The sequence below is a fragment of the Mesorhizobium sp. WSM4808 genome, assembly GCF_055811675.1.
This window is the reverse complement of record NZ_JBVVQX010000020.1, coordinates 1-106490: the sequence shown is the minus strand read 5'-3', so window position 1 is coordinate 106490 and position 106490 is coordinate 1. Positions and strand designations below refer to the sequence as shown.

The window sequence follows — 106490 nt, the reverse complement described above, 5'->3', positions numbered from 1 at the left end:
GGTGGGGGGGGGGGTGGGGGGGGACTCGACCGGGTTTCTCCTGAAGCGCCTCGCATTTACGCGGCGCGCTTGAGCTCTGTTCTAGCGGACGCTGGCGACCGCGTCGGAGCGGCCGTCATTGATCGTCACCCAAACGCCGGAATTCTGGTCCGACTGGCGCTTGAGATAGGTGTAGTCGGTGTCCGTCCAGGACAGGACTTTGGTTTCCAGATTGTCGAGGATGAATTCTCCAAGGCTCGTGCGCACGGTCAGCACCGCGTGGCCGTCGCCATTCGGCTGGCGCGCCACCGTCATCAGCAGATTGCCGGCGGGGACGCCGGCATCCATCAACTCGCGGCGCTTTTCCAGCGCGTAGTCCTCGCAATCGCCATAGCCATTGGCCGGATAGGCCCAATATTCCTCGACACCGTAGTTTTCCATGTCGGTGCGTGGCTTGATGCGGGTGTTGACCGAATTGTTGATCTTGACGATCGTCGCCCACAGTTTGCGGGTCAGTTCGACCGGCGCACCCTTCGGGGTCCGTTCGCTGCATTCGCCAGGACTGCGCTGGCAGAACTCATAATGGCCAACAGGCTGGGTGGTGCGTCCGCCGGTGTGCATATAGGCCGGTCCCGCGGCATATGCTGATCCCCAAGCGGAAAGCTGCATCGCCATTGCCACCAGCAACAGCTTGCCCCTCGTTTTCTTCATTGTTGTAGTCTCCCCGTTCGAAGGAGACATTGCCACATGCGGATTTATTTGACGCAAAAGCTCGAAGTAGATATTGAGTAAAACTCCAGTAGAATAAACGTAAAATTTGAATCATTTCAGTATTAATTCGTTTGGATTTTGAGGCGCCAATCTCGACGCGCGGAGGGCTGCCAAGCCCCGCCAAGAGTGGCCTAAGCATGCAGCTCATGGCGTCGAAAACAAAAAACCGGCCACAAGGGCCGGTTTCCTGGAGTGTCGCTGTCTGCTCAGGTGCGTGGCGTGTTGAATTCGGAATCGAGCGTTTCGGGGCGCTGGATCACAGCGAATTCGATGGCGACGCCGTCCTCGAAATGACGCACGACCTGCCCGCGCATGGTGCCAAGCATAACCTGGATGCCAATCGCCGGCTTGACGTCGATCTCGACCGCGGCGCCGGAGAGCGAAAGGTCGATGATACGGCATTGGTACTGGCGGCCGTCGGTGAGCTGCAGCACGCTGGTCGGATTGCGCGGCGCGACGCGCTCGTGGCGGCGATCTTCCGGCAGGTCGAGTTCATGCTTGTTGGCGAGCCAGGTCAATTGCGCGGCCAGCTTGTCCTTCTTGCGATCCGACGCGATGACGGTCATCGCGAAACCGTCCTGTAAGGTGCGGGTGACGACACCTTCGATGCGGCCGATATGATCGATGTAGGCAATGATTTTTTCGCCGGGCATGCCGATGCGGTCGGTGCGAAACGCGACATTGCCCGGTGACATGTCGACGACCTGGCAGGGGTGTTCGGTGCGGTCTTCCAGCATGAAGCGTCCGTAGATTTTAACCCGGACGCGCTGAAAGTTACGCCTTTCAGCTTGGGACGGCGCATAGTCGACCGCCGCTGACCTCATGACTGCCTACACCCCGTTTGGCATCCCGCGCGCCGATGCGAGGAACTTCATCAGAGAAGTACAACAAAGCGGGTTAACAAAGGGAAAAAGCGGGCGCTCCAGGGGTTTCCTTTTTGCAGGTCGCGGTGCCAAAACAGCCGCGCAGTTTTGAGCGACGTGCATCAGGCCGCAAAGGGACTATTCCTCGCGCCCGCCATCGAACACGACGAGATGGCGGATGCGGCGCGCCCGGCCGAGTGCCGAGATCGTCTCGGGTGCTCCAAGTTCATCGGGAACGAGCGAGGGAACATCGATCGCCGGGCGATTGTTGAGAAGCTCCTTCTCCGGATCGATGACGCGTATCGAATCGATCAACGCATCGGTGATCGGATCGGCACCCAGCCAGAAGGGTTTCTCCACGGCACTGATGACGCCCAGGCAGCGCGGATTTTCGACGCCGCCGTCCAGCGGCAGGGCAAGCAGTTCGAACTTGTTGGAACGCCCGTTGCGGCTGAAACCCTCATAGCTGATGAGCACGACCGACTTCTGCTCGAAGACGCCATGGATCAGCCGCGAGACGAGCCGCTGATCCTTCTCGCGCCACAGCGATGGAAAGGAAAACCCCTTGAGTTCGCGGCCGTAGCAGGCGCAAAGCCTGGTGCCGGCCAGCCGGAATACGGCTTGCCCGCGCGTGTCCCGTTCCAGGATAAAGGTGTCGGCCAGCAGCGACTTGATGTCGGCCGGCTCGACCTCCGAACGCTTCGGGGCAGGACGTCCGTCACGCAGGCGATTCCAATATTGGAACAGCGTGATCGATCCATTCTGGTTCATGCTATGCTGCTCCGCGCATTCTGTCGTCTGATGTCCCATCGGTGAACAGAAGGGCGCCCTCCGATGACCTACATGCGTTGCGGAGCAGGAAGCGTGCCAGCGTCGTTAACACTTGTTCACGGGTCGGGGCCGTTAAGGTTAACAGGTGGTTTACGTTGCATCGAAGCGAGCCCCGTGGCACACAAAAACCACTCCAGAAGCGGTCGTTTCGCGACGATCGGCAGCACTTCAGTCAAGAGTTTTAGGGGAGCAGGGGGCTCGACCAGCCGTTCAAGGGAAACCTTGAACGGCTTCTTTTTTGATTCGCGCCGCGGCGATTCGCGGTTTGCGGTTCGGTCCGTGGTGATCTAGATGCTCGAACCCCGAATCCCGCAGAGTGCAATTTCAAATGAGTGAACCGGCATCTCCCTCGGAAGTCGACCCGGTCGAGGGCGCACCCGAACCGCGGCGCGAGCCGGTGTTCAACCTGCCGCCCGTCGTGCTGGCGGTGATCGGCATCTGCGTCGTCGTCTACCTGTTGCAGCAATATGTGTTGAGCGAATCCCAGCAGATGACATTGCTGTATGACGGGGCCTTCATCCCCGTTCTCTACACCGGGCAATACGGCTTCGACTGGTTCCTGTTTTCGCGGCCCTTCACCTATGCCTTCATGCATGGCGGCTTTGCCCACATCGCCATCAACATGGTGTGGCTCGCCGCGTTTGGTTCACCATTGGCAAACCGTCTGGGAACGCTGTGGTTCGCGCTGTTTTTTGCCGCAACCGGGTTGGCTTCGGTCGCGCTTTTCTGGGCGATGCATTCTTATGGTGAGGCGCCGCTGGTCGGGGCTTCCGGTGCAATATCGGGCATGATGGGGGCTGCGGCGCGTTTCGGCTTCCGCACCGACCGTTCGGCCGGCAAGGCCGCCTTCGCCGGCCCTGTGCTGCCGATCGCATTCGTATTGCGCCTGCGCGGTGTCGTGATCTTCCTCGCCATGTGGATGGTCATCAATCTCGCCACCGGCCTGCTCGGGTTTGCCCCAGGGGTAGATGGTCAGATCGCCTGGGAGGCTCATATTGGCGGCTTTGTCGCGGGCTTCTTCGGCCTGCGCTGGTTCGACAGGCGATGGCAGGCGCCCGAGTGGGAAACGACTGACCACCGCACTTGAAATGCAACCGATCACGGCGCACGATGTTCACTCTTACGTGAAGGCCGGTCAGGGCAGGAACCGGCAGGCAAAGCAGAGGAGGACGCCATGACGGTGAAGGCAATTCTCGAGAGAAAAGGCCATGACGTGTTGACGCTCGGGCCGAACGAAAAGCTGAGCGAAGCCATCCGCATCCTGGCAGAGCACAAGATCGGTGCGCTGGTCATCACCAATGGCGATCGCAAGATCGTCGGCATCCTGTCAGAGCGCGACATCGTCCGGGTTGTCGCCCGGGAAGGTGGAGCCGCGCTCGATATCGCGGTGCGTTCGGCGATGACGCCGAAGGTGAAGATCTGCAACGAAAATCACACCGTCAACGAGGTGATGGAGATTATGACCCGCGGCCGTTTCCGCCATCTGCCGGTGGAAAAGGACGGCATGCTCGATGGCATCGTGTCCATCGGCGACGTGGTCAAGCGCCGCATCGAGGATGTCGAGCGCGAGGCCGACCAGATCAGGGCCTATATCGCCACTGCCTGAACGGTGAGGCGAACCGCCGGCCGGAGAACCGACCGGCGGAACCGCGGGCTACCTGTTGTCGAGTTCGGAGCGGACGAGTGCGAGCCCGCGCCGGGTGATGCGGTAGGGGCCGCCTCCCGACGAAGAAACCGCCTTCTTCCGCTTCAGCTTTCGAAACAGGTCGAGATCGACGTCCGGATAGTGCCAGCCGTCGCGGTCAGGCATTTGACGGAGGCGATCCGCTTCTTGTCGTTCTTTTCGATTTCAATGCGTCCGCCCTGCGCGAGCAGGTGCAGGATGCGCTGTTCAGTGCGCGAAATATCCATGTGAGAGTTTTCCGGGAAAACAAAAAATGCCGCCGCCGCGAAGCTTCGCGGCACGGGGTTTCAGGTTTTCTGCCCTGCCTCGCCAAGAGGTCAGGGCCTTACCGGGACTGAGCGTAAGTGGACATCCACTCTCCATTGGAATGAGCGTCCTATAGGCGAAAGCGGCTGAAAAGGCCAGTCCGTGGCTTTGCGCTTGTCTCTTTTGGCGGTTTGCACTAGCGAATGATTTCACGTTCGACGTGAAATTCACGTTCAAACGTGAAATCACTCACCTCAATTCGCAGGCCGCCATGTCCCTTATCGACACCCGTACTCCTGACGCAAAACGCCTGATCCCCGGCGCCACCGGCGACTGGGAGATCATCATCGGCCTCGAGGTCCATGCGCAGGTCACGTCGGAAGCAAAGCTGTTTTCGGGCGCCTCGACGGCCTTCGGCGCGCCGCCCAACGCCAATGTCAGCCTGGTCGATGCGGCGATGCCGGGCATGCTGCCGGTCATCAACGAGGAATGCGTCAAGCAGGCGATCCGCACCGGCCTGGGGCTGAAGGCGCAGATCAACCACAAGTCGGTCTTCGATCGGAAGAACTACTTTTATCCCGACCTGCCGCAGGGCTACCAGATCTCGCAGTTCAAGCAGCCGATCGTCGGCGAAGGCACGGTGATCGTTTCGGTCGGCCCGGACCGCCAGGGCGAATTCGAGGACATCGAGGTCGGCATCGAGCGGCTGCATCTGGAGCAGGATGCCGGCAAGTCGATGCACGACCAGCATGCGACCATGTCCTATGTCGATCTCAACCGCTCCGGCGTGGCGCTGATGGAGATCGTCTCCAAGCCGGACATGCGCTCGGCCGACGAGGCCAAGGCTTATGTCACCAAGCTGCGCACCATCGTGCGCTATCTCGGCACCTGCGACGGCAACATGGACGAAGGTTCGATGCGCGCCGACGTCAACGTTTCGGTGCGCAGGCCGGGCGGCGAGTTCGGCACGCGCTGCGAGATCAAGAACGTCAACTCGATCCGCTTCATCGGCCAGGCCATCGACTATGAGGCGCGCCGGCAGATCGCCATTCTCGAGGACGGCGGCAAGATCGATCAGGAGACGCGGCTGTTCGACGCCGTCAAGGGCGAGACGCGCTCGATGCGCTCCAAGGAAGAGGCGCATGATTACCGCTACTTCCCCGATCCCGACCTTTTGCCGCTGGAATTCGACCAGGCCTATGTCGATGCGCTGGCCAAGGAATTGCCGGAACTGCCGGACGACAAGAAGGCGCGGCTGATCGCGTCGCTCGGCCTGTCCGTCTATGACGCCTCGATCCTGGTGTCGGAAAAGCCGATCGCCGATTATTTCGAGAAGGTGGCCGCCGGCCGCGACGGCAAGCTCGCCGCCAACTGGGTCATCAACGATCTGCTCGGGCAATTGAACAAGGCCGGAAAAGACATTGAAAACGCTCCGGTTTCGCCCGAGCAGCTCGGTGCGGTCATCGATCTGATCAAGGATGGCACCATCTCCGGCAAGATCGCCAAGGACCTGTTCGAGATCGTCTGGAATGAGGGCGGCGACCCTCGCCAACTGGTCGAGAGCCGTGGCATGAAGCAGGTCACCGACACCGGCGCCATCGAGAAGGCCGTCGAGGACGTTATTGCCGCCAACCCTGACAAGGTCGAACAGGCGCGCGCCAAGCCGAGCATGGCCGGCTGGTTCGTCGGCCAGGTGATGAAGGCGACCGGCGGCAAGGCCAACCCGCAAGCCGTCAACGACCTCGTCAAGGCCAAGCTGGGCATCGAGTAGCGCCGTGTTCGTCCGCACCGCAGGTGAACGCGACCTTGCCGCTGTGCGGACGCTGCTGGTGGAAACGTGGCATGCGACCTATGACGCCATTTATGGCGCTGCCAAAGTCACCGAGATCACCGACGAATGGCACTCGATCGCTTCGCTCCGCTCGCGGCTGACGCGGCCGAATTCGGAATTCCTGGTGGCCGATGACGGCAAGCGGATCGGTGGCATGGCTTTCGCCGCCGCCACCGCCGATGCGAAAATCATCCTGCTGAACCAGCTCTACGTCCATCCGGACTGCCAAAGGCGCGGGATCGGGCAAGCACTGCTCGACGAGGTCGAGGCCAGTTTCCCGGAAGCGCGAACGCTGCGCGTCGAGGTCGAGGAGGCCAATGGCGGCGCCATCGCCTTCTATCGGTCGAAAGGGTTCTTGCCTGTCAGTGCCGCGGAGGAGTCCCGTGATACCTCAAGGCCGACGACGCTGAGTTTCGAGAAGTCGCTCGGATAGATTGACACCGGATGAATAGAGCGATCCGGCCATGCGTCATCGCGGCGTTTGCTGTGCCGGCTCACGACGGATATGCAAGGGCATGACCAAACTGTCCCGCATTACAGCGCTGGCGCTGCTCGCCATCATCATTTTCGCGACCTTGTCGCCGATCCAGATGCGGCCGCACCTCGCTGAAGCGAATGTCGAGCGTGCCTTGGCTTATGTCCTGCTGGGCTTCGCCCTGGCGATCGGCTTCCCCAACCGACTGTATCAGGTCGTCATCTTCGTGGCTGTGACCGCCGGCATGCTGGAACTGCTTCAGCTCATTGATCCCGGTCGCCATGCACGCCTCATCGATGCATTGGTGAAAGCCCTTGCCGGGGTGGTTGGGATCGTCGCGGGACACCTGATCGTCAGGGCCGGCCGACAAAAGAGCGAGAGCTAGGCGCGGCAGCAATCCGCCGCGGAGGATCGAGCCTTCGCGCTAGGCAGCGGGAACCCCCACATTGTCGATCAGCCTGGTCTTGCCGAGCCATGCTGCCGCGAGAAGACGCCCTTCGCGGTTTCGGCGCCATGGCGCAAGCGTCAGGCTTTGGCGTACCTCGACATAGTCGACCTTCTGAAAGCCGGCGGCGATGAGGGCGCGGCTGGCCTCTTCGGTTGCGTCGCTCTGCCCGGCGCCTGCCGCCAGCGCCGCAGCCGTATTGCGCAATGTGACGTTGAGTTGGCGGGCGATCTTCAGTTCGGCCTCATCGAGATAGGCGTTGCGTGACGACATGGCGAGACCATGCGCGTCGCGGATCGTCGGTGCGCCGATGATCTCGACAGGCAGGTCCAGGTCGCGGCAGAGCTGCCTCACCACGCAAAGCTGCTGGTAGTCCTTCTCGCCGAAGACCGCACAGTCGGGCGTTGCCTGCAGGAGGAGCTTTGCCACCACGGTGGCGACGCCGTCGAAAAAGGTCGGCCGAAAGTCCGATTCGAGCCCGGCTGAGGGGCCGCCGACCGAGATTTTCGTGGCGAAGCCGGCGGGATACATCTCGCCAACCGTCGGTGTGAAGGCAAGGTCGGCGTTTGCCGCGCCCAGTTGGTCGAGGTCGCGGGCGAGTTGGCGCGGGTACTTGTCGAGGTCTTCGCTCGGCGCGAACTGCGTCGGATTGACGAAGATCGACACGACGCAGCGCTCGGCTTTTTGGAGCGCGATCCTGACCAGCGAGATGTGTCCGTCATGCAAAGCACCCATGGTCGGCACCATGGCGACACGAAGGCCGTCGCGCCGCCAGTCCCGGATTTGCGCGCGCAGTGCGGCTACGCTGTCGACGACGACGGGTTGGCTCATGTGTCGTCCCTGCTGTTTGTCGCCGAAAAGACATGGCCGGGGCCGGGGAATGTCCGGCCCCGCACCTCGGCTGCATAGGATTCCGCTGCATGCGAGATCACGCTGCGCAGGTCGGCGTATTCCTTGACGAATTTCGGCACGCGATCGACGGTCAGCCCGACCATGTCGTCGATGACCAGGATCTGGCCGTCGCATTCACCGCTGGCACCGATGCCGATGGTCGGAATGGCGAGACGGCGGCTGATATCGGCGGCGACCCTCTCGACCGTGCCTTCGATGACCACCGAGAAAGCGCCGGCATTCTCGACGGCGAGCGCATCGCGAAGCAATGCCGCAACAGCCTCCTCGGTGCGGCCCTTGATCTTGTAGCCGACGTCCTTCTCGACCGATTGCGGCTGCAGGCCGATATGTCCCATCACCGGAATGCCGGCGGCGACGATGGCCTCGATCTGGCTGATCATGTCGACGCCGCCTTCGAGCTTCACCGCCTGGCAGCCGGTTTCGTCGACGACCCGCCGCGCCGAGGCGACGGCTTGCGCTGCCGTTGCCTCATAGGTGCCGGCCGGCAGGTCGACGACGACGCAAGCCCTGGCCGAGCCGCGCATCACGGCCTGCCCATGTGCGATCATCATCTCCAGCGAGGCGCCCAGAGTCGTCTTGTGGCCATGCAGGACCATGGCGACACTGTCGCCGACCAGAAGCAGGTCAACATGGTGATCGAGCAGACGGGCGATGGGATAGGTATAGGCGGTCAGGCAAACGATCGGCGTGCCGCCCTTGCGGTGGCGAATCGCCTCGGCGCTGATGCGAATGTCGGTGGTCGGCAATTCCGTGGCCAATCGTCACCTCCTTGGCCTCAAGCCGGGCTGGATGCAGGCATGGGCGCGCAGAGCTTTAGAAATACCGCAAAGGCTTGGCAAGCGTGCATGCAGCGACCGGCAGGATCACAGGCTTGTGTCGGGCTTTAGGCAAGCCATTTGCGCGCACGCCGTGGCAAAAGCCTTGCCTTCGGCAAGGCCTGACGCCATAAGCAGGAAAACGGGCGCTGCCGGCGCGAGGGTTTTGAAATGAAGACTTTCCTTACGCAGTTTTTCACCTGGTGGAACAGCCAGACGATAGGAACCCGCCTGCATACCTGGCGGTACGGCAAGAAGGTCGGCCAGGACGAGACCGGCAATTTCTATTACGAAGGCGGCATCGATTCGGAAGGCCGCACGCGCCGCTGGGTCATCTACCGCAATTATTCGGAAGCTTCGGCGATACCGCCCGGCTGGCACGGCTGGATGCACCACCGTGTCGACGTCGCGCCGTCCAGCGAGGACTACAAGCCGCGCGACTGGCAAAAGCCGCATCAGCCCAATCTGACCGGCAGCCCGGCGGCCTATCGCCCGAAGGGCTCGGTGCTGACCAATCAGCACCGCCCGCAGGTCACCGGCGACTACGATGCCTGGACACCCGGGTCGTAGCGACAGGGTGCAAGCCGGTCCTTTATCGCCACAATTGGTGTTTAGCTGCTTGCTGATCAGAAAACGGCGACTAGCCTTGGCGATCGACAGAATCACCCGGGCGCGAACCACCGGTATCTTTGCATGAGCTTTTCTTACTCAATATCGGCTAGTCTGGCGTTAGCCGCCGGTCTTGCCGTCAGCACCGTGGCCTTCGCCGCTTCGCCTGAGCCCGCGGCACCCGCGCCGGCGCCGCCCGCGGGAGCGGACCGGGTCACCAATGCCGTTGCCGAGTTTGCCGGGATCGACAAGATCACCGGCCGCATCATCACCTTCGATGTCTATATCGACGAGACGGTGCAGTTCGGTGCTTTGCAGGTGACGCCGCGCGTCTGCTATTCGCGGCCACAGACCGAAGAGCCGAAGACAGATTCCTTCGTCGAGGTCGACGAGATCACGCTGGACCGCAAGATCCGCCGCATCTTCACCGGCTGGATGTTTGCCGAAAGCCCCGGCCTCAATGCCGTCGAGCATGCCGTCTATGACGTCTGGCTGAAGGCTTGCAAGCAGAAGTCGGATGTGCCGGCGCCCGATGGCGCCAAGGCAGACTCGACCAAAGCCGAGGCGCCCAAGCCCGCCGCGGCCAAACCGAAAGCCGCGATTGCTCCGGACGTGACAGAGCCTGGCGTGACGGAGCCGGACGCTTCGGACCCCGATACGACCGACACCAACTGATCCTCCGGAACCGTCCCTGCCACCATACGTTGGGGCACGGATGAGCGCGCATTTATGCGCAGGGAGGATTTTCCGATGTCAGACAGCAAGCGGATCACGGCCGGCAAGGCAGAGTTGCTGGAACTTGAAAAGGGATTCTGGACGGGCGACGCGGCCTACTATGCGGCCAATGTCGACACCGAATGCCTGGTGGCGTTTCCGCAGATGGCACAGGCGATGGACAATGCGGATCTCGCCAAGACCGCAACCAAGCCCAACCGCTGGCGCGACCTGAAAATCGACCTCAAGGGTATTATCGAGCCGGGCAGCGACATCATCATGCTGACCTACGAGGCACATGCGACACGCGAGAACGGCGAACCTTACGCCGCGCTGGTCAGCACCGGCTATGTCCATCGCGTCAATGGCTGGAAGATGATGTTCCATTCGCAGACGCCATTGGAAGCCGCCACTGGGAAGTAGGCTCAATCTTCAGGGATAGAATACGGCCTCGCCCTTCAGCGCGTCGGCCAGCAACTTTTCATATTTGCCGCGCGGCACGTCGACGGCGCCGAAGCGCTTGAGGTGCTCGGTGGTGAACTGCGTATCGAGCAGCGCGAAGCCGCGTGCCTTCAAGCGCTCGACGAGATAGAAAAGGCAGGTCTTGGAAGCGTCCGTCTCCCTGGCGAACATGCTCTCGCCAAAAAACACCCGGCCGAGCGACACGCCATAGAGGCCACCGACCAGTCGGTCCTCGCGCCACGCCTCGACCGAATGACAATGGCCTATCCGATGCAACTCGACATAGGCTTCGCGGATCGGCGCATTGATCCAGGTCGAGCGCCGTTCCACGCGCTTTTCGGCGCAGCCGTCGATGGTCGCTTCGAAATCGAAATCGAAACGGATGTCGAAGGGGTTCTTCTTGATCGTTTTCCTGAGGCTTTTCGGCGCGTGAAAACCATCGAGCGGAATGATGCCGCGCGTCTCCGGCCGCACCCAGAACACCTCCGGGTCGCCGGCACTTTCGGCCATCGGGAAGACGCCCGAGGCGTAGGCCTTGAGCAGAAGGTCGGTGGGGATGCGATAGCCGGGCGCGTAGGGGCGGGTCATCGCGTCTCCGCGCTACTCTTCCTTGGCCAGGTATTTTTCCAGCCAGTGGATGTCATAATCGCCATTGGCGATGTCGGCATTGCCGACGAGATCGCGAAACAGCGGCAACGTCGTCTTGATGCCGTCGACGACGAACTCGTCCAGGGCGCGGCGCAAGCGCATCATGCACTCGACGCGATTACGCCCATGCACGATCAGCTTGCCGATCAGGCTGTCGTAATAGGGCGGGATCTTGTAGCCGGAATAGACGCCGGAATCGACGCGGATGCCGAGACCACCCGGTGTGTGGAAATGGGTGATCGTACCGGGCGAGGGGGTGAAGGTGCGCGGGTCCTCGGCGTTGATGCGGCATTCGATGGCGTGGCCGTTGAACTTGATGTCCTCCTGCTTCACCGAGAGGCCGCCACCGGAGGCGACGCGGATCTGCTCGTGGACGAGATCGATGCCGGTGATCGCTTCCGTCACCGGATGCTCGACCTGCAGGCGCGTGTTCATCTCGATGAAGTAGAACTCGCCATTCTCGTAGAGGAACTCGATCGTGCCGGCGCCGGAATAGCCGAGGTCGGCGATCGCCTTGGCGCAGATGCCGCCGATGCGGGCGCGCTCTTCGGCATTGAGGGCGGGCGAGGGCGCCTCTTCCCAGACCTTCTGGTGGCGGCGCTGCAAGGAACAGTCGCGCTCGCCGAAATGCACGCCGCGGCCAAAGCCGTCACCAAACACCTGGACTTCGATATGGCGCGGCTTTTCCAGGTATTTTTCGATATAAACGGCATCGTCGCCGAACGCCGCACCGGCTTCCGTGCTCGCCGTCTGCAGGGCGACCTCCAGGTCAGCCTCGGTGAGGGCGACCTTCATGCCGCGTCCGCCACCGCCGGCCGATGCCTTGATGATCACGGGATAGCCGATCTCGGCGGCAATGCGCCTGGCTTCCTTCTGATCGGTGACAGCGCCGTCCGAACCGGGCACAACCGGAATGCCGAGGCGCTTGGCGGTTCGCTTGGCCTCGATCTTGTCGCCCATGATGCGGATATGGTCGCCGGACGGACCGATGAAGGTGATGTTGTGCGCGGCCAGTATGTCGGCGAACTTGGCGTTCTCCGACAGGAAGCCGTAACCCGGATGCACGGCGTCGGCGCCGGTGATTTCGCAGGCCGCAACGATCTGATGGATGTTGAGATAGCTGTCGCGCGATGGCGGCGGACCGATGCAGACGCTCTCGTCCGCGAGCCGCACATGCATGGCGTCGGCATCGGCGGTCGAATGCACCACCACCGTCTGGATGCCGAGTTCCTTGCAGGCGCGCAGCACCCGGAGGGCGATTTCGCCGCGATTGGCGATGAGGATCTTCTGAAACATCAGGCCCGCTCTATTCGATCACGACGAGCGGCATGCCATATTCGACCGGCTGCGAATCCTCGAAAAGGATCGCGGTCACCGTGCCGGCGCGTGGCGAGGGGATCTGGTTCATCGTCTTCATTGCTTCGATGATCAGCAAAGTCTGGCCTTCCTTGACCTTCTGGCCGACTTCGATGAATGCCTTGGCGTCCGGCGACGGCGCCAGGTAGGCGGTGCCGACCATCGGCGAGGTGACTGCGTTCTTGGAAATATCTGCCACAACGGGCAGAGCTACGGAGGCAGCTTGCGCTGCTGCCGGCGCATAGGCTTGCTGCGGCGCCGCGATTGCATGAACAGCCGGCGCCTGCCGCGAGACGCGCACCTTCAGGTCGCCCAGTTCAACCTCGATCTCGGTGAGGTTGGTGTCGTTCAGTATGCCCGCCAGATCGCGGATCAGTTGCTGGTCAACACCGGTCTTCTTTATCGACATTTTCGAGCCTTCTGTTTGTTGGCCGGTCATAGGCGTGCGGCCAGCGCCTGTAGCGCCAGCGTATAGCCGAGCGGCCCAAAGCCACAGATCATGCCGACGGCGACCGGCGCGACCATGGAGACGTGGCGGAATGGTTCCCGCGCATGGATGTTGGAAAGATGAACTTCGGCCACCGGCAACGGTGCGACGGCGCGAATGGCGTCGTGGATGGCAATCGAGGTGTGGCTGTAGGCGCCCGGATTGATGACGATGCCGACAGCCTTGTCGCCAGCTTCCTGAATCCAGTCGACAAGGTCGCCCTCATGGTTCGACTGGCGGAAATCGATCTCGAACCCCAGCGCCGTGCCTGCCTGCTTGCAGTCGTCGGCGATCGCGGCAAGCGTCTTGCCGCCATAGATGCCCGGCTCGCGCTTGCCGAGCGCGTTTAGATTGGGACCGTTCAGGACGAAAACCGTTTTCAAAAAGCCGACCTTTCCCGGCGCCGTCATCAAGCCGGCGCGCTGGGCCCTCTATAATGGGCATAGCCGCCCGCGGAAAGAGCGCAAGTGCGTTCTTTCACTGTCCACAACAGGCGGAAATGTGCCCGTGAGAAATAGCTGGCGAGCAAGATCAGAGCGCGGCTTTCGCCGCCTCGATCTTTTCTGCCAGCACTTCCTGCCCGAGTGCTCCGAACACCACCTCGTTGCCGACGACATAGGACGGCGTTCCGGTGATCGCCAGCTTGTTGGCAAGATCGTAGGTCTTGGCGAGGGCCTCGTTGATTGTCGGGTCCTTCATCTTCTCGCGCAGCGCCGCTTCGTCGGCGCCGAGCGACAGCGCGACCTTGATGGCCGCCGCCTCGGTGGCGCGTCCCTGGCCGCCGAGCAACGCATTGTGGAACTCGCCGTACTTTTCCGGGTGCATCAGGTGGAACGCCATCGAGACCACGCTCGCCTTCTGCGAATCCGGTCCGAGGATGGGGAATTCCTTGAGCACGAAACGCAGGTCCGGATCGGTCTTGGTCAACGCCTGCATGTCGTCGATGGCGCGTTTGCAGAAGCCGCAATTATAGTCGTAGAACTCGACGATGGTGACCTTGCCGTTCGGATTGCCGACGACGCCGTCAAAGGCGGAGTTGAAGATCTGGTCCTTGGCATTCTTGATCACGCCGAGATGAGCGATGCGCTGCTCTTCCTTCTGCTTGGCCTCAAGCGCATCCTGGACCTCCAGGAGGACTTCCGGGTTTTTCAACAAATAGTCGCGGATGATGCCTTCGACCTCGGTGCGGTCGATCTTGGTATCGGCCGCCGTGGTCTCGACCGGCTGTGCGGTGCCGGCCTTGGCGATCTGCGGGTTTCCGGCAACGAATCCGAAAGCCAGCATGGCCAGTGCGACCGCAACCCCCGTGGTGCCCAGCAGCAGTGCCTTTTTCATCGTTCCTGTTCCTTCTGCCTGTTTTCCGGTCTGGCTATGTCGTGGCGCGCGGCCGGAAGGTTCACTTGATCTTGGTTGACGGCTTGTAGTTTATGATATCCTGGGCGCGAAGCCAGCGCGGCTCGCCGCGTTTCATCTGCTGCTGCGCCCGCATGGCGAAAATCTTCGCATCCTTGTAGTTGCCGGAATAGAAATGGCTTTCGGCGGTGGCAAGTTCAGCGCCCGGTATGTCACCCAACTCACCGTAGGCCTGTGCCAGATAGCGATATCCGGCTGAATTTTCCTTGTCGCGCCCGAGGCCGTTGTTGATCTGCACGACGGCTTTTTTCAGAGAGTCGGGCGTGCCGACGGCCATCAGCGCCTGGCCCATGGACACCGGCAGCAGACCGGACCGCGCCGAATCGAGGCTGACCGCCTTGGCGTAGGAGTCCGCGGCTTCCTTGGGTTTGTTTGCCTTCATCAGGATGTCGCCGCGCAGTTCCTGGAAGTAAGCGTTCTTGGGCTGCGCCTTGATCAGTGCATTGGTCTTGGCGAGCGCGGCGGCGATGTTGCCGAACAGGTAGGTCGACTGGGCGTCGCCATATAGCGCGGCGAGGGTCCCTTGCATCTTTCGCATCAGCCGCGACGCAGCCGCATGGCCTTCCATGTAGACGGCGATCTTCACCCGCACCATGTCATGGCGCTGCTGCAGCGCGGGCGGGTCCGGCCTGTCGACATTGGGGCTCTGTTTCACCAGCACTTCGAGATTGGAGATACGATCCCGCGGCATCGGATGGCTGATCCGGTAGGGATCGACTTGCGCGCCCGAGAGCGACAGCGCAGTCTGGAAGCGGTGAAACGTCTTCAGCATGCCCATGCCGGACTGGCCGGTGGCGTTGAGATAGGTGATCGCCGAGCGGTCGGCCGTCATCTCCTCGGTGCGCTGGTAGGCGAGGATGCTGCGCTGTGCCATCTCGCCGCCGCCGGCGGCTACGCCCACGCCCGCACCGGCAAGGCCGCGGCTATTGGTTGTCGCGCCGGCGACCATGGCACCGGCACCCAGCAGCGTCGCGATGATGGCCATCGTCTTGGCGCGTTCGAGCTGGTCGCGCAGCTTCTGCTGGTGGCCGCCGGCGATATGACCGGCTTCGTGCGCGATGACGCCGATGATCTCGTTGGGCGTTTCAGCCGTCATCAGCGCGCCGGTGTTGATGAACAGCCGGCGCCCGGTGACGAAGGCGTTGAAACTCTGGTCATTGACCAGAACGATGTCGATGCCGTCATTCGCCAGGCCAGCCGCCCTGAAGATCGGCCGCGCGTAATCGCGAACCAGCGCCTCGATCTCGGCGTCGCGCACCACCGGCACGTTCTGGGCAAAGGCGCTGACCGAACTCGCCATTGCAACGGCAACGCCAAGCGAAAGCGTCGCGAAGACGCGCGCTGCCTGGGCAATCGTCGATCTGGGTCGGCTCAACATGATGGTTCCACTGGTAGACGAGCGGGCGAAAGATGAAAAGTCGGCGCCGGAAACTTCCTCAACTTGTGATCCTCACATCAATCGGGCATTTGTGCGGCACATGCGCCAGTGCCTGGCGCCGTCAATCATCGGGAATACTGGTTAATGGTCATTTCGCTCTCACGTCGTGGCAATGTCGAGCCCTTCCATGCGATGGACATTCTGGCAGAGGCAAACCGGTTGAAGTCCCAGGGCGTGCCGGTTGTTTCGATGGCCGTCGGCCAGCCCTCCGATCCCGCACCGGTTCTGGTTCGCGCCGCAGCCGCCAAGGCGCTGCAGGACGGACGCATCGGCTACACCGACGCGCTGGGACTGGCAGGTTTGCGCAAGGCGATCGCCGGACACTACGCCGATCACTACGGGCTTGATATCGAGCCCGGCCGGATCGCGGTGACCACTGGATCGTCGGCCGCCTTCAACCTCGCCTTCCTGGCGATGTTCGACCCGGGTGACCGCGTCGCCATCGCGGCACCCGGCTATCCCGCCTATCGCAACATCATGGCCGCGCTCGGCATCGAGGTGGTCGAGATCGAGCTCGGCGACGCCGCCTACCTGCATGCCGGCCATCTCGAGACCGCGCATCGTGAAAAGCCGCTGAAAGGCGTTCTCTTCGCCAGTCCCGCCAATCCAACCGGCGCGGTCATACCGGCCGATGAACTGGCGGCCCTGGTGAGGACGGCACAAGACCTCGGCATCGCCGTCATCTCCGACGAAATCTATCACCGGCTCGCCTATGCCGCCCCCGACACCACGGCGCTTGCCTATGGAGGCGACGTGACCGTGATCAACTCCTTCTCCAAATATTACTGCATGACCGGCTGGCGCATCGGCTGGATGGTGCTGCCGCAGGACCTGGTGCGGCCGGTCGAGCGCGTCGCCCAGAGCCTCTACATCTCGCCGCCGGAGCTATCGCAGATCGCCGCGATCGAGGCGTTCAGGGCGACCGAGGAACTGGAGGCGGTAAAAGGCCGCTACGCCTGGAATCGCGAGCTTTTGATGAAACGCCTGCCCGAGCTCGGCTTTCCGCTGGCGGCGCCGATGGACGGCGCCTTTTATGCCTTCTGTGACGTCACCAGGCATACCAATGACAGCATGGCCTTCGCGCGAAAGATGCTGGCCGAGGCGCATGTCGCGGCAACACCCGGCCAAGACTTCGACACTCAGGCCGGGCACCGCACGATCCGTTTCTCCTACGCCGGCAGCCACGACGACATGATCGAGGCGATGGCGCGCCTCGAACGCTGGTTGAGGTAGCCATGCCGGAACTCGAACAGGCCCTCAGACTTGATCAGGCCCACAAACTTGATCAGGCCTCCAAACTTGATCAGGCATTGGCCGAAGTCGCTGCCGAAATGGCCGATCGCACCGATCGCGGTGATGTCGCTTCTTACATTCCGCAGTTGGGTAAGGTCGATCCGAAGAAATTCGGCATCGCAGCGGTCACCAATGACGGGCGCGTGCTGACGGCGGGGGACGCCGACCAGGCCTTTTCCATCCAGAGCATCTCGAAAGTGTTCACCCTGACACTGGCGCTCGGCAATGTCGGCGACGCGCTGTGGCAGCGGGTCGGCCGCGAACCGTCAGGCAATCCGTTCAACTCGATCGTGCAGCTCGAGCATGAGAACGGCATTCCGCGCAACCCGTTCATCAATGCCGGCGCCATCGTCATTTCCGACATCCTGCTTGCCGGCCACCAGCCACGCGAGGCGATCGGCGAGATCCTGCGCTTCATCCAGTTCCTCGCCGACGACGAGACGATCATCATCGATCGCGAGGTGGCGGCGTCCGAGCGCGCCACCGGCTACCGCAACTTCGCGCTTGCCAACTACATGAAATCCTTCGGCAATCTCCACCATGCGCCGGAACTGGCGCTGGGCGTCTACTTCCACCATTGCGCCATCGCCATGAGTTGCCGGCAACTGGCGCTCGCCGGCCGCTTCCTCGCCAATGGCGGCAAGAACCCGGCGACCGGGCATTCCGTGGTGTCGGCCGAACGGGCACGCCGCATCGGCGCCATGATGCTGACCTGCGGCCATTATGACGGCTCCGGCGATTTCGCCTTCCGCGTCGGCATCCCCGGCAAGAGCGGCGTCGGCGGCGGAATATTGGGCATCGTGCCGGGCGTGGCGTCGCTTGCCGTCTGGTCGCCAGGTCTCAATGCCAACGGCAACTCCAAGCTGGGGTCGATCGCGCTGGAAAAGCTTGCCAGGATGATGAACTGGTCGATCTTCGCGCCGTAGCCTTCGCGATCCGCCATAGCGCCAGATAAGAAAATCCCGCGCCGTCTTCGAGACGGCGCGGGATTTTTTTGTCAAAGAACTAGCTCATGCGATTGAAAGGCTTAGAAAAAGCCCTTCCGCTGCCACCAGCCGCCGCGCTTCGGCTTGTCCTCGGTCTTGTCCTCGGCCTTGGCCGCGGGCTCTTCCGCGACGATCGAAGACACGACCGGCTCGACCGGCGCATTCGCCGCCGCCGGCTTGCGCCGCGACGAGCGGGCCTTCGGTGCCTCCTCGACAGAAGCGATGGCTGCCTCGTCGGATGCGGTGACCGGCGTGTCGACCGGTGCTTCCACCTCCGCAGCCGGCTCATCGGCGACAATTTCGGCCGCGGCCTTCTTTGGCTTGGCGGCACGGCGTGGCTTCTTCGGCTTCTCCGTGCTCGGCGCGTCGTCATTGGCCGGGGCAAGCGCCACCGGCTCTTCGGCTGGTGCAGCAACGACCGGCTCGCCGGCGATCACCTCGGTTGCCCGGACTTCGCCTTCAGGCGCGTCTGCTGTTTCGCCAGCACTTGCCTCAGCCTCGCCTTCACCGTCTTCGCGACGGTTGCGCTTGCCGCCGCGCTTGCCGCGCCGGCGCTTTTTGCCCTGGCCTTCGTCCGAAGCTTCAGCTGTCTCAGACGTTTCGGCAACACCGACAGGGGCATTGTCGTCCGTTTCCGTGTCGCCATCGCTGGCGGCCGAGTCCGGGTCCGAAAACTCACCGGCCGGAGCCGAGACGGAAGCACCGTCCGCAGGGGCGCCATGTTCGCGATCGCGATCCTTGCCGCCGCGCCGGCGCCGACGCTTGCGGCGCTTGCGGTCGCGGCCGTCGCCTTCCTCGCCACCGGCAGCGGGCCGGGGCTGTTGTTGCTGCGGCTGCTGGCGTGGCTGTTCGGCCTGCACCGGCGCCTCGTCATCTTCCTCGACGACGACAATCTCGTCCTCGGGCTCTTCCGGCTCGACATAGGCCGGGAAGCTGCGCGCCTCGACGAAGCCTTCCGGCTTTTCAGCCAGCGCGCCGCGGAAGATCGCATAGTGCTGCGAACCCACCGAATCGTCGGCCTCGACGGTGATCGTCAGCCCGAAGCGGCTTTCGAGTTCGACCAGCGTGCCGCGCTTGTGATTGAGCACGTAGAGTGCGGTCGCCGCCGGCGTCCGCACCGTGATGTGGCTGCGGGAATCCTTGAGCAGGAATTCCTCAATCGCCCGCACCACCATCAGCGCGACCGACGAATCGGAGCGCACATGGCCGGTGCCGCCGCAATGCGGGCAAGGCTTCATTGTCGATTCCAGCACGCTGGCGCGGATGCGCTGGCGGGACATCTCCATCAGGCCGAAATGCGAGATACGGCCGACCTGGATGCGCGCACGATCGTTCTTGAGGTGATCCTTCAACCGCTTCTCGACGGAGCGGTTGTTGCGGTTCTCCTCCATGTCGATGAAGTCGATGACGATCAAGCCGGCGAGATCGCGCAGCCTGAGCTGACGCGCGACTTCCTCGGCCGCTTCCAGATTGGTGTGGAGTGCGGTGTCCTCGATCGAGTGCTCCTTGGTGGAGCGGCCCGAATTCACATCGATGGCAACCAGCGCCTCGGTCTGGTTGATGATGATGTAGCCGCCGCTCTTCAGCGTCACCTGCGGCTGCAGCATGCGGTCGAGCTGTGCCTCGATGCCGTTGCGCACGAAGATCGGCGTCGTGTCGCGGAACGGCTGAACCACCTTGGCGTGGCTCGGCATCAGCATGCGCATGAAGTCCTTGGCCTCGCGATAGCCTTCCTCGCCGGAGACAAGAATCTCGTCGATATCCTTGTTATAGAGGTCGCGCACCGAGCGCTTGATCAGGCTGCCTTCCTCGTAGACCAGGGCAGGGGCCGTGGACTGCAAGGTGAGATTGCGGACATTTTCCCAAAGCCGCATCAGATATTCGTAATCGCGCTTGATCTCGGCCTTGGTGCGGCTCTCGCCGGCGGTGCGCAGGATAACGCCCATGCCCTGCGGCACTTCGAGATCGGCAACGACCTCCTTCAGGCGCTTGCGGTCCACCGCGCTGGTGATCTTGCGCGAAATGCCGCCGCCACGCGCCGTGTTCGGCATCAGCACCGAATAGCGGCCGGCAAGCGACAGATAGGTGGTCAGTGCCGCACCCTTGTTGCCGCGCTCTTCCTTGACGACCTGCACCAAGAGGATCTGCCGGCGCTTGATCACTTCCTGGATCTTGTACTGGCGGCGCACCGGCTTGCGGCGGTTGCGCACTTCTTCCAGCGCGTCCTCGGCGCCGACCGATTCGACCTCGTGATCGTCCGGATGCGAGGACTGCACTTCTTCCAGCATGCCGCGATCATTGTCGCCGGAGGTCGCCTCGCTGCCTTGTTCGGCCTGCGGAACGGCTTCGGAAATCACATCGGCCTCGACCGAGGCGGCGATCGACGTCGGACCGCCTTCGCGGGTTTCGCCTTCGTCCTGCTCGGCGGAATCCTGGCCATGTTCGGACGCATCGGCATGTTCGGACGCATCGGCCGCATGTTCGATGATCTCGGACGTGTGCGAGATCTCCTCGAAACCAGCGTCGGCGCCCTCTTCCGCCTCGTCGGCAGTGTCGCTTGCCTCGCTGGAATCGGCTGCATCGCGCTTGTGCTCACCCCGGTCGCGGGGCTTGCCGCCGCGCCGGCGGCCGCGCCGTCCGCGATCGCGGCTCTGGCGATCATCGCCGTCGCCGTCCTCGTTCTCTTCGTCCTCAGCCTCCTGCGCTTCCGCGCGCAGCAGTGCCTGACGATCGGCGACCGGAATCTGGTAGTAGTCGGGGTGAATTTCACTGAAGGCGAGAAAACCGTGACGGTTGCCGCCATATTCGACAAAGGCTGCCTGAAGGGAGGGCTCTACGCGCGTTACGCGGGCTAGGTAGATGTTTCCTTTGAGCTGCTTCTTGTCCTGGGATTCAAAGTCGAATTCTTCAATACGGTTACCGCGTACGACGACGACGCGTGTTTCCTCCGGGTGGGAGGCGTCTATCAGCATTTTGTTGGGCATTATTTCGTTTCCCCCCGGCAGCCGTCAGCCGCAGCTTGCGAGGCAAAGCCTGCTGCTGCGTGCCTGGGATGTGGGTGCCGGATATTTGATCGTCCGTCGGCCGCCGCTTGAGCGCCATGGCGGTGCCGCCCGCAGCCATAATGGCGCGGTTTGATGCGGACCTTTCCATGATTGCGCTTGAAGCCATCGTCACCAACAGAACCTTTTGAACCAAAGCCCGGATGAACCGGACCAGCTTGTTTGCTCCTACAGAGCCGGCGCGGGAACAAACCCGGCCGTTTTCCTCACGCAGGCGATTCCCCCGCCACGGGAGCACGCCTGCGAAATTCGTCGCGATCACCTGAACCCTTTTCGCCTGAAGCGAAAGGAGCCGCCTTTACGTCTGACCCTGTAGCAAGAAGCTGCGGAGGAGGGCGGTTCCAGGATTGCAGTGATCCACCATCGCTTTTATGATTTGGCGGGGTGGAAGGCAACCCCGATTTCCGATGCCGGCAAAAAGCCGTTCCGTAGCGTAAGCCAGCTTGCCGCCCTTGCATGAAAAGGCTTGGTTAACCTTCTCTGGATACCAATCGTTAATCGAGTTCGCGGCCTAACCGGCATTTCGACGAAACGACCGGCGCCGGGCGCCAAACCGGGAGCGACTGGAAGAGAGATGGGATTGGCGGACTTCACAGACAAGGGATGTCGTGTCTGCGGCCGGATCCTGGCCGCTTTCTGCCTCTTGCTGCTGCTGGCGGTCTCATCTGCCTTGTCCTCAAAAGCCAATGCCGCCGACGCTCCGCTCGTGGCAAAAGGTTACAAGATGGCCGGCGATGCCACCAAGATGCGCATCGTCATGGACTTCGATCGCGAACCCGATATCAAATGGTTCCTGCTGCGCGGTCCCAACCGCCTTGTCATCGATCTCGCGAATACGAGATTCGCCGTTGATGCCAAGGACTTGAAGGCGCGGGGCCTGGTCAAGGGCGTGCGCCTGGGCGCGCTTAGCGAGGGCGTTTCGCGGCTGATCCTCACCGGCAAGGGACCGTTCGCCGTCGACAAGCTCGACGTGCTCAAGAACGAGGACGGAACCGGCTACCGCATTGCCATCGACATGTCGGCGGCATCCGAGCGCGAGTTCGACGTGGCGCTGGCCAACCAGGCGCTGACCACCGGATCGACCGTTTCGACCGACAAGGGAGGGCGGGTCGGCACCGGACCGGTTTCCAATCCGGGTCATCGGTTCACCGTCGTCATCGATCCCGGCCATGGCGGCATCGACGGCGGTGCCGAGGGCCTGAACGGCACCATCGAGAAGAATGTCACGCTGGCCTTCGCCACGGAGCTGCGCGACAAACTCGCAGCCGTTGGCAATTATGATGTGTTCATGACGCGCGACACAGACGAATTCCTGCGTCTTGATGACCGCGTGCGCATCGCCCGTCAGCATGAGGCCGACCTGCTTATTTCGATCCATGCCGACACGATCAGCGTCAAGGGCATTCGCGGCGCCACCGTCTACACCGTCTCCGACAAGGCCTCGGACCCCGAGGCGCAGGCGCTCGCCGACCGAGAAAACCTCTCCGATCAGTTCGCCGGCATGGAAATCAAGAACGACAACAAGGAAGTCACCGACATCCTGATCGACCTGATCCGCCGCGAAACGCACAATTTCTCGATGAGTTTCGCCCACACGCTGGTTGGCCAGTTGTCGACCAGCGTCGGCCTCATCAACAATCCGCAGCGTTCGGCGGGCTTCAAGGTGCTCAAGGCACCCGACGTGCCGTCGGTGCTGGTCGAACTCGGTTATCTCTCGAACGCCAAGGACGAGGCGCAGTTGCTCAACGCCGACTGGCGCGGCAAGGCGGCCCAGAGCATAACCAACGCCGTCGCGCTGTTCGCGTCGGCCAAGGCCGGACCGGGAACCGGAGGTTGACATGACCGGCGGCGCCTGCAACCAGAGGCGGCGTTGCGCGACGACAACACCCAATGCTTTTTATTTCCGGCTCGCGACCGCGAAATCAGGCATTGCCGTATTTTGTCCACATGGCGGCGACAAGGGTTTTCGATTACGGATTGGGACCGGCTCGAAAGCTTGCGCGAAAGGCGGCTTCGTTTAGGAAATTCCCGAACCAAGGACTGGAGCGGGTATGATTCGTCTCATTGGCTATTTTTTCGGCATCGGCACGACGCTGGCCCTTTTGGTCGCGGCGGGCGTTGCGATCTACATCGGCCATTTGTCGAAAGATCTGCCCGACTACGAGGTGCTGGCCAAATACGAGCCGCCGGTGACCACCCGCATCCATGCGTCGGACGGCGCGCTGATGGCCGAATACGCGCGCGAACGGCGCCTGTATTTGCCGATCCAGGCCATACCGGACCGCGTCAAGGCGGCCTTCCTGTCGGCGGAAGACAAGAATTTCTACAACCACCCGGGCATTGATGTGACCGGCCTCGGCCGTGCCATCATCGTCAACCTGCAGAATCTCGGCTCGGGCCGGCGTCAGGTCGGCGCCTCGACGATCACCCAGCAGGTGGCGAAGAACTTCCTGTTGTCCTCGGACCAGACCTACGAGCGCAAGATCAAGGAGATGATCCTCGCCTTCCGCATCGAGCAGGCCTATCCCAAGGATCGTATTCTCGAGCTCTACCTCAACGAAATCTTCTTCGGTTTCGGCGCCTATGGCGTCGCCGGTGCGGCGCTGACCTATTTCGACAAGTCGGTCAACGAACTGTCCGTGGCCGAGGCCGCCTACCTGGCCTCGCTGCCCAAGGGGCCGAACAACTACCACCCTTTCAAGCATGCCGATCGCGCGATCGAACGCCGCAACTGGGTCATCGACCAGATGGTCGAGAACGGCTACGTCACGCGTGAGGAAGGCAACAAGGCCAAGGCCGAGCCGTTGGGCGTGACGCCGCGCCGCAGCGGCACCTATCTGTTTGCCGGCGAGTACTTCACCGAAGAGGTGCGCCGCCAGATCATCGCCCGCTACGGCGAGAACGCGCTTTACGAAGGCGGCCTCTCCGTCCGCACCACGCTCGATCCGAAGATCCAGCTCATTGCCCGCAAATCGATGCAGAACGGGTTGATGAAATACGACACGCTGCGCGGCTATCGCGGGCCGGTAACATCGATCGACGTGTCGGGCGACTGGGGCGTGCCGCTCGGCGCCGTCAAGGGGCTGGAGGATGTTCCCGAATGGTCGCTCGCCGTCGTGCTCGACAGTTCGGCGACCGGGCTGTCGATCGGCCTGCAGCCCGCACGGCAGGCGTCGGGCGAGATCGTCAAGGAGCGCGTCGAAGGCACCATCAGCAAGGAGGACATGGGTTTTGCCATGCGCCATGTGGTTGCCGGCAAGACCGTCAAGGCCAAGTCGCCGGCGGAGGTGCTGAAGCCGGGCGACGTCATCTTCGTGCAGAAAAACGATGGTGCCGATGGCGCCTACAGCCTGCGCCAGGTGCCCGAAGTGGAAGGCGGCCTGATCGCCATGGACCCGCACACCGGCCGCGTGCTGGCCATGGTCGGCGGTTTCTCCTATGCGCAGTCCGAATTCAACCGCGCCACGCAAGCCATGCGCCAGCCGGGTTCCTCGTTCAAGCCGATCGTCTATTCGGCCGCACTCGACAATGGCTATACGCCGGCCTCGGTGATCATGGACGGGCCGATCACGATCCAGAGCGGTAACACGAGCTGGACGCCGAAGAATTACGACGGCACCGTCGCCGGTCCGGCGACCCTGCGCTCCGGCATCGAGAAGTCGCGCAACCTGATGACGGTGCGGCTTGCCAATGACATGGGGATGAAGCTGGTCGTCGAATATGCCGAGCGCTTCGGTGTCTACGACCATCTGGCACCCTATCTGCCGATGGCGCTGGGTTCCGGCGAAACCACCGTGATGCGCATGGTGTCGGCCTATTCGATCATGGCCAATGGCGGCAAGTCGATCAAACCGTCGCTCATCGACCGCATCCAGGACCGCTACGGCAAGACGGTGTTCAAGCAGGACGAGCGTGGCTGCCAGGGCTGCAATGCGCCCGAATGGCAGAACCAGCCGGAGCCGGAACTCGTCGACAATTCCGAGCAGGTGCTCGATCCGATGACGGCCTACCAGATCACCTCGATGATGGAAGGTGTCGTGCAACGCGGCACCGGCGCCACCATCAGTGAACTCGGCCGTCACATCGCCGGCAAGACCGGAACGACCAACGACGAAAAGGACGCCTGGTTCATCGGTTACACGCCCAATCTCGTCGTCGGCCTCTACATGGGCTACGACACGCCGCGCGGACTCGGCCATGGCGCCACCGGTGGTGGCCTCGCGGCCCCGATCTTCAAGGACTTCATGCGGGTGGCGCTGGACGGCACGCCCAATGTCGACTTCAAGGTGCCCGAAGGCATGAACCTTGTCGCCATCAACCGCAAGACCGGCATGCGTGCCGCATCGGGCGATCCCGGCACCATCATCGAAGCCTTCAAGCCGGGTACCGGTCCCGCCGACAGCTATTGGGTCATCGGCATGGGCGCCGACGGCTCCAATGCCACGGGCGGCGCGTTGTCGCCGCAGGCCAACCAGGCCATCCAGTCCGGCGGCGGCGGCCTCTACTGATAGTTTTCATGAGCGGATGGGCTGGCCTTGGCGCCAGCCCATTTTGCTTTACAGCCGGCGGCGGCCTGCCTATGTATCGCGCCGACCGACTTCAGCAAACAGGACAGAACAGCCAGCCATGCGCGCGGAAACGCAGAATATTGTCGACGAGATCAGGCAGGCGATAACCCTGCTGAGGAGGCATCTTTGACTGGGATCAGGCCATAAAGCGGCTTGAATACCTCAATGTGCGCGCCGAGGACGCCAGCCTCTGGAACGAGCCGCTGGAAGCGCAGAAGCTGATGCGCGAGCGCCAGGGCCTCGAAGAGGGCATCGCCTCGGTGAAAGGTCTGACGCAGGCGCTGGAAGACAATATCGGCCTGATCGAGCTCGGCGAGGAAGAGCGCGATGAGGGGGTCATTGCCGAGGCCGAAGCCGCGATCCGCTCGATGCAAGGCGAAGCGAAGGCCCGCCAGGTCGAGACGTTGCTGTCGGGTGAAGCAGATTCCAACGACACCTATCTCGAAATCCATGCCGGTGCCGGCGGCACCGAAAGCCAGGACTGGGCCTCGATGCTGCTGCGCATGTACACGCGCTGGGCCGAGCGTCGTCGCTTCAAGGTCGAAGTGCTGGAAATGCATGACGGCGAAGAGGCCGGCATCAAGTCGGCCACGTTGATGATCAAAGGCCACAATGCCTATGGCTGGATGAAGACGGAATCGGGCGTTCATCGCCTGGTGCGTATTTCGCCCTATGACAGCAATGCGCGCCGGCATACGTCCTTCGCCAGCGTCTGGGTCTATCCGGTCATCGACGACACGATCGAGATCGACGTCTCGGAATCCGATGTCCGCATCGATACTTATCGCTCGTCCGGCTCGGGCGGCCAGCACGTCAACACCACCGATTCGGCGGTGCGCATCACGCATCTGGCCACCGGCATTGCGGTCGCCTGCCAGGCCGAACGTTCGCAGCACAAGAACAAGGCCAAGGCCTGGGAGATGCTGCGCTCGCGCCTGTACGAGGAAGAGCTGAAGAAGCGCGAGGCAGTTGCAAACGCCACCGAAGCGTCGAAGAGCGATATAGGCTGGGGTCACCAGATACGCTCCTATGTGCTGCAGCCCTACCAGCTGGTGAAGGATCTCCGCACCGGCGTCGAGAGCACCAGCCCGTCGAGCGTGCTCGATGGCGACCTCGACGATTTCATGGAAGCCTCGTTGTCGCAGCGCATCGAAGGCGGTGCGGGCGAAGCCGTAGCAGACCTGGATTAGGATATGTCCATGTTCAGGTGAGGCTAGCCTGACCTCAATCTGAACATATCCCTGCGCACCACAGCGACGGAGGAGAGGATTGGCGAGCAAGCTCACCGGAAAGTGCTTTTGCGGCGCGGTTCACTACGAGGTCGCCGACGAATTCCTCTATGCCGCGAATTGCCATTGTTCGGACTGCCGGCGCACCACCGGTTCGGCCTTCAAGTCTTTCGCCGGTATCGAGCGTGAAAAGCTTGTCCTCACCGAAGGCGAGGACAAGCTTCTGATCTTCGGCGACGAAAGCGGCCATAACGCGCATTGCGGCCGGTGCGGCTCCTTGCTTTATTCGCTGGTGCGCGACGGCGCCTACGTCCATGTCGCCATGGGAACGCTCGTCGACGACCCGTCCATCCGTCCAACGGAGCACATCTTCGTCGGTTCGAAGGCGGGCTGGTTCACCATCACCGATAACCTGCCGCAGTATCAAGAGCACGTGATTGCCGGCTCTGACCAGCAATAGGCTGGAACCACAGCGGGCCAATTCCGTTTATTCGACGCCCGTTTGCCGGGAATTGACCTTGGCCTCATCTCGTCGGCGGTAGCGGATACCTGACGTCCATAGAACGATGTCGGGAATGCATCTTCTTGCGCCGACCAAGGAATCAGCCCAGCATCCAAACGCTGGGAGAGAAAAAGCATTTATGGCCGGACGCGGCATATCTGCGACCCGACGATCCGGCCACTGGGAAGATACGTTCCGGGAACGGGCAAGCGAAACGCTTGAGCTCGTTTGAAAGGAACGCGTCATGTCTGCTGCCACACTCAGATCGGCCAATGCCGTTCAACCGGCTGGCCGACTTTTGTTTTCCCTGTTCGCGATCGGCGCTATGGCAATGCTGACGGCACCTGCCTTCGCGCATGACGCCACACCCACGGCGGCAAAGCCACAGGGCTGGAGTTATCCGTTCGCATGCTGCGCCAACTATGATTGTCGCACGACCCATACAGGCGAAGTGCTGGAGAAACCCGAGGGCTATGTCATCGCCGGAACGGGTGAGATCGTTCCAATGACCGACAAGCGTGTCAAGGACAGCCCGGACGGCGAGTTCCATTGGTGTGCGCACCAAGCGGGCCTCGACGCCGGCAAGACAATCTGCCTGTTCGTGCCGCCGCGCTCTTATTGACGACAGGACGGCGGTCGGACGTCCGCGGTCGCGTGTGACCGGGGCCGCAGGCCGGGTTTGCGCGGTTCGGGTGATGCCTGCTGACAGACAGTTGTCAGGAGCACCTCCTTATGCTGCCTTTGCCGCACAGGGTGGCGGGCGACAGGACGAGTTCGTTGATGACCATCAAGGCAAGCTGTCATTGCAAGGCGACGACATTCGAGGTTTCGCAGGCACCGCAGACGGTGACGCAATGCACCTGTTCTTTCTGCTCGAAACGCGGCTCGCTCTGGGCCTACTACGTGCCTTCGCAATTCAAGCTCACCAGCCCCGATGGAGAGCGTCTCTTTCTACCGCTGGGGATCGAAAACCGTAAAGCACGGTTTTTGCGCCGCCTGCGGCTGCGGCACCTTTACCGAAACGCCGGACTGGTCGACCGGCGAGCCGGATTTCGACAATCCCAAGATCAGCGTCAACTCGCGACTGTTCGACGATTTCGATCTCGACAAGGTCGAAGTGGTGGTCATAGACGGCAAGAACCTCTGGTAGCCTGATCCGAACGATTGCGGCCCGGCGATGCGGCGCTATCACCGTGTATCGGTCCCTCGGGAAAAGCCGTGAGCGGCGCTTTTGCCGTTCCGCTTTTCGCCGCAATTCGTGGTACAAGTCGCGGGAAGGGCTGATTTGGCGCCACCGCAAGGCGTGACTTGGAGAGGGACGATCCTATGAAAAAGACTGTGCTCGTCGTCGTGGCGACGGCTGTGCTCGTGAGCGCCTGCACCACCACCGATCCGTATACGGGCGACCAGAAGATTTCCAACACGGCGGCCGGCGCCGGCCTTGGTGCTCTGGCGGGTGCAAGCCTTGGCCTGCTTGCCGGCGGCAATGACCGCCGCAACGCACTGATCGGCGCCGGCATCGGCGCGCTGGCCGGCGGCGCCATCGGCGCCACCATGGACCAGAACGAGGCCGAACTGCGCCGGCAACTCGAGGGCACCGGTGTCAGTGTCACCCGCAGCGGCGACCAGATCATCCTCAACATGCCGTCCGACATCACCTTCAACTCGGATCAGGATGCGGTGAAGCCCGGCTTCTACCAGGTCCTGAACTCTGTCGCGCTGGTGCTGAAGAAGTTCAAGCAGACCACGGTCGACGTGTTCGGCCACACCGATTCGACCGGTGGCGACCAGCACAATTTCGATCTGTCGCAGCGCCGTGCTTTGGCGGTGGCGAACTATCTGTCCGGTCAGGGCGTGGATCAGCGGCGCTTCGCAGTCACCGGCTTCGGCAAGACACGCCCGGTCGCATCCAATGCCACGGCCGAAGGTCGCGCCCAGAACCGCCGCGTCGAGATCCAGCTTTCGCCGCTCACCTGATTTGTACGGCAAACCAATGCGAAACGGCTCCCATTGGGGGGCCGTTTTTTGTTTGAGCGGATATTGGTGTTATTCAATTAGTTATTGCTAAAATACATCTTTCCCGCAGCTATGGAAAGGAATAGCATCATCGCTGTTCCTGAGGGGATGAGGCGGTGTCACTGGCCGCGCAATCAGCATTTTTCCGCCTCGGTCTTGCACGGCCAGATCAGAAATCTGGGAGGAATGCATGACAAGAACAGCCAGCCTTGGGCGCTGCGGCGTCCTCGTTTTGACAGGTTTGGTAGGCGCGTGGCTGAACGTTGCTTCGGCTCGGGCCGAGGACGCCAACAAGGCCGACATCGATGCCTTGAAGAAATCGCTCGCCAAATATGAGGATTACACCGCTGCCGTCCGCGACCTCTATCTGTCGACCGTCGGCTGCGTCCACTACAGCGGAGAAAAGATACCGGGCGCGATGGACTACCCGAAGGGCGCCATGGGCATCCACTTCGTCAATGTCCCGAGTGTCGGCCAGAAGCTCGATCCGATGAGGCCGAACGTGCTGATCTACGAGCCGACCAGGAAAGGCCTGAAGTTGGTCGGAGTGGAATGGCTGGTGCCGCTGACGCCGGACACCAAGGAGCCGCCCAAGCTGTTTGGCCAAACCTTCATGGGACCTATGGAGGGGCACTACCCTCTCATCCCGAAGGAGTTCGTCCATTACGACCTTCATGCCTGGCTCGGGGACAACCCGAACGGCATGTTCAGTCCGACGAACCCGAACGTGAAATGCAACAAGGCCGAGTTTCCGATGCTGGAAAAACCGACCAAGATGATGCCTGGGCCGATGTAACGGGCGAGCCAGGCTGAAAGAGCTTTGCCGAGAAGGCAGCCGAGTGGCCGGCTCGCCTTCGAAGCGGTCGGGATCAGACCTTGGCGACGATCCGCATGAAGGCCGGCATGTCGTCGCCGAAGCCAACGGTGGAATCATTGTCTTCCTGGTGGCGTTGGCGGGCAGGGCGGCTGTTGTCACGCTGCGGCCGGGTGTCGCCGCGTTCGGGTGCGCGCTGTTCATTGCGATCGGATGATTTGCGCTCGGTGTTTTCCGAACGGATCGCTTCCTTGCGCGAACGCCGTTCGCCGATGTCGGCGGCTGCGGCCTCGGCCACCGGCTGATCCTCGCGGACTGTTTCCGGTGCGGCATCTTCGCTGCGCTTGGCGTGGCGTTCGCGCGGTTTGCGCTCGCCGCTCTTTTCCCTGCCGCGGTCGTCGTCCTTGCGTCCGGCACGGCGCGGCGCGCCCTTGCCACGGCGCGGAGCATCGTCCTCGCCTTCGCTGGCAACCACCGTCGACAAGTCGCCGTCATGCCACTCGATCTTGTTGCCGATCAGACGTTCGATGGCATCAATGTATTTGGTGTCAGATTTGGTCGCGATGGTGAAGGATTTTCCGGAGCGTCCGGCGCGCCCGGTGCGGCCGATACGGTGGACATAGTCCTCGGCGTGGATCGGCACGTCATAGTTGAAGACATGGCTGACATCGGGGATGTCGAGGCCGCGCGCGGCAACGTCGGAAGCGACGAGGTAGCGCAGCTTGCCGTCGCGGAAATTGGCCAGCATCTGCATGCGCGCGCGCTGGTCCATGTCGCCATGCAGCGCACCGGCGTCGAAATCATGCTTCAGCAGCGAGCGGAACAGCTCCGACACTTCGACCTTGCGGTTGCAGAAGATGATGGCGTTCTTCAGTTCGGCGTCTTCGGCCTTGATCAAATTGCGCAGCGTCTCGCGCTTGTCCCATGGCTTGGAGCCTGATTTGACCAGCCGCTGGATGATGTTGGTGGCGGCGGATGCTGCCTTCGAAACCTCGACGCGGACCGGCGCGTGCAGGAACTTTTCGGTGAGCTTGGTGATTTCGGGCGGCATCGTCGCCGAAAAGAACAGCGTCTGCCTGGTGAACGGGATCATTTCGCAGATGCGCTCGATGTCGGGAATGAAGCCCATGTCGAGCATGCGGTCCGCTTCGTCGATGACGAGGATCTCGACGCCGTTGAGCAAAAGCTTGCCGCGCTCGCGGTGATCGAGCAGACGGCCGGGTGTCGCGATCAGCACGTCGGCGCCACGCTCCAGCTTCTTGTCCTGTTCGTCGAACGACACGCCGCCGATCAGAAGCGCGATGTTGAGCTTGTGGTTCTTGCCGTATTTGACGAAGTTTTCCTCGACCTGAGCAGCGAGCTCGCGCGTCGGCTCCAGAATGAGCGTGCGCGGCATGCGAGCGCGGGCGCGGCCCTTTTCCAGCCTTGTGAGCATCGGCAACACGAAGGAGGCCGTCTTGCCGGTGCCGGTCTGGGCAATGCCCAGCACGTCCTTGCCCAGCAGGGCATGCGGAATGGCGCCCGCCTGGATCGGCGTCGGCTCGGTGTAGCCGGCGTCGGTGACTGCGGAAAGGACCTTCGGCGACAGGCCGAGGTCTGAAAAGGTCAACGCTTCTGGAGCGGTCGTGGTGTCTGAGGACAAGTGTTGTTGTCTTTGGCTGGTTCGGGGAAGCGCAACGGCGTCTAATGGCGTCTGTCGCGGCAAGCGCCACGCGCCTGCAAGATTGGTATTGCAATTAGGAGCAAGCCCTCGATTTGTCAACAGAAACGGGCAGCAATGGCACGATTGTGAAGTTGTAACCTTAATCGGGATGCTTAATCGACCTGTCGGTCGCAGCGCCGGCTCAATAGCGGAACTGTTCGGCGAGAATACGCTCGTTCCAGGAATGATTGGGATCGAACAGCAACGTTGCTGTCGCCGTTGGTGATTCTCGCACCGTCACCGAGGTCACGGCCTTGACCTCGGTATGGTCGGCGGCGGCGTTTACCGGCCGCTTTTCCGGCTCGCGGATGTCGAAGCGGACGGTCGCCTTGTTGGAGAGCAGTGCGGCGCGCCCGGGGCGCGGGCGAAATGGGCTGACCGGGGTCAGCGCCAGCAGCGGCGCGTCGAGCGGCAGGATCGGTCCATGCGCCGAAAGATTGTAGGCGGTGGACCCGGCCGGGGTTGCGATCATGACGCCGTCGCAGTTCAGTTCCTCAAGCCGGACCTGTTCGTCGACGGTGATGCGGATCTTGGCCGTCTGGTACGACTGGCGCCACAGCGCCACCTCGTTGATCGCCAGTGCTGAAATCGTTTCGCCTTCCGAGGTCACGGCCAGCATCTCCAGCGGGCGGATCGTTTCGGCGACGGCGGCCTCGAGACGCTCGGTGAGGCCACCGGAACGATACTCGTTCATCAGGAAGCCGATGGTGCCACGGTTCATGCCGTAGACCTTCTTGCCGGTCCCCATCGTGTCGCGCAGGGTCTGCAGCAGGAAACCGTCACCCCCAAGCGCAACGACGATCCCGGCCTCCTCGACGGAAGACTGGCCATAGCGCGCCGACAGGCTTTCCAGCGCCGTCTTGGCGTCAGCGGTGTCGGACGAGACGAAGGCGATGCGGCTGGCGGCTTTGCTCATGGCTCCCCGATGACGACCGATTGGCAGCGGCCCGTTGCTGGGCCGCGCCAGCGCCGGGGTAGCATGGGCGGGGTATGTCTGCAAAGGGAGGTGCCATCCGGATGGCAACGCCATCCCGGATGGTACGGCCATGCCGGTCGGCGGATGCGGGCATGCCGTTCGCGTATCATGTCAAAGGCTAAGCGAATGTGATGGTTAAGACGGGCCTTAAAGTCTCGTAAAGCCGGATCGGTCATGTTAGCCGGCAGTGGATGGGTGGCGTGGGGGCTAGCCAGTCGAGGCCGACATATTGCCGGTAACACGCCTGATCATCGTCTTCCTGATGCTGGGAAGCTTCGCGCTGCTCTTTGCCGAACTGGTGCGCCAGTCCGAAGAGACGAGCTTCCGGCCGCAGCCCACGGCGTCGCGCTGTGGTGATGCAGCCGGGGCGCCATGCCCGCAAAGGGCGCTGTAGCCCTGAAATGTCCTGATCATCCTCGCGATGACGGGCAGCATCGGCGGTCGCTTCGATGCGCGACATCGCGCGGCAGTTTCTCTGCTTAACAGCAGAGGCCGGTCGGCCGCCGCACGTTCCACTTGTGAAGGCTTGCTGTTTGCACTCGCGGCGCTTGGCGGTGTAGATGGGTGCATCGATTGGCGGAAAGGCTTTTGGGTAGCTCGCATCCGCTGTTGTTGGGAAACAAGCCCTGGGCTCGTTGACTGGCCGGTGTCTGGAGCGGGGGTTTTCCATGTCACGCAGCGTGTTGATCTCTGGCGGCTGCGGTTTCCTGGGCTCGCATCTGGTCGACCGTCTGTTGCGGCGAAGCGATGTGGAAAAGCTGGTCGTCGTCGACAATCTTTGGACCGGGACGCGAGACAACATCGCGCATGTCGCCGATCCGCGTTTCGATCTGCAGATTGCCGACGCCGAAAGCTTTTCATCCCTTCAGCGCTTCGATGAGATCATCCATCTCGCGTCGCCGGCGTCGCCGCTTTGGTACATGCGCGAGCCGGTACGCACGATCAAGGCCAATATCGGCGGCGCGCTCAATCTCCTGACGCTGCTCAAGTCCGGCGGTCGCTTCTGCTTCGCCTCGACCTCGGAAGTCTACGGCGACCCCCTGGTTTCACCGCAACCCGAGAGTTACAGGGGATCGGTGGACTGCACCGGTCCCAGGGCTTCCTATGATGAAAGCAAGCGCTGCACAGAGGCATTGCTGTTCGAGCAGCAGCGGGTCGGCGGGCTCGACATTCGCGTCGTCAGGATATTCAACACATATGGGCCACGAACCCGCATCGACGACGGACGCGCCGTCTCGAATTTTGCCATCCAGGCACTGACAACCGGGGTTCTGACGGTTTATGGCGACGGCTCCCAATCGCGCAGTTGGGGTTATGTCGACGACACCGTCGAGGGGCTGGAACGTTACTTCTGGCGCGACGGCGTCTCGCATCGCGGTCCTCTGAACATTGGCAACGACCACGAGGTTTCGGTCCTGCGCATCGCGGAATTCGTAAGATCGCTTGTCCCCGGCAGCCGCATCGAGCACCACCCTCCAGCTCCCCAGGATCCGACAAATCGGTGTCCGGACCTGACTTTGGCGAGGCATGTCCTTCCTGGCTGGGAAGCGAGGACGAGCTATCAGGAAGGCATCGGGCGCACCTTCGATTGGTTCCGCCAGCGAATTGCGGCCGCGAGCATTTCGGCCTCCACGGCCTGACGCGTCCGGTATCGCGGCTAAACCTCTTTCTGCCTGCTCACTCAGTCACCATCTCATCGGGCGCATCGTCAATCGCCGAGCAATGGCCGTACCCGCGGAAAGATATTGACTGTATGTTTAGTCATAGTTACTCCTGAGGTCGCGAATTGAGTTGGACAGCCGGCGCCAGCCGGTGAATGGCCACAATGAAGAGGGAAATATCTCGACCACGATGCGGCTTGCCGTTGCCGGCGCGCCGCATGCCGCAACTGCGATGTCGACGGCCGGGCTCGAGCCGGTCGGCATTGCCGCGGCCATCTTTTCGTCAGCAGGAAACGGACCTGGGGCCGTAGTGCCGCCGGTCCCAACAATGGGAGCAAGCAGCATGAACTGGAAACTGACCGCGACGGCCATCGGCCTGTCGCTGCTGACTGTCACGGGCGTGGCCCGTGCCGACGGCGAGCTCAACATCTACAATTGGGGCAACTACACCAGCCCCGACCTGATCAAGAAGTTCGAGGAGACCTACAAGGTCAAGGTCACCGTCACCGACTATGACTCCAACGATACCGCCTTGGCCAAGGTCCGGCAGGGCGCCTCCGGCTATGACATCGTCGTGCCTTCGGCGAGCGTCGTGCCGGTCTGGATCAGCGAAGGTCTGCTCTTGGAGACCGATCCCAACAAGATGGAAAACTTCAAGAACGTCGATCCCAGGTGGGTCGATGTTCCATTCGATCCAGGCCGTAAATACACCGTTCCATGGCAGTGGGGCACGACCGGCATTTCGGTGAACAAGTCGGTCTATGCCGGCGATCCGAACACATCGGCGATCTTCCTCGACCCACCTCCCGAACTCGTCGGCAAGATCAATGTCGTACCCGAAATGGGTGACATCATGTTCCTCGCCATCGCCTACGAGGGTGGCAAATATTGCAGCAGCGACATGCAGATGCTGAAGAAGGTGCATGACAGGCTGGTGGAGGCGAAGGCGAAATGGCTTTCGCTCGACTATGCGGCCGTCGATGGCCTGGGCAGGGGCGACATCGCCGCGGGCGTCAACTGGAACGGCATATCGCTGCGCGAACGGCTTGAGAACGACAAGATCGTCTATGGCTATCCCAAGGAAGGCTATCCGATCTGGATGGACAATGTCGCTGTCCTCAAGGACGCCAAGAATGTCGACAACGCCAAGCTGTTCCAGAACTTCATCATGGATCCGCAGAATGCGGCACTGATCTCAGCCTTTGCGCGTTATTCGAACGGCATCAAGGGCTCGGAAGCCTTCATGCCCGACGACATGAAGACCGCGCCGGAAGTCAACATTCCCGCCGAGTTCGCCGCCAAGGGCCAGTTCATGCTGGCCTGCCCGCCCGATGTGCAGGCGCTCTACACGAAGATCTGGACCGACCTGCAGAAATGACCTGACCAGGCTTTCCCGCGCCGCCGCACGCGGCGCGGTCATCTTCCGTCCATGCCAAACGCGATGCGCAGATCGCAGGAGACTTCCCATGACCGATCTCGACCTTTGCTACATGCCGGCCAGCGAGGCGCTGCGGCTGTTCAAGGCAAAGAAGCTTTCGCCCGTCGAACTGATGCAGGCCACCATCCGCCGCGCCGAAGCAACCAAGGCGACGATCAACTGCCTCACCTTCACGCATTTCGACGAGGCGATGGACCTGGCCAGGAAAGCCGAGGCAAAATACGCCAGGGGCGCCCGGACCGGGGCGCTCGAGGGCCTGCCGATCGGCATAAAGGACGAGAGCTACATCAAGGGCAAGCCGACCTCGCACGGCTCGCTGCTGTCCGGGGATGCTATCGGTGGCCATACCTCGACGATGAACGAGCGCATCATCAAGGCCGGAGGCATTGTCCATGCCCGCACGGCGACGCCTGAATTCAGCTGCGCCGGCTACACCTGGTCGAAACGCTGGGGCGTGACGCGCAATCCGTGGAACCCGGATTTCACGCCCGGTGGTTCGTCGGGAGGCTCCGCGGCGACGCTGGCATCCGGCACGTCGTCGATCGCCACCGGTTCGGACATTGCGGGATCGATCCGGATTCCCGCGTCGGCCTGCGGTCTTGTCGGCTTCAAGCCGCCTTACGGGCGCAATCCGGACGAGCCGCCATTCAACCTCGACTTCTACTGCCACACCGGACCGCTGGCGCGAAACGTCGGGGATGCGATCCTGCTGCAGAATGTGATGGCCGGACCAAGCCCGCTCGACATCGCCACGCTGCGCCCGAAACTGCGGCTGCCGCTCGAGTACAAGCCGATCAAGGGCTGGAAGATTGCTTTCTCGATGGACCTTGGTTCTTTCGAAGTCGACCCGGACGTGCGCAAGAACACGCTTGCCGCCTGCGATGTGTTCCGTTCGCTCGGCGCCACGGTCGAGGAAGTCGATCTGGGCTGGGGCGACGAAGTGCTCAGGGCGGGCATGGCCTATCTCGAGCATCTGTTCGGCGCATCGCTGTCGCAGCTGCTCAAGAAGCACGGCAAGGACATGACGAGCTATGCCAGGCAGTTCGCCGAGGACGGGCAAAAGTCGAAGGCGACGGACTTTGTCGGAACACTCGACGTGGCGGCCAGGATGTACCAGACGCTGGGGCCGCTGCTGGAGACCTACGATGTGCTGATCTGCCCGACCAACGCGCTTCCCTCCGTGCCGGCGGAGTTCGATCAGACCACGGGTACGGTCGAGATCAACGGCAAGCAGGTGAACCCGTCGTTGGGATGGGTGATGACGACGCCGTTCAACATGATGAGCCGTTGTCCGGTTCTGTCCATCCCTTCGGGTCGGGCGGCAAGCGGCGTGCCGACAGGCATCCAGATCGTCGGCCGCACCTATTGCGATGCCGATGTTTTCCGAGCGGCCATGGCCTATGAGACGGCCAACGGGCAGTGGTACACAAACGCCGAAACGCGTCCGTCGCTATAACAGGGCGATGCGGCTCTTGCCGCGGTTGGAGAGCCGACGCCGGACACCTCGAATAGACGAATCTGTGGTGGCGCCGGTGATCGCGCCAGAAGGTCCGAAAGGAGCTGGACGAAGATGGCGCAACAAAAGGCTGCGGCGGCAAAACGCAAAGGCGCAACGGCGAAGAATGGGCGTGCGGCAAACGATGCCGCGCCGCCCAAGGACCGTCGGCGCGAGCGCGGCGAAGCCAGCGTACAGCGGATCATCGACGCCACCATCGAGCTGATCGCGGAGGAGGGGCTGGCAAGCGTCACCATGCAGCGCATCGCCGAACATGTCGGCTCGTCCAATGCCCTGGTCGTCTTCCATTTCCGCAGCAAGGAGAACCTGTTTCGCGCCGTCCTGCAGTATCTCAGCGATCGATATGATGAGCTGTGGGTGACGTTGGTGCGGGCGCCCGGCCTGTCGCCGGTTGAGCGGGCTCTGGGCGCGGTCGATTGCGCGCAACGTTTCGCCCGCCAGCATCCGAAATGGGTTTCAGTTTTTGTCGTGTTTTCCAGCGACCGCAAGAGCATGCAGATCTACAACGAAATCGGCCTGCCGAGCGACCTTGCCTACACCGCCGAGGCGCGCGAGCTGCTGATCGAGATTTCGCGCAGTGGCGGTTATACCGGCGTCGACATCGATACGCTGTCGGAGAGCCTGAATTATCTGGTCCATGGCGCCTGGTATTGGGATCATCTCAATCCGTCCAGCCGTGACACCAATGTGCTGCGCAAGACCATGCTGCTCCTGCTCCACCAAGCGTTCCCCCGGCATTTCGAACTGATGCGCTAACTGCTTCAGGGCTGCCGCAGATGGCAGCCGGCCTGCCGCTTCTGCGCCAGATACTCGTCGACAAGCTGGCGGTAGCGCACCTTGCCGAAGCTGGGAAAATGGCCGCCATGCACGACCGAGACATCGAGGTCGCGCAGGCGCATCAGCGTCGCCATGTAGTGGGGAATGTCTGAGTGGTAGACATCGTCGATCAGCGGGCCGTCATAGATGATATCGCCGGATAACAGGATGCCCGTCCTGTTTTCGTAGAGCGCGATGCCGCCGGGCGAATGGCCGGGCGTGTGGATCACCTCGAAGGCACGGTCGCCGAGATCGACGACATCGCCCTGGTCGAGCAAACGGCCGGCGGGCGCAGGCAAAATGCCGTAGCGCGCCGTGTCCCAGCCTTGCGGCATGCGATCGAACATCTCGTCGGTCGCATAGGTGCCGGCTGCCGTCCATTCATTGCGCGGATCGGCGAGGATGCCGGCCTCGGCGGCGTGCACGCATCGCTCGGGAAATTCGTGGTGGCAACCGATATGGTCGAAATGCGTGTGGCTGGCGACGCAAATCAGCTTGCGCTCGCTCACCAGCGGTACATGGCGCCGGAGGCTGAAATGGCCGAGGCCGGTGTCGAAGAGGAGATCGCGATCGCGACCGCGCACATGCCACATATTGCAGCGGAAGAACGGCTTTATCCACGGCTCGTGGATCAAGGTCACGCCATCGCTCATGCGGATGGTTTCGTACCAGTCGGGTGCCTCGATGAGCGGAAGTGTTGCCATGTTCAATCCGTCAGAAAAGCTCAGTCCGTCAGCAGAATAATCTGGTCGGTATTGCAGGAAATCGCGACCGTGTCGCCCGGCTGGACGGCCGCCGTCGCTGGCAATTTGGCGATGAAGTGAAGCGAGGGGTCCTCGATGGAAACCGCAAGCACGCGCTTGAAGCTGCCCTGGAAGACGACATCGCTCACCTCAGCCGTGCCGAGCCTGACACCGCCGCTGGCCTCGCCGAGGACAAGATGCTCCGGCCGTATGGCCAGCGCAACGGCGGAGCCCACCGGCAGCGCACCGGGCAGCGAGACCGGCCCGACGGGCGTGGCGACGGTGCTTGTCCTCTCCTTCGCTTCCGTGACCGTGCCGGCAAGGATCGAGCTTTCGCCCATGAAGGTGGCGGAAAAGCGCGTCGCCGGCCGTGCGTAGACGCGCTCGGGCGGACCTTCGTCCTCAATGCGCCCATCATTCATCACCACACAATGGTCGGCCAGCGCCATCGCTTCTTCCTGGTCGTGGGTGACGTGGATGAAGGCGGTGCCGACGCGCTTCTGGATCGCTTTCAACTCGTCCTGCATCTGCCGGCGCAGTTTGAGATCGAGCGCGCCGAGCGGCTCGTCGAGCAGAAGCACCGCCGGCTCGATCACCAGCGCCCGCGCCAGCGCCACGCGCTGCCGCTGGCCGCCGGAAAGCTGATGCGGCTTCTTGTCGAAGGCGGAGGCGAGGCCGACCAGCGCAAGCGCTTCACGCGCCTTTGCCGCCCGGGTAGCGCCGTCGACGCCCTGCATGCGCAGGCCGAAGCCGACATTGCTGCCGACGCTCATATGCGGGAACAGCGCATAGTCCTGGAACACCGTCGTCGTCGGCCGCTTGGCCGGCGGCACCGAGGTGCAGTCCTCGCCACGGATGAACACCTTGCCTTCGCTGGGGGTGACGAAGCCGCCCAGAATGGAGAGCAGCGTCGTCTTGCCGGAGCCGGACGGCCCGAGCAGGATGGTGTAGCTGCCGGGCTCGATCTGCAGCGAAACGTCATTCAGCACGGTGTGCTGGCCGAAGCGGTGCGAGACGGCACGAATATCGACCAAAGGCGCGGTCATGCCTTTCTCCTGCGCAGCAATGTCAGTTCGAACAGCACCACCAGCACGATGGAGACGGCGAAGACCAGCGAGCCGACGGCGTTGGTCTTGGGGTTAAGGCCGGAGCGTAAGAGGTTCCAGATTTCGACAGGCAGCGTGGTGTCGAAGCGGGTGAGCAGGAAGGAGATCACGAACTCGTCCCAGGAGAAGGTCATCGACAGGAAGAAGCCGGCGAAGATGGCGGGCGCCATGACCGGCACGGTGATCAGCAGCAGCACCTTCCATTCCGGCGCGCCGAGGTCGCGCGCGGCACGCTCGATGTTGATCTGGTGGTCGCCCATCTGGCTGTAGATGATGGCAAAGCACAGCGGCAGGTTGATCACGACATGGCCGATGCCGGCGGCAAGCAGCGATTTCGGCACGCCGGTCCAGTTGAACAGCACCAGCAGCCCCATCCCGATGATGAGATAGCTGACCGTCAGCGGCAGGGTGATCAGCCCGCGCAGCAGGCCGGAGCCAGGCAGGACGAAGCGGGCAAAGCCCCAGGCGGAGAGAAAGCCGAGCGTGACGGCTGCGAGCGAGGAGATGGATGCCACCAGCAGCGAGTTGACCAGCGCCGAGGTCAGCCGCGTGTCCGAAAGAACCGCCTCATACCAGCGCAACGACGGGCCGGTGAAGGGCGGGATCGGGAACGACGTCGCCTGCAGCGAAAACAGCACCAGCACGACGACCGGCAGGAAGATGAAGCCGTAGACGGCGAGCGCGTAGAGGCAGGAGGCGATGCGGACAATCCGGCGCATCTCAGGCCCGCTCGATCTTCAGCCAGCGCGCGCAGGCGAGATAGGCTGCTGTGACCACCGCCATCAGGATGATCGACAGCGCCGAGGCCAGCGGGAAATCGCCGCGCCGGCCGATCTGCATCATCACCAGTTGCGGCATCAGCAGCTCGTTGTTGCCGCCCAGGATCTGCGGCGTGATGTAATCGCCGATGCACAGCACGAAGGTCAGGAAGGCTCCGACCATGATGCCAGGCAAGGTCAGCGGCAGCACGACATGCAGGAAGGTGCGCACCGGCCCGGCGCCGAGATCGGCGGCGGCCTTGCGATAGCTCGGGCTGAGCTGCTTCAGATTGGCAAAGATCGTCAACGTCAACAGCATGACGAAGAAGTGCACGAAGCCGGTGACGGTGGCGAAACGCGTGTTGGCGAGTTGCAGCGGCTCGCTGAACAGGCCAGAGCCGGTCAGCGCCCGGTTGACGACGCCGTTCTGCGCCAGCACCAGCAGCCACGAGTAGGAGCGCACGACATAGGAGGTCCAGAACGGCAGCACGGCCAGCATCAGTGCCAGCCGCTGCCAGCGTTCCGGAACCTGTTCGGCGAGGATCCAGGCAAATGGATAGGCGAGCAGCACCGAGATCACGGTGACGATCGCGGTCACCTGCAGCGAGTTCACCATCGCCTGCCAGTAGGACGGGTTGGTGAAGAACTGGCTGTAGTTGGACGCCGTGAAGCCGCCGCCCTCATGCGCCGTCAGGCTGGAAAACCCCATGGCGATGAAGGGCAGCACGAAGAACAGCAGCGTCCAGCCGAGCGCCGGCGTGACCAGCGCCCAGGGCAGGGCAGAGCCCGCCCGGGGCAGGGCCGCCCGGGGCAGAGCAGAGCCCGCCCGGGGCAGGGCACGTCCGTTGTTTGCCGAGCTGCTCATGAGCGCTATCGGCTCATTTCGCCTGCAGCATTTCGGTCCACATATCCTGCATCTTCTTGTCGAGATCGGCGTTCGGCGCCGGATAGGCCTGGGCGCGCGCCAGGAAGCCCGGCTGCTCGTCGAAGCGCAAAACCTTCTTCTGGTCGTCGGTGAGTGCGGCCTTGGTGTTGGCCGGCATGCCCCAATAGCAGGAGGAGGTGGCAAGGCGGGCCTGGCCTTCCGGGCTCATAATGTACTGGATAAACTCCAGCGCCATGTCCTTGTTCTTGGAATCCTTGAACATGGCCAGCGACTGCGACCAGAGAATCGCACCCTCCTTGGGGACCGAGAAGTCCAGCGCCGGGTTTTCCTTGGCCAGGCCCGCCGTCACCCATTCGCCGCCGCCGACCAATATGTCGACCTCGCCGGTCGCAAGCGCCGTCTGGCTGGCGGTCACTTCGCCGACCAGCTTGGCATTGGCCTTCATCTTCAAGAGCTCGTCCTTGAGGGCGGGCAGGTCGGCTTCGGTGAGATCGGCTGTCTTCTTGCCGATCGCCAGTGCCGCCATGCCGATGACCGGCAGGTAGTAGTCGTAGATGGCGACCTTGCCCTTGTACTTGTCGCCGGTGAGTGCTGCCATCGACTGCATGTCGGCCGGATCGACCTTGGTCTTGTTGTAGCCGATCGTGTTGTAGCCGAACTTTTCGGTGATGCCGTAGCGCTTGCCGCCGACCACGGTGGAGCTGTCCATCTTCACCTGCGGAAACAGATCGGCCAGCGGCAGTTTGTCTTCCGGCAATGGCTCGAACAGTCCCTTCTCGACGCCGCGCGGCACGTCGATGCTGTCGATCACCATCACGTCCCAGTCGCCCGGCTGCGACTGCTCCACGATGGCGAGGCCGGCGCCGGTGCCCTCGAATTCCTTGACGTTGACCTTGACGCCATTGGCCTCCTCGAAAGGCTGCAGCAAGGCCGGATCGGCATGATCGCACCAGATCAGCGCGTTGAGATCGGCGGCCTGCGCGCTCGTCGAAAGCAGCAGCGCCGCGGCTGCGGCAGCTGTGCGCAAACGGGTCTTCAGGATGGAAAGCGGATTGCTGGCTGTGTGTGACATCGAGTGTTCTCCCTTGCCTTTGTGGCTTCTTGCAAAAAATTGAACCAATTCTAAAATTGAGTCAATTCTGTTTTGTGGCAAGAGGCTGGGAATGAGCGGATTGCGGGCTAGGCAAAAGGCGGACCGGCACCGGCGTATCATCGAGGCGGCGGCCGAACTGTTTCGCGAGGCCGGCTACGAAGGCGCCAAGATCGAGGCGATCGCCGCGCAGGCCGAGGTCTCTGTCGGGACGATCTACAACTACTACGAGAACAAGGGCGACATCCTCGGCGCCATCGTCTCGCTGGAGGTCAACGAGGTGCTGAATGCCGGGCAAGGCGTCGTCGCCAAGCCGCCGGCCAATGTCGGCGACGCGCTGGACACGCTGGTCGGCATCTATATCGAGCACTCGCTGCACTATCTCAGCAAGGAGATGTGGCGGCAGGCGATGGCGATCTCGACGCAACTGCCCGACAGCCCGTTCGGCCAGGCCTACACCGCGCTCGACCGCGCCCTGACCGAACAGATCCGCGCCCTGATCGCCCGGCTGCAGGAGATTGGCCTGGTGCGCCAGGACATCGACGGTGCAGCGCTCGGCGAACTGATCTTCAACAACATGAACATGATGTTCATCGAATTCGTGAAGCGTGACGCGGCGAAGATACCGGAACTGCGCGCGGCGATACGGAGGCAGAATAGGATATTGGTGGCGGCGATTGGGGTGTGACACGTCAGGAGCAGGCAGGAGAAAGCGTCGCTTCCGCACAAGACCTGGTTTCAGACGCGGGTCGCCTCTTGAGTTGAGTTTGAAATCTGGTACAACCTGGGAGGGCATAATAGGGGGAGGGGTAAATGGGGACGTTTTCAGTCTGGCATTGGGCGATCTTGCTGCTGTTGATCGGCGTGCCTGTTTTCCTTGCCGTTCGATCAGCCGCGAAGCCGTCACAGAATCCTGAGGCTCTTGTGGGCTTCGGCGGCTGGCTGATGCTGCTGGCTATCGGTCAGGCAGTGTCACCATTGCGGACGCTTGCCGACTTCGCCAATTCGACCGACGGCTACCAGCAACTCATGACCCTCTCGAATGGGCCGCTGGCGGTGTATGGCGAGGTTGCCCTCAATCTGGCATTTCTGGCGCTTCAGCTGATTGTGCTCGTTTCGATGCTGCGGCGTAGCCGCCGCTTTCCGCAATTGTTTCTGCTCCAGTGGCTGGCGATTCCCGTCGTGTTTATCCTGGACACGATCTGGGTTGCGTCAGTTCTGGGCGTTCCGGTGAGCCTGGTGCTCGCAGGCGATGCGCTGGTGGCCCCCATAGTCTCGTTTGTGGTGACAGGGCTCTGGGTCGCCTACGTCAACAAGTCTGTCAGGGTGCGGAACACGTTCACCAGGATTGGGGCATCCGCCCAGGTTGCGAGCGCGTCATAGAAGGCAGCCAAATTGGGATATTTTGGAGCATAGATACCCGGAGTTGCGCGCGGCGATCCGCAGGCAGAACCGGATTTTGGCGGCGGCGATCAGGGTGTGACCTCGTGCACCACTATGTCGTCATCGAACCTGGAACGGCCAAATCCCGAGCCGAATGACCGCAACTGTCGTCCGTGACGGCTGCGAGCTTTTGGAAGGTCTTTATTTCGGCTTCGTTTATAGGTGCTGCCCGCGCTTTCGCCTGGAGATCAGCCAGGCGCGCCACGAGCGCTTGCGACGTCTCGACTTCAGGGCTCATCATTTTCATTTGTCCGATTTCAGCGGCGGTTTGACGAGCACACCCCGCCGCCATCCCTGCCGGCGGGCGTGGCCGGTTCGAAGTTTCAGTCGTAGACTTTCACAATCTTGCGTGTGCTCGGGTCCACCAGAACCGTTCGGTTGTCGACCAGCGGTATTTGACGTTGGGGACCTCGTGGAGCTCGACCGTGTCTGGCAGAGCCGTGCCGACGTTCAACTCCATCCCCGGAAGCTTCACAGAAGCCAAGGGTTGCTTCTTCACGTATTCGCGCACGACGGTGTCCTGTTCCTGTGTGACAACCACATCCTGTGCCGCAACTGCGCCGACGCTGGCCAACAGCAAGAGCGCCGCAGCGGCGCTGCTTAGGTGCATCCTCATAGTTTTTCTCCTCTTGTAACTGGCGGCAGCACGATCGGCTGGCCACCCGAACACGTCGCCAGGCCAAACGTTCCTCATACGGGCTTCTGGCTGAACCTGGCGCAGGACCAAAGTCTGATTGGCAAACGCAATGGTCTTACCCGTTGGGAGTAGGCGGAACGGCTTAGGCCTGAAGGTTGTTGTCTCTGCAAACGCGGAGAGAAACAGTGGAAAAAAGTGTCGGCCAGGCGCGATGGTTGCTCGCACCGATTTTGGCAACAGCCATCACCTTCCTGGTGATGGGGATAGTCCTTGGCTGACATGACGTGGATCGGCGCGGTACGTCCCTTCCTGCGCTGATAGGACCCGTGAGCCGCTTCGGCGGCTGGCGGGTCCTGTATTTCACCGTGCGCTGGGCTGCTCATTCGGCAGCGCGCTCTTTTTAGCTCAGGTACCTTGGGAGGTTTATTATGGATCGGCGATCCTTCTTGACTGCAATGTTTGGTGTTGCCGGGGCAGCGGCCCTTGCAAGCGCTGTCCGCCCAATCGACGCAGTGGCGGGTGTTCCAGGAGCCGGACGCGGCATCCTCGATGAACTTGAGACGCCACAAACAGCGACCTTTGACGAAGATGCACAGGCAGAAGTGCAGCAAGTCTACCATCGGGACTGGCACCACCGTCCCCACCGCCGCCGCCGGCGAGGCTGGAGACGGGTTTGCCGCAGTTACTGGCGGCATGGCCGCCGTCGCGTCCGGTGCTACCGCCGACGGGGACCTTCGGTCGTCCTTCGATTTTAACTAGTTTTCCGCCTTGGCCCGTTCCGGCTCGCGCGCCGAGAACGGGCCGGTTGGGATTTTTTTTGGTGAACGATAACAATGACATTGGTCCAAAGATTGAATGCGAGTGGCAGCGCAAACCAACCGGGAAATGACAACGACCATGCCGCGGGGTTTGCGGACGCCGTCTCGTTGCCGGACGAGGAAAACATTGCCGACCTTGTCAGGCGAACAGAGCGCATGGCCATTTTGGTGTTTCTAGGAATGGGCGGCTGGTTGATGTTAGTGCCCGCTATTTACCTTGTACTGACCCACGGGATATGAACGACTTTCGGTGTCGCGGTAGCTGACTGCAGCATGTCAGCGGAAGCTAACGCAACATCCATGCGCGTCCAAAGTTGAATTGCGGGAGCATCGCATCGCGGCTTCCGCACCCCGTTTCCTGTATCGGCAATATGGGGACGGGCTGTTTTGCTGGCGCGAGGCACAAGTGTCTGGAACCACCTATTATAGTGGTCCACGTCCGGCATGCTGGGAAGGCGCTCTCATCCAACCAGCCGCGCATACTCGGCCTCCGGTTTGCCGTAGGTGCCGTTTGCGCAAGCCGCAAGGCCGCTGCGGTCCCTGATATGCACTTCGCCTCGTCGAGAATAGATGAAACCGCGCCCTTCCAGCACTTGCAGTCCAACGGTAACCCCTGGGCGTCTTGCTCCAAGCATGATGGCGAGAAACTCGTGGGTGATCGCAAGGCGTTCGCCGTGGACCCGATCGTCACACATTAGAAGCCAGCGCGCCAACCGCTCTTCAAGGTTTGATTTTGCGTTGATCAGGGCCGTATAGCTGGTCTGGATGTGGAAGTAGTGGACATAGCGCAACAGGAACAGGCGCAACGTTGGGCTGTTCGCAAGAGCCTCCTTGAAGGGCTCGGCTCCGATCCTGAAAGCGCTGCCGGGCGACTGAATGTAACATTGATGCGCCGCATAGTCAGCGCCCATCACGAGCGCGGCACCGGTCATTCCCTCAAAGCCGACAAGACCTACCTCGGCCTCCTTACCTGAAGCCGCCGCGACCACAGAGGCAATGCCGTCTTCCAGGAAGTAAACCGTTTCGATCTCCGAATCGGCTTTCTCCAAGGTCATTTTCAGCTCGAGGTCACACAGTTCAAGGTGTGGCTGCAAAAGCCCCAGGTCACCAGGGTTAAGCCGACGCAACAATTGGTTTTTATAGGAATCGTTCTCTTGATTGGTCATAGCTCAATCCCGCTTGGGGCAAGAGCTTTCCAATCTCCCTGCCGTCCGCGCCCGTAAACACGTGCAGACGATTTAGAGAAGATACGCCCACTGGCGCGCGATTGACAGTGAAATGCGACCTGATGCACGGCGTCCCCCAGCCGCCGAATTACAAAACAGGGGTGTGCAAAGTTAAAGGGTTGGAATCGTAAAGAACTCTGCTTCGTACGAATCCGACAATTTCGTGATCGCGGCCAACGCCGGCATGATGTGCATGGTTATCGATGTCGAGGTAGAGCGACGAGAAGGCGACTGGCAGGACCGACTGGCAACGCGAAGGCTGTGCTCCATAACGGGTCAAACAATTTGGCATCTAAATTGCTCTGACAGGTATGGGGTGGGCGAGAGCCCGTCGCTTCGCAAATGGAGCGGCGGGTCTACTCTACCAGCGACTGTCGAATGGCCACAGCAACAGGATGTACCCGCTTTTCAGCAGAAGCTAACGGAACATCCGGGCGCGTCCAAAGTTGGATTGCAGGAAGCGCCGCATGCCGGCTTCCGCAGCCCGTTTCGTGTCACCGGCAATGTGGGCGGGACGGGCTGTTTTGCGTCGGTACGCGATTTTATCCAAGCGGTGACTACTTGTGGGTAATCCAGTCCAACAAGCCTGCGTCAACCTGCTCGCACCCGACATATTCGCGGACCAAGCTTTCAGCCAGGTGGCGCCATTCACACTCGGGAACGCCTGTTTCCCGGACCAGGTTTCGAAATGCAGAGCGGAGAATGTCGGCATCGAAGGCCGAGACGGCAACAGGATCTGGGTCCGGATCTTCCCGGCCTCGGGCCAGGTCATCGCCGTGACGTTGGCGAAGGCCCTTGAGCAGTTCGCGCGAGGCCTCGATTGCGCGTCGGGAGTGGTCCATACCGCGGCGAAATGAGGCGGTTCCGGCCAGGGAATGGTGCCGCAACCGAAAGCTGGTTTCTATAGCCGCGCGTGCGACTTCTATATGCGTTTCAACCATCGCGGCCTCCCTTCCTGCGAAGGGATTTATTTACTCTCTTTTCGCGCGCGACCCAAAAAGGATTCAACGTACGGTTTGATACGCAAGGGCGGCGTGCAGAGGGCTGCGGATCGTGGACGTCTCTAACGAGCATTCGGGCGTGAGCAAGCTGTTCGAGCAAGACCAGCATTTGCTGCTCGCTCATAGGCAAGGTCGGCACGCAAGATTCTCGCCAATACAATCTCGTCAAGCGCGCTGACCCCAGTTTTGGATCAGGGTCTAATGTGGCGGAAATACAACGGCACATATCGGCGCGCTCTGCTACGAGAGGGTGGGTTACAGGGGATCACCTATGAAGAAGCTGCTTCTTGGTTTGTCGTTGTCTCTGCTGGCTTCGTCGGCGTTCGCTGCCGATGCCATGGTCGAAGAAGTCGCCCCGGTTTTCAGCTGGACAGGTGGGTATATCGGTCTTCAGGCAGGCTACGCTCGGGGTGATGGAAATATACGGCAGGCCAACGGCCCGGGCTTCATTGAGACAGATCCTGACGGGTTCCTTGGAGGTGTCTACGCCGGTTACAACTACCAGATGCCGAACAATATCGTCATTGGTGCGGAACTGGACGTCGTATATGCGAATGTTGATGGCAGCGGCCAAATATTCGCCGCTCCCGGTCTCCCATTTCCGGGCGGCATCGGGATCGAGGAACTTAAGTGGAGTGGGGCGGCAAGACTTCGACTGGGATATGCCGTTGATCGCTTGCTTCCCTATGTCGCGGGTGGCGTTGCATTTGGCGGCATCGACGCAAGCAGTAATACCGTCTCAGGTTCTTTCGGAGACACATTTACTGGATGGACGATAGGCGCGGGCTTGGACTACGCCATGACCGACAATCTTCTGCTGCGCGCCGAGTATCGCTATACTGATTTCGGCACTGAATCATTGCCGAATGGTAATGTTGATCTGAAGATCAATGAGGTTCGCTTCGGCATCGCCTACAAATTCTAGGCCACTGAAGGCCATAGAGAGAGCCTGCCGCCCAACCGCGACGGCCTTTTTCTTTGCGCAACAACAGGGAAATATCTCGGCAATGCGTCGTCGCATCCCTGGGACGGCGTCTCCCGCCTGGTTCCTGTCTTAGTGGTGGCTTTGGGCGTGGACCGCTTTACATGCCTTGAGGAAAGTAGGAATATTGTCCTCGGGTGAGGCGACTCTTAAAAGGTGTCGCAATGGCTCGGTCAAAACCTTCGAAGCGGTTATCACAGGCTGAAATCGAGCGCTTTCTCGTGGCGGCGGAAGCGCTGCACCTGAGCATCATCAAGCCGTTCATATCGCCGCATTGCGACCATTACAGAAAGAGCGCGTCCTGCATGAGGTGCTGTTAAAGGCGGTGCGGGAAGTCACCGGGAAGGATGCTACGTTCATCAGGTGGAACTTGACCGGCCCAGCACGACAAGGGCCGGAGCACCCGGCAGAAGAGCCCCATAGCATTGTCCGGAACGGACGAAGGGCCTGAACCGCGAACTATTTGCGATCCAGGCCCCTGGCCGTCGGGTTCTTGGCGACATTGCGCCCGCGGAATGCCATTCACAAGCTGGACCTTGGTCTTGCTATTCCTGCGGAGCGCGTCAACGTCGGAGACGCGCTGAACAGTTAGAATTTCATCGCGATGCCGACGCGGAAATCGTGCGTCTGAAGCGTGTGTTCCAGCGTGCATCCGCCGCCGCAATATTCAAGCGACTTCTTGCCGAAGAAGGAGAAGTCGTATTCGCCTCGCAAGAACACGTTGTGTGTGAGAGCGACGTCGATGCCTGCTCCAACAATACCACCGACCAAAGTTGCATCCCGCTCGGCGTTTCCACCTGGATAGAACGTCTTCAGCTTTGCGGCGGTTACACCAGCCGTGACAAACGGCATGTAGGCTCCGATGTCCATGCCAACGCGACCCTTTACGGATCCGAACAAACCTGTGGAGGCGTCGAGAACGCCTGGGCCTGGAATATCGTCGAAGGTGTTCTTCTTAAAGCGGTAGCCAAGCTCGCCTTCAACGCCATAGACAATCTTGCCGGATTGGAAGTTATAGCCTGCAAAGCCGCCGACCGCGGCCGAGCCGACGTTGTGCGTTGCGCCAGCCTGGGCGCCCGGCTCATAGATCTTGTAATGTTCCAACGTTCCGGCGCCGAACACGCCGGCGTATGGCCCTTGCCAAGTCCATTCAGGGGTGTCGACAGGAGCGGTCATCATATCGGCAGCGATGGCCGGAGCCGCCGAAAGCGCAACGAATGAAGCGAGCAAAAAAGCTTTCATGAAATCCCCATCAAATCGCCAAGCGCTTTATATCGATGAGCCTGCAACTTTGTATGTAGCTAGGAAGTCACACCTGTAGACTAAGTTGCTGCGCCTGAATTCGGCGACTAGGTATCAGGAAGGCCGGTGCAAACAGGCATCCCGCGAGGAGCTCCGGACTTCCGCGGCCGAACACCGGCGCCGCCACAACCTCTGGAATGAAACTCAACGCCGGCGAGGAATGGCAGTCAGGTTTCGACGCGGGCATTATCCAGAAATTCGAGAGCGGAGCGTGGAAGGTGCCGTTCTAATCTTCAATAAATCCCGCCGCCGCACGGTGGCGGGCTTTCCACATGGTGATGCTCCGGGGCGGATATTCTCGCGGGTAAGTGCATGATTTCCAACGTGGATCAGGCGGCGGATCGAACTCGATGACAATAGATTGACTGTCTGAATTTACTCAATTGCCGCACTTTTGCTGGTGCCCCCGGACGGAATCGAACCGCCGACCTTCGGTTTACAAATTTTGTGCCAGCGTATCCCAAAGGGCAACGTTGCTTAACGCAAGAATCATCAAGCCATTGATATTACGTGATAGTTGGCGTCGTGAGCACCGGTTTGCGCAACGGTCCATAACGTGACATAACGTTACCTGGATTACCCCTGACGTTACCCCGGAGCGAAAACTGATGCCAACCGCGATCCCTGCGCAGCACAAGAAAGCCGCTGCATTCATCAGCGCATTGAAGCCAGCGACGACGCGGCAAGAGATACCCGACGACGCACAAGCGGGGCTGTATCTCGTCATTCAACCAAGCGGTGCGCTGTCATGGGCGGCACGAACAAAGATCGAAGGCAAAGCAGCCAAAGTTACGATCGGACGCTATGACGAAGTTGGCTCCAACGAGCGCGTCAACAGCATCGTTTCACCAACGCAAGCGCTCAACGTGACCCAAGCCCGCGCGTTGGCCGAAAAGGTGATCGCCGACGCGAAGCGCGGCAATGATCCTCGCCAACGCAAAATCGATCGAACCGGCGTTGCAGCTTGGTTTGATGAATTCATCAAGACCGCTCGCGCAACCGGTTTTAAGGGCAGGGCAGTCAAGGCATCGACCGCAGATGAATACGAAAGGATCATCACAACCAACATCAAGCCGCATTGGAAGCACGTCGCAGATATTAGGACGATTGATTACCGGGACATTGAAAAGCTATTGGCGAAGCTCACGCCGGGCGCCCGCCGCAATGCATTCGCGGTCCTATCGGCATTTTTCCGCTGGAAGCCAGTTGCGCGAGCAATTGGCCGCAACATCATCGAGCTTGCCGAAGCGCCGGCAAAGCCGCAGAGCCGTGACCGCGTTCTATCTCACGATGAAATCAAGCGTATATGGAAAGCATCCAGCGAATGCGCTTATCCGTTTGGGCCAATGGTGCAACTGCTTTTGCTGACAGGGCAGAGGCGCGATGAGATTGCAAATCTCAAATGGTCGGAATTAACCGACGATCTGGGCGTGATCACGCTCGAAGGATCGCGCACTAAAAACTCCAGCGCTCATGTCGTGCCGCTCGCGCCACTCGCACAATCGATTATCAAGGCACTGCCACGGATTGCAGATGCAAAGGGCAATCCATCCGAATGCGTGTTCACCACGACAGCAACTACACCGTTTAGCGGCTTTTCCAATGGCAAGAAGGCGTTGGATCGTCACTGCGGCGAACCGGCATTGCCGGATTGGCATCTGCACGATTTGCGACGCACTGCGGCAACGGAACTCGCCAAGCTTGGAATCAAGCAGGAAGTGACCGAAGCAATTCTAAACCACAAAACAGGTAAAGTAAGCGGCGTTGCCGCAATCTATAATCGCTACGATTACCAAGACGAAAAGCACGATGCGTTGATACAATGGGCGAATCGCATCCAATCGATCATCGCAGACAATGTAACGATAATGAAAAAATCCGCATAGACCGGGACATAGGCTGTTTAATACTTAAAAATGTTAGTTTCCTGGCTTGACTGTTTTCGCACGTTATGGCCCGATGTGTTAGCCGCCTGGTCGAGTGATCGGGCGGCGTGATGGCTGGATGGCCAAAAGCCCGATCTATGCGGGCGGTAGGGTTGGATGACCCCGAACCGGGATGGCCGGTGCCTATTTCCACTCAATCCGCCGCGCCACGGAGCGCGTTGATAGCAAGGCATCCAATGTCAACCGTTGACACACTCATCCCTGCGCCCGCCGTCTGCGCCATTTGTGGCGGCATCACTCCAATGACCCTACACCGCTGGCTGCACGGCGCTTACGATCGCCGGACAGGCCGGGAAACGCCGCCTGTTCCTGATTTCCCGAAGCCGCGCCGCATCAACAACCGCAGGTACTGGCTGCGGGCGGAAATCGAACAATTCGCAGTCGGTCGGATGGCCGGCTGACACCCTTGCGAATACCCCGGTCAAGTTTTGATTGCGCGTGATTTCCTTTAAGGCATTGAGTTAAAACAATATTTCCAAATCAGATCATCAAACAGCAGATTTGATGCTCAAAAAAACGACCCGGCGAAGCGCGCGAACGCTGGCCGGGCCACATAAGGATTTTTGCTATGACCAACCCTATAACCCCGGCGCTGTCGGGAAGCAATCTCGGTTACGCATTGTGGCTGGCTGGACAGGGCATGGCCGTTTTGCCGCTCAATCCCGCCAATAAGCTGCCGTACAGCAACCACGATGTTGCGGCGATCATCAACACTCCAGAGCCGCCGAAAGGCGAAGGTGGCTTGAAATTTGCCACAACGGACCTCGCATCAATTCGCGCATGGTGGTCGATTTGGCCGGGCGCGATGATCGGTATCCGAACCGGCAGCATATCGGGCGTCTATGTGCTCGATATCGACCGCAAGAACGGCAAGGACGGGTTCACCGCGATCAAGGCGAACAGTTGGGTCATTCCGCAAACGGTGGCGCTGCAAACCCCTTCCGGTGGCGCGCATTACTATTTCCGCATTCCTCGCGACGGCGCGCAACGATGGAAAACTGATGCTGGCGAGCTAGGCGTTGGCGTGGATAGAAAAGGTGATGACGGCTTTATCGTCTGGTATGGCGCTGATCTATCGCAGCCAATGGCCGAACCGCCCGCATGGATGACCGGCAACGGCGGCATCACAACTGGTCCGCGCGAAGATCGCAAACCACTCGGAACCGACCCCGCGTCAGACTTTGAGGCGGCAACCAAAGCACTGCGAGAAGTTAATCAGAACGACCTGGACTATCCCGAATGGCGCAACGTCACATGCGCCTTCAGGCAATCGGCGACGGGCCTTGGTGTTCATGACGATCTTGTGCGCATGGTTTGGGATAGTTGGTGCGCCGGATATGCCAAGAACGACCTTGCCGATAATGACAAGCTATGGCGATCCGCCGACAACGGGACATTTGTCGGCTGGACATCATTGCATTGGAAAGCTTACGGCAGACCACCGCAGCCGGACCCTGCGAAGCTATTTGGCGCGCCGGCATCGCAACCGCAGCCGCAGCCGGGATTGCCAGCACCGCAACCGCGCGACGGGTATGTTAAGATCATTTCGACATCGACGGGCGACAGCGGCAAAAATACATTGATCGAGACCGTTAAAGTTCTGCACGGAAACTTGCCGGTCGCATTTGACGAATTTACGCAAACCGTGCTGGCAACGCATCCCCTGCCTTGGGACAGGCACTCAAGTTTTCCCCGGCAATGGTCGGAATTGGACACCATCCATTGCCAACTCTACGTCCAAGCGCTTTTCGTAAAGCCGGGCAAAGATACCGTGCACGATGCCGTGGCGATCATCGCAAATAGGCACAAGCGGCACCAAGTCCGCGACTATCTCAACAGCATCACATGGGACGGCGTGCCGCGACTGGCCCAACTCGCAAGCGGCTATTTCGGGACGCCAGACACGCCTTACGCAAGCATCACCGGGACCAAATTCATGATTGGTGCTGTTGCCCGGATCATGCAACCCGGATGCAAGATGGACAACGTTGTGATCCTCGAAGGCAAGCAGGGAACCGGCAAATCGAGCGCAATCGCAATGCTTGCTGGCCCGCTATGGTTCACCGACGAATTGCCCGATCTGCACACCAAGGATGCTGCAATTCAGTTAGCGGGAAAATGGATTATCGAGCTTTCGGAATTGTCGGCTTTGAAGCGTGCCGACATTGAGACGATCAAGAAATTTATGGCCCGATCAACAGACACGTATCGCGCACCATATGAGCGCACCACCGCCGACCATCTGCGCCAATGCGTGTTCATCGCCACGACCAACGATGAGCATTACTTAAAGGACCAGACTGGAAACCGGCGATTTTGGCCCTTAGTGTGCGGAACGATCAGCGTTGAGGCGATCAGGCGGGACCGGGACCAGCTATGGGCCGAAGCGCTCGCGCGATATCGAGCCAACGAACGTTGGTGGCTCGACGGCGACGAGGCGAGTCAAGCAGAAGCCGAACAGGACGAGCGTCGCGAGCTTGACCCTTGGGAGGAACGCATTGCGGCCTATGTCGCGGCAATGGGCGATTTGCCGGTGACGATTTCGCAGCTTTCGACAACTCTTGGCATTTCCTTTGATCGCTTGAACAGCAGCATCAACAAGCGAATTGCTCGCTGTCTGACAAGAGCGGGATATGGAAGGAAACAAATCCGAATTGGAAATGAACGGGTCTGGCAGTATGTGCGAAATTCATAAGGACGGCTCAAAATTACGATGAACAACCATTTGGATGGGATCGTCACCGGTGTCACCTCCCGGCACCGGTGACTTCCCTATATTACTCCATTTCCATACGCGTCTAACGTATGTGTTGTATGTGTTTTCTATCACTCTCCAGTAATCTACTGGTGACACTGGTGACAGTGATGACAAGCCCTAAAACCGGCCATTTGCTGTCACCACTTCGATGGTTGGGCAAATGGTGACGCTAGTGCCACGCTGAAACCCGTCCACAAAGCGCATTACCCCTGCAATTACCCACTGCGCGTTGATTCCGATGTGCCGCTTTATCAAGCATTTGAAATCGTTGCGCATTGTTTGCGATGAATGCGGCGTGGCATCGGTTGCGGTGTTTGCTGCTCTTTGAAAAACGGTGCCTACCTTTAAGCCGCTCTAATTCTCGCCAATTTGTCGCGTGCGTTCTGTTCTCGGGCGACATTGGCCAATTCCTTGCTGACAACTCTTCGCCCAATTGGCCAAAATGAAATTCCAGCCAATTTGAATGCCTGTACCCCAAAGGGTATCCCGATGATGGTCAGGCAATTAATTACACCTGAGATCATGTAGCCAGCAAACAAGACGATGCCGAATGTGCAGGCCCACAGAACGTTAAAAATAAATCCGATTGTCCCGGTTGCTGCAGTTTTCGCCGATAGCCCTTTTGCATCAAGTTCCCGGACATGAACGACGTCCTTGCCAAATGGAAACGCAGAGATTTTCGCCATCTCAATTGATGCGCGCGCAAGCGGCAGACCCACAATTGTTAGTGCAAAAACAGCCGCACCGATGAGCCAAATTACGGCCAGCACTGCTCCACCTAGCAAGAACCAAATTACATTCCCTGCGAACCTTCCCCTCCCAATGTCGCGGTCCCTTAGATAGGTCCGATCCATGCGGTTATTCGCCAATTGCTCATCTTAGCGCAAGCGGTTGTTGTGATATTTTTGCTTGGCGGAGATGCCTTCCGTCCAATCGGTGGCACAAGCAATTGATATCGATTGTGGAATTGTTTGCGATGATATCGCACTCGCCATCCAAACTAACCAAAAAGGTACGAATTGCGATGGTGGAATAAATTCGATCGTCTTGACTGTGCGATCAAATTCAAGCAATGCGCGGTGAAAAGGTGAATCTTTCGAAGTTCTGGTAGTAAATCCTTCCACCCGGTCAAATCATATTACGACTATAATCGATTTTACCTGTTGACAGCCTTTTATGGAGAGAGCGATACCTGAGCATATTTCCCAAATCAGGAGCAGTTTCATGAAAGTCAACTCCAACGCTACCGATCGCGCTACACTGCTGACCATCAGCGGGGACGATGGCACACAGCATTCCGCTGTTGCATTCGTCCCCTCTGAAACCTTCGCTAAGGACAGCCCGCTTGCGAGCGCCTTTTCTTCGATTACGGCCGCCCTTCCGATCTTGAGCGATCTAATGAACAGCGCGTGCAGCCGTCTCATGCCCAATGCGCGCGCCGATGAGTTGTGCGGCATTTTCGAAAGAAATTTGGCCAAGCCATTTCAGGCGGCACAAGCTAAGAGCATCGCGGAGGCGGCTGCCATTGATGCGGCCGAGACGCGGCTAAAGGCGTACCGCACGGGAGACCCGTCACTAAATGCCATGATTGTCGGCCGGTTCGCGGCGATGCCGTTGGCTGCACAAGCCACATGGGCGCCAACTGCATCGCTTGAAGAGACCAGCGCGTTGCAAGGGGCAGGACGTGATTTTTTCCGAAGCGTGACCGATGACAACATTTGGCAGCTTGTCGATCGCCGGCACATGATGCTTGCACATATCAAAATGACTGGCCTCCAGGCGGACTATATGCGCCAGCCAACCGCCGCCGATCCCATCGCCCACGGGCCAGATTTGCAGGCTGTTGAAAATGCCGCCGCGAAGGCTCTGGAGCGTCATTGGGCACGGCGCAACTTGGTCAATGCTGCGGAAGGCTCCTTGCGCTCGATGATTGCCGCTGTGGCTTTTGCGACTGGCAAAACACCGGACGGAGCTTTCAATTTGCTCACTGGGAAGACGGCATGAGCATCGGGCTCGCCAAAATCATTATACTGCCAACAAAATCAAAGTTGAGCGCCGCCGAGTTGTCGGCGGTGTTCGGCGGTGCATCTCGGCAAAAGCTTAGGTCGTGGCGTTCGCGCCACGGATTTCCAAGATCCGACCGGCAGGCAAACACCTCATACACCGCAACAGCACATGTTGCCGCCTGGCTCGATCAGCGCGGCGTGAAAATCCAGTGGACTTAATCATGCCCCCCGATGCCGCCCCTAACACTAGCGTTGTCCGTTTGGAGCGACTTCCGGATGGCAAATTTGCGCCCGGCTCTGGTGGCCGTCCGCTTGGCAGTAAGAACCGCATTTCCAACGAAGCGCTAACAGCTGTTCGTGGGATGAAGGACGCGGCGATTGAACAACTGCGCGCCAAACTGGAACGCGGCGAATGGGACGCGATCGTCTTTGTGTTGAACCGCATATTGCCCAAAGACAGGCCGGTTGAGCTTTTTGGAGCAACCCCGTCCGACATCGCCACGGCACTTCAAACCGGCGATATCACCCCTGACGAAGCGCGCTCAATCGCGACAGCTTTGTCCAAGCTTGCGGAAATTGGCGAGCTTGAACAGCTTCGCGAACGCCTAGCGCAATTGGAAAATCTGGTAGCGGTTAATGGCAACGTTGCAAAGTGAGAGGCGCCGCCTCGCAGCGATCGAAAAACTGATCTGGCAAAAGCAGCGACCGGCCACTGACCCTTTTGCGGCGCTTTCTCCAGAACAGCGGGAATTTGCGCAACGATGGAAGGCGCGACACAACGGGGAACCCGGTTCACTCTACGATGCAATGATTAACAACGACTGGACGCCATACGATTGGATAACACCCCTGATCAAATTCGCTACCGAAACAGATTTGGCGGATGTCTACCGACGAATGACCGGAGGGTGAAATGCAGATAGTTTATATCGTTGATGCTGGACTGGATTTCATCATTGAAAATGAGACGGTTGTCAAAATCGGAAAGCACTCGTCAAAAGATGTCTATTCGAGCGCCATCCGCGTGGACCGCCTGGACGTCACCACTGAGCGAACCGCAGTTGATGGCGATCGCTTGAAACTCGATGCCTGGGCGCTAACCGACTTTGCCGCCTGGCTATATGGGGAAATACCAAACGTGGCACCTCATCAATTCTGCGACAGGTTCTTGGGCTATTTCCCCGGCTCATGCGATCTCATGGACGTGCTGCGGGGCATTATCAACATTGTTGCACCGCAGTCATTGGCGCGACTACCGCAGGGCGACGAAACCTATTTCATTGCAAGGGCGCGCGCATCTAATGTGGACGGGTTTAATGAGCTAGCTGAGGCTTGGCCTCCATTGGGCGGGTAACGATTTTCCTAGCCTTCCCTAGTGTGTCAGTTCGAAATTTGAAGGGCTTCGACAGCGGTGGGACTGCCCAGCCTGTGCCAGGCCTCTTCATACTCAGGAAGCGCGTAGGATTTTGGCTGCAGCCAATACGATACCGCGCCAGTTGGACTCATTCCCCGATGCGCTGCGGCTCTCACTTCTTCCTTCGTGAGGACATAGCACGTTGGTGCTGCGGTGTTCGCATTGATCGTTACAACCCACCAATCTGAACGGAGAGTGACTAGCGAACCGCCCAAGGGCACTGGGTATTTTTTAGATAGGGCTTTTGACTGAATCGGTAGGACGCGGCTTTCATCGTCGCTTGCGGCATACAGGTCTGCGCTCCGTGCGTTTCGCACCGTGGGCATGACATGCCAACCGCGCCTCGATAATTCTCGCGCTACATGGTACAGACCGGCGTTGCCAGTCAGTTGATGTCGCATTTGCCTTCCCCCTACTAGGCTTCCCGCTTCGTGTCCGTACCGCGATTTCCCGCCTGGCGCAGTAACGTTCATCTTCTCGCACAGATCGTCCACCGACCAAAGAGTTGTGATACGCCAGCGGCCATCGCGGTGCCGGCGCACATAATAACTTCTTTTGCGAAATCATCGCCGCATGGTAGTGCGCGAACGGAAGTCGCTATTGGGAGGGCACTCTTGTATTTGAAAACCACCGGGCAATTTACGCTGTCTGATCCAGCGTCGATCAACGTAAGATGTCCCGCTTGCAGGCATGTAGGAAGTTTTTCTCATGTTGGTCTGAATGACGTAAACAGCACCGTAGTCGAAAAGAACGAAAGCGGGCGCAATGTGGCGATCGGCACGAAGATGTTTGGAATTCGGGTCTGTCCAAACATTGAATGCAATTCCGTGTTGTTCTTTGCTCGGCAGTCGCCGGGCGGAGCAGCAGTGACTTTCCCACCCGAAGTGATCGATTTCGACGCCAGCAATTTGCCTGCGGGTATTTTGGCATCGCTGGAAGAGGCTGTAAAATGCCATGCGTCCGGTTGCTATCGGGCATCTGCACTCATGGTGCGCCGCACCCTAGAGGAATTGTGCGAGGACAAAAAAGCGGTTGGATCAAATTTAAAGGCACGCGTGGCTGCATTGAGTGCGGTGGCGATAATTCCGTCGGAATTGCTAAATGCAGCCGACGAACTGCGGATTCTTGGAAATGATGCCGCGCACATCGAAGCGAAGGATTATGACAAGATCGGAGAGGTAGAGGCAGAGCTTGCTATTGAACTTGCAAAAGAACTTCTCAAAGCTGTCTACCAGTACACCTCGCTTCTATCACGTCTAACGGCTCTGAAGAAAAATAGGCCTACATAGGTGAATCGCCGCGCATGTGTCGCACCCGACCAGTTAAGCCGGGTTGGTCCGCCCTGATGAGCAGCAAATATCCAAACAGATACTGGCGACGCAGACGCACAGGGAATTCGAAATGAAATCAGATCCCAACGTTTGTTTTCAGTGAAATTGACTGCCGGCGGGGATTTGGAGGGGTAATTCTCAAGACGCCTTTACGCGGCGTCCACCATTGCGGGATGCCGGTTGCCGCTTTGCGCTTGCGAGCACACGCTTTCGCTCTACGTTAAATTCCGCAGCCGACTTCGACGTAAACATCTCATCATCGCTGACGCTCAGAGAGAACCGATCAATTTCGTTAGTTTCCTCAGCGCGAAGGTATGCAATAAAGTGCTCTACTCGCTCCAACCGCTTCCGCACACGCTGGAGGCGCTCTCCGCGAGTGAAAAGGCCATATTCTTGGCGTGCTGCCTCTGCTAGATAATTACTAGTTTGCTCATCGAACACACCGCAGTCAATACTAATCAAGTCAAGATAGGTAAAATCATATGCCAAGGTGCGGTATATATACAATCCATAACCGGTAAGCTTAATACTATCAACAGATTCAGAATAATAATCGACGCGGTTATTTGACTCGATCAAGCCATGCTTCAATAAAACATCAACGTTGGCAACGAAGTCGTCAATCATGTTAAATATTTCAGCGAAGTGCGCTTTGAGGTCGCTCATTGGAACATAAGCAATCGACGCACCGTCTATATTCTTAGCAAGTTTGCGAAGTATTCTCAAGGTGGTAAAATGAGAGGTGTTTCTAAGGCTGCGAAGCTGATAGATGTTTGGCATATCGCTAAGCTTTTCATCATAGAAATACCTATTGGGAATCATCACAGGTTTAACCACCTGATGAACTTGAAAATTCCAGCCACCCGCAGAAAGCATCTCTTCCACATTGGTGTATCCTGATAGCAAGAAACTCCGAAACAAATCGAGCGACAGACGAGTGTCTCCGTGCGCACATGCAGTTAAGAAGGCACTGAGCGGCGATTTCTCGCTCCGAAACTCACGTTCGATGATCTCCAAATATTTGCAGCTGTCCTCAATGGAGGCTTCATCTGCGCTCACCAGCGAAGCTCTTCTGTTCCCATCACGAAGGAGGCTTACGGTGTATGCCAGACGTTTGCGGAAAACCTGTGCTGGCTTTGGCGAGCTGATATGGAAGCCGGCATTCTGAAAGGCGTCGAGCACTCCGTGGATCTTTGAATTGTGAAATCGCTCTTCACGCATTGAGATTAAGGCAATGCACTCCAACTCATCCGAAATCTCCTGCGCCGAGGTAAAGCAAAAATCCTGATGTGCGCCAGAGTATTGGTCAGTATTGTCAACGACGACAATGATACCCTTTCCCTGCGCTTTCCAATAATCCACAAGCTTTCTGGCACAATAAGGTCTATCGTTTTTCCATTCACTGACCAGACCGTTCAAGGTCGTGTTGTAAGATTCGGATGACTTCGGTAGCCCAGACAGTTCTTGGCGAGATGCAACGGCAAATCGATCCGAAAAGAGCTTGTCGATTAACGTCTCTCGGCGCGATGAAAGCAGGTCGTCTCTATCTAAAGACCTAATCAAGCTGTTCCAAATTGCCGCACGAATTACTGCAGGTTCCTCGGGCGTCTTCAGGAGATCAATAATCGCAACTATCGCATGATCGCGAAGCCATGGGGGCGGATTATAATGCAGCAGCCTCTTGATGAAGGTGGATTTGCCGGACCCTTTTCCGCCGAACAGGACCAGGACCTCGCCTTTGCGCTGGAGCTTTACATTCTTCGTCAGTCGGCCTCCTAGGTGCCCACCCTTTCCTGTGTCCTCAAGCTGCTTGACGTTGTACGACTCGAAATATGGGGAAAGGGAATCTTGAATAAGTGTCCTCATGCCGCCAAAGCGCTGTTTATAATCCCGTTCTGAGACATAGCATCGATCCATAAATTCCGAATCGTTATCTCCGATGACGCCAAAGTAGTGATTTATGATAGGCCGCAGAAGTGCAGCTAGTCGGTTGGAGTTAATTGGGTGGGAGTAGGAAGTAATCCTTTCCTTGGCATAATATATGCTTCTGTCCTTAGGAGGGGAGCTTGTAAGCAAAGAAACAAGGGACGAGTTGTCGGTTATAGATATGAAAGAAAAAGAGTTTATAGCTCTAGTGTAGTCGAGATAAAAGAAATCGAGGCTTCGTAATACGAAGGCTTGCATGGTATCCCATCGCTTTCCTTTCTCGAAAGTCTTAAAGAAGATCCATTCTCGCCCGTTGGTAATCGCAGCGAACTCGCAACCCGTGTCGATGCAATACTCCCGTACTTGTGACATTGCCTCTTTAATGTTCTCGTTTGTTAAGAGTTTGCCAATTCCTATATATGAAGAAAGCTCATCTTTGTTGTGTGCTCTTGGGAGTTCAAAATAAATCCCAGATTTTTTCGCTTCTATAAACAGAAGATTGTCACCGTTTGTCTTTTTAAGAATGTAGTCAGCAAAACCTGGCCTTATATGCTGCTCGACAGCCACTCGGTTTCTCGGCCAGCTTAACACATTATGCAAAACCAGATCGATGATCTTGTGTCGCGTTTCGGCCTCATTTTCCGTTCGCTGTCCGAGCAAAACGTCGAGCTCGCGCAATTCAGTCATTTGATCGGCGGTCATTGCGTGCGTTACCTCGGGGTCTTGTGCGACTCACTTTTGTAGACCGGCATAATCGAGCTGTTGCTGGAAGGTAGGCAAGTGCCGATTCCATATCAAACTTTAAGCGTCGAGAATTTGTTTGGGAGAAAGTGTTTGTGTTCGACAGCGGGGGGGCAAGTCATCCCCTATGGCTCTCAAGAACGCAGATCCCGCACTCAGCTGAATCAAAGAGGCCGCCAGATCAGAGGTTCTTTTACCCCTACGCTTACCCGCAAAGTGACTGGAGGCGAAGGTAAGCCTTCGAAATTGCACTTAAGTTGTTGATTTAACTGGTGCCCCCGGACGGAATCGAACCGCCGACCTTCGGTTTACAAAACCGCTGCTCTACCAGCTGAGCTACAAGGGCACGGCGCTCCGGTTAGCATATTTGTTGCGCCAGTAAAGACAAAACTCCGTTTTTTCCCGGCATGCCGCGTGGCCCGTCGACGAGGGCATCCTGAAAACCGCTAGATTGCTTCCTACATCTAGGGGAGGTGCAATCGCTTTGCGCAGGGGTGTGGCATGATCAGATTAGTCATCATTCTCCCGATCATCTTCGTGGCCTGGATGCTGCTGGTGAAAATCATCAGCGATGTGAAGAAGGCCAATGTCGACTGGACCGGCGTCACCACCATCATCGGCTTCATCGCGCTGGCGTTCTGGCTGCGCCATGTCACGGGGATGGGGTGAGAGAGAGCGAATAGTGAGTAGCGAATAGCGAATAGCGAATAGGGAACGGCAACGTAGCGATTGGTAAGTGGCGTTCCTGCCTTTTCCTACTCGCTATTCGCTATTCACTATTCGCTTGGGCCAAAGGCCCCACAAAAAATCTCCTCGACCTATCGAACCTTTTGCCGCGCCGCGCCGACTGATGGTTAGAGGCGAATGGGTCGCCTCGATCAAGGATCCAGGAGATCATCATGTTCAAGCGCACTCTTACCTCAGGCCTCGTCGCCATTTTCGTCGCCACCGGCGCGCTCGCCGGCACTGTCGGCACGTCGTCCGCCCACGGCATGCACGGCCATCATCACAACCACCATCACAAGAAGCACTTCAAGAAGTTCTGGTGGAAGCACTACAACCACCACCACAACCATCACCACAGGCACGGCAGGGTGATCATTTTCCTTTGATGGAGGGACCCAGTTCTCCCAAGAGGGCGGCTTCGGCCGCCCTTTTTGCGTTGGCGTTGCGAAGTAGGGCGGGCAAAGCTAGCGATCTCGCCCGCAAGCTACGGCATGCACATTTCCAAACAACTGGTCTTTGGCGATAGGGTGCATGGCAGCTTGGCGCATGCATTGCCTTTTGCGGCGCTGGTCGACCCCCACTCCGTCTCGGCTTCGCCGAGCCACCTCTCCCCCGATCGACGGGGTAGAGGAAAGGCGCCAAGCTTTTGCCGTTAACGCTCGTCCAGCAACGCTCCTTTCCTTTCCCTCCGGAGGGGGGAAAGGTGGCGCTGCGAAGCAGCGACGGATTGGGGGAACCACGTGGTAATCAGGCATCGGGCAGATCAGAAGGTATGTGCATAGCGTAGACGTCCATCGGGGAGATCTGCATCGTCAATGTTCTCGCCAACCTCTTCCCGTCGCCGTCACAAAGACCTTCGGTCCCAGAAGATCGACAAAAGATTCGAACCTTTTTCCTGGCTGCGACGACAGATGATCAAGAGGCGGATGGATCGCCTCGGTCAATGAAGCAAGGAGATCGTCATGTTCAAGAACACACTCGTTTCCGGCCTTATCGCCACCGCCGTCGCCGCAGCCACGCTGGCCGGCACCGTGCAGCCTTCGGCCGCTCACAGCCATCACCACAATCACGGCCTCGGCATCGGCATTGCGGCCGGCGTCGGCGGCTTTGTCCTCGGCAGCCTGCTCGCCCAGCCGCGCACCGTCTATGTCGACGAAGGCGGCGGCTCGTGGCATGTCCGCCGCTGCTACGATCGTTACGCCAGCTACGACGCGGACTCCGATACCTATCTCGGCCGCGACGGATACCGCCACTATTGCCGTCTTTAGAGGGGAGGACCGTTTCAGCAACAGAGGGGCCCATGCGAGCCCCTCTTCTGCTGTCTGGATGGTAGCGGTGCGTGCTCCACCGGCCGATACAGCGCAGAAAGGATTGGCCTGAGCGGCAGACCGGGCGGTGTACAGAGATTTGCCGAGCGTCTATTCTGACCGCGAAACGCGGGGAGAGACCTTTGGACGAGCAGGACCCCAGAGAAGACCTGGTCGAAACGGTTTTCCGCAACGGCACCGTCACCGCCGTCGGCATCCTGCTGGCGTTTTCGCTGGGCTTCATCACGCATTGGGCCGCCAACCCGATCCCGTGGCAGACCTACCATCTTGTCGCCGTCCTGCCGATCCTGGCCGGCATTGCCTTGCAGATGCGGGCGCTCTCGCTGCTGCTCGACACGAAATGCCTGCAGCGGCGCATCTATGAACGTGCCAACCGCATCTTCATGGCCGGCCTGATATTCACCGCCTGCGGCGTCGGCATGGCCATCCTTCTCGATTTCTTTGATATCGCCACCAGGAGCGCGCTGCCCGGGACGGGCTGATCAGCCGGCTCGCACGCCGCCGATCATCCTGGTCACCTCGGCGGCGGCATCGCGCACCAGCGGGCCGATCTCGGCCAACCGCTCCGGCGTCACCCGCACCGTTGGTCCCGACACCGAAACGCCGCCGATCGGCTCGCCGAATTCATTGAATATGGCGGCTGCCACGCAGCGCATGCCGGGGTGCCGCTCCTCGTCGTCGACCGACCAGCCGCGCAGCTTGATCCGCGCCAGATCGTGGGCAAGCGCCGAAATGTCGGACAGCGTCCTGTCGGTGAAGCGCTGCAGGCCTGCCTTGCGCAGGATGGTTCCGACGCGCTCCGGCTCGAGATGGGCCAGCACCGCCTTGCCGATGCCGGACGCATGGAAGGGGCTGCGCGTGCCCGGACGGAAGAAGGCGCGGATCGCCTGGTGCGTCTCGACCTGGCTGACGAAGACCACGCAATCGTCCTCGGCGACGCCGAGATTGGCGGTCTCGCCGGTTCTTTCCATCAGCTCCTGCATGACCACACGCGCGCGGTCGACCAGCTTGCGGCGGCGCAGGAAGGCCGCGCCCATGCGGTAGGTCTCGACGCCGATCGACCACAGTTGGTCTGATGTGTCGAATTCGACCATGCCGTGGTTTTGCAGCGTCGTCAGCATGCGGTAGGCGGTGGAGGCGGCCAGGCCGCTCTGCGCCGATATCTCGCTCAGCGACAGGCCGCTGCCTTCCGCGACAATGGCCAGGATGCGCAATGCCCTGTCGAGCGACTGCACCGAACCGGCCTCCGAGGGCCCGTTGAAAGCGCGCGGGCGACCGCGCTGGCGTTTTTCGGTGGTTTCCATGCCGTCATTCTCGGCCGATTTCGCCGAACGCACAATGAAAAAGTTTTTCACTACTATCGCTACCCGAATTTTTGGAAAACGGAAACCTAATAAAATCAAAAACATGATGCCGTTTTCTCGAAATGAAAAAATATTCTGAAAAAATTGAAAAATAGCCGGCGTGCTGACATCCTTGGCCGATCCAACAATCACAAACCCGTGGAGGGCTGGAAAATGGCCAGGATGCGCGCTGTCGATGCCGCGGTTCTCGTTCTCGAAAAAGAAGGCATTTCCTGCGCTTTCGGCGTGCCGGGCGCGGCGATCAATCCATTCTATTCGGCGCTAAAGGCCAGGGGAACGGTCCGCCACGTACTAGCCCGTCACGTCGAGGCCGCCTCGCACATGGCGGAAGGTTTCACCCGCGCCAAGGCAGGCAATATCGGCCTGTGCATCGGCACTTCGGGTCCAGCCGGCACAGACATGATCACCGGGCTCTATTCGGCCGCCGCGGATTCCATTCCGATCCTGTGCATCACCGGGCAGGCGCCGCGGGCGCGGCTGAACAAGGAGGATTTTCAGGCCGTCGACATATCAGCCATTGCGGCGCCCGTCGCCAAATGGGCGGTCACCGTGATGGAACCCTATCTCGTCCCCATGGCGTTGCAGAAGGCGTTTCACCTGATGCGCTCGTCACGACCGGGTCCGGTGCTGATCGACCTGCCGGTCGACGTGCAACTGGCCGAGATCGAATTCGACATCGACGCCTATGAGCCGTTGACGCCGTTCAAGCCGGCCATGACGCGCGCCCAGGCCGAAAAGGCGTTGACCATGCTCAACGCGGCCGAAAAGCCGCTGATCGTCGCCGGCGGCGGCATCATCAACGCCGACGCGTCGGATTTGCTGATCGAATTCGCCGAGATTTCGGGCGTGCCGGTCATCCCGACCTTGATGGGCTGGGGAGCGATCCCCGACGATCACCGGCTGATGGCCGGCATGTGCGGACTGCAGACCTCGCACCGCTATGGCAATGCGACGATGCTGGAAGCCGACTTCGTCTTCGGCATCGGTAACCGCTGGGCCAACCGCCACACCGGCTCCGTGGATGTCTACACCGAGGGCAAAAAGTTCATCCATGTCGATATCGAGCCGACGCAGATCGGCCGTGTCTTCGCACCGGATCTCGGCGTCGTCTCCGATGCAGGCGCGGCGCTGAAGATGCTGCTCGACGTCGCCACCGAATGGAAGACGGCAGGCAGACTGCGCGACTGGTCCGGCTGGGCGCGGGAATGCCAGGCCCGCAAGAAGACGTTGAAGCGCAAGACGCATTTCGACCAGGTGCCGCTGAAGCCGCAGCGTGTCTATGAGGAGATGAACAAGGCGTTCGGCCGCGACGTCACCTATGTCACCACGATCGGCCTGTCGCAGATCGCCGGGGCGCAGTTCCTGCATGTCTACAAGCCGCGCAACTGGATCAATTGCGGCCAGGCCGGCCCGCTCGGCTGGACCTTGCCGGCAGCCCTTGGCGTGCGCGCCGCCGATCCCGACCGCACCATCGTGGCGCTGTCGGGTGACTATGATTTCCAGTTCATGATCGAGGAACTGGCGGTCGGCGCACAACACAAATTGCCCTATCTGCATGTCGTCGTGAACAACGCCTATCTCGGCCTGATCCGCCAGGCGCAGCGTGGTTTCTCGATGGATTTCGAGGTCGACCTCGCCTTCAAGAACATCAACCGGTCAGGCGATCCCGAGGCCGGCTATGGCGTCGACCATGTTGCCGTCGCCGAGGCAATGGGCTGCAAGGCGGTCAGGGTGCGCAAGCCGGAAGAGTTCGCCGGTGCCTTCAAGGAGGCGCAGCGGCTGATGAAGGAGCATCAGGTGCCGGTCGTGCTCGAATTCATCCTCGAACGCGTCACCAACATCTCGATGGGCATCGAGATCGACAAGATCACCGAATTCGAGGAGCTTGCCGAAAGCCACGAGGATGCGCCGACGGCGATCGTGATGTTGGATTAGGAGAAAAAGAATGCCGCGTTTTTCAGCCAATCTGTCGATGCTCTTTGGCGAGCATGAGTTCCTCGACCGTTTCGATGCCGCCGCCCGCGCCGGCTTCAAGGGCGTCGAATATATCGGCCCCTATGACCATGCCCCCGATGTCGTCGCCGCCCGGCTGAAGAAGAACGGCCTGACCCAGGTGCTGTTCAACCTGCCGGCCGGCGACTGGGGCAAGGGCGAACGCGGCATCGCGGTGCTGCCGGACCGCGTGCCGGAATTCCGCCAGGGCATCGCCAAGGCGATCACCTATGCGCAGGCGCTCGGCTGCCAGCAGGTCAATTGCCTGGCCGGCATCGCGCCGGCCGCCGCCGACCGCAAGGTGCTGGAGGATGTCTTCGCCGAAAACCTCGCCTTCGCGGCGGAAAAGCTGGAGCAGGCCGGCATCAGGCTGCTGATCGAGCCGATCAACAGGCGCGATATTCCGGGCTTCTTCCTCAACTATTCCGACCAGGCCTTGGCGCTTATTGACCGCGTCGGCTCGAAAAACCTGTTCCTGCAATACGACATCTATCACATGCAGATCATGGAGGGGGATCTTGCCCGTACCATCGAGGCTAACCTCGGCCGCATCGCGCATATTCAGCTTGCGGACAATCCCGGCCGTCACGAGCCGGGGACGGGCGAGATCAATTTTCCGTTTCTGTACGAGCATATCGACCGCATCGGTTATGCCGGCTGGGTCGGGGCGGAATACAAGCCGAAGGCAGGGACGGAGGCTGGGTTAGGCTGGTTTCGGGAGTTGAGCGGGCAGGGCAGTGCTGCTGCTTAGCGGCCAAGGCCCCCTCATCCGGCCCTTCGGGCCACCTTCTCCCCGGTGGGGAGAAGAGACAGGCACCAACGTCGGCATTCTCTTCTCCCCTCGGGGAGAAGGTGGCCGCGTTAGCGGCCAGATGAGGGGGCGTTTCACACAAGCATCTGGAGAACCACAATGGAAACCATCGGCTTCATCGGCCTCGGCATCATGGGCGCGCCGATGGCGGGGCATCTGCTGGACGCGGGCTATCATGTCATCACCAGCGACCATCGCTCCAAGCCGCCGGCCGATCTCGTCGCCAAGGGGCTGAAGACCGTCACCGGCCATGCCGCCGTGGCCAAGGCTGCCGACATCATCATCCTGATGGTGCCCGACACGCCGCAGGTGGCCGATGTGCTGTTCGGCGAGAAAGGCGTCGCATCGGGATTGTCGAAGGGCAAGCTGGTCATCGATATGAGCTCGATCTCGCCGATCGAGACCAAGATTTTTGCCAGGAAGATCAACGATCTGGGGTGCGACTACCTCGATGCCCCGGTCTCGGGCGGCGAGGTCGGCGCCAAGGCGGCGTCGCTGACCATCATGGTCGGCGGCGAGGAAACCCCGTTCGAGCGCGCCAAGCCCGTGTTCGAGAAGATGGGCAAGAACATCACCCTGGTCGGGCCCAGCGGGGTTGGCCAGACCACCAAGGTGGCCAACCAGATCGTCGTCGCGCTGACTATTGAAGCCGTCGCCGAAGCGCTTGTTTTTGCATCGAAAGCCGGCGCCGATCCGGCCAAGGTCAGGCAGGCGCTGATGGGCGGGCTGGCGGCTTCGCGCATTCTGGAAGTGCATGGCGAGCGCATGGTCAAGCGCACCTTCGCGCCTGGTTTCCGCATCGAACTGCACCAGAAGGATCTGAACCTCGCGCTGGAGGGCGCGAAGGCGCTCAGCGTTTCCTTGCCCAACACCTCGACGACTCAGCAGCTGTTCAATTCCTGCGCAGCCAATGGTGGCGCCAAGGAGGATCATTCGGCGCTGGTCAGGGCGCTGGAGCGGATGGCGGGGCATGAGGTGGGGAAGGAGCGAATAGCGAATAGCGAATAGCGAATGGGGAATAGGGATTAGGGATTAGGGATTGCAGCCACGGATAGCCGGGATTCGACTTTCGCTATTCGCTATTCGCTATTCGCTATTCGCTACTCGCTAAAAACTTCCGCGCCACGTAAAGGCTGATCGCCGCGGCATTCGACACGTTGAGCGAATGGATCGCGCCGGGCATGTCGAGCCGCGCCAGCGTCGTCACCGTCTCGCGGGTCTTCTGGCGCAGGCCCTTGCCTTCGGCGCCCAGCACCAGGGCGATCTTTTCCCCGGCAAAGCTCTTTTCGAGTTCGGCCGGCGCGTCCGAATCAAGCCCGATGGTGCGGAAGCCGGCCTCGTGCAGCTGGCCGAGCGCGTCGGCGAGGTTCTTCACCTCGATCTGGTCGATGTGCTCCAGCGCGCCGGAGGCGGATTTCGCCAGCACGCCCGATTCCTGCGGGCTGTGGCGGGCTGTGGTGATCAGCGCGCCGGCGCCGAAGGCCACCGCCGAGCGCAGGATGGCGCCGACATTGTGCGGGTCGGTGATCTGGTCGAGCACCAGCACCAGCTTCGCGTCACCAAGCGCATCGAGCCGCTTGGCTTTAAGCGGCTCGGCCTCGATCAGCACACCCTGATGCACGGCATCCGACCCGGTGATCTTGTCGATGTCCCTGGGTTCGACCAGTTCGGTCTTGAAGGGCAGGGCGGCGAGATCGGCGATTTCGAGGCGCTCGGCCGCATTGCGCGTCACCAGCATCTTCCTGATCTTGCGGCGCGGATTGTCGAGTGCGGCACGCACCGTGTGCAGGCCGTAGAGCCGCACCAGGCCATCCGCGGCATTTTCGCCCGGCGGAACCGGCTGTCGAGCCCGGAATGCCGGCGCGCCGCCGCTTTTCTCGTCGCGATAGGCGCGGCGCAGCTTGGCGTAATGGGTGTCTTTGGGGGTGTTGGTTTTGTCGCTCATGGCTGGCTTCTATAGCGGTGTCCTCCGGCCAAGGATATGGCCTGTCACTACAGCCGGCGAACAGAAACGAAAAACCATGGTTGCGCGGTTGACACCCAATGGGCTTGCCGCCATAAGGCGCTGCGCTGGTTTCGGAGAACACATAACTCGGGTCCGGATCGGCGTGAATGCCTCGTTGCATGGCTCCGGCGGCAGACTGGAGAGGTGCCCGAGTGGTTAAAGGGGACGGACTGTAAATCCGTTAGCTTAGCTTACGTTGGTTCGAATCCAACCCTCTCCACCACTGCCGGCCCGGAAGCCCTGAAACGTAACAAGAATCGGACCGAAAAGTGCATGGCGCTTTTCGGATGAATCCGGTACTTCAGGAACGGCGCGGGTATAGCTCAGTGGTAGAGCAGCAGCCTTCCAAGCTGAATATGCGGGTTCGATTCCCGCTACCCGCTCCAGACGCTCATCCCACCACCAGTAAATCGAAACACTGCGCACGAGGCGCGCAGTGCTCCAATTGTCGTGGCTGCGCCGCGTCAGCTGTTGAACGCGGTGGCGACCTGGTGCTGCTGCGGCACCTGGCCGTTCGGCGTCAGTCTGTCGACGATGCCGGGCAGGGCGGTGGACAGTTGCTTGAGCAGTTCCTGCTCGTCCAGCCCGGTCCGTTGCGCGATCTCGCGAATGATCTGCGGTCCGATCGCGGCGCCAAGATCGTTGGCGTTGATCGGCTGGTTCTGCCCGGTGCCGACCCAGGAGTCGGCGGCATTGCCGTGGCCGGCATTTCTGAGCTTGTCGAGCAGGCCGCCCAATCCGCCAGCCAGGCCACCATCGGCGGATGTGGTTTCCGTCGGGACGGGGGCGGTCGGAGCGGGCGCGGGAGACTGCTCTGGCTCTTCGGCATTTCTGCCGCTCAGCATCTTGCCGACCAGCAATGCGCCGAGCGCGATCATCAGGGGTTTGGTGATGTTGCCGCCGGGAACGGCATTGTCAAAAAGTCCCATCGTGGATCCTCCATAGCGAACAAGGCCCGACCCCTCCTCGACAATGAAGCATTCGGGCGGAATTTCAAGCTGGCTTGAGGTTTTGACAATCCTATGAAAATGTTCGGCTGGCGAGGGGATGGAGAGGAAAAAATGGGTATCATCAGCTGGATCATTCTCGGCGTGGTCGCCGGCTTCATCGGCAGCAAGATCGTCAACAAGACCGGCCAGGGTGTCGTCATGGATATCGTACTGGGCATCGTCGGCGCCATTGTCGGCGGTCTGATATTCAGTGCCTTCGGCGCGTCAGGCGTCACCGGCCTCAACATCTACAGCCTGATCGTTGCCGTCATCGGCGCGGTGGTCGTTCTGTGGGCTTACCATCAGTTCAGCGCAAGGCGGACGCTTTAGGCGCCTGCGGATCATCTGAGGTTTCGAGTTTCTGAAGGCGAGACCGGCTTGAGGCCGGTATGCTCAGAGTGGCTTGCCTATGGCATCGGGGCGGCGAAAAGCAGCAATGAAACGAGGCTAGGCGACGACGGCCAGCCGCCGCTGACGCTGATCCAGCGAGACGATGGTCAGCCCGCTGCCGACGACCAGCAGAATGCCGCAAATGGCCAGCGCGTTGGGGAACTGCCCGAACACCAGCAGGCCGGAAATGACCGCCCAGACGGTGAAGCAATAGTAGAACGGCGCCACGGCGCTGGTCGGTCCGATGCGATAGGCCATGAAGATGAAGAAATGGCCGAAGATCAGGAAAAATCCAGCACCGGCCATCAGCAGCAGGTGATGTGCCCCGGGCATGACCCAGCGCTCTGAAACCAGATGCGCGGCGCCGGCGCCGATCAGCACCACCACGACGGCGGAAATCGCCACGATCATCCCCGGCACCTCGGCCGCGACCCGCCGGCCGGCAAGGTCGCGCGCCGCCGCAAATGTGGCATTGCCGAGCGCCAGCAAGGCGTAGACCGAAATGCCTTGCATGGTCGGCTGCGCCACCATCAGCGCGCCGACGAAGCCGAGCCCGATCAGCGCCATGCGCCGGCCGCCGATCCGCTCGCCAAACAGGATCGAGGAGCCGACCAGCATCAAGAGCGGCGTGATCTGGCCGAGCGCGGTGGAATCGGCGATCTGCATGTTGGCGAGCGCGACGACATAGCAAAGGATCGCCGCCAGTTCGAGCATGTTCCGGCTCAGTACGCGCTTGTCGAAGATCAGCGGGATCTGCTTGCCGTAGCCCAGCGCGAACAACAGCGGGAAGCCCCAGAGGGCTGCCGCGGCACCGCGCAGAAACAGCACTTCATAGGACGGCAGGCCTGCCGTCGCGAGCTTCATCATCGTGTCGTTGACGAGATACGACCCCGTCGAGACGATCATGAACAGCGGGCCGCGGATAGAGGCAGGGATGAAATGCATCCGGCCACAAGATCAGAGGCGGGTGGCGGCGGCAATGGTCCATGGCCTGGCCATGATTCAGACAAGGCCGGGCAAGCAAGCCAGCGCTTTCGCGGCCTCGATCGGTCGCCCGCTACCCATTTCATTTTGCCCAGAGCCTTCCTATATCAGCGTCATATCCCGCAATCGGATCGATGGTTCGGACTGAGTGAGACGGCACCCGGCCAAAAGACGCTTGTGTTTTTTGGCCTTTGTCGCTAATCGCCCCGCATTCGACTGAACTGAAGGTCTTCGACCGAACTGAAGATCCGGGCCGTCCAAGGAAAGAGACAATGGCAAAAGGTAAATTCGAGCGTAACAAGCCTCACGTGAACATCGGCACGATTGGCCACGTCGACCATGGCAAGACGTCGCTGACGGCGGCGATCACCAAGTATTTTGGCGAATACAAGCGCTACGACCAGATCGACGCCGCCCCTGAAGAAAAGGCGCGCGGCATCACGATCTCGACGGCGCATGTCGAATACGAGACGGCCAACCGCCACTATGCTCACGTCGACTGCCCCGGCCACGCCGACTATGTGAAGAACATGATCACCGGTGCCGCGCAGATGGACGGCGCGATCCTGGTCGTGTCGGCTGCCGACGGCCCGATGCCGCAGACCCGCGAGCACATCCTGCTGGCCCGTCAGGTCGGCGTGCCGTCGATCGTGGTGTTCCTGAACAAGGTCGACCAGGTCGACGACGCCGAGCTGCTCGAACTGGTCGAGCTCGAGGTTCGCGAGCTTCTGACCAAGAACGAGTTCCCCGGCGACGACATTCCGATCGTCAAGGGTTCGGCGCTGGCTGCTCTGGAAGATTCGGACAAGAAGATCGGTGAAGACGCGATCCGCGAGCTGATGGCTGCGGTCGATGCCTACATCCCGACGCCGGTTCGTCCGCTCGACAAGCCGTTCCTGATGCCGATCGAAGACGTGTTCTCGATCTCGGGCCGCGGCACGGTCGTGACCGGCCGCGTCGAGCGCGGCGTGGTCAAGGTCGGCGAGGAGCTGGAGATCATCGGCATCCGTCCGACGACCAAGACGACCTGCACGGGCGTGGAAATGTTCCGCAAGCTGCTCGATCAGGGCCAGGCCGGCGACAACATCGGCGCGCTGCTGCGCGGCGTTGATCGTGAAGGTGTCGAGCGCGGCCAGGTTCTGGCCAAGCCGGGCACGGTGAAGCCGCACAAGAAGTTCGTGGCCGAAGCCTACATCCTGACCAAGGACGAAGGTGGCCGTCACACGCCGTTCTTCACCAACTACCGTCCGCAGTTCTACTTCCGCACGACCGACGTGACCGGCATCGTGTCGCTGCCGGAAGGCACCGAGATGGTGATGCCGGGCGACAACATCACGGTCGATGTCGAGCTGATCGTGCCGATCGCCATGGAAGAGAAGCTGCGCTTCGCTATCCGTGAAGGCGGCCGCACCGTCGGTGCCGGCATCGTCGTCACCATCAAGGAATAATCGAGCCCGGCATTCGCCGGATCGATAAGAAAAGGGCGGTCTTCGGGCCGCCCTTTTTTGTTTGCTGGGCCATAGGCTGTCCCCTGTCGCTCGAACCCTGTTGCAAGCCTTTGGACCTCGTCTAGTATAGGTTGCATCAAGGGGCTTTTTGCAGAATGGTTTCAGGGCGCCTTCACCGTTGTCGGGCATTGTGGTCGCTGGCCTTGATCTGCCTGCTGCTTGCCACGGGCCCGGTAGCCTTTGCGGCGGATGCGGCGCCGGATCTTGGGCCGACGATGCGGTTCGGCATTGTCCGCAGCAACGCACCGGGATGCGAGCCGATCTGCCCGGAATGGATATCGGCCGAGGGCTCGATAGAAGCCGGCACGCCGGCACTCTTCAAACGCATGCTGAAGACGCTTGGCGGGCGGAAACTGCCTGTTGTCGTGGATTCTCCCGGCGGCAATGTCGAGGCGGCGCTGACGCTTGGCCGGCTGATCCGCAAGAACAAGCTCGATATCGCCATCGGCAAGACGGTGTTTTCCAGCTGCCAGCCCGATGCGAAGGGGTGCCAGGACCATGACGCCAGCTACTTCGGCGATGTCATCGACTATGGCGCCATGTGCAATTCCGCCTGTCCTCTGATGTTTGCCGGCGGTATCAGGCGGGTGGCCGGCGAATGGGCCTATCTCGGCGTCCATCAGATCACCACGACCTACATCCGCACGAAATTGCAATACCGTACCACCTATCGCGTCGTGGGGGGCAAGAAGAAGATCCTCAACACAAAGATCGTCAGCCGCAAGAATGCCGGCAGCTACAAGACCTACGAGATGAGCAAGTCCGTGGAGAAAAAGCTGGCAGCCTACCTGAAACAGATGGGCATCGAACAAAGCATGCTCGAAACGATGAAGGGCACCCCGGCCAGCGAAATCCACCAGATCGCCCTCGACGACATGCTGGCGATGAAGCTGGTCACCAGCACGGACGCTGTAGGCCTGCTGACAGCGGCAAGCCTGTGCGAACCCGGCCGCCTGGCCGCGAATTGCCGGGAGGTGCCGGGGAACAAGCCTGATGGCCTGACGGCGACCGCGGCCACGCCGCCACCGATCGAACCCGAGGCGGCGCGGCGCGATGAAGACATGCGCTTCGTCGTCGTTCGCGGCACCAATCCGCTCTGCAATCCAGACTGCCCGGAATGGATATCGGCGGAAGGCGCGATCACCGCCCAGACCCCGCAGAAGCTGCGCCAATTGCTCGCCATGCTCGGCAAACGGCAACTGCCTGTCGTGGTCAGCTCAAGGGGAGGCGACCTGTTCAGCGCCCTGGCGGCAGGACGGCTTATCCATGAAAAGAAGCTCGACGTCGCCGTTGGTCGCACCGATTTCGTCGGCTGTGACCCTGGAGCGTGGAATTGCCTGGCCAAGGATGGCGCGTATGCCGGGCTGAGCATCGATGCGGGCGTGGAGTGCGATTCGGCCTGCGCGCTGATGCTTGCCGGCGGCATCAGGCGGTTTGTCGGTCCCCAGGCGAGGCTTAGCCTTTACCCGATGGGGCAAAAGCAGATGGTCAAGGCCTATCTCGAGGAGATGGCGATCGGTCCCGCCCTGTTCGCAGCGATCGAGCGGCGCTCGGTCGAGCGCCGGCTGGAACCCGGCATGATGCTGAAGGTCGGACTGATGACGAGCCTGCAATCGGTCGACGCGCTGACCGGTGCCACCATTTGCGAGGCAGTGCCAAGACCCGAAAATTGCCGGATCCGGCCTTCCGCCAATGCCGAGGCTGACGCGCCGGCCAAATTGTAGTGCCGCGGCGAAGTCACGAACTGGCCATCGAGGCAGGTTGAGCCGCTTCCAATTGTTCCGCTATCGTCGCTGCTGGCGGCGCCAGGCAGCGGAGGATCGAGAATGAGCCAGTATATCCCTACACTCTACGAATGGGCCGGCGGCGGCGAGGCCTTGAACCGGCTGACCCAGACTTTCTACAACAAGGTGGCGCAGGACCCGATCGTCGGGCCGGTGTTCAAGACCATGTCGCCGGATCACCCCGCCCATGTCGCGGCCTTCATCGGCGAGGTTTTCGGCGGACCGAAAACCTACAGCGAGCAGTTCGGCGGCCACCGCGAGATGGTCATGCACCATCTGGGCAAGCATCTGGGCGAGGAGCAGCGCCGCCGCTGGATCAGCCTCCTGGCCGACGCAGCCGACGCGGTTGGCCTGCCCGACGATCCGGAATTCCGTTCGGCCTTCATGGGCTATGTCGAATGGGGATCGCGCCTGGCCAAGATGAACTCCAATCTCGGCGAGACCTGCGATCCCGAGACGGAACCGATGCCGGCCTGGGGCTGGGGCGTGCCGGGCGGCCCCTATCGGCCACCGGGTACGAAGTAGCTTCGGCTGCTATGTCGTTGCGAACGGACTGGTTGTCAGCCATCCCGATTTCTGGCGCAGGGGGTTAAGGCGCGTTTGCTTGCAAACCGCTCTTTACAGAGCGTGCGGAAGCTTTTAGGAAGCGCCTGCTGCGCCGACATGCGCACGATACGGGCATAGCTCAGTTGGTAGAGCGGCGGTCTCCAAAACCGCAGGTCGTAGGTTCGAGCCCTGCTGCCCGTGCCATTTCCTGGAATGGCACACAAACGCAATGTTTCGCCATTTCTCAAAATGGCGTTTCAAAACGATATTTCCGAGGTCTTGCCTTTGAAAATTGGCGACCCGCTTGCCATATAGGGTCGATTGGGGCATAAGAGCGCCATAGCCGGGACGGAACGACTGGATGGTTCCGAGGCGGTGTTTGGTCATAAAGCGGAGACTTGCCACTTGCGTGGATCAAGAATCGGTTTTATGTAGACGAAACAGACACGCGACGCGTGGAGCTGGGAAACCGGCTTTACGCGTCTGATTTGCATGGGCGAAATGATTGCGCTGATTCGGCGCGAGATTGGGCTCAGGCGGCACGTCCCGGCCAGCGGGATCATCCAGGAGACCCGGCCAACGGGTCTTGAAGACAGAGCGGCATATGGCTTCGAAAACCACAAATCCTTTCGTCTTTCTCCAGCAGGTTCGCGCGGAGACCGCCAAGGTGACTTGGCCGTCGCGACGCGAAACGATGATCTCGACGGTGATGGTTCTGGCCTTCGCAGTGATCGCGATGATCTTTTTCTTCACCGCCGATCAGCTCATGGGCCTTGCGGTCGAACAGATTCTGGGCATCGGACGCTAAGTCCGGCGATTACGGAGAAGTCTTGAAATGACCGCGCGCTGGTACATCGTCCACGCTTATTCGAACTTTGAAAAGAAGGTCGCCGAGGATATCGAGAACAAGGCCAAGCAGAAGGGCCTGTCCGCCGACATCCACCAGATCGTGGTTCCGACCGAGAAGGTCGTCGAAGTTCGCCGCGGTCGCAAGGTCGATGCCGAGCGGAAGTTCTTCCCGGGCTATGTGCTGCTGAAGGCCAATCTGACCGATGCGGTGTTCTCGCTGGTCAAGAACACACCGAAGGTCACCGGCTTCCTGGGCGACTCCAAGCCGGTGCCGATCACCGAGGCGGAAGCCCAGCGCATCCTGAACCAGGTCCAGGAAGGCGTCGAGCGGCCGAAGCCTTCGGTCACGTTCGAGATCGGCGAAGCGATCCGCGTTTCGGATGGTCCCTTCGCGTCGTTCAACGGTTTCGTCCAGGAAGTGGACGAAGAGCGGGCGCGGCTCAAGGTGGAAGTTTCGATTTTCGGGCGCGCCGTGCCTGTCGATCTGGAATTCGGACAGGTCGAAAAGGGCTGATCCGAAATCCCTGACGCCGGTTTGGCGATCAGGGGAGGCGGCGCGGAAGCGCGCGGCCTGAGACGGTGGGAGGCGAGTGCGGCTTTAGCCGGCTGCGCGAACCGCACCACCAGACTGCAACCGCCGGCATGACCGGCATAGACAAAGGCAGGAAAAGAGATGGCTAAGAAAATTGCAGGCCAGCTCAAGCTCCAGGTGAAAGCGGGATCGGCGACGCCGTCTCCCCCGATCGGCCCGGCGCTTGGTCAGCGTGGCATCAACATCATGGAATTCTGCAAGGCGTTCAACGCGCAGACCCAGGAAATGGAAAAGGGATCGCCGGTTCCGGTCGTCATCACCTACTATCAGGACAAGTCCTTCACCTTCGTCATGAAGACGGCGCCGGTGAGCTATTTCCTGAAGAAGGCGGCGAACCTGACGTCCGGTTCCAAGGAGCCGGGCAAGGTCAAGGCCGGTACGGTTTCGCGTGACAAGGTCCGCGAGATTGCCACCGCGAAGATGAAAGACCTGAACGCAAACGACGTCGAAGCGGCCATGCGCATGGTCGAGGGCTCCGCCCGCTCGATGGGTCTGGAAGTGGTGGGCTAAGATCATGGCAAAGATTGCAAAGCGCGTATCGAAGACCCGCGAAGGCATCGATCCCAACAAGGCTTATGCCCTGGGCGATGCGCTGAAGCTGCTCAAGGACCGTTCCTCGGTGAAGTTCGATGAGACCATCGAAGTCGCCATGAACCTCGGCGTCGACCCGCGCCATGCCGACCAGATGGTCCGCGGCGTGGTCAACCTGCCGAACGGCACGGGCCGCTCGGTGCGTGTCGCCGTGTTCGCCCGTGGCGACAAGGCCGACGAAGCGCGCGCCGCCGGCGCCGACATCGTCGGTGCCGAGGATCTGGTCGACATCGTCCAGAAGGGCACGATCGATTTTGATCGCTGCATCGCCACGCCGGACATGATGCCGCTGGTCGGTCGTCTGGGCAAAGTGCTCGGCCCGCGTGGCATGATGCCGAACCCGAAGGTCGGCACCGTCACCACCGACGTTGCCGCCGCCGTCAAGGCATCCAAGGGCGGTGCCGTCGAGTTCCGTGTCGAGAAGGCTGGCATCGTCCATGCCGGCGTCGGCAAGGTCTCGTTCGACGTCAAGGCCCTGGAAGAGAACATCCGCGCCTTCGCCGATGCGGTGACCAAGGCAAAGCCGACTGGCGCCAAGGGCAACTACGTCAAGAAGGTGTCGGTCACCTCGACGATGGGCCCGGGCCTCAAGCTCGACGTCGCGACGCTCAACGCGTCCTGATAAGCTTGATCGAGATCGGCCGGTAAACGGCTGATCTGCAAAGAATTCCGGGCCTCCGACCTAGTTGGCGGCCCGGTACCGGAAGCCGAGAGGTTTCCGGACATCCTGTCCGAGATTGCAGGCGGCCCAGAAGCCTTAATTCGATTTGGGCCTGCATGAGACGGGTGAAGACCGGACAACGGAGCGATTGCTCCAATGAAAGGTTCGAACCGTGTTTGCCTTTTGTCTGCGCATCGCCGGCTTGACCGTCGATGTGGCGAAAGGGGGCAGGATCCTCGAGCGTCGTTCGGGAGATCCGTTACTGGATGGCCCGGCCGACAAAAGGCAACCCGACGCCTGTCCTCGTCAATGGGATGTTCCCGTTAACAGGATTGGGGTCAACTGGAGATAGGCAGTGGACAGAGCGGAAAAACGCGAACTCGTCACGGGCCTGAACGGTGCGTTCTCGAACGCAGGTTCAGTGGTCGTGGCCCACTACGCCGGTATCACCGTCGCGCAAATGAACGACCTTCGGTCGAAAATGCGCGCCGCCGGTGGCACCGTCAAAGTCGCGAAGAACCGTCTCGCCAAAATCGCTCTTCAGGGCACGGACTCCGCATCGATCATCGAGCTGTTCAAGGGACAGACGCTGATTGCTTATTCGGAGGATCCGATTGCGGCGCCGAAGGTCGCGTCCGATTTCGCCAAGGGAAATGACAAGCTCGTCATTCTCGGCGGCGCAATGGGCACCACCTCGCTCAATGCCGACGGTGTGAAGGCACTCGCCACACTTCCGTCGCTCGATGAGCTGCGCGCCAGGCTGGTTGGCATGATCGCCACGCCGGCAACCCGGATCGCCCAGATCGTCAATGCGCCAGCGGCCTCGGTCGCGCGCGTCATCGGCGCTTACGCCCGGAAGGACGAGGCGGCATGAGGCCGTTCCTCGCTATCACAAACACACGTTCGAACCTTATGAAGGAACACAACAATGGCTGATCTCGCAAAGATCGTAGACGACCTTTCGAAGCTGACCGTCCTCGAGGCGGCCGAGCTGTCGAAGCTTCTGGAAGAAAAGTGGGGCGTTTCCGCCGCTGCTCCGGTGGCTGTTGCCGCCGCTGGCGGTGGTGCGGCCGCTGCTGCTCCGGTCGAGGAAAAGACGGAATTCGACGTCGTCCTCACCGAGGCAGGCGCTCAGAAGATCAACGTCATCAAGGAAGTCCGTGCCATCACCGGTCTTGGCCTCAAGGAAGCCAAGGATCTGGTCGAAGCGGCTCCGAAGCCGGTCAAGGAAGGCGTTTCCAAGGCCGACGCTGACAAGTTCAAGGCCCAGCTGGAAGCAGCCGGCGCCAAGGTCGACCTGAAGTAATCGTGAAAGCGGCGGGCGGCCTCGCGCCGTCCGCCACTCCCTTCGCCCGGAGGGAGCACGCGTAACGCGAGATCTACCAGAACCTCTTTCCTGAGGGCCGAAAATCGGCCTTCAGGAAACGGGTTTTCTCCCGTTCTAGCCGGCCGCCGACAGGCGCCGGGAAAACAGACAGAGGGTTGCCGCCAAGGTGGCCCAGAATGCAAGGCGAGCCGCGGCGAGGCTCGTCCCGAGTTTAGAGCTAAGGAGCGACGATGGCCCAGACCCAGACTTTCAATGGCCGCAGACGCGTACGCAAGTTCTTCGGAAAGATCCCGGAAGTTGCGGAGATGCCGAACCTCATCGAGGTTCAAAAGGCATCCTATGATCAATTCCTGATGGTGGCGGAGCCCAAGGGCGGGCGTCCGGACGAGGGACTGCAGGCTGTTTTCAAGTCGGTTTTCCCGATCTCCGATTTTTCCGGCTCCTCGATGCTGGAGTTCGTGAAGTACGAGTTCGAAGGACCGAAATTCGACGTTGACGAATGCCGTCAGCGCGACCTCACCTATGCCGCGCCGCTGAAGGTGACGCTGCGCCTCATCGTGTTCGATATCGACGAGGATACCGGCGCCAAGTCCATCAAGGACATCAAGGAGCAGGACGTCTACATGGGCGACATGCCGCTCATGACCTTGAACGGCACCTTCATCGTCAACGGCACCGAGCGCGTCATCGTCTCGCAGATGCACCGCTCGCCGGGCGTCTTCTTCGACCATGACAAGGGCAAGTCGCACTCGTCGGGCAAGCTTCTGTTTGCCGCGCGCGTCATCCCCTATCGCGGCTCGTGGCTCGACATCGAGTTCGATTCCAAGGACGTCGTGCACGCCCGAATCGATCGCCGCCGCAAGATTCCGGTGACGTCGCTGCTGATGGCGCTCGGTATGGACGGCGAAGAGATCCTGTCGACCTTCTACAACAAGATCACCTACAAGCGCGCCGGCGACCATTGGCGCATTCCGTTCAACGTCGAGCGTTTCCGCGGCCTCAAGGCCGTCGGCGACCTGGTCGATGCCGATACCGGCGAAGTCGTCGTCGAAGCCGGCAAGAAGATCACCGCCCGCCAGGCGAGGGCGCTTGGCGAAAAGGGTCTCAAGGCGATCAAGGCCACCGACGAGGACCTGCTCGGCAACTATCTGGCCGAGGACATCGTCAACTACGCCACCGGCGAGATCTTCCTCGAGGCCGGCGACGAGATCGACGAGAAGACGCTGAAGGTTCTGCTCGGCACCGGCGAAGACGAGATCAAGGTTCTCGACATCGACCACGTCAATGTCGGCGCCTATATCCGCAACACGCTCAACGTCGACAAGAACGAGAGCCGCCAGGACGCGCTGTTCGACATCTATCGTGTCATGCGCCCCGGCGAGCCGCCGACGCTCGAAACCGCCGAAGCCATGTTCAACTCGCTGTTCTTCGACAGTGAGCGCTACGATCTGTCGGCCGTCGGCCGCGTCAAGATGAACATGCGCCTCGAGCTCAAGGCCGAGGACACCGTGCGCGTGCTGCGCAAGGACGACATCCTGGCCGTGGTCAGGACGCTGGTCGAGTTGCGCGACGGCAAGGGCGAGATCGACGACATCGACAATCTCGGCAACCGCCGCGTGCGTTCGGTCGGCGAGCTGATGGAAAACCAGTACCGCGTCGGCCTGCTGCGCATGGAGCGCGCGATCAAGGAGCGTATGTCCTCGATCGAGATCGACACGGTCATGCCGCAGGACCTGATCAACGCCAAGCCGGCGGCTGCCGCCGTGCGCGAGTTCTTCGGTTCCTCGCAGCTGTCGCAGTTCATGGACCAGACCAACCCGCTGTCGGAGATCACCCACAAGCGCCGCCTCTCGGCGCTTGGACCGGGCGGTCTGACCCGCGAGCGCGCCGGCTTCGAAGTGCGCGACGTGCACCCGACGCATTACGGCCGCATCTGCCCGATCGAGACGCCGGAAGGCCCGAATATCGGTCTGATCAACTCGCTGGCCACCTTCGCACGCGTCAACAAGTACGGCTTCATCGAGAGCCCGTACCGCAAGATCGTCGACGGCAAGCTGACCAATGACGTCGTCTATCTCTCGGCGATGGAAGAGGCCAAGCACCATGTCGCGCAGGCCAACGCCGAGCTCGACAAGAACGGTGGTTTCGTCGACGAATTCGTCATTTGCCGCAGCGCCGGCGAAGTGATGATGGCGCCGCGCGAAAACGTCGATCTGATGGACGTGTCGCCCAAGCAGATGGTGTCGGTGGCCGCGGCCCTGATCCCGTTCCTGGAAAACGACGACGCCAACCGCGCTCTGATGGGCTCGAACATGCAGCGTCAGGCCGTGCCGCTGGTGCGCGCCGAGGCGCCGTTCGTCGGCACCGGCATGGAGCCGATCGTCGCCCGTGACTCGGGCGCCGCCATCGGCGCCCGCCGCGGCGGCATCGTCGACCAGGTGGACGCGACGCGTATCGTTATCCGCGCCACCGAAGATCTCGATCCGGGCAAGTCCGGCGTCGATATCTACCGGCTGATGAAGTTCCAGCGTTCGAACCAGAACACCTGCATCAACCAGCGTCCGCTGGTTCGCATGGGTGACCGGGTCAACAAGGGCGACATCATCGCCGACGGTCCGTCGACCGAGCTCGGCGATCTGGCGCTCGGCCGCAACGTGCTGGTCGCGTTCATGCCGTGGAACGGCTACAACTACGAGGACTCGATCCTCCTGTCCGAACGCATCGTCGCCGATGACGTCTTCACCTCGATCCATATCGAGGAGTTCGAGGTCATGGCGCGCGATACCAAGCTCGGGCCGGAGGAAATCACGCGCGATATCCCGAACGTCTCGGAAGAAGCGCTGAAGAACCTCGACGAAGCCGGCATCGTCTATATCGGTGCGGAAGTTCAGCCGGGCGACATCCTGGTCGGCAAGATCACGCCGAAGGGCGAAAGCCCGATGACGCCGGAAGAGAAGCTTCTGCGCGCCATCTTCGGCGAAAAGGCATCCGATGTGCGCGACACCTCGATGCGCATGCCTCCGGGCACTTTCGGCACGGTCGTCGAGGTGCGCGTCTTCAATCGCCACGGTGTGGAAAAGGACGAGCGCGCCATGGCGATCGAGCGCGAGGAGATCGAACGCCTCGCCAAGGACCGCGACGACGAGCAGGCCATTCTGGACCGTAACGTCTACGCGCGTCTGTCCGACGTGCTCGTCGGCAAGGAAGCGATCGCCGGACCGAAGGGCTTCAAGAAGGGCTCGACGCTGTCCAAGGATACGCTCGACGAGTATCCGCGTTCGCAGTGGTGGCAGTTTGCCGTGGAGAACGAAAAGCTCCAGAGCGAACTGGAAGCCCTGCGCGGCCAGTACGACGATTCCAAGAAGGCGCTCGAACAGCGTTTCATGGACAAGGTCGAGAAGGTCCAGCGCGGCGACGAAATGCCTCCGGGCGTCATGAAGATGGTCAAGGTCTTCGTGGCCGTGAAGCGCAAGATGCAGCCCGGCGACAAGATGGCCGGCCGTCACGGCAACAAGGGTGTCGTGTCGCGGATCGTTCCGGTCGAGGACATGCCTTTCCTCGAGGACGGCACGCATGCCGATATCGTGCTCAACCCGCTGGGTGTGCCGAGCCGCATGAATGTCGGCCAGATCCTGGAAACGCATCTGGGCTGGGCATGCGCGGGCATGGGCAGGAAGATCGGCGAGCTGATCGACACGTACAAGGCAGCCGGCGACATCAAGCCGCTGCGCAAGACGCTCGAGAGCTTCATTCCGGCCAACGACCGCAACGAGCCGGTTCGTGACTATGACGACGAGAGCATCGTTCGCCTCAGCGAGCAGATGCGCCGCGGCGTCTCGATCGCGACCCCGGTGTTCGACGGCGCGCATGAGGCTGACATCAACATCATGCTGGAGCAGGCGGGCCTGCACACATCAGGTCAGTCGCAGCTCTATGACGGACGCACGGGCGAGCCGTTCGATCGCAAGGTGACGATGGGCTATATCTATATGCTCAAGCTTCACCATCTCGTGGACGACAAGATCCACGCGCGTTCGATCGGTCCGTACTCGCTCGTCACCCAGCAGCCGCTGGGCGGCAAGGCGCAGTTCGGTGGCCAGCGCTTCGGCGAGATGGAGGTCTGGGCACTGGAAGCATACGGCGCCGCCTACACGCTGCAGGAAATGCTGACGGTGAAGTCCGACGACGTCGCTGGCCGTACCAAGGTCTACGAGGCGATCGTGCGTGGCGACGACACCTTCGAGGCCGGCATCCCCGAGAGCTTCAACGTTCTCGTCAAGGAAATGCGGTCTCTCGGCCTCAATGTCGAGCTGGAGAACACCAAGCTCGATGACAACCCTGTCCGGCTGCCCGATGCTGCCGAATAGGGACGCGGCCGAGTAAACAAGACGCTCGGTCGCGGAAACCGCGACCGAGCGCACCAAATTCTTCGGCCGGTGGCCGACACACGACGGCGGGCGTTTGGCCCGCGCTAGATGCAAGGGGTTTTCGAGGACCCCGAAAAGGAGAACGGCATGAACCAAGAGGTCATGAATCTCTTCAATCCGCAGGCGCCTGCGCAGGTGTTCGATTCCATTCGGATATCGCTTGCCAGCCCTGAGAAGATTCTGTCCTGGTCTTTCGGCGAGATCAAGAAGCCGGAGACCATCAACTACCGCACCTTCAAGCCGGAGCGTGACGGTCTGTTCTGCGCGCGCATTTTTGGCCCGATCAAGGACTATGAGTGCCTGTGCGGCAAGTACAAGCGCATGAAGTACAAGGGCGTCATCTGCGAAAAGTGCGGCGTTGAAGTCACGCTGTCGCGCGTTCGTCGTGAGCGCATGGGCCATATCGAGCTGGCGGCACCGGTCGCCCATATCTGGTTCCTGAAGTCGCTGCCGTCGCGCATCGGCACGCTGCTCGACATGACCCTGAAGGACATCGAGCGCGTCCTCTACTTTGAGAACTACATCGTCACCGAACCTGGCCTCACCGCGCTGAAGGAGCACCAGCTGCTCAGCGAGGAAGAGTACATGATCGCCGTCGACGAGTATGGCGAGGATAGTTTCACCGCCATGATCGGCGCCGAGGCCATTCATGACCTCCTGGCGGGCATGGACCTGGAGAAGATCGCCGGCGATCTGCGTTCGGAACTGGCTTCGACCACCTCCGAGCTGAAGCAGAAGAAGTATCTGAAGCGGCTCAAGGTCGTCGAGAACTTCATGGAATCCGGCAACCGTCCGGAATGGATGATCATGAAGGTGGTTCCGGTGATCCCGCCGGACCTGCGTCCGCTGGTTCCTCTGGACGGCGGCCGCTTCGCCACGTCGGATCTGAACGATCTCTATCGCCGCGTCATCAACCGCAACAATCGTCTGAAGCGGCTGATCGAGCTGCGCGCTCCCGGCATCATCGTGCGCAATGAAAAGCGCATGCTGCAGGAAGCCGTCGATGCGCTGTTCGACAACGGCCGTCGCGGCCGCGTCATCACCGGCGCCAACAAGCGCCCGCTGAAGTCGCTGTCCGACATGCTCAAGGGCAAGCAGGGCCGGTTCCGTCAGAACCTGCTCGGCAAGCGCGTCGACTATTCCGGCCGCTCGGTCATCGTGACCGGTCCGGAGCTCAAGCTGCACCAGTGCGGCCTGCCCAAGAAGATGGCGCTCGAACTGTTCAAGCCCTTCATCTACGCCCGTCTCGACGCCAAGGGTTACTCCTCGACCGTCAAGCAGGCGAAGAAGCTGGTCGAAAAGGAGCGTCCGGAAGTCTGGGATATCCTCGACGAGGTCATCCGCGAGCATCCGGTGCTGCTGAACCGTGCGCCGACGCTGCACCGTCTCGGCATCCAGGCGTTCGAGCCGATCCTGATCGAAGGCAAGGCGATCCAGCTGCACCCGCTGGTCTGCACGGCCTTCAACGCCGACTTCGACGGCGACCAGATGGCCGTTCACGTGCCGCTGTCGCTGGAAGCGCAGCTTGAAGCCCGCGTGCTGATGATGTCGACCAACAACATCCTGCACCCGGCTTCCGGCGCGCCGATCATCGTGCCGTCGCAGGACATGGTTCTGGGCCTCTACTATCTCTCGATCGTCAACCAGAACGAGCCGGGCGAGGGCATGGTGTTTGCCGACATGGGCGAACTCCAGCACGCGCTCGAGACCAAGGCGGTGACGCTGCACTCCAAGATCAAGGGTCGTTTCCGCACGGTCGACGCCGAAGGCAAGGTCGTGTCGAAGATCCATGACACCACGCCTGGCCGCATGATCATCGGCGAGCTTCTGCCGAAGAACGTCAACGTGCCTTACGAGACCGCCAACCAGGAGATGACCAAGAAGAACATCTCCAAGATGATCGACACCGTCTACCGCCATTGCGGTCAGAAAGAGACGGTCATTTTCTGCGATCGCATCATGGCGCTCGGATTCAGCCATGCCTGCCGTGCCGGCATTTCGTTCGGCAAAGACGACATGCTGATCCCGGATGCCAAGATCAAGCTGGTCTCCGACACCGAGGCTTTGGCCAAGGAATACGAGCAGCAGTACAATGACGGTCTGATCACGCAGGGCGAGAAGTACAACAAGGTCGTCGACGCCTGGGCCAAGTGCTCGGAAAAGGTCGCCGACGAAATGATGGCCCGTATCAAGGCGGTCGAGTTCGAGGACAATGGCCGTCAAAAGCCGATGAACTCGATTTACATGATGTCGCACTCCGGTGCGCGTGGCTCGCCCACCCAGATGCGCCAGCTTGCCGGCATGCGCGGCCTCATGGCCAAGCCGTCGGGTGAAATCATCGAGACGCCGATCATCTCGAACTTCAAGGAAGGTCTGACCGTGCTCGAGTACTTCAACTCGACCCACGGCGCCCGCAAGGGTCTGGCCGACACCGCCTTGAAGACGGCGAACTCGGGTTACCTCACCCGTCGTCTGGTCGACGTGGCGCAGGATTGCATCGTCAACTCCGTCGACTGCGGCACCGACAAGGGCCTCACCATGCAGCCGATCGTCGATGCCGGTCAGGTCGTCGCTTCGGTCGGCCAGCGCGTGCTGGGCCGTACGTCGCTCGACGACATCACCCATCCGGTGTCGGGCGAGATCCTGGTCAAGGCCGGAACGCTGATGGACGAGCGTGACGTGGAACAGATCGAAAAGGCCGGCGTCCAGTCGGTCCGCATCCGCTCGGCACTGACTTGCGAAGTCAGGGTTGGCGTCTGCGCGGTCTGCTACGGTCGCGATCTGGCCCGCGGCACCCCGGTCAACCAGGGCGAAGCTGTCGGCGTCATCGCGGCGCAGTCGATCGGCGAGCCGGGCACGCAGCTCACCATGCGTACCTTCCACATGGGCGGTACCGCGCAGGTGGTCGACAGCTCGTTCCTTGAAGCCTCGTATGAGGGCAAGGTCGAGATCCGCAACCGCAACGTGGTGCGCAACTCCGACGGCCAGCAGATGGTCATGGGCCGCAACATGGCGGTGCTGATCCTCGACGAAGCCGGCAAGGAGCGCGCCTCGCACCGCCTCACCTATGGTTCGCGCATCTTCGTGGACGATGGTGACAAGGTGAAGCGCGGCCAGCGTATCGCCGAGTGGGATCCCTATACCCGTCCGGTCCTCACTGAAATCGAGGGCAGGGTGTCGTACGAGGATCTGGTCGACGGCATTTCCGTTCAGGAAACCGCCGACGAGTCGACCGGCATCACCAAGCGTGAGGTCATCGACTGGCGCTCGACGCCACGCGGCAACGACCTGAAGCCGGCGATTGCGATCCAGGACGCCAAGGGCAAGGTCGGCAAGCTGTCGAAGGGCGGCGACGCTCGCTTCCTGCTCTCGGTCGAGGCCATTCTTTCGGTCGAGCCGGGTTCGCAGGTTCGCCCCGGCGACGTTTTGGCGCGTATTCCGATGGAAAGCGCCAAGACCAAGGACATCACCGGCGGTCTGCCGCGTGTTGCCGAGCTGTTCGAGGCACGTCGTCCGAAGGATCACGCCATCATCGCCGAGATCGACGGCACGATCCGCTTCGGCCGCGACTACAAGAACAAGCGTCGCATCATCATCGAGCCGCATGACTCGACGCTCGAGCCGGTCGAATACCTGATCCCGAAGGGCAAGCCGTTCCATCTCCAGGACGGCGACGTCATCGAGAAGGGCGACTACATCCTCGACGGCAATCCGGCGCCGCACGACATCCTGGCGATCAAGGGCGTGGAGGCACTTGCTTCCTACCTCGTCAACGAGATCCAGGAAGTCTATCGTCTGCAGGGCGTGTCGATCAACGACAAGCACATCGAGGTGATTGTTCGCCAGATGCTGCAGAAGGTCGAGATCACGGTGCAGGGCGATTCGACCTACATCCCGGGCGATCATGTCGACGTGATCGAACTGGAAGAGGTCAACGAGCGTCTGGTCGAGGACGGCAAGAAGCCGGCCGAAGGCCTGCCGGTGCTGCTCGGCATCACCAAGGCATCGCTGCAGACGCCGTCCTTCATCTCGGCCGCCTCCTTCCAGGAGACGACCCGGGTGCTGACGGAGGCCGCGGTTGCCGGCAAGACCGACATGCTGCAGGGCTTGAAGGAAAACGTCATCGTCGGCCGGCTGATCCCGGCCGGTACCGGCGGCACGATGAGCCAGATCCGGCGCATCGCCACCTCGCGCGACGAACTGATCATCGACGAGCGCCGCAAGGCCTCGGGTGCGGAAGTCGCCGAGCCGATGCTGGCCGACATGACAACCGCCGCGCAGTAAGCGCGGCGGCAGGAATCTCAGGCAAAAAAAGGCCGTCGGGGCGACCCGGCGGCCTTTTTTCATTGCGTTGGAGCCGAACTTTGTGGCGGTGGCGAAGTGAGGAGCATCGTCTGGTGCCTTGTTTTGCAGGCTGGCGCCGCCCCTCATCTGCCTGCCGGCATCTTCTCCCCGTATAGTGACGGGGAGAAGGACGCCGTCGCTGACGATTTCGCCAATCGGCGACCTTGCAGGGCGAACGCCGGCGTCGCCATTGCCCCTTTCTCCCCGTCACTATACGGGGAGAAATGTCCGGCAGGACAATGAGGGGCGGCGCGCCCTTCGCAAATGATCCGGGAAGTGGGGATCGGAGCGAGGTCGCTCTTCACAGCCCATTGTCAATCGAAGAACGCCTCGACCACGTTGCGCTTGCCGAGCATGAAGGCGTCGGCGACATGCTGCAGCGGCGCCAGATCGACATCGGAGACGCCGGCGCGGACGATCTCGGCGAAGCGCTTGTAGAGCATCGGGTACTCGGCCTCCGGCTCGTCATGAACCACCTTGCCGTCGATGGCGAGCTTCGACCCGCCGCCCGACAGCACCATGGCGCCCTTGTCGGTGTCGGCCAGGATGTCCCAGCTTTGCGGGCCTGTCTGCAGCCAGTCGAGGTCCATCGTCACCGGCAACCCGTTCGAGGTGCGGAAGGCGACGCGCGCGGCAACCGGGGAGGCGCGGTTTTCGGGAAAATCCAGCACCGCCGAGGTGATGAACATCGCCGGCAGGATATGGGTGGCAATCGACAGCGCGTTGATGCCGGGATCGAAGACGCCGAAACCGCCGGGAGCCCAGATCCATTCCTGGTTCGGGTGCCAGCGGCGCACGTCTTCCTTCCAGTTGATGGCGGCCGACCTGATCTTGGCCTTGTCGAGGAAGGCGCGTGCGGCCTCTACGGCCGGCGCATAGCGCGAGTGCCAGCTGGCGAACAGCGAGACGCCGTTCTGCGCGGCCAATGTCTTGAGGTCCTCGACCTCGCTGACCGTGGCGCCAGGCGGCTTCTCCAGGAAGACATGCTTCTTGGCCATCAGCGCGGCGCGCGCCGCATCGTAGCGGAACTGCGGCGGCATGCAGAGCGACACGGCCTCGAGCTCGGGCACCGCGTCGAGCATGGCTTCGATATCAGGGAAATTCGGGATGTCATCCACCTTGCCGTGACGGCTGGCAGCCGCGATGAGGCGATAGTCCTGGTCTTTCGCCAGGGCCGGCAGATGCTGGTCGCGGACGATCTTGCCGACGCCGACGATGCCTATCTTGATGGGCTGGGACACGGCCGCTCCGTCTGTTTGATGATGGTGATGGTTTCTTATCAGAACACTTGCCCCGGGCAAGCCGAAGCCGAGCAGCCAAACTCAGCCTTCCTCGAGCGGCAGTGCGCATTTTGCCGGCTGGGAATGCCTCGGTCGCCGATTCGTCTCGGCAGTCGATTCGAAAGCTGGACCGAGGGTTGGAGTCAGATCGGCACGTCGAAGGTAACGATCGACACTTCGCCTTCGAGCGCGCCCTGGAAGGCGGAGATATGCGGCTCTTCGTCGGGGATGCCGTCCATGTCGCCGATCTGGTCGAGCTCGGCCTCGGCGTACCCTTCGGCGGCAAGCGATTCGAGTGCCCGGCGCACCGCCGAATCGTCGTCGGGCGCGACCAGCATGACGTGGACGCCTTCCGGTTTGCCGCCTTTTTTCTTCCACACCCGGCCGGTGATGATGGTGACCGGGCGTTCTTCATTGTCGTTCACGGGCCGATTCCTCTTGGCAGCGGGTGGGCGGGCGAGGGGGTTTTGACTGCTCATGCGGCCTTTTCGCATGAAGCAAGGCCGCGCAACAGCGCAAACCCATTCACTTTGCTTGAAGGCTTGTCACTTTCTTCCTCGCTCTTGCAAAAATGCGAAAGAAAATTACATGCGGTTTTCGCATGGCTGCCAAGCCTTCGTCGGCGCGCAATATTTAGTGCTCCGGGCTTGACGGTCCGCGGTCTTACGAGTAGAAGCCGCCCAGTCAGAACCGATGTGAGGCTCTCCCTTCCGAAGCGACACGCTTTGGAGTTTGCCTCAAACAGGGTTCGTTTTACGAGCGAAAAGACATTTCCGGCGTGCACGAAGCGGCTTCCGCTTCCTCTGCCTTTTGTTCGGGCAAGACCGCGAGGCGCGGTTTATGGCCCGAATTTGCGTATGGAAATGACGCTTTGAGCGGCCCTGACCGGGCGAGACACGGAATTGAGAGACAAGAGGGTTTAATGCCTACCGTCAACCAGCTGATCCGCAAGCCGCGCATTGCGCCGGTGAAGCGCAACAAGGTCCCGGCCATGCAGCAGAACCCGCAGAAGCGGGGCGTCTGCACGCGCGTCTATACAACGACGCCGAAGAAGCCGAACTCGGCGCTGCGCAAGGTGGCCAAGATCCGCCTGACCAATGGTTTTGAAGTGATCGGGTACATTCCCGGCGAAGGCCACAACCTTCAGGAACACTCCGTGGTGATGATCCGCGGCGGCCGCGTCAAGGATCTTCCGGGCGTTCGCTACCACATCATCCGCGGCGTGCTCGACACGCAGGGTGTGAAGAACCGCAAGCAGCGCCGTTCGAAGTACGGCGCCAAGCGTCCGAAGTAAGGGGCGTCCGAAGTAAGATTTTCCGGCCTTGGCGCTCCTTGGGTGCGTCGGGTTATGAGATTGAGAGACAAAAGCCATGTCGCGTCGTCACAGTGCAGAAAAGCGTGAGATCAATCCGGACCCGAAGTTCGGCGATCTGATCGTCACCAAGTTCATGAACGCCGTCATGTATGACGGCAAGAAGTCGGTCGCCGAGACCATCGTCTACGGCGCGCTCGACCAGGTTCAGTCGAAGACCAAGCAGGAGCCGGTCACCGTCTTCCATCAGGCGCTCGACAATGTCGCGCCTCATGTTGAAGTGCGTTCGCGTCGTGTCGGTGGCGCCACCTACCAGGTTCCGGTTGATGTGCGCCCCGAGCGCCGCCAGGCATTGGCCATTCGCTGGCTGATCGCTGCGGCCCGCAATCGCAATGAGACCACGATGGTCGACCGCCTCTCCGGCGAGCTGATGGATGCGGCCAACAACCGCGGCACGGCTGTCAAGAAGCGTGAAGACACCCACAAGATGGCTGAAGCCAACCGCGCTTTCGCGCACTACCGCTGGTAAAGCGCGAACGAGACTGAGAGGCAGCTACGATGGCCCGCGAATACAAAATCGAAGACTACCGCAATTTCGGTATCATGGCGCATATTGACGCCGGCAAGACGACGACCACCGAGCGCGTCCTCTACTACACGGGCAAGTCGCACAAGATCGGCGAAGTCCACGACGGCGCTGCCACCATGGATTGGATGGAGCAGGAGCAGGAGCGCGGCATCACGATCACCTCCGCCGCGACCACGACCTTCTGGAAGGCTCGTGACGGCAAGATGCACCGCTTCAACATCATCGACACCCCCGGCCACGTCGACTTCACCATCGAAGTCGAGCGTTCGCTGCGCGTGCTCGACGGCGCCATCGCGCTGCTCGATGCCAATGCCGGCGTTGAGCCGCAGACCGAGACCGTCTGGCGCCAGGCCGACAAGTACCGCGTTCCGCGCATGATCTTCTGCAACAAGATGGACAAGATCGGCGCCGACTTCTATCGCTCGGTCGAGATGATCGGTTCGCGCCTCGGCGCGCATGCCGTTGTCATGCAGCTGCCGATTGGCGCCGAGACCGAGTTCAAGGGCGTCGTCGACCTCGTCGAGATGAACGCGCTTGTCTGGCGCGACGAGACGCTGGGCGCTGCCTGGGATGTCGTCGAGATCCCGGACGACCTCAAGGCTCGTGCCGAAGAATACCGCGAGAAGATGATCGAGGCCGCCGTCGAAATGGACGAGACGGCGCTTGAAAATTACCTCGAAGGCAAGATGCCGTCGAATGATGAGATCCGCGCGCTGATCCGCAAGGGCACCATCGCGGTCAAGTTCTACCCGATGTTCTGTGGCTCGGCCTTTAAGAACAAGGGCGTGCAGCCGCTGCTCGACGCCGTCGTCGAATATCTGCCGTCGCCGGCCGATGTTCCCGCCATCAAGGGTGTCGATGCCAAGACCGACGCCGAGATCGAGCGTCACGCCGACGACAACGAGCCTCTGTCGATGCTCGCCTTCAAGATCATGAACGACCCGTTCGTCGGTTCGCTGACCTTTGCCCGCATCTATTCGGGCAGGCTCACCAAGGGCATCTCGGTCGACAACACCGTGAAGGGCAAGAAAGAGCGCATCGGCCGCATGCTGCAGATGCATGCGAACTCGCGCGCCGACGTCGAAGAGGCTTTTGCCGGCGACATCGTTGCTCTTGCCGGTCTCAAGGACACGACCACCGGCGACACGCTGAGCGATCCGCTGCATCCGGTCATTCTCGAGCGCATGGAATTCCCCGATCCGGTCATCCAGATCGCCATCGAGCCGAAGACCAAGAACGACCAGGAAAAGATGGGCCTCGCCCTTCACCGCCTGGCCGCCGAGGATCCGTCCTTCCGTGTCAAGACCGACGAGGAAAGCGGCCAGACCATCATTTCCGGCATGGGCGAACTTCACCTGGACATCATCGTCGACCGCATGCGTCGCGAGTTCAAGGTCGAGGCCAATGTCGGCGCACCGCAGGTGGCTTATCGCGAGACGATCACCCGCAGGCACGAGCAGGACTACACGCACAAGAAGCAGACCGGCGGTACCGGTCAGTTCGCTCGCGTCAAGATCGTCTTCGAGCCGAATCCGGACAGCAGCGAGTTCGAGTTCGAGACCAAGATCGTCGGCGGCGCCGTGCCGAAGGAATACATCCCCGGTGTCGAAAAGGGCATCAACAGCGTCATGACCTCGGGTCCGTTCGCGGGCTTCCCGATGATCGGCGTCAAGGCGACCCTCATCGACGGCGCTTACCACGATGTCGACTCCAGCGTCCTGGCCTTCGAAATCGCCGGCCGCGCCTGCTTCCGTGAAGCAGCACCCAAGCTTGGCGTGCAGCTTCTGGAGCCGATCATGAAGGTCGAAGTTGTGACGCCGGAAGACTACGTCGGCAGCGTCATCGGCGATCTGAACGGTCGTCGTGGCCAGATTCAGGGTCAGGAAGCGCGCGGCGTTGCCGTCGTCATCAACGCGATGGTGCCGCTCGCCAACATGTTCAAGTATGTCGACAACCTGCGCTCGATGAGCCAGGGCCGTGCGGCCTACACTATGCAGTTCGATCACTATGAGCCGGTTCCGACCGCAGTGGCTCAGGAAGTCCAGAAGAAATACGCCTAAGGGTTTCTTAGCCACCGGGTCGCGCTCCTTGCGCGGTGCCGGATCTGAAGAGCGAATAACAATTTCCCCTTAGCGGGTAGAATAGACGGAGAACGATTATGGCCAAAGGTAAATTCGAGCGTAACAAGCCTCACGTGAACATCGGCACGATTGGCCACGTCGACCATGGCAAGACGTCGCTGACGGCGGCGATCACCAAGTATTTTGGCGAATACAAGCGCTACGACCAGATCGACGCCGCCCCTGAAGAAAAGGCGCGCGGCATCACGATCTCGACGGCGCATGTCGAATACGAGACGGCCAACCGCCACTATGCTCACGTCGACTGCCCCGGCCACGCCGACTATGTGAAGAACATGATCACCGGTGCCGCGCAGATGGACGGCGCGATCCTGGTCGTGTCGGCTGCCGACGGCCCGATGCCGCAGACCCGCGAGCACATCCTGCTGGCCCGTCAGGTCGGCGTGCCGTCGATCGTGGTGTTCCTGAACAAGGTCGACCAGGTCGACGACGCCGAGCTGCTCGAACTGGTCGAGCTCGAGGTTCGCGAGCTTCTGACCAAGAACGAGTTCCCCGGCGACGACATTCCGATCGTCAAGGGTTCGGCGCTGGCTGCTCTGGAAGATTCGGACAAGAAGATCGGTGAAGACGCGATCCGCGAGCTGATGGCTGCGGTCGATGCCTACATCCCGACGCCGGTTCGTCCGCTCGACAAGCCGTTCCTGATGCCGATCGAAGACGTGTTCTCGATCTCGGGCCGCGGCACGGTCGTGACCGGCCGCGTCGAGCGCGGCGTGGTCAAGGTCGGCGAGGAGCTGGAGATCATCGGCATCCGTCCGACGACCAAGACGACCTGCACGGGCGTGGAAATGTTCCGCAAGCTGCTCGATCAGGGCCAGGCCGGCGACAACATCGGCGCGCTGCTGCGCGGCGTTGATCGTGAAGGTGTCGAGCGCGGCCAGGTTCTGGCCAAGCCGGGCACGGTGAAGCCGCACAAGAAGTTCGTGGCCGAAGCCTACATCCTGACCAAGGACGAAGGTGGCCGTCACACGCCGTTCTTCACCAACTACCGTCCGCAGTTCTACTTCCGCACGACCGACGTGACCGGCATCGTGTCGCTGCCGGAAGGCACCGAGATGGTGATGCCGGGCGACAACATCACGGTCGATGTCGAGCTGATCGTGCCGATCGCCATGGAAGAGAAGCTGCGCTTCGCCATCCGTGAAGGCGGCCGCACCGTCGGTGCCGGCATCGTCGTCACCATCAAAGAGTAATTTGGACTTAAACCGATCTGTCGCGGGCGCGGGAGTTGCCCGCGCCGCGCCAGAACAAGGAAGTGACGCATGAACGGACAGAATATCCGCATCCGCCTTAAGGCGTTTGACCACCGCGTGCTCGACGCCTCGACGAAGGAAATCGTGTCGACGGCCAAGCGTACCGGCGCAAACGTCCGCGGCCCCATTCCGCTGCCGACGCGGATCGAAAAGTTCACGGTCAACCGGTCGCCTCACGTCGACAAGAAGAGCCGCGAGCAGTTCGAGATGCGCACGCACAAGCGTCTGCTCGACATCGTCGATCCGACCCCGCAGACGGTCGATGCTTTGATGAAGCTCGATCTGGCCGCCGGCGTCGACGTCGAGATCAAGCTCTAAGGGAATGAGAGCGCGGTAAGGGGCGGTGCCCCTGGCCCGGAACTCTAAAGGAATTGAACCGATGCGTTCAGGTGTGATTGCAAAGAAGGTGGGAATGACCCGCATCTACAACGATGCCGGGGAACATGTTCCCGTCACCGTTCTCCTGATGGAGAACTGCCAGGTCGTGGCCCAGCGCACGCAAGAGAAGAATGGCTACACCGCCGTTCAGCTCGGCGTTGGCCTTGCCAAGGTGAAGAACACGTCGAAGGCGATGCGCGGCCATTTCGCGACCGCTTCCGTCGAGCCGAAGGCGAAGGTCGCCGAGTTCCGCGTCTCCGCCGACAACATGATCGATGTCGGCGCCGAGATCACCGTCGAGCACTTCGTCGCCGGCCAGAAGGTCGATGTGACGGGCACGACGATCGGCAAGGGCTTTCAGGGCGTCATCAAGCGCCACCACATGGGCGGTGGCCGTGCAACGCACGGTAACTCGGTTTCGCACCGTACGCACGGTTCGACCGGCCAGCGCCAGGACCCGGGCAAGGTGTTCAAGGGCAAGCATATGGCTGGCCACATGGGCGACACCCGCGTCACCACGCAGAATGTCGAGATCGTATCGACCGACGCCGACCGCGGCCTGATCCTGATCCGCGGTGCGGTCCCCGGATCGAAGGGCGCCTGGATCCTGGTCCGCGATGCGGCCAAGGTGGCACTGCCGGCCAATGCGCCGAAGCCTGCCGCGATCCGCGCCGTTGCTGCCGAAAGTGGCGCCAAGAACGAGGCTCCGGCCACAGAGGGAGCGGAATAATGGATCTCAAGATCACAACGCTGGGCGGCAAGGACGCCGGCAAGGTGGAACTCTCCGACGAGATTTTCGGCCTTGATCCGCGCGAAGACATCCTGCAGCGCGTCGTGCGCTGGCAGCTTGCCAAGAAGCAGCAGGGCACGCACAAGACCAAGGGTCGCGCCGAGATCGCGCGCACCGGCGCCAAGATGTACAAGCAGAAGGGTACGGGCCGCGCCCGTCACCATTCGGCACGCGCTCCGCAGTTCCGCGGCGGCGGCAAGGCCCACGGGCCGGTCGTTCGCAGCCACGAGCACGAACTGCCGAAGAAGGTTCGTGCTCTCGGCCTCAAGCATGCTCTCTCGGCCAAGGCCAAGAGCGCGTCGATCATCATCATCGACGAGCTGAAGCTGACCGAGGCCAAGACGAAGGCGCTGATCGCAAATTTCGCGACGCTGGGCCTGACCAACGCTTTGCTGATCGGCGGCGCCGAGCTTGACAAGAACTTCAAGCTGGCGGCGACGAACATCCCCAACATCGACGTGCTGCCCATCCAGGGCATCAACGTCTACGACATTCTGCGCCGCGGCACGCTGGTCCTTTCGAAGGCCGCCGTCGAGGCTCTCGAGGAGCGTTTTAAATGACCGACCTTCGTCATTACGACGTGATCGTCTCGCCGGCGATCACCGAAAAGTCGACCATGGCCTCCGAGCAGAACAAGGTCGTCTTCAACGTCGCCAAGAAGGCGTCGAAGCCGGAAATCAAGGCCGCCGTCGAAGCGCTGTTCGGCGTCAAGGTGATGGCCGTGAACACGCTTGTCCGCAAGGGCAAGATCAAGCGCTTCCGTGGCACGGTTGGCCGCCAGAGCGACGTCAAGAAGGCGGTTGTGACGCTGGCCGATGGTCAGTCGATCGACGTCGCGACGGGTCTCTGAGCAAGGCCGCGAGGACAGAACAATGGCACTGAAAAAATTCAACCCGGTAACGCCCAGCACCCGTCAGCTGGTCATCGTCGACCGCTCGGGTCTTTACAAGGGCAAGCCCGTCAAGGGTCTGACCGAAGGCCTGACCAAGTCGGGCGGCCGCAACAATCACGGTCGCATCACCGCCCGCTTCATCGGCGGTGGTCACAAGCGTTCGTACCGCATCATCGACTTCAAGCGCCGCAAGTTCGACGTCGTCGGCACGGTCGAGCGCATTGAATACGATCCGAACCGCACCGCCTTCATCGCGCTGATCAAGTATGACGATGGCGAGCTGTCCTACATCATCGCTCCGCAGCGTCTGGCTCCCGGCGACAAGATCGTCTCCGGTGAATCGGTAGATGTGAAGCCGGGCAATGCGATGCCGCTGGCTTCGATGCCGGTCGGCACCATCGTCCACAACATCGAGCTGAAGCCGGGCAAGGGCGCTCAGGTCGCCCGTTCGGCAGGTGGTTACGGTCAGCTGGTCGGTCGTGACCAGGGCATGGCGATCCTGCGCCTCAATTCGGGCGAGCAGCGTGTCGTTCACGGCTCCTGCATGGCCACTGTCGGCGCCGTATCCAATCCGGACCACGGCAACATCAATGACGGCAAGGCCGGTCGCACGGTTTGGCGTGGCAAGCGCCCGCACAATCGCGGCGTGACCATGAACCCGGTCGACCATCCGCACGGCGGCGGCGAAGGCCGCACTTCGGGTGGCCGCCATCCGGTTTCGCCCTGGGGCAAGCCGACCAAGGGCAAGAAGACGCGGTCCAACAAGGCGACCGACAAGTTCATCCTGCGCTCGCGCCATCAGCGCAAGAGCTAAGAAGAGGTAACGCCAAGTGACTCGTTCGATTTGGAAAGGCCCCTTCATTGACGGCTACCTTCTCAAGAAGGTGGACAAGGTTCGTGAAGGTGGTCGCAATGAGGTGATCAAGATGTGGAGCCGTCGCTCCACCATCCTGCCGCAGTTCGTCGGCTTCACCTTCGGTGTCTACAACGGCCAGAAGCATGTTCCCGTCTCGGTGAACGAGGACATGGTCGGTCACAAGTTCGGTGAATTCGCTCCGACCCGGACCTATTACGGTCACGGCGCGGATAAGAAGGCGAAGAGGAAATAATCATGGGCAAGGCCAAAGCTCCGCGCAGGCTTGCTGATAACGAAGCGCGCGCCGTATTGCGCACGATCCGTATCAGCCCGCAGAAGCTGAACCTCGTTGCCGCGCTGATCCGCGGCAAGAAGGTCGCGACAGCGCTTTCCGATCTCGAATTCTCGGCCAAGCGGATTTCCGGCACGGTCAAGAAGACGCTGGAATCGGCAATCGCCAACGCGGAAAACAACCACGACCTGGATGTCGATGCGCTGATCGTGGCGGAAGCCTATGTCGGCAAGTCGATCGTCATGAAGCGGTTCCATGCCCGTGGCCGCGGTCGCGCCAGCCGTATCGAGAAGCCGTTCTCGCACCTCACGATCGTCGTTCGTGAAGTCGAAGAAAAAGGGGAGGCCGCATAATGGGCCAGAAAGTCAATCCGATCGGTCTTCGCCTCGGCATCAACCGCACCTGGGATTCGCGCTGGTTCGCGAACACCGGCGAGTACGGCAAGCTGCTGCATGAGGACATCAAGATCCGCAAGTATCTCGAGAAGGAGCTCAAGCAGGCTGCCATCTCGAAGGTCGTGATCGAGCGTCCGCACAAGAAGTGCCGCGTCACCATCCACGCCGCGCGCCCGGGTCTGATCATCGGCAAGAAGGGCGCCGACATCGAGAAGCTTCGCAAGAAGCTGATGGAGATGACGAAGTCCGAGACGCACCTCAACATCGTTGAAGTGCGCAAGCCGGAAATCGACGCGACCCTGGTCGCCCAGTCGATCGCCCAGCAGCTCGAGCGTCGTATCGCGTTCCGCCGCGCCATGAAGCGTGCCGTTCAGTCGGCGATGCGCCTCGGTGCCGAAGGCATCCGCATCAACTGCGCCGGCCGCCTCGGCGGCGCCGAGATCGCGCGCATGGAATGGTATCGCGAAGGCCGCGTGCCGCTGCATACGCTGCGTGCGGACGTCGACTACGGTACGGCCGAAGCGCACACGGCTTATGGCATCTGCGGCGTCAAGGTCTGGGTGTTCAAGGGCGAAATCCTTGAGCATGACCCGATGGCTTCGGAGCGTCGGGCCAGCGAAAGCGATGCAGCGCATGGCGGTGGTGGTGATCGCGAACGCGGTCGTCGTCGCGAAAACGCCTGAGACATTTAGGAATTTGGAGTTAGAACGATGCTGCAGCCAAAGCGCACAAAGTTCCGCAAGCAGTTCAAGGGCCGTATCCATGGTACCGCAAAGGGCGGCACCAACCTGGATTTCGGTGGTTTCGGGCTGAAGGCGCTTGAGCCGAACCGCGTCACCGCACGTGAGATCGAGGCGGCCCGCCGCGCGATCACGCGTGAAATGAAGCGCGCTGGTCGCGTCTGGATCCGTATTTTCCCGGACGTGCCGGTCACTTCGAAGCCGACCGAAGTCCGCATGGGTAAGGGCAAGGGTGCGGTCGACTACTGGGCGGCGCGCGTCAAGCCGGGCCGCATCATGTTCGAGATCGACGGCGTCAATGAAGAAACCGCCCGTGAGGCACTGCGTCTCGGCGCGGCCAAGCTCTCGGTCAAGACGCGCTTCGTGCAGCGCATCGCAGAATAAGGACGGGCTGATCATGAAAGCCGAAGACATCCGGACCAAGACCCAGGACCAGCTGACCGACGACCTGGCCAGCCTGAAGAAGGAGCAGTTCAACCTGCGCTTCCAGAAGGCCACCGGCCAACTCGAGAAGACCGCGCGCGTGAGACAGGTCCGTAAGGATATTGCGCGTATCAAGACCATCGCTGCGGAAAAGTCCGCGGCTAAGAAGGCTTAAGGACGAAAACCATGCCAAAGCGCATTCTGCAGGGCACCGTCGTCAGCGACAAGAACGAGAAGACGGTTGTCGTCAAGGTCGAACGGCGCTTCACGCATCCCGTGATGAAGAAGACCGTGCGCATGACCAAGAAGTACAAGGCGCACGACGAGAACAACGCCCACAAGGTTGGCGATCAGGTGTTCATCCAGGAATCGAAGCCGATTTCCAAGGACAAGCGCTGGATCGTCGTGTCTTCGGACCAAGCCTGACCTCGGGCGTAAACAACGAATTTTGGACAGACCGGGGAGGGGCTTTGAGCCCATCCCGTTAGAAGAGAAGAAGGCGGCCAGTCATGATTCAGATGCAAACAAACCTCGACGTCGCGGATAATTCCGGCGCCCGTCGTGTCATGTGCATCAAGGTGCTGGGCGGCTCGAAGCGGAAATACGCTTCCGTGGGCGACATCATCGTGGTGTCGATCAAGGAAGCCATTCCGCGCGGCCGCGTAAAGAAGGGCGATGTGATGAAGGCGGTCGTGGTTCGCACGGCCAAGGACATCCGCCGCCCGGACGGCAGCGTGATCCGTTTCGACAAGAACGCGGCCGTTCTCGTCGACAACAAGAAAGAGCCGATCGGCACGCGTATCTTCGGACCGGTTCCGCGCGAACTCCGCGCCAAGAACCACATGAAGATCATCTCGCTCGCGCCTGAAGTGCTGTAAGGAGCCGGACCAATGCAAAAGATTAGAAAAGGCGACAAGGTCGTCGTGCTGGCCGGCAAGGACAAGGGCCGTTCGGGCGAAGTCCTCTCGGTACAGCCGAAGGAAGACACCGCGCTGGTGCGCGGCGTCAACATGATCCGTCGTCACCAGAAGCAGTCCCAGTCCCAAGAGGGCGGGATCATCACCAAGGAAGCGCCGATCCAGCTGTCGAACATCGCGCTGGCCGACCCCAAGGATGGCAAGCCGACCCGCGTCGGTTTCATCTTCCAGAAGGACGGCAAGAAGGTGCGCGTCGCCAAGCGCTCGGGAGAAGTCATCAATGGCTAAGGCTCAATCCAAGCAGGCGACCGCGAACAACACGCCGCGCCTCAAGCAGGTCTACAACGAGACCATCCGCAAGGCGTTGCAGGAACAGTTCGGCTACGACAACGAGATGCAGGTTCCGCGCATCGACAAGATCGTGCTGAACATGGGCGTTGGCGAAGCGACCGCCGATTCGAAGAAGCCTTCGATCGCGGCCGAAGACCTGGCGATGATCGCCGGCCAGAAGGCCGTCGTCACCCGCGCCCGCAACTCGATCGCCGGCTTCAAGGTCCGCGAGAAGATGCCGATCGGCGCTAAGGTCACGCTGCGCAAGGAACGTATGTACGAGTTCCTCGACCGTCTCGTGAACATCGCACTGCCACGCGTCCGCGACTTCCGCGGGCTCAATCCGAAGAGCTTCGATGGCCGTGGCAACTACGCCATGGGCATCAAGGAACACATCGTGTTCCCGGAGATCAACTACGACAAGGTTGATCAGATCTGGGGCATGGACGTCATCGTTTGTACGACTGCGAAGACGGATGACGAAGCCAGGGCATTGCTCAAGGCTTTCAACTTCCCCTTCCGCCAGTAACGGCAGCGAGAAAAGGAAAATCTGAAATGGCAAAGACCAGCTCAGTCGAGAAGAACAACAGGCGCCGCAAGCTTGCCGACCAGTACGGTCCCAAGCGCGCTGCCCTGAAGGCGATCATCATGGATCAGTCCAAGCCGATGGAAGAGCGTTTCCGCGCTCAGCTCAAGCTTGCCGCCATGCCGCGCAACTCGGCCAAGATCCGCATCCGCAACCGCTGCGAAGTCACCGGCCGTCCGCGCGCCTACTATCGCAAGCTCAAAGTATCGCGCATCGCGCTTCGTGATCTCGGCAATAACGGCCAGATCCCGGGCCTGGTCAAGTCGAGCTGGTAAGGAGGACATAACATGTCATTGAGCGATCCTCTCGGCGATATGCTGACCCGCATCCGCAACGCGTATGGCCGCAAGAAGTCGAGCGTTTCGACGCCGGCTTCGCGTCTGCGCACCCGCGTCCTCGACGTGCTGAAGGCTGAAGGCTATATCCGCGATTACAGCCAGACCGACTTCGACAACGGCAAGTCCGAAATCGAGATCGAGCTGAAGTATTTCGACGGCGCGCCGGTCGTGCGCGAAATCGCCCGCGTCTCGAAGCCAGGCCGCCGCGTCTATGTTTCGGCCAAGTCGATTCCGCAGGTCGCCAACGGCCTCGGCATCGCCATCCTTTCGACACCGAAGGGCGTGATGGCCGACCATGAAGCACGTGAACAGAACGTCGGCGGTGAGATCCTCTGCCAGATCTTCTGATCTGGCAGTTGACCGCAAAGTGGAATCCGGTCTTCGGATCGTTCCCGAAGACAGAGACCTGAAACAAGAGAAGTGACGAGGACAACAAAATGTCTCGTATTGGAAAGAAACCCGTTTCGCTGCCGCAGGGCGTGACCGCGACCGTCAACGGCCAGACCGTGACGGCGAAGGGCCCCAAGGGTGAGCTGAAGTTCGTGGTGAACGATGAAGTGCTGGTCAAGATGGAAGGCAGCGAGATCGCTGTCCAGCCGCGCGACCAGACCAAGACCGCCCGCTCCAAGTGGGGCATGTCGCGCACGCAGATCGTCAACATCCTGCAGGGCGTCAAGGACGGTTTCGAGAAGAAGCTCGAGATCACCGGCGTCGGCTATCGCGCGGCACTTCAGGGCAAGAACCTGCAGCTGGCGCTTGGCTTCAGCCATGACGTCGTCTATGAGACGCCGGCCGGCATCACCATTACCGTGCCGAAGCCGACCGAAATCACCGTGGCCGGCATCGACAAGCAGCAAGTCGGCCAGGTTGCGGCGGAGATCCGCGAGTATCGCGGTCCCGAGCCCTACAAGGGCAAGGGCGTCCGCTATGCCGGCGAAAAGATCGTCCGCAAGGAAGGCAAGAAGAAGTAGCGGGCCTGGCCTCGAGAAGTTGAGGCCAAGCCAAGAAGTGCAACGCCGCGGGGAGCGGTCGCGGGAGGCGCTTTCGCCTACCGCATATGGCGGCCCCCGTTTTTTGAAGGCAAGGAAGACCATCATGGGTACCAAGGAATCCACGCAGCGCCGCGCGCAGCGCGTCCGTCGTCAGATCAAGAAGGTCGCCGGCGAGCGTCCGCGTCTGTCGGTCCACCGCACGTCGAAGAACATCTACGTGCAGGTCATCGACGACGCCAAGGGCCACACCATCGCTGCCGCTTCGACGCTTGAGAAGGACCTCAAGGGTTCGCTCAAGACCGGCGCCGACACCGCCGCCGCCGCCGCGATCGGCAAGCTGATCGCCGAGCGCGCCACCAAGGCCGGCGTCAAGGAAGTCGTCTTCGACCGCGGTGCCTACATCTATCACGGCCGCGTCAAGGCGCTCGCCGAGGCTGCCCGCGAAGGTGGCTTGAGCTTCTAAGCATAGTCCCGAAAAGTTGCAGACTTTTCGGATAGGGATTATGCGAAGGAATTGATTTCGCCCCCGGTGACCGTTTCCCGATTTATTCGGGGCGAGGCACCGGATCTTATCAGCAACCGTGCTTCCGGAAAAAAACAAGGAACAGGATATGGCACAGGAACGTAGGGATGGCGGCCGCGGCCGCGATCGTGAAGAACGCGATGACGGCATGGTGGACAAGCTCGTCCACATCAACCGCGTCGCCAAGGTCGTCAAGGGCGGCCGTCGCTTCGGTTTTGCAGCACTCGTCGTCGTCGGTGACCAGAAGGGCCGTGTCGGCTTTGGTCACGGCAAGGCGCGCGAAGTGCCGGAAGCCATCCGCAAGGCAACTGAATCGGCCAAGCGCGACATGATCTTCGTGCCGCTGCGCTCGGGCCGTACGCTGCACCACGACGTCGAAGGACGCTGGGGTGCTGGACGCGTGCTGCTGCGCGCCGCCAAGCAAGGTACCGGCATCATCGCCGGTGGCCCGATGCGCGCTGTCTTCGAGACGCTCGGCATGCATGACGTGGTCGCCAAGTCGATGGGTTCGTCGAACCCCTACAACATGGTTCGCGCCACCTTCGACGCGCTGAAGAGCCAGATGCATCCCAAGGATGTGGCTGCTGCTCGCGGCATCAAGTATTCGACCCTTCAGGCCCGCCGCGGCACCGCCGTTGCGGCTGAAGAATAGTCGATCTGACCAGGGATTTTGACCATGGCCAAGAAAGCAACCAAGACCATCACCGTTGAGCAGATCGGTTCGCCGATCCGCCGTCCGAAGGAACAGCGCGCGACGCTGGTCGGCCTCGGCCTCAACAAGATGCACAAGCAGCGCACGCTGGAAGATACGCCCTCCGTGCGCGGCATGATCGCTGCCGTCCAGCATCTCGTCCGCGTCGTGGACGAGGGCTGAGCCAGAGCGCAGGAGAACTCAGATGAAACTCAACGATCTGCGTGACAAGGACGGCGCGACGCACTCCAAGAAGCGTCTCGGCCGTGGTATCGGCTCCGGCTCCGGCAAGACCGGCGGTCGCGGCGTCAAGGGCCAGAAGGCGCGCTCCGGCGTCGCCATCAACGGCTTCGAGGGCGGCCAGATGCCGCTCTACCGGCGCCTGCCGAAGCGTGGCTTCAACAACATCTTCGCCAAGAGCTTCACCGTCGTGTCGCTGGCCCGCATCCAGGTGGCCATCGACGCCAAAAAGCTCGACGCCAAGGCGACCGTGACGGCTGAATCGCTGGTTGCCGCCGGCGTCATCCGCCGCGTCAAGGACGGCGTGCGCATCCTCTCGGACGGCGAGATCAAGGCGAAGCTCGCCTTTGACGTCGCCGGCGCCTCCAAGGCCGCGATCGAAAAGATCGAAAAGGCCGGCGGTTCGGTCAAGCTGCCGCAGGAAAAGGCAGCTGCCGAGTAACGGCAATTTGAAGCGCGATCGGCAGGAGTGGGATCCGTTTTTGCTCACGATTGCGCTTTGATCTGCTCAACGAGGCGGGCGCGGGAAAACCGGCGCGGGGAGGTTTTTTTGCCCGGGGGGTTGTAGTGGGGGTTGGTGTTAAGCCCCCCCCGTCCACAAGGGCCGAAAAACGTTAAAAACGGGGAATAAATCAATGGGTT

Annotated in this window: 109 protein-coding genes, 4 tRNA genes and 4 pseudogenes; 83 read left to right on the top strand and 34 right to left on the bottom strand. The window is 60.8% G+C overall.

Annotation, left to right across the window (positions count from 1 at the left end):
* Positions 1-81: 81 nt before the first annotated feature.
* From AC0L2U_RS28855 to AC0L2U_RS28845, 3 genes are all read right to left on the bottom strand, one after another.
* Positions 82-690, bottom strand: coding sequence for a transglutaminase-like cysteine peptidase (locus tag AC0L2U_RS28855; RefSeq protein WP_473603028.1), 609 nt, complete (start codon positions 688-690; stop codon positions 82-84).
* Between the two features lie 266 nt (positions 691-956).
* A complete protein-coding gene (locus AC0L2U_RS28850; RefSeq protein ID WP_023812149.1) occupies positions 957-1574 on the bottom strand; it encodes a PilZ domain-containing protein in 618 nt (205 codons plus the stop codon).
* Positions 1575-1751: 177 nt separating this feature from the next.
* Positions 1752-2384 carry a PAS domain-containing protein gene (locus AC0L2U_RS28845; protein WP_023812148.1) on the bottom strand — a complete coding sequence of 211 codons (633 nt, stop codon included), beginning with the start codon at positions 2382-2384 and terminating at the stop codon, positions 1752-1754.
* Between the two features lie 388 nt (positions 2385-2772).
* Between AC0L2U_RS28845 and AC0L2U_RS28840 the strand changes: the two genes are divergently transcribed.
* Together AC0L2U_RS28840 and AC0L2U_RS28835 are read left to right on the top strand one after the other, a co-directional pair.
* Complete coding sequence (locus AC0L2U_RS28840) at positions 2773-3531, top strand: rhomboid family intramembrane serine protease (protein WP_473603027.1); 759 nt, start codon at positions 2773-2775, stop codon at positions 3529-3531.
* A gap of 87 nt (positions 3532-3618) precedes the next feature.
* On the top strand, positions 3619-4050 hold the full coding sequence (locus AC0L2U_RS28835; protein WP_027039198.1) for a CBS domain-containing protein: 432 nt from the start codon (positions 3619-3621) through the stop codon (positions 4048-4050).
* Between the two features lie 48 nt (positions 4051-4098).
* On the opposite strand, the pseudogene AC0L2U_RS28830 reads toward AC0L2U_RS28835, so the two are convergent.
* Positions 4099-4355, bottom strand: a pseudogene (locus AC0L2U_RS28830) (YjhX family toxin).
* 290 nt (positions 4356-4645) lie between these two features.
* Between AC0L2U_RS28830 and gatB the strand changes: the two are divergent.
* The 3 genes from gatB to AC0L2U_RS28815 all read left to right on the top strand — a co-directional run bounded on the left by gatB (position 4646) and on the right by AC0L2U_RS28815 (position 7065).
* Positions 4646-6145 carry an Asp-tRNA(Asn)/Glu-tRNA(Gln) amidotransferase subunit GatB gene (gene gatB, locus AC0L2U_RS28825; protein ID WP_127397924.1) on the top strand — a complete coding sequence of 500 codons (1500 nt, stop codon included), beginning with the start codon at positions 4646-4648 and terminating at the stop codon, positions 6143-6145.
* 4 nt (positions 6146-6149) lie between these two features.
* The gene (locus AC0L2U_RS28820; RefSeq protein WP_127397922.1) at positions 6150-6638 is read left to right on the top strand and encodes a GNAT family N-acetyltransferase; all 489 of its coding nucleotides are present in this window, start codon (positions 6150-6152) and stop codon (positions 6636-6638) included.
* 82 nt (positions 6639-6720) lie between these two features.
* Positions 6721-7065, top strand: coding sequence for a VanZ family protein (locus AC0L2U_RS28815; protein ID WP_027039201.1), 345 nt, complete (start codon positions 6721-6723; stop codon positions 7063-7065).
* Between the two features lie 39 nt (positions 7066-7104).
* On the opposite strand, the gene panC is transcribed toward AC0L2U_RS28815, so the two are convergent.
* Together panC and panB are read right to left on the bottom strand one after the other, a co-directional pair.
* The gene (gene panC / locus AC0L2U_RS28810; protein ID WP_292634322.1) at positions 7105-7956 is read right to left on the bottom strand and encodes a pantoate--beta-alanine ligase; all 852 of its coding nucleotides are present in this window, start codon (positions 7954-7956) and stop codon (positions 7105-7107) included.
* Complete coding sequence (gene panB / locus AC0L2U_RS28805; RefSeq protein ID WP_292634320.1) at positions 7953-8795, bottom strand: 3-methyl-2-oxobutanoate hydroxymethyltransferase; 843 nt, start codon at positions 8793-8795, stop codon at positions 7953-7955. The genes panC and panB overlap by 4 nt, the downstream gene beginning before the upstream one ends.
* A 228-nt stretch (positions 8796-9023) precedes the next feature.
* Here panB and AC0L2U_RS28800 point away from each other — a divergent pair, with 228 nt between their 5' ends.
* The 3 genes from AC0L2U_RS28800 (at position 9024) to AC0L2U_RS28790 (ending at position 10598) form a co-directional block, all read left to right on the top strand.
* The gene (locus AC0L2U_RS28800) at positions 9024-9422 is read left to right on the top strand and encodes an NADH:ubiquinone oxidoreductase subunit NDUFA12 (protein WP_013531353.1); all 399 of its coding nucleotides are present in this window, start codon (positions 9024-9026) and stop codon (positions 9420-9422) included.
* Positions 9423-9545: 123 nt separating this feature from the next.
* Entirely contained in the window at positions 9546-10136 is a 591-nt protein-coding gene (locus AC0L2U_RS28795; RefSeq protein WP_127330802.1) for a DUF2155 domain-containing protein, read from the top strand.
* A gap of 75 nt (positions 10137-10211) precedes the next feature.
* Positions 10212-10598, top strand: a complete 387-nt coding sequence (locus AC0L2U_RS28790; RefSeq protein ID WP_127330800.1) for a hypothetical protein — start codon at positions 10212-10214, stop codon at positions 10596-10598.
* A gap of 9 nt (positions 10599-10607) precedes the next feature.
* Here AC0L2U_RS28790 and aat read toward each other — a convergent pair whose 3' ends face one another.
* From aat to AC0L2U_RS28760, 6 genes are all read right to left on the bottom strand, one after another.
* On the bottom strand, positions 10608-11225 hold the full coding sequence (gene aat, locus AC0L2U_RS28785; RefSeq protein ID WP_127396902.1) for a leucyl/phenylalanyl-tRNA--protein transferase: 618 nt from the start codon (positions 11223-11225) through the stop codon (positions 10608-10610).
* A 12-nt stretch (positions 11226-11237) separates the two neighbouring features.
* On the bottom strand, positions 11238-12581 hold the full coding sequence (gene accC / locus AC0L2U_RS28780; RefSeq protein WP_013531357.1) for an acetyl-CoA carboxylase biotin carboxylase subunit: 1344 nt from the start codon (positions 12579-12581) through the stop codon (positions 11238-11240).
* Positions 12582-12591: 10 nt separating this feature from the next.
* A complete protein-coding gene (gene accB / locus AC0L2U_RS28775; RefSeq protein WP_023812132.1) occupies positions 12592-13050 on the bottom strand; it encodes an acetyl-CoA carboxylase biotin carboxyl carrier protein in 459 nt (152 codons plus the stop codon).
* A gap of 26 nt (positions 13051-13076) precedes the next feature.
* Positions 13077-13511, bottom strand: coding sequence for a type II 3-dehydroquinate dehydratase (gene aroQ / locus AC0L2U_RS28770; RefSeq protein ID WP_013531359.1), 435 nt, complete (start codon positions 13509-13511; stop codon positions 13077-13079).
* 148 nt (positions 13512-13659) lie between these two features.
* Entirely contained in the window at positions 13660-14463 is an 804-nt protein-coding gene (locus AC0L2U_RS28765; RefSeq protein WP_127396903.1) for a DsbA family protein, read from the bottom strand.
* Between the two features lie 61 nt (positions 14464-14524).
* A complete protein-coding gene (locus AC0L2U_RS28760) occupies positions 14525-15919 on the bottom strand; it encodes a M48 family metalloprotease (protein WP_473603025.1) in 1395 nt (464 codons plus the stop codon).
* Between the two features lie 144 nt (positions 15920-16063).
* Between AC0L2U_RS28760 and AC0L2U_RS28755 the strand changes: the two genes are divergently transcribed.
* Together AC0L2U_RS28755 and AC0L2U_RS28750 are read left to right on the top strand one after the other, a co-directional pair.
* Positions 16064-17212 carry a pyridoxal phosphate-dependent aminotransferase gene (locus AC0L2U_RS28755; RefSeq protein WP_473603024.1) on the top strand — a complete coding sequence of 383 codons (1149 nt, stop codon included), beginning with the start codon at positions 16064-16066 and terminating at the stop codon, positions 17210-17212.
* A gap of 2 nt (positions 17213-17214) precedes the next feature.
* Positions 17215-18198 carry a glutaminase gene (locus AC0L2U_RS28750; protein ID WP_127272410.1) on the top strand — a complete coding sequence of 328 codons (984 nt, stop codon included), beginning with the start codon at positions 17215-17217 and terminating at the stop codon, positions 18196-18198.
* Between the two features lie 101 nt (positions 18199-18299).
* On the opposite strand, the gene AC0L2U_RS28745 is transcribed toward AC0L2U_RS28750, so the two are convergent.
* Entirely contained in the window at positions 18300-21242 is a 2943-nt protein-coding gene (locus AC0L2U_RS28745) for an Rne/Rng family ribonuclease (RefSeq protein ID WP_127810294.1), read from the bottom strand.
* Between the two features lie 652 nt (positions 21243-21894).
* Between AC0L2U_RS28745 and AC0L2U_RS28740 the strand changes: the two genes are divergently transcribed.
* From AC0L2U_RS28740 to AC0L2U_RS28700, 9 genes and pseudogenes are all read left to right on the top strand, one after another.
* Positions 21895-23157 carry an N-acetylmuramoyl-L-alanine amidase gene (locus tag AC0L2U_RS28740; protein WP_127269499.1) on the top strand — a complete coding sequence of 421 codons (1263 nt, stop codon included), beginning with the start codon at positions 21895-21897 and terminating at the stop codon, positions 23155-23157.
* A 1-nt stretch (position 23158) separates the two neighbouring features.
* Positions 23159-23341 (top strand): hypothetical protein, encoded by a 183-nt coding sequence (locus AC0L2U_RS28735; protein ID WP_127323273.1) that lies wholly within the window; start codon positions 23159-23161, stop codon positions 23339-23341.
* Positions 23342-23371: 30 nt separating this feature from the next.
* The gene (locus AC0L2U_RS28730; protein WP_127395903.1) at positions 23372-25828 is read left to right on the top strand and encodes a penicillin-binding protein 1A; all 2457 of its coding nucleotides are present in this window, start codon (positions 23372-23374) and stop codon (positions 25826-25828) included.
* A 118-nt stretch (positions 25829-25946) separates the two neighbouring features.
* Positions 25947-27078 (top strand): peptide chain release factor 2 gene (prfB, locus tag AC0L2U_RS28725; RefSeq protein ID WP_127272597.1). Its coding sequence is split into 2 segments (ribosomal slippage): positions 25947-26012 and positions 26014-27078, totalling 1131 coding nucleotides; the frame shifts between segments, so codons are not numbered across the junction.
* Positions 27079-27157: 79 nt separating this feature from the next.
* Entirely contained in the window at positions 27158-27577 is a 420-nt protein-coding gene (locus AC0L2U_RS28720) for a GFA family protein (protein WP_127395902.1), read from the top strand.
* A gap of 286 nt (positions 27578-27863) precedes the next feature.
* A complete protein-coding gene (locus AC0L2U_RS28715; protein ID WP_023812122.1) occupies positions 27864-28241 on the top strand; it encodes a hypothetical protein in 378 nt (125 codons plus the stop codon).
* A gap of 158 nt (positions 28242-28399) precedes the next feature.
* Positions 28400-28769 (top strand): annotated as a pseudogene (locus AC0L2U_RS28710) (GFA family protein).
* A 176-nt stretch (positions 28770-28945) separates the two neighbouring features.
* Positions 28946-29596 (top strand): YiaD family glycine zipper/OmpA-like lipoprotein, encoded by a 651-nt coding sequence (locus AC0L2U_RS28705; RefSeq protein ID WP_013531371.1) that lies wholly within the window; start codon positions 28946-28948, stop codon positions 29594-29596.
* Between the two features lie 229 nt (positions 29597-29825).
* The gene (locus tag AC0L2U_RS28700; protein ID WP_473603023.1) at positions 29826-30431 is read left to right on the top strand and encodes a hypothetical protein; all 606 of its coding nucleotides are present in this window, start codon (positions 29826-29828) and stop codon (positions 30429-30431) included.
* A 73-nt stretch (positions 30432-30504) separates the two neighbouring features.
* Here the strand turns inward: AC0L2U_RS28700 and AC0L2U_RS28695 are convergent, their stop codons facing one another.
* Positions 30505-32091 (bottom strand): DEAD/DEAH box helicase, encoded by a 1587-nt coding sequence (locus AC0L2U_RS28695; RefSeq protein ID WP_164748844.1) that lies wholly within the window; start codon positions 32089-32091, stop codon positions 30505-30507.
* Between the two features lie 202 nt (positions 32092-32293).
* Positions 32294-33067 (bottom strand): NAD kinase, encoded by a 774-nt coding sequence (locus tag AC0L2U_RS28690; protein WP_473603022.1) that lies wholly within the window; start codon positions 33065-33067, stop codon positions 32294-32296.
* A 289-nt stretch (positions 33068-33356) separates the two neighbouring features.
* Here AC0L2U_RS28690 and AC0L2U_RS28685 point away from each other — a divergent pair, with 289 nt between their 5' ends.
* Both AC0L2U_RS28685 and AC0L2U_RS28680 read left to right on the top strand, forming a co-directional pair.
* Complete coding sequence (locus tag AC0L2U_RS28685) at positions 33357-33521, top strand: hypothetical protein (RefSeq protein WP_164748845.1); 165 nt, start codon at positions 33357-33359, stop codon at positions 33519-33521.
* Positions 33522-33795: 274 nt separating this feature from the next.
* Complete coding sequence (locus tag AC0L2U_RS28680) at positions 33796-34767, top strand: NAD-dependent epimerase/dehydratase family protein (protein WP_292703985.1); 972 nt, start codon at positions 33796-33798, stop codon at positions 34765-34767.
* A gap of 117 nt (positions 34768-34884) precedes the next feature.
* On the opposite strand, the gene AC0L2U_RS28675 is transcribed toward AC0L2U_RS28680, so the two are convergent.
* Entirely contained in the window at positions 34885-35064 is a 180-nt protein-coding gene (locus AC0L2U_RS28675; RefSeq protein ID WP_127381575.1) for a hypothetical protein, read from the bottom strand.
* 67 nt (positions 35065-35131) lie between these two features.
* On the opposite strand from AC0L2U_RS28675, the gene AC0L2U_RS28670 reads away from it, so the two are divergent.
* The 3 genes from AC0L2U_RS28670 (at position 35132) to AC0L2U_RS28660 (ending at position 38498) form a co-directional block, all read left to right on the top strand.
* Positions 35132-36166, top strand: a complete 1035-nt coding sequence (locus AC0L2U_RS28670; RefSeq protein WP_292682203.1) for an extracellular solute-binding protein — start codon at positions 35132-35134, stop codon at positions 36164-36166.
* Between the two features lie 88 nt (positions 36167-36254).
* Positions 36255-37682 (top strand): amidase, encoded by a 1428-nt coding sequence (locus AC0L2U_RS28665; protein ID WP_473603020.1) that lies wholly within the window; start codon positions 36255-36257, stop codon positions 37680-37682.
* Positions 37683-37796: 114 nt separating this feature from the next.
* The gene (locus tag AC0L2U_RS28660; protein ID WP_013531378.1) at positions 37797-38498 is read left to right on the top strand and encodes a TetR/AcrR family transcriptional regulator; all 702 of its coding nucleotides are present in this window, start codon (positions 37797-37799) and stop codon (positions 38496-38498) included.
* A 5-nt stretch (positions 38499-38503) separates the two neighbouring features.
* Here AC0L2U_RS28660 and AC0L2U_RS28655 read toward each other — a convergent pair whose 3' ends face one another.
* The 5 genes from AC0L2U_RS28655 to AC0L2U_RS28635 are packed head-to-tail and all read right to left on the bottom strand — an operon-like array spanning position 38504 to position 43123.
* The gene (locus AC0L2U_RS28655) at positions 38504-39262 is read right to left on the bottom strand and encodes an MBL fold metallo-hydrolase (protein WP_473603019.1); all 759 of its coding nucleotides are present in this window, start codon (positions 39260-39262) and stop codon (positions 38504-38506) included.
* Between the two features lie 20 nt (positions 39263-39282).
* Positions 39283-40347, bottom strand: coding sequence for an ABC transporter ATP-binding protein (locus AC0L2U_RS28650; protein WP_292336473.1), 1065 nt, complete (start codon positions 40345-40347; stop codon positions 39283-39285).
* Positions 40344-41126 (bottom strand): ABC transporter permease, encoded by a 783-nt coding sequence (locus AC0L2U_RS28645; RefSeq protein WP_473603018.1) that lies wholly within the window; start codon positions 41124-41126, stop codon positions 40344-40346. The genes AC0L2U_RS28650 and AC0L2U_RS28645 overlap by 4 nt, the downstream gene beginning before the upstream one ends.
* A 1-nt stretch (position 41127) precedes the next feature.
* Entirely contained in the window at positions 41128-42030 is a 903-nt protein-coding gene (locus AC0L2U_RS28640) for an ABC transporter permease (protein WP_473603017.1), read from the bottom strand.
* 13 nt (positions 42031-42043) lie between these two features.
* Positions 42044-43123, bottom strand: a complete 1080-nt coding sequence (locus AC0L2U_RS28635; RefSeq protein ID WP_473603016.1) for a polyamine ABC transporter substrate-binding protein — start codon at positions 43121-43123, stop codon at positions 42044-42046.
* A gap of 91 nt (positions 43124-43214) precedes the next feature.
* Here AC0L2U_RS28635 and AC0L2U_RS28630 point away from each other — a divergent pair, with 91 nt between their 5' ends.
* Both AC0L2U_RS28630 and AC0L2U_RS28625 read left to right on the top strand, forming a co-directional pair.
* Positions 43215-43829, top strand: coding sequence for a TetR/AcrR family transcriptional regulator (locus AC0L2U_RS28630; RefSeq protein ID WP_127396424.1), 615 nt, complete (start codon positions 43215-43217; stop codon positions 43827-43829).
* 125 nt (positions 43830-43954) lie between these two features.
* On the top strand, positions 43955-44524 hold the full coding sequence (locus AC0L2U_RS28625) for a DUF2569 family protein (protein WP_292139922.1): 570 nt from the start codon (positions 43955-43957) through the stop codon (positions 44522-44524).
* Between the two features lie 383 nt (positions 44525-44907).
* Here AC0L2U_RS28625 and AC0L2U_RS28620 read toward each other — a convergent pair.
* From AC0L2U_RS28620 to AC0L2U_RS28610, 3 genes and pseudogenes are all read right to left on the bottom strand, one after another.
* Positions 44908-45200 (bottom strand): annotated as a pseudogene (locus AC0L2U_RS28620) (DUF1236 domain-containing protein).
* Between the two features lie 1300 nt (positions 45201-46500).
* A complete protein-coding gene (locus AC0L2U_RS28615; protein ID WP_127810305.1) occupies positions 46501-47205 on the bottom strand; it encodes a Crp/Fnr family transcriptional regulator in 705 nt (234 codons plus the stop codon).
* Between the two features lie 617 nt (positions 47206-47822).
* The gene (locus AC0L2U_RS28610) at positions 47823-48206 is read right to left on the bottom strand and encodes a hypothetical protein (RefSeq protein ID WP_292696526.1); all 384 of its coding nucleotides are present in this window, start codon (positions 48204-48206) and stop codon (positions 47823-47825) included.
* A 331-nt stretch (positions 48207-48537) separates the two neighbouring features.
* On the opposite strand from AC0L2U_RS28610, the gene AC0L2U_RS28605 reads away from it, so the two are divergent.
* Both AC0L2U_RS28605 and AC0L2U_RS28600 read left to right on the top strand, forming a co-directional pair.
* Complete coding sequence (locus AC0L2U_RS28605) at positions 48538-49191, top strand: outer membrane protein (RefSeq protein ID WP_292636265.1); 654 nt, start codon at positions 48538-48540, stop codon at positions 49189-49191.
* A 221-nt stretch (positions 49192-49412) separates the two neighbouring features.
* Positions 49413-49699, top strand: a pseudogene (locus AC0L2U_RS28600) (hypothetical protein).
* 137 nt (positions 49700-49836) lie between these two features.
* Here AC0L2U_RS28600 and AC0L2U_RS28595 read toward each other — a convergent pair.
* A complete protein-coding gene (locus tag AC0L2U_RS28595) occupies positions 49837-50490 on the bottom strand; it encodes an outer membrane protein (protein ID WP_127321675.1) in 654 nt (217 codons plus the stop codon).
* A gap of 668 nt (positions 50491-51158) precedes the next feature.
* Between AC0L2U_RS28595 and AC0L2U_RS28590 the strand changes: the two genes are divergently transcribed.
* Both AC0L2U_RS28590 and AC0L2U_RS28585 read left to right on the top strand, forming a co-directional pair.
* Positions 51159-52436 (top strand): tyrosine-type recombinase/integrase, encoded by a 1278-nt coding sequence (locus AC0L2U_RS28590; RefSeq protein WP_473603015.1) that lies wholly within the window; start codon positions 51159-51161, stop codon positions 52434-52436.
* A gap of 628 nt (positions 52437-53064) precedes the next feature.
* A complete protein-coding gene (locus AC0L2U_RS28585; protein WP_473603014.1) occupies positions 53065-55191 on the top strand; it encodes a VapE domain-containing protein in 2127 nt (708 codons plus the stop codon).
* A gap of 407 nt (positions 55192-55598) precedes the next feature.
* Here AC0L2U_RS28585 and AC0L2U_RS28580 read toward each other — a convergent pair whose 3' ends face one another.
* Positions 55599-56108, bottom strand: coding sequence for a YccF domain-containing protein (locus AC0L2U_RS28580; protein WP_473603013.1), 510 nt, complete (start codon positions 56106-56108; stop codon positions 55599-55601).
* 370 nt (positions 56109-56478) lie between these two features.
* Here AC0L2U_RS28580 and AC0L2U_RS28575 point away from each other — a divergent pair, with 370 nt between their 5' ends.
* The 6 genes from AC0L2U_RS28575 to AC0L2U_RS28550 all read left to right on the top strand — a co-directional run bounded on the left by AC0L2U_RS28575 (position 56479) and on the right by AC0L2U_RS28550 (position 59963).
* Positions 56479-57258, top strand: a complete 780-nt coding sequence (locus AC0L2U_RS28575; RefSeq protein ID WP_473603012.1) for a hypothetical protein — start codon at positions 56479-56481, stop codon at positions 57256-57258.
* The gene (locus AC0L2U_RS28570) at positions 57255-57479 is read left to right on the top strand and encodes a hypothetical protein (protein ID WP_473603011.1); all 225 of its coding nucleotides are present in this window, start codon (positions 57255-57257) and stop codon (positions 57477-57479) included. The genes AC0L2U_RS28575 and AC0L2U_RS28570 overlap by 4 nt, the downstream gene beginning before the upstream one ends.
* Positions 57480-57481: 2 nt before the next feature.
* Complete coding sequence (locus tag AC0L2U_RS28565; RefSeq protein WP_473603010.1) at positions 57482-57916, top strand: hypothetical protein; 435 nt, start codon at positions 57482-57484, stop codon at positions 57914-57916.
* The gene (locus AC0L2U_RS28560) at positions 57897-58172 is read left to right on the top strand and encodes a hypothetical protein (RefSeq protein ID WP_473603009.1); all 276 of its coding nucleotides are present in this window, start codon (positions 57897-57899) and stop codon (positions 58170-58172) included. The genes AC0L2U_RS28565 and AC0L2U_RS28560 overlap by 20 nt, the downstream gene beginning before the upstream one ends.
* 1 nt (position 58173) lies before the next feature.
* Complete coding sequence (locus AC0L2U_RS28555) at positions 58174-58614, top strand: hypothetical protein (protein WP_473603008.1); 441 nt, start codon at positions 58174-58176, stop codon at positions 58612-58614.
* 674 nt (positions 58615-59288) lie between these two features.
* Entirely contained in the window at positions 59289-59963 is a 675-nt protein-coding gene (locus AC0L2U_RS28550) for a DUF4145 domain-containing protein (protein ID WP_473603007.1), read from the top strand.
* Positions 59964-60143: 180 nt separating this feature from the next.
* On the opposite strand, the gene AC0L2U_RS28545 is transcribed toward AC0L2U_RS28550, so the two are convergent.
* Both AC0L2U_RS28545 and AC0L2U_RS28540 read right to left on the bottom strand, forming a co-directional pair.
* Positions 60144-62633 carry a hypothetical protein gene (locus AC0L2U_RS28545; protein ID WP_473603006.1) on the bottom strand — a complete coding sequence of 830 codons (2490 nt, stop codon included), beginning with the start codon at positions 62631-62633 and terminating at the stop codon, positions 60144-60146.
* A 309-nt stretch (positions 62634-62942) separates the two neighbouring features.
* Positions 62943-63018 (bottom strand) — tRNA-Thr (locus AC0L2U_RS28540).
* 155 nt (positions 63019-63173) lie between these two features.
* Here AC0L2U_RS28540 and AC0L2U_RS28535 point away from each other — a divergent pair.
* From AC0L2U_RS28535 to AC0L2U_RS28520, 4 genes are all read left to right on the top strand, one after another.
* The gene (locus AC0L2U_RS28535) at positions 63174-63341 is read left to right on the top strand and encodes a hypothetical protein (protein WP_127268088.1); all 168 of its coding nucleotides are present in this window, start codon (positions 63174-63176) and stop codon (positions 63339-63341) included.
* 230 nt (positions 63342-63571) lie between these two features.
* Positions 63572-63784, top strand: coding sequence for a hypothetical protein (locus AC0L2U_RS28530; protein WP_127396883.1), 213 nt, complete (start codon positions 63572-63574; stop codon positions 63782-63784).
* A 576-nt stretch (positions 63785-64360) separates the two neighbouring features.
* Positions 64361-64666, top strand: coding sequence for a BA14K family protein (locus AC0L2U_RS28525; protein WP_127268086.1), 306 nt, complete (start codon positions 64361-64363; stop codon positions 64664-64666).
* 182 nt (positions 64667-64848) lie between these two features.
* The gene (locus tag AC0L2U_RS28520) at positions 64849-65208 is read left to right on the top strand and encodes a hypothetical protein (RefSeq protein ID WP_127268085.1); all 360 of its coding nucleotides are present in this window, start codon (positions 64849-64851) and stop codon (positions 65206-65208) included.
* Here AC0L2U_RS28520 and bhcR read toward each other — a convergent pair whose 3' ends face one another.
* Complete coding sequence (gene bhcR / locus AC0L2U_RS28515) at positions 65209-66030, bottom strand: HTH-type transcriptional regulator BhcR (protein WP_473603005.1); 822 nt, start codon at positions 66028-66030, stop codon at positions 65209-65211.
* A gap of 213 nt (positions 66031-66243) precedes the next feature.
* Between bhcR and gcl the strand changes: the two genes are divergently transcribed.
* The 3 genes from gcl to AC0L2U_RS28500 all read left to right on the top strand — a co-directional run bounded on the left by gcl (position 66244) and on the right by AC0L2U_RS28500 (position 69901).
* Positions 66244-68025 carry a glyoxylate carboligase gene (gene gcl / locus AC0L2U_RS28510; protein WP_473603004.1) on the top strand — a complete coding sequence of 594 codons (1782 nt, stop codon included), beginning with the start codon at positions 66244-66246 and terminating at the stop codon, positions 68023-68025.
* A gap of 10 nt (positions 68026-68035) precedes the next feature.
* Positions 68036-68833, top strand: a complete 798-nt coding sequence (gene otnI / locus AC0L2U_RS28505) for a 2-oxo-tetronate isomerase (protein WP_473603003.1) — start codon at positions 68036-68038, stop codon at positions 68831-68833.
* Between the two features lie 159 nt (positions 68834-68992).
* Entirely contained in the window at positions 68993-69901 is a 909-nt protein-coding gene (locus AC0L2U_RS28500; RefSeq protein WP_473603002.1) for a 2-hydroxy-3-oxopropionate reductase, read from the top strand.
* A gap of 85 nt (positions 69902-69986) precedes the next feature.
* Here AC0L2U_RS28500 and rlmB read toward each other — a convergent pair whose 3' ends face one another.
* Positions 69987-70838, bottom strand: a complete 852-nt coding sequence (rlmB, locus tag AC0L2U_RS28495; RefSeq protein ID WP_127810312.1) for a 23S rRNA (guanosine(2251)-2'-O)-methyltransferase RlmB — start codon at positions 70836-70838, stop codon at positions 69987-69989.
* Positions 70839-71036: 198 nt separating this feature from the next.
* Between rlmB and AC0L2U_RS28490 the strand changes: the two genes are divergently transcribed.
* Together AC0L2U_RS28490 and AC0L2U_RS28485 are read left to right on the top strand one after the other, a co-directional pair.
* Positions 71037-71121, top strand: a tRNA-Tyr gene (locus AC0L2U_RS28490).
* A gap of 89 nt (positions 71122-71210) precedes the next feature.
* Positions 71211-71284, top strand: a tRNA-Gly gene (locus AC0L2U_RS28485).
* A 78-nt stretch (positions 71285-71362) separates the two neighbouring features.
* On the opposite strand, the gene AC0L2U_RS28480 is transcribed toward AC0L2U_RS28485, so the two are convergent.
* Positions 71363-71827, bottom strand: coding sequence for a YidB family protein (locus AC0L2U_RS28480; protein WP_127322983.1), 465 nt, complete (start codon positions 71825-71827; stop codon positions 71363-71365).
* Between the two features lie 132 nt (positions 71828-71959).
* Here AC0L2U_RS28480 and AC0L2U_RS28475 point away from each other — a divergent pair, with 132 nt between their 5' ends.
* Entirely contained in the window at positions 71960-72217 is a 258-nt protein-coding gene (locus tag AC0L2U_RS28475) for a GlsB/YeaQ/YmgE family stress response membrane protein (RefSeq protein WP_127322984.1), read from the top strand.
* A gap of 117 nt (positions 72218-72334) precedes the next feature.
* Here the strand turns inward: AC0L2U_RS28475 and AC0L2U_RS28470 are convergent, their stop codons facing one another.
* The gene (locus tag AC0L2U_RS28470) at positions 72335-73222 is read right to left on the bottom strand and encodes a DMT family transporter (protein ID WP_127330728.1); all 888 of its coding nucleotides are present in this window, start codon (positions 73220-73222) and stop codon (positions 72335-72337) included.
* A gap of 311 nt (positions 73223-73533) precedes the next feature.
* Here AC0L2U_RS28470 and tuf (AC0L2U_RS28465) point away from each other — a divergent pair, with 311 nt between their 5' ends.
* The 12 genes from tuf (AC0L2U_RS28465) to rpoC all read left to right on the top strand — a co-directional run bounded on the left by tuf (AC0L2U_RS28465) (position 73534) and on the right by rpoC (position 89830).
* Positions 73534-74709 (top strand): elongation factor Tu, encoded by a 1176-nt coding sequence (tuf, locus tag AC0L2U_RS28465; protein WP_013531404.1) that lies wholly within the window; start codon positions 73534-73536, stop codon positions 74707-74709.
* A gap of 155 nt (positions 74710-74864) precedes the next feature.
* On the top strand, positions 74865-76493 hold the full coding sequence (locus AC0L2U_RS28460) for a COG3904 family protein (RefSeq protein WP_292338201.1): 1629 nt from the start codon (positions 74865-74867) through the stop codon (positions 76491-76493).
* 102 nt (positions 76494-76595) lie between these two features.
* Entirely contained in the window at positions 76596-77078 is a 483-nt protein-coding gene (locus AC0L2U_RS28455; protein WP_473603001.1) for a group II truncated hemoglobin, read from the top strand.
* A 149-nt stretch (positions 77079-77227) separates the two neighbouring features.
* Positions 77228-77303, top strand: a tRNA-Trp gene (locus AC0L2U_RS28450).
* A 400-nt stretch (positions 77304-77703) separates the two neighbouring features.
* Complete coding sequence (secE, locus tag AC0L2U_RS28445; protein ID WP_013531408.1) at positions 77704-77907, top strand: preprotein translocase subunit SecE; 204 nt, start codon at positions 77704-77706, stop codon at positions 77905-77907.
* A 27-nt stretch (positions 77908-77934) separates the two neighbouring features.
* A complete protein-coding gene (gene nusG, locus AC0L2U_RS28440) occupies positions 77935-78462 on the top strand; it encodes a transcription termination/antitermination protein NusG (protein ID WP_013531409.1) in 528 nt (175 codons plus the stop codon).
* Positions 78463-78621: 159 nt separating this feature from the next.
* Positions 78622-79050, top strand: a complete 429-nt coding sequence (rplK, locus tag AC0L2U_RS28435; RefSeq protein WP_013531410.1) for a 50S ribosomal protein L11 — start codon at positions 78622-78624, stop codon at positions 79048-79050.
* A 4-nt stretch (positions 79051-79054) separates the two neighbouring features.
* Positions 79055-79753 (top strand): 50S ribosomal protein L1, encoded by a 699-nt coding sequence (gene rplA / locus AC0L2U_RS28430; RefSeq protein ID WP_013531411.1) that lies wholly within the window; start codon positions 79055-79057, stop codon positions 79751-79753.
* Positions 79754-80147: 394 nt separating this feature from the next.
* Positions 80148-80666, top strand: coding sequence for a 50S ribosomal protein L10 (gene rplJ, locus AC0L2U_RS28425; RefSeq protein ID WP_013531412.1), 519 nt, complete (start codon positions 80148-80150; stop codon positions 80664-80666).
* Between the two features lie 54 nt (positions 80667-80720).
* Positions 80721-81098 (top strand): 50S ribosomal protein L7/L12, encoded by a 378-nt coding sequence (gene rplL, locus AC0L2U_RS28420; RefSeq protein ID WP_023762907.1) that lies wholly within the window; start codon positions 80721-80723, stop codon positions 81096-81098.
* Positions 81099-81349: 251 nt separating this feature from the next.
* Positions 81350-85486: a DNA-directed RNA polymerase subunit beta gene (rpoB, locus tag AC0L2U_RS28415; protein ID WP_127295769.1), complete on the top strand. Its 4137-nt coding sequence runs from the start codon at positions 81350-81352 to the stop codon at positions 85484-85486.
* Between the two features lie 147 nt (positions 85487-85633).
* On the top strand, positions 85634-89830 hold the full coding sequence (gene rpoC, locus AC0L2U_RS28410; protein WP_013531415.1) for a DNA-directed RNA polymerase subunit beta': 4197 nt from the start codon (positions 85634-85636) through the stop codon (positions 89828-89830).
* 374 nt (positions 89831-90204) lie between these two features.
* Here rpoC and AC0L2U_RS28405 read toward each other — a convergent pair whose 3' ends face one another.
* Together AC0L2U_RS28405 and AC0L2U_RS28400 are read right to left on the bottom strand one after the other, a co-directional pair.
* The gene (locus tag AC0L2U_RS28405; protein WP_292636296.1) at positions 90205-91131 is read right to left on the bottom strand and encodes a Gfo/Idh/MocA family protein; all 927 of its coding nucleotides are present in this window, start codon (positions 91129-91131) and stop codon (positions 90205-90207) included.
* Positions 91132-91313: 182 nt separating this feature from the next.
* Positions 91314-91595 carry a transcriptional regulator gene (locus tag AC0L2U_RS28400; RefSeq protein WP_013531420.1) on the bottom strand — a complete coding sequence of 94 codons (282 nt, stop codon included), beginning with the start codon at positions 91593-91595 and terminating at the stop codon, positions 91314-91316.
* Positions 91596-92092: 497 nt separating this feature from the next.
* On the opposite strand from AC0L2U_RS28400, the gene rpsL reads away from it, so the two are divergent.
* The 25 genes from rpsL to rplO all read left to right on the top strand — a co-directional run bounded on the left by rpsL (position 92093) and on the right by rplO (position 106290).
* Positions 92093-92464, top strand: coding sequence for a 30S ribosomal protein S12 (gene rpsL, locus AC0L2U_RS28395; RefSeq protein WP_006333356.1), 372 nt, complete (start codon positions 92093-92095; stop codon positions 92462-92464).
* A 76-nt stretch (positions 92465-92540) separates the two neighbouring features.
* Positions 92541-93011 (top strand): 30S ribosomal protein S7, encoded by a 471-nt coding sequence (rpsG, locus tag AC0L2U_RS28390; protein ID WP_008875664.1) that lies wholly within the window; start codon positions 92541-92543, stop codon positions 93009-93011.
* A gap of 29 nt (positions 93012-93040) precedes the next feature.
* Positions 93041-95131 carry an elongation factor G gene (gene fusA / locus AC0L2U_RS28385; protein WP_027027748.1) on the top strand — a complete coding sequence of 697 codons (2091 nt, stop codon included), beginning with the start codon at positions 93041-93043 and terminating at the stop codon, positions 95129-95131.
* 98 nt (positions 95132-95229) lie between these two features.
* Positions 95230-96405, top strand: a complete 1176-nt coding sequence (gene tuf, locus AC0L2U_RS28380; protein ID WP_013531404.1) for an elongation factor Tu — start codon at positions 95230-95232, stop codon at positions 96403-96405.
* Between the two features lie 69 nt (positions 96406-96474).
* Positions 96475-96783 (top strand): 30S ribosomal protein S10, encoded by a 309-nt coding sequence (rpsJ, locus tag AC0L2U_RS28375; protein WP_010909272.1) that lies wholly within the window; start codon positions 96475-96477, stop codon positions 96781-96783.
* Between the two features lie 61 nt (positions 96784-96844).
* Positions 96845-97573, top strand: a complete 729-nt coding sequence (gene rplC / locus AC0L2U_RS28370; RefSeq protein WP_013531422.1) for a 50S ribosomal protein L3 — start codon at positions 96845-96847, stop codon at positions 97571-97573.
* Positions 97573-98193 carry a 50S ribosomal protein L4 gene (gene rplD / locus AC0L2U_RS28365; protein ID WP_013531423.1) on the top strand — a complete coding sequence of 207 codons (621 nt, stop codon included), beginning with the start codon at positions 97573-97575 and terminating at the stop codon, positions 98191-98193. Before rplC ends, rplD begins: the two co-directional genes overlap by 1 nt.
* Complete coding sequence (locus AC0L2U_RS28360; protein WP_013531424.1) at positions 98190-98483, top strand: 50S ribosomal protein L23; 294 nt, start codon at positions 98190-98192, stop codon at positions 98481-98483. Before rplD ends, AC0L2U_RS28360 begins: the two co-directional genes overlap by 4 nt.
* A gap of 22 nt (positions 98484-98505) precedes the next feature.
* A complete protein-coding gene (gene rplB / locus AC0L2U_RS28355) occupies positions 98506-99339 on the top strand; it encodes a 50S ribosomal protein L2 (RefSeq protein ID WP_024505067.1) in 834 nt (277 codons plus the stop codon).
* A 16-nt stretch (positions 99340-99355) separates the two neighbouring features.
* Entirely contained in the window at positions 99356-99634 is a 279-nt protein-coding gene (gene rpsS, locus AC0L2U_RS28350) for a 30S ribosomal protein S19 (protein WP_006205463.1), read from the top strand.
* Positions 99635-99636: 2 nt separating this feature from the next.
* Positions 99637-100026 carry a 50S ribosomal protein L22 gene (gene rplV, locus AC0L2U_RS28345; protein WP_006205462.1) on the top strand — a complete coding sequence of 130 codons (390 nt, stop codon included), beginning with the start codon at positions 99637-99639 and terminating at the stop codon, positions 100024-100026.
* Positions 100026-100751: a 30S ribosomal protein S3 gene (gene rpsC / locus AC0L2U_RS28340; RefSeq protein ID WP_013531426.1), complete on the top strand. Its 726-nt coding sequence runs from the start codon at positions 100026-100028 to the stop codon at positions 100749-100751. Before rplV ends, rpsC begins: the two co-directional genes overlap by 1 nt.
* Before the next feature lie 27 nt (positions 100752-100778).
* Complete coding sequence (gene rplP, locus AC0L2U_RS28335) at positions 100779-101192, top strand: 50S ribosomal protein L16 (RefSeq protein ID WP_013531427.1); 414 nt, start codon at positions 100779-100781, stop codon at positions 101190-101192.
* 13 nt (positions 101193-101205) lie between these two features.
* Positions 101206-101406, top strand: coding sequence for a 50S ribosomal protein L29 (rpmC, locus tag AC0L2U_RS28330; RefSeq protein WP_006205459.1), 201 nt, complete (start codon positions 101206-101208; stop codon positions 101404-101406).
* 11 nt (positions 101407-101417) lie between these two features.
* On the top strand, positions 101418-101657 hold the full coding sequence (gene rpsQ, locus AC0L2U_RS28325; protein WP_010909280.1) for a 30S ribosomal protein S17: 240 nt from the start codon (positions 101418-101420) through the stop codon (positions 101655-101657).
* 83 nt (positions 101658-101740) lie between these two features.
* Entirely contained in the window at positions 101741-102109 is a 369-nt protein-coding gene (rplN, locus tag AC0L2U_RS28320; RefSeq protein ID WP_006205457.1) for a 50S ribosomal protein L14, read from the top strand.
* Positions 102110-102121: 12 nt separating this feature from the next.
* Entirely contained in the window at positions 102122-102436 is a 315-nt protein-coding gene (rplX, locus tag AC0L2U_RS28315; protein WP_013531428.1) for a 50S ribosomal protein L24, read from the top strand.
* Positions 102429-103007, top strand: a complete 579-nt coding sequence (rplE, locus tag AC0L2U_RS28310; RefSeq protein ID WP_127270613.1) for a 50S ribosomal protein L5 — start codon at positions 102429-102431, stop codon at positions 103005-103007. The genes rplX and rplE overlap by 8 nt, the downstream gene beginning before the upstream one ends.
* A gap of 26 nt (positions 103008-103033) precedes the next feature.
* Positions 103034-103339 carry a 30S ribosomal protein S14 gene (gene rpsN, locus AC0L2U_RS28305; protein WP_013895695.1) on the top strand — a complete coding sequence of 102 codons (306 nt, stop codon included), beginning with the start codon at positions 103034-103036 and terminating at the stop codon, positions 103337-103339.
* A gap of 12 nt (positions 103340-103351) precedes the next feature.
* Positions 103352-103750 (top strand): 30S ribosomal protein S8, encoded by a 399-nt coding sequence (rpsH, locus tag AC0L2U_RS28300; RefSeq protein WP_013531431.1) that lies wholly within the window; start codon positions 103352-103354, stop codon positions 103748-103750.
* Between the two features lie 89 nt (positions 103751-103839).
* Positions 103840-104373, top strand: coding sequence for a 50S ribosomal protein L6 (rplF, locus tag AC0L2U_RS28295; RefSeq protein WP_013895694.1), 534 nt, complete (start codon positions 103840-103842; stop codon positions 104371-104373).
* Between the two features lie 124 nt (positions 104374-104497).
* Positions 104498-104857 carry a 50S ribosomal protein L18 gene (gene rplR / locus AC0L2U_RS28290; protein ID WP_027038735.1) on the top strand — a complete coding sequence of 120 codons (360 nt, stop codon included), beginning with the start codon at positions 104498-104500 and terminating at the stop codon, positions 104855-104857.
* A 148-nt stretch (positions 104858-105005) separates the two neighbouring features.
* Positions 105006-105569: a 30S ribosomal protein S5 gene (rpsE, locus tag AC0L2U_RS28285; RefSeq protein ID WP_006333394.1), complete on the top strand. Its 564-nt coding sequence runs from the start codon at positions 105006-105008 to the stop codon at positions 105567-105569.
* A 24-nt stretch (positions 105570-105593) separates the two neighbouring features.
* Complete coding sequence (gene rpmD / locus AC0L2U_RS28280; RefSeq protein ID WP_006205449.1) at positions 105594-105791, top strand: 50S ribosomal protein L30; 198 nt, start codon at positions 105594-105596, stop codon at positions 105789-105791.
* A 22-nt stretch (positions 105792-105813) separates the two neighbouring features.
* Entirely contained in the window at positions 105814-106290 is a 477-nt protein-coding gene (gene rplO, locus AC0L2U_RS28275) for a 50S ribosomal protein L15 (RefSeq protein WP_013531434.1), read from the top strand.
* Positions 106291-106490 lie beyond the last annotated feature (200 nt).

What these genes read in the sequence shown, in the direction of transcription:
- AC0L2U_RS28455 (WP_473603001.1), top strand. Translation starts at nt 76,596, where the DNA reads ATGAGCCAGTATATCCCTACACTCTACGAATGGGCCGGCGGCGGCGAG.
- AC0L2U_RS28795 (WP_127330802.1), top strand. Translation starts at nt 9,546, where the DNA reads ATGAGCTTTTCTTACTCAATATCGGCTAGTCTGGCGTTAGCCGCCGGT.
- AC0L2U_RS28675 (WP_127381575.1), bottom strand. Translation starts at nt 35,064, where the DNA reads ATGGCCGCGGCAATGCCGACCGGCTCGAGCCCGGCCGTCGACATCGCA.
- AC0L2U_RS28580 (WP_473603013.1), bottom strand. Translation starts at nt 56,108, where the DNA reads ATGGATCGGACCTATCTAAGGGACCGCGACATTGGGAGGGGAAGGTTC.
- otnI (WP_473603003.1), top strand. Translation starts at nt 68,036, where the DNA reads ATGCCGCGTTTTTCAGCCAATCTGTCGATGCTCTTTGGCGAGCATGAG.
- rplK (WP_013531410.1), top strand. Translation starts at nt 78,622, where the DNA reads ATGGCTAAGAAAATTGCAGGCCAGCTCAAGCTCCAGGTGAAAGCGGGA.
- rpsJ (WP_010909272.1), top strand. Translation starts at nt 96,475, where the DNA reads ATGAACGGACAGAATATCCGCATCCGCCTTAAGGCGTTTGACCACCGC.
- rplP (WP_013531427.1), top strand. Translation starts at nt 100,779, where the DNA reads ATGCTGCAGCCAAAGCGCACAAAGTTCCGCAAGCAGTTCAAGGGCCGT.
- AC0L2U_RS28815 (WP_027039201.1), top strand. Translation starts at nt 6,721, where the DNA reads ATGACCAAACTGTCCCGCATTACAGCGCTGGCGCTGCTCGCCATCATC.
- AC0L2U_RS28835 (WP_027039198.1), top strand. Translation starts at nt 3,619, where the DNA reads ATGACGGTGAAGGCAATTCTCGAGAGAAAAGGCCATGACGTGTTGACG.
- bhcR (WP_473603005.1), bottom strand. Translation starts at nt 66,030, where the DNA reads ATGGAAACCACCGAAAAACGCCAGCGCGGTCGCCCGCGCGCTTTCAAC.
- AC0L2U_RS28660 (WP_013531378.1), top strand. Translation starts at nt 37,797, where the DNA reads ATGGCGCAACAAAAGGCTGCGGCGGCAAAACGCAAAGGCGCAACGGCG.
- AC0L2U_RS28735 (WP_127323273.1), top strand. Translation starts at nt 23,159, where the DNA reads ATGACCGGCGGCGCCTGCAACCAGAGGCGGCGTTGCGCGACGACAACA.
- AC0L2U_RS28570 (WP_473603011.1), top strand. Translation starts at nt 57,255, where the DNA reads ATGAGCATCGGGCTCGCCAAAATCATTATACTGCCAACAAAATCAAAG.
- fusA (WP_027027748.1), top strand. Translation starts at nt 93,041, where the DNA reads ATGGCCCGCGAATACAAAATCGAAGACTACCGCAATTTCGGTATCATG.
- AC0L2U_RS28680 (WP_292703985.1), top strand. Translation starts at nt 33,796, where the DNA reads ATGTCACGCAGCGTGTTGATCTCTGGCGGCTGCGGTTTCCTGGGCTCG.
- accC (WP_013531357.1), bottom strand. Translation starts at nt 12,581, where the DNA reads ATGTTTCAGAAGATCCTCATCGCCAATCGCGGCGAAATCGCCCTCCGG.
- tuf (WP_013531404.1), top strand. Translation starts at nt 73,534, where the DNA reads ATGGCAAAAGGTAAATTCGAGCGTAACAAGCCTCACGTGAACATCGGC.
- rplA (WP_013531411.1), top strand. Translation starts at nt 79,055, where the DNA reads ATGGCAAAGATTGCAAAGCGCGTATCGAAGACCCGCGAAGGCATCGAT.
- AC0L2U_RS28845 (WP_023812148.1), bottom strand. Translation starts at nt 2,384, where the DNA reads ATGAACCAGAATGGATCGATCACGCTGTTCCAATATTGGAATCGCCTG.
- AC0L2U_RS28760 (WP_473603025.1), bottom strand. Translation starts at nt 15,919, where the DNA reads ATGTTGAGCCGACCCAGATCGACGATTGCCCAGGCAGCGCGCGTCTTC.
- rpsL (WP_006333356.1), top strand. Translation starts at nt 92,093, where the DNA reads ATGCCTACCGTCAACCAGCTGATCCGCAAGCCGCGCATTGCGCCGGTG.
- AC0L2U_RS28605 (WP_292636265.1), top strand. Translation starts at nt 48,538, where the DNA reads ATGAAGAAGCTGCTTCTTGGTTTGTCGTTGTCTCTGCTGGCTTCGTCG.
- rplD (WP_013531423.1), top strand. Translation starts at nt 97,573, where the DNA reads ATGGATCTCAAGATCACAACGCTGGGCGGCAAGGACGCCGGCAAGGTG.
- AC0L2U_RS28645 (WP_473603018.1), bottom strand. Translation starts at nt 41,126, where the DNA reads ATGCGCCGGATTGTCCGCATCGCCTCCTGCCTCTACGCGCTCGCCGTC.
- AC0L2U_RS28690 (WP_473603022.1), bottom strand. Translation starts at nt 33,067, where the DNA reads ATGAGCAAAGCCGCCAGCCGCATCGCCTTCGTCTCGTCCGACACCGCT.
- AC0L2U_RS28750 (WP_127272410.1), top strand. Translation starts at nt 17,215, where the DNA reads ATGCCGGAACTCGAACAGGCCCTCAGACTTGATCAGGCCCACAAACTT.
- AC0L2U_RS28800 (WP_013531353.1), top strand. Translation starts at nt 9,024, where the DNA reads ATGAAGACTTTCCTTACGCAGTTTTTCACCTGGTGGAACAGCCAGACG.
- AC0L2U_RS28530 (WP_127396883.1), top strand. Translation starts at nt 63,572, where the DNA reads ATGTTCAAGCGCACTCTTACCTCAGGCCTCGTCGCCATTTTCGTCGCC.
- rplR (WP_027038735.1), top strand. Translation starts at nt 104,498, where the DNA reads ATGGGTACCAAGGAATCCACGCAGCGCCGCGCGCAGCGCGTCCGTCGT.
- AC0L2U_RS28535 (WP_127268088.1), top strand. Translation starts at nt 63,174, where the DNA reads ATGATCAGATTAGTCATCATTCTCCCGATCATCTTCGTGGCCTGGATG.
- AC0L2U_RS28585 (WP_473603014.1), top strand. Translation starts at nt 53,065, where the DNA reads ATGACCAACCCTATAACCCCGGCGCTGTCGGGAAGCAATCTCGGTTAC.
- rplO (WP_013531434.1), top strand. Translation starts at nt 105,814, where the DNA reads ATGAAACTCAACGATCTGCGTGACAAGGACGGCGCGACGCACTCCAAG.
- AC0L2U_RS28525 (WP_127268086.1), top strand. Translation starts at nt 64,361, where the DNA reads ATGTTCAAGAACACACTCGTTTCCGGCCTTATCGCCACCGCCGTCGCC.
- rpsG (WP_008875664.1), top strand. Translation starts at nt 92,541, where the DNA reads ATGTCGCGTCGTCACAGTGCAGAAAAGCGTGAGATCAATCCGGACCCG.
- AC0L2U_RS28755 (WP_473603024.1), top strand. Translation starts at nt 16,064, where the DNA reads ATGGTCATTTCGCTCTCACGTCGTGGCAATGTCGAGCCCTTCCATGCG.
- panC (WP_292634322.1), bottom strand. Translation starts at nt 7,956, where the DNA reads ATGAGCCAACCCGTCGTCGTCGACAGCGTAGCCGCACTGCGCGCGCAA.
- rpmC (WP_006205459.1), top strand. Translation starts at nt 101,206, where the DNA reads ATGAAAGCCGAAGACATCCGGACCAAGACCCAGGACCAGCTGACCGAC.
- AC0L2U_RS28480 (WP_127322983.1), bottom strand. Translation starts at nt 71,827, where the DNA reads ATGGGACTTTTTGACAATGCCGTTCCCGGCGGCAACATCACCAAACCC.
- aat (WP_127396902.1), bottom strand. Translation starts at nt 11,225, where the DNA reads ATGACCCGCCCCTACGCGCCCGGCTATCGCATCCCCACCGACCTTCTG.
- AC0L2U_RS28715 (WP_023812122.1), top strand. Translation starts at nt 27,864, where the DNA reads ATGTCTGCTGCCACACTCAGATCGGCCAATGCCGTTCAACCGGCTGGC.
- AC0L2U_RS28655 (WP_473603019.1), bottom strand. Translation starts at nt 39,262, where the DNA reads ATGGCAACACTTCCGCTCATCGAGGCACCCGACTGGTACGAAACCATC.
- AC0L2U_RS28470 (WP_127330728.1), bottom strand. Translation starts at nt 73,222, where the DNA reads ATGCATTTCATCCCTGCCTCTATCCGCGGCCCGCTGTTCATGATCGTC.
- rplL (WP_023762907.1), top strand. Translation starts at nt 80,721, where the DNA reads ATGGCTGATCTCGCAAAGATCGTAGACGACCTTTCGAAGCTGACCGTC.
- secE (WP_013531408.1), top strand. Translation starts at nt 77,704, where the DNA reads ATGGCTTCGAAAACCACAAATCCTTTCGTCTTTCTCCAGCAGGTTCGC.
- rplB (WP_024505067.1), top strand. Translation starts at nt 98,506, where the DNA reads ATGGCACTGAAAAAATTCAACCCGGTAACGCCCAGCACCCGTCAGCTG.
- AC0L2U_RS28765 (WP_127396903.1), bottom strand. Translation starts at nt 14,463, where the DNA reads ATGAAAAAGGCACTGCTGCTGGGCACCACGGGGGTTGCGGTCGCACTG.
- AC0L2U_RS28595 (WP_127321675.1), bottom strand. Translation starts at nt 50,490, where the DNA reads ATGAAAGCTTTTTTGCTCGCTTCATTCGTTGCGCTTTCGGCGGCTCCG.
- AC0L2U_RS28555 (WP_473603008.1), top strand. Translation starts at nt 58,174, where the DNA reads ATGCAGATAGTTTATATCGTTGATGCTGGACTGGATTTCATCATTGAA.
- AC0L2U_RS28575 (WP_473603012.1), top strand. Translation starts at nt 56,479, where the DNA reads ATGAAAGTCAACTCCAACGCTACCGATCGCGCTACACTGCTGACCATC.
- tuf (WP_013531404.1), top strand. Translation starts at nt 95,230, where the DNA reads ATGGCCAAAGGTAAATTCGAGCGTAACAAGCCTCACGTGAACATCGGC.
- AC0L2U_RS28850 (WP_023812149.1), bottom strand. Translation starts at nt 1,574, where the DNA reads ATGAGGTCAGCGGCGGTCGACTATGCGCCGTCCCAAGCTGAAAGGCGT.
- AC0L2U_RS28640 (WP_473603017.1), bottom strand. Translation starts at nt 42,030, where the DNA reads ATGAGCAGCTCGGCAAACAACGGACGTGCCCTGCCCCGGGCGGGCTCT.
- rplE (WP_127270613.1), top strand. Translation starts at nt 102,429, where the DNA reads ATGGCTAAGGCTCAATCCAAGCAGGCGACCGCGAACAACACGCCGCGC.
- rpsN (WP_013895695.1), top strand. Translation starts at nt 103,034, where the DNA reads ATGGCAAAGACCAGCTCAGTCGAGAAGAACAACAGGCGCCGCAAGCTT.
- AC0L2U_RS28700 (WP_473603023.1), top strand. Translation starts at nt 29,826, where the DNA reads ATGACAAGAACAGCCAGCCTTGGGCGCTGCGGCGTCCTCGTTTTGACA.
- AC0L2U_RS28635 (WP_473603016.1), bottom strand. Translation starts at nt 43,123, where the DNA reads ATGTCACACACAGCCAGCAATCCGCTTTCCATCCTGAAGACCCGTTTG.
- AC0L2U_RS28650 (WP_292336473.1), bottom strand. Translation starts at nt 40,347, where the DNA reads ATGACCGCGCCTTTGGTCGATATTCGTGCCGTCTCGCACCGCTTCGGC.
- AC0L2U_RS28460 (WP_292338201.1), top strand. Translation starts at nt 74,865, where the DNA reads ATGGTTTCAGGGCGCCTTCACCGTTGTCGGGCATTGTGGTCGCTGGCC.
- AC0L2U_RS28360 (WP_013531424.1), top strand. Translation starts at nt 98,190, where the DNA reads ATGACCGACCTTCGTCATTACGACGTGATCGTCTCGCCGGCGATCACC.
- AC0L2U_RS28610 (WP_292696526.1), bottom strand. Translation starts at nt 48,206, where the DNA reads ATGGTTGAAACGCATATAGAAGTCGCACGCGCGGCTATAGAAACCAGC.
- AC0L2U_RS28545 (WP_473603006.1), bottom strand. Translation starts at nt 62,633, where the DNA reads ATGACCGCCGATCAAATGACTGAATTGCGCGAGCTCGACGTTTTGCTC.
- AC0L2U_RS28740 (WP_127269499.1), top strand. Translation starts at nt 21,895, where the DNA reads ATGGGATTGGCGGACTTCACAGACAAGGGATGTCGTGTCTGCGGCCGG.
- AC0L2U_RS28790 (WP_127330800.1), top strand. Translation starts at nt 10,212, where the DNA reads ATGTCAGACAGCAAGCGGATCACGGCCGGCAAGGCAGAGTTGCTGGAA.
- AC0L2U_RS28475 (WP_127322984.1), top strand. Translation starts at nt 71,960, where the DNA reads ATGGGTATCATCAGCTGGATCATTCTCGGCGTGGTCGCCGGCTTCATC.
- AC0L2U_RS28615 (WP_127810305.1), bottom strand. Translation starts at nt 47,205, where the DNA reads ATGACCAATCAAGAGAACGATTCCTATAAAAACCAATTGTTGCGTCGG.
- AC0L2U_RS28625 (WP_292139922.1), top strand. Translation starts at nt 43,955, where the DNA reads ATGGGGACGTTTTCAGTCTGGCATTGGGCGATCTTGCTGCTGTTGATC.
- rplN (WP_006205457.1), top strand. Translation starts at nt 101,741, where the DNA reads ATGATTCAGATGCAAACAAACCTCGACGTCGCGGATAATTCCGGCGCC.
- AC0L2U_RS28705 (WP_013531371.1), top strand. Translation starts at nt 28,946, where the DNA reads ATGAAAAAGACTGTGCTCGTCGTCGTGGCGACGGCTGTGCTCGTGAGC.
- AC0L2U_RS28560 (WP_473603009.1), top strand. Translation starts at nt 57,897, where the DNA reads ATGGCAACGTTGCAAAGTGAGAGGCGCCGCCTCGCAGCGATCGAAAAA.
- gcl (WP_473603004.1), top strand. Translation starts at nt 66,244, where the DNA reads ATGGCCAGGATGCGCGCTGTCGATGCCGCGGTTCTCGTTCTCGAAAAA.
- AC0L2U_RS28565 (WP_473603010.1), top strand. Translation starts at nt 57,482, where the DNA reads ATGCCCCCCGATGCCGCCCCTAACACTAGCGTTGTCCGTTTGGAGCGA.
- rplF (WP_013895694.1), top strand. Translation starts at nt 103,840, where the DNA reads ATGTCTCGTATTGGAAAGAAACCCGTTTCGCTGCCGCAGGGCGTGACC.
- AC0L2U_RS28590 (WP_473603015.1), top strand. Translation starts at nt 51,159, where the DNA reads ATGCCAACCGCGATCCCTGCGCAGCACAAGAAAGCCGCTGCATTCATC.
- rpsQ (WP_010909280.1), top strand. Translation starts at nt 101,418, where the DNA reads ATGCCAAAGCGCATTCTGCAGGGCACCGTCGTCAGCGACAAGAACGAG.
- rlmB (WP_127810312.1), bottom strand. Translation starts at nt 70,838, where the DNA reads ATGAGCGACAAAACCAACACCCCCAAAGACACCCATTACGCCAAGCTG.
- gatB (WP_127397924.1), top strand. Translation starts at nt 4,646, where the DNA reads ATGTCCCTTATCGACACCCGTACTCCTGACGCAAAACGCCTGATCCCC.
- rpmD (WP_006205449.1), top strand. Translation starts at nt 105,594, where the DNA reads ATGGCCAAGAAAGCAACCAAGACCATCACCGTTGAGCAGATCGGTTCG.
- rplV (WP_006205462.1), top strand. Translation starts at nt 99,637, where the DNA reads ATGGGCAAGGCCAAAGCTCCGCGCAGGCTTGCTGATAACGAAGCGCGC.
- rplC (WP_013531422.1), top strand. Translation starts at nt 96,845, where the DNA reads ATGCGTTCAGGTGTGATTGCAAAGAAGGTGGGAATGACCCGCATCTAC.
- accB (WP_023812132.1), bottom strand. Translation starts at nt 13,050, where the DNA reads ATGTCGATAAAGAAGACCGGTGTTGACCAGCAACTGATCCGCGATCTG.
- AC0L2U_RS28630 (WP_127396424.1), top strand. Translation starts at nt 43,215, where the DNA reads ATGAGCGGATTGCGGGCTAGGCAAAAGGCGGACCGGCACCGGCGTATC.
- rpsC (WP_013531426.1), top strand. Translation starts at nt 100,026, where the DNA reads ATGGGCCAGAAAGTCAATCCGATCGGTCTTCGCCTCGGCATCAACCGC.
- AC0L2U_RS28745 (WP_127810294.1), bottom strand. Translation starts at nt 21,242, where the DNA reads ATGCCCAACAAAATGCTGATAGACGCCTCCCACCCGGAGGAAACACGC.
- rpsH (WP_013531431.1), top strand. Translation starts at nt 103,352, where the DNA reads ATGTCATTGAGCGATCCTCTCGGCGATATGCTGACCCGCATCCGCAAC.
- nusG (WP_013531409.1), top strand. Translation starts at nt 77,935, where the DNA reads ATGACCGCGCGCTGGTACATCGTCCACGCTTATTCGAACTTTGAAAAG.
- AC0L2U_RS28665 (WP_473603020.1), top strand. Translation starts at nt 36,255, where the DNA reads ATGACCGATCTCGACCTTTGCTACATGCCGGCCAGCGAGGCGCTGCGG.
- rplX (WP_013531428.1), top strand. Translation starts at nt 102,122, where the DNA reads ATGCAAAAGATTAGAAAAGGCGACAAGGTCGTCGTGCTGGCCGGCAAG.
- rpsE (WP_006333394.1), top strand. Translation starts at nt 105,006, where the DNA reads ATGGCACAGGAACGTAGGGATGGCGGCCGCGGCCGCGATCGTGAAGAA.
- rpoB (WP_127295769.1), top strand. Translation starts at nt 81,350, where the DNA reads ATGGCCCAGACCCAGACTTTCAATGGCCGCAGACGCGTACGCAAGTTC.
- AC0L2U_RS28670 (WP_292682203.1), top strand. Translation starts at nt 35,132, where the DNA reads ATGAACTGGAAACTGACCGCGACGGCCATCGGCCTGTCGCTGCTGACT.
- rpoC (WP_013531415.1), top strand. Translation starts at nt 85,634, where the DNA reads ATGAACCAAGAGGTCATGAATCTCTTCAATCCGCAGGCGCCTGCGCAG.
- AC0L2U_RS28840 (WP_473603027.1), top strand. Translation starts at nt 2,773, where the DNA reads ATGAGTGAACCGGCATCTCCCTCGGAAGTCGACCCGGTCGAGGGCGCA.
- AC0L2U_RS28730 (WP_127395903.1), top strand. Translation starts at nt 23,372, where the DNA reads ATGATTCGTCTCATTGGCTATTTTTTCGGCATCGGCACGACGCTGGCC.
- AC0L2U_RS28500 (WP_473603002.1), top strand. Translation starts at nt 68,993, where the DNA reads ATGGAAACCATCGGCTTCATCGGCCTCGGCATCATGGGCGCGCCGATG.
- AC0L2U_RS28855 (WP_473603028.1), bottom strand. Translation starts at nt 690, where the DNA reads ATGAAGAAAACGAGGGGCAAGCTGTTGCTGGTGGCAATGGCGATGCAG.